Below are 102523 nucleotides of genomic sequence, written 5' to 3'. Positions count from 1 at the left end.
ATAAAAAGAACTCTAAAGTTAGAGTTCTAAAATATCAGTCATCTTTACCTACTTCATTTAGCTTAGTGTTAATAGTCGATAGCATTGTTGAATTATCATATTCTTCTAAAGATAATGCTTCTGAGTTGATTTCCTCTTTTACTTTCTTAAGTTCATCTTCTACCAGAGCTTTATCATCTGCATCTTCTACTTTATATAATATCCCTAGCAATAAGTTTTCTTGTTCATATAGGCATCTCAAATTAGTTTCTATATTATAGTATTCATCAGTAATATCATCATGTGTTAACTTCTCTTCTATCAAAGTCCCTAATTGTCTTAAAAAATCTAATGTTTCTTCAAATTTATCTGATGATATTCTAATTTTAATTAAATGACTTCTTTCATTATGCTCTATACTATTCTCAAATCCTTCTTTATCAATGCTTTCTATAAATCCTCCATTTTCTTCAATATAATTAGATATTTTCTCCTGAACTTTATCTAATTCTTCTAAATCAATAGATAAGTATGCTTCCTTTATTGCTTTTCTACTTTTTCCTATGCTACTTCTCGAAGCCATAGTTCCAAAGTCTTGCATTGATGAAAAATTCTCTTTATCACTCCCTTTTACTGGAACACTAGTAATTGCTATATTAGGGTCAGTAACAGAGTTATCAGTAAAAGCTTTCACTTCTATATTTTTTTCTTCTATTGATACCATAGGCTCCTTTGCATCAAAAGTCATATTTCCCTGCAAAATTTGGCTTTTATCACTTTTACTTAAATTTTCTTCTTGTCCCTTAAGTGGAAATCTATCATAAAGTATACTAAAGCTTACAATCATTATAATAAGTCCTGCTGCTATAGAAGATATAAGCCTCCAACTTACTTTCTTCTCTTCTTTAGCTGCCTTTTTCAATTTGCGTCTAAGTTCTAATCTATAATTATCAGGTAGTTCAGCTTGTTCCTGGTATTTTATATATTTTAGCATCTTAATCATATCTTCATATTCTTGTCTACAATTATTGCATTTTAAAATATGAAGTTCAAATTCTTTTTTTTCTATTTCATTCATTTCATTGTCAATATATGAGGATATATTATCAGTAAACTCTCTGCAATTCATCTTATCCCTCCTTTCAAATATTAGACGTTATATTCTTTATTAAGTTCCATATCTTTTATTATTATATCTTTCAAGTTTTTACGTGCTCTATTTATTCTTGATTTTACAGTTCCAATAGAGCAATCTAAAATCTTCGATATTTCTTCGTAACTGAACCCCTGAATATCTCTAAGAATTATTACTATCCTATGATTTTCCTCTAATTTATTTATTGAATTATTAACCATTTCCTTTGTAAGCTTCTTTTCTAATAATTCTTCTGGGCTGTCAGCTTCGTCAGGAATATCTCTTTCAATTTCTCCTTCCTCTGTTTGAATTGGATTATCTATTGAATAAACATTGGAATTCCTTTTTCTTAAAAAATCTAGGCAGGTATTTGTAACTATTCTATACAACCATGTAGAAAATGCCGACTCAAAGTTAAAGGTCTTTATAGATCTAAAAACCTTAATAAATGCTTCTTGAGAAACATCCATTGCATCTTCTGGGTTCTTTAACATTCTAAGTGCTATGTTATAAGCTGTTTTTTCATACTTTTCTATTAGTTCATCAAAAGCCTTTAAGTTTCCATTTGCGCATTTTTTTATGAGTTTTTGCTCCTTATCAAACATTCATTCACCTCTTCCCCCAAATGCTTTTATATGTTATTTATACCTTATATTTATCAGCATACAAATCTAAAATCTATTCTATCATTTTTGGGGTGATTATGCACAAAAAACCTTTAATTTCAGTAATGAAATTAAAGGTTTTTTTAATGTTCTGTCTATCAACATATTTTTTAGAAATAATTAAAATTATGGACACATTTTCTTATCAAGAAAAAATATTGTATTATAATATTTCTTTGTTACCTTATAGCAATTTGGTAATCTACTTATATTATAGTATAACTCATTTTCCTGTAATAAAATTTGTATAGTAGCTAAGCAATCACAGTTATCAAATGGATCTATTTGATAATCAGATAACATCTTTATTAGTAGTTCCCTAGGAATAAAGAAATCCCTGTTGCTGATAATTCCTTTATAGGTTATTCCATAATAAATTGCATAAGCATCACTAAAAATTTCTATATACTTATCCTTTGTATATGTATTTAATTTAAAGTTTGTTTGAGCTATAAAATCCTTCAAATATATATATGGCTTATTATTAACGATATTACATTCTATTTCTTTATTATTTACTATTACACTTGCTTTATCCTTAGAACTACTTAGTTTGCCATAAAACATGTTGTCTAAGGCATCTAAAGAAATGGCTGCCTCTCCTTCTATATCTATTATTCCACCTTTTACAAACTTGCTATTATATAGTATATAGCTTAAATCTAAGTTAATTAATTGCTGTTCTCTATTTATCTTGTGAATCCCACCAAGATTATTCTCTAATGAACTAACTGTAACATACCTACTTCCTTCGTTTTCTATTATAGGTATGTTATTATTTAAAATTTGAACAGTTTCAATAGATTCAGTAGCTACTATATCTATATTAAGATAGCTACAAATTTTATCAAGATTCACATATAGATCAGCATCCTTAATTACTACATCATTAGTAATATAATTTCCATTTATCATGTAAACCCATTTGTCTGAAAAAAACACAAGTTCTTTATTCAATAGCTTTTTTAATGCGTTTAGTCTATTAGCATCAATTTTATCTATAAGACTAAGCTCTATTAATTTTTCGTCAACTAGATTTGCCAAATTTGATACCTGCTTATAGGTATCAGGATATACAATAATTATGGGATTAGCTTTTTCTATATCATTTTTTACTTGTATTGGCTCGTATTTTACCATTACTGGTGTTCCTAATGTAACCTTTTCATATAACTCCTTTACATCCTTATCGTACATTCTTACGCAGCCCTCTGACACAAATGTTCCTATAGACTTTGGATTGTTATTTCCATGGATTCCGTAGGATGGCTTAAACCCCATCCACCTACTGCCTAAAGGGTTTTGTGGACTTCCTCCTGCTATTTTCTTCTTGGAGTAATATGGATTAACTACTTTGTTAATTATCTTGTATTCTCCTATTGGTGTTTGTGTACTCGCTTTTCCCACAGCTATAGGATATTTTTTTGTTATGCTGTTGTTCTCAAAAAAATAGAGAGTTCTAGACAATATATCTATTTCTATTCTATATTGAGGTATTGCTTGTTGGGATTGAGCTACGCTTTGAAAAGAAAATACTAAAGTTAATGCGATTATTATTATGAACCTTCTCATACATATCCTCCTACAAACAATAAATTAACACCATGTAAGAAAAGTTTATGTAATATTACTAAAATTTATCACCTATAAAATAACTATCATTGTAATAAAATAAAAGTTTCTATCATAACATTAGAGCCTAAAATAGAATTTTCTATTCGTTACAAAAAGTATATGAATTTCCTTATTAATAAGTTACTTTATTTTCTATTGACTTATCATCTGTATTATGTTAAAATTTTTTTGTTCTAGCTTATAAGCCCGAGTGGCGGAATGGCAGACGCACTCGACTCAAAATCGAGCGGGAAACCATGCGAGTTCGACTCTCGCCTCGGGCACCATATTAAATATTAAATATAAAAAGCAAGACATATACTGGTATATATCTTGCTTTTTATATTTTTTTGCTCATAAAAATACTATGTACGCTCTTCATAAGTTATTGTAGCAATAAAAATATTTCCGTGCTGTGAATATTCAACATCTACTATCTCCAGAATTTGGTCCTCGTTTTCACTTACCCATCTTTGAACTTTATCAGTAAGTCCTGAACCATCATTGTATTCTAGTATCGTCATATGCTTCATGAATATCACCTCTCATACTAGCTTTAATAGATTATATTACTAAAGTCTACTTAATATGAGATAAGCGTATTAAATTGTAGCTCTAATCTTTAACTACCTATCTAACTTTTCTACCTTCAATACTATATCTCTTGCAGCCTTTAACTCTTCTCCATACCAAAATTGATTTTCTTTAAGCTCCTTTCCTTCTCGTTCCTTTTAATTTAATTTGCCTATGGTATAATTCAACTCATCTAATATAATACTCACGATATACACCCCATATTAAGTCTAGTGCTATTAGTATTATCTATGATTATTGACAAAATTGCTCTTTTCAAATAGTATTAAATTATGAGAATAGAAAGTGGTGATATATTGGATTTTAGACAACTTGAAACCTTTATAGAAGTAGTAAATAGAAAAAGTTTTTCGAAGGCTGCTCAAAAATTATACCTTACTCAGCCTACTGTTACGAGCCATATTCAAAACCTAGAAAATGAACTTGGAACATTTTTGTTAAATAGATCGGGTAAAAGTGTTTCACCTACTGAAGCTGGTGAACTTCTTTACAAATATGCACTTAATATTATAAATATGCGTAACATGGCACAGTTTGATTTAGGAGCTCATAAGGGTAAAGTTCAAGGTCATCTAGAAATAAGCTCTAGCTCTATTCCAAGACATTATGTACTTCCACCATTATTGAAACAATTTACTGATAAATATCCCGATGTCACATTTACATTATCAGACTTCGACTCAAAAAAAGTTGTTGAAGGTTTGTTAGATGGTGTAACTGACTTTGGAATAATCGGAGCTAAGTTTCCTTCTCCTCAACTTGAATACATAGAATTAATGGAAGATAAGATGTATGTTGTTACCCCAAATACTAAGGATTATCCGTGGGAAGAATACAGTGAGCTTGATATGGACTTTTTGTTAGAGAAGAAAATTATTCTTAGGGAAAAGGGGTCAGGTACAAGAGAACTTTTGGAGAACAAGTTAAAAGAACAAGGGCTTGATTTAGATACCTTTAACATACTTGCCTATATTGAGGATATCGAAACTATTAAAAAATTTATTGAGTTAGGTATTGGAATAAGCTTCATTTCTGAAAGAGCTATTAAAAGAGAAATGGATTTAGGTATATTGAAGCCCTATAATATTAAAGGTTTAGATTTAAGGCGTCAATTTTATTTTGTTTATCATAAAAAAAGACAGCTTTCACCATTAAGTCTGACCTTCAGGGATTTTGTAATTGAGTATATATCTAAAGCACAGTTATAGAACAGATAATTATATTAGCCGAGGACAAATCCTCGGCTATTTTTTATGATTCAAAAAATACCTTATATCCTTTATATGTCATATAAATATCAGCCTTGCTTGCAATCTCATAAGGAGCATGAACACTTAAAAGTGGCACTCCACAGTCTACTACTTCCATCCCATATCTAGCTAATATGTAAGCTATTGTTCCACCGCCACCTTGGTCTACTTTACCTAGCTCACCCATTTGCCAAATAATATTGTTATCATTAAATAGCTTTCTAACCTCTCCTAAATATTCAGAGTTAGCATCATTACTGCCGCCTTTTCCTCTAACACCTGTGTATTTGACTAGAGTAATTCCTTTACCTATAAAAGGAGAATTTTTCTTATCTAGTACTTCAGGATAATTTGGATCGAAGCCAGCTAGTGTATCTGCAGATAGGACTTTTGAGTTTGCTAAAGCTCTCTTGACTATTAAATCACTGTAACTAGTATTAGATAAGGCTATAAGCTCAGAAACCATATTTTCAAAGAACATAGATTCCATTCCTGTATTACCAACACTACCAATCTCTTCTTTATCTACAAATAAAGCGACTGCCGTTCTGTTAGGATTTTCTACGTTAAGTATTGCTTTAAGTGCTGTAAAGGCACAAGCTCTATCATCTTGACCATAGCCCCCAACCATGCTCCTGTCAATACCTACATCCTTAGCCTTTCCTGCAGGAACTATTTCAAATTCAGCTGAAGTAAAATCTTCTTCTACCATTCCATATTTCTCATACAAGATATTTAGAACATTAAGCTTTACTCTGTCACTGAGTTCTTTTTCATTGTAAGGGATACTTCCAAATAAAACATTAAGTCCTTCTCCTGTAATTCCCTCGTCCATCTTTTTAGCCATCTGATCCTTAGCAAGATGTGGCAACAAATCTGTTATAAAGAATACTGGATCATCTTCCTCTTCCCCAATAACTACCTTTACCTTTTCACCATTTTTCTTTATAAGGACACCATGAAGTGCTAAAGGTAAAGCAACCCACTGGTATTTCTTAATACCACCATAATAATGAGTCTTAAGCAGCGCTAATTCTGAATCTTCATATAGAGGAAATTGCTTTAAGTCAATTCTTGGTGCATCAATATGAGAGCCTACAATATTCATGCCATTTTCGAGTTTTTCTTTTCCTATTACAAATAACGCAACTGCCTTGTTCTTGTTTTCAGCATAAATCTTCATCCCTGGTTCTATTTGCTTTTGATTCTTAATTAATTCCTCAATAGATATGTAGCCTTTTTCCCTTGCTCTCTTAACGATTTCCTCAGCAGATTCTCTCTCTGTCTTACATATATCAAGAAAATACTTATACTCTTCTCCAGTTTCGAATACATCTTTTACTTCGCTTTCATTAAAATGTTCCCAAGAATTTCTCCATTTATGAGTTAGTAAATCTTGAAGCTTTTTTCCCTCAGTTTTATCTCCCATTCTTATCCCTCCACTTAAAATTTAGCGTCCCTAACTAATATAATATATTTACTCCTTTTTTATGTCAATAATATATTGATTCTGTAACAAATGTAGGTTAAGTAAGTAAAGATTTTAATATCTCTAAGTAAAAGTTTCTATCGAAAAATTATAAACTAAATAAACTTTTATTGAGCCATTGTATAAGCGACTTGCGTGAAATCAAAGATTTCGGCAGTCTGCTTAAAACTCATTGTCAGAAAGTTCTTGATTATAAATGCTGTAAAATAGAACTTTCCAATTAGTTTTTTAAAAAAAGCCTAGTTAGCTAGACTTTTTCGTAATATAAATTATTATAACTTTTTAATATTATTTCTATATGTAAATATTGCAGCTTGAACTCTATCTGATACGTCAATTTTCTTAAATATGTTTGAAACATGGTTCTTAACAGTCTTTTCACTTATGAAAAGTTTCTCTGCAATTTCTCTATTATTCATTCCTTCTGCAATAAGAGTAAGCACTTCATATTCTCGTTTTGTTAGAGATTCAATAAGAGAAGTTTCTTTATCTTTTCCCCCTTTAGCGTTAAACTCTTTCACTAGCAACTCGGATAAGCTAGGTTGTATGTAAGATTTCCCTTCAACAACATCTTTAATAGCCTTTATTAAAGTGTCAGAGTCTGCATCTTTTAATACATATCCATTAGCCCCTATCCTAATGGTTTCGTATAAGTATTCCCTAGCATCATGTATAGTAAGCATAATTATTTTAGAATTTATCCCAATATCTTTTATTCTTCTCAATGCATCTAAACCATTCAATTTGGGCATATTTATATCTAATAATATAACATCTGGTTTAAGTTTTTGTGCTTCTTTAATAGCTTCTTCACCATTAGATACTGAAGATACAACTTTAATATTAGGCTCTAGTTCAAGTATTTGTTTAAGCCCTTCTCTCATTAGTGAATGATCATCTGCTATTAACACCGAAATATTCTTATCACTCATATAATCCATCCTTTCTTTCTAAAGGTATAGTTAAGGCAATCTTAGTTCCCGCTCCAAGAGTAGATACTATATCTAGCTTTCCATTTAACAGTTCTGCTCTTTCCTTCATTCCAATAAGTCCAAATCCACTTTCTCCCGACTTAAACTTACGTCCATTCATATCAAACCCAATGCCATTATCCTTTACAACAATATATAACTTGTCATGTGTCTGATCTATTTTTATCAATACATCCTGAGCCTTTGAATGTTTGAGTATATTATTTAAAGCCTCTTGAATTATTCTAAAACATGCTATTTCTATAACTGAATCAATATCCGGTTGTTTGTTAAGTACCATAAGTTCAACATTTATTCCTGTTTCTTCTATATATCTATCTATATACCTTTGTATAGTAGGAACAAGCCCTAAATCATCTAATGACATCGGTCTCAAATCATAAATTATTTTTCTAATGTCTTTTAAGCTTGTTCTAACTATATCTTTTAGTTTTTGTAGCTCTGTTCGTGATTGATTTATATCTATAGATAATAACTTCTCACATAGCTCTGCTTTCAAAACCACATTTGCCATTGATTGTGCAGGACCATCATGTATTTCTCTAGAAACCCTCATCCTCTCTTCTTCTTGGGCCTCTATAATTTTAATTCCAAGAAGTTGTTTTTTACTCATATCCCCAATAGTCTCATAGATATCATTTAAATTGCCTTTTAAGAAATCCATAGCCACACCAACATGAGCCACTAGTTTTTCAGCCCTTTTTAGAATCTCATTAGTTCTCTTAAAATTCAGTTCTAAATCTGTTCTTCTCACTATTAAATCTTTTTCTTCTCTTTTCTTTAATAAATGCTTTATACGAATATTATTAGCTTCCTCGTATGCAAGCCTTATATCCTCCTCAGAGTACTGATTAAAATCCTTACTAACCATCATAAGCCTAATTTTAGCTCTCTTTTCCTCACGTTTAAGCTCATCTACTTCAAGTATAGTTAAAGAAACTTTATGGTTTATGCTAGTTAACTCTTGTTTAATTCTCTCACATTCTTTTCTAGCATCTTCAGCAATTTCAAAAATCTCTTGTCTTCCTGATTCTATAGTAACAATAGTTTTTTCAATAATCTCGTTCATTTTTTTCAAATCTAATTTTGATTTTGACAATGTGAACACCTCAAAAATCATTGATTAAGCTAAATAAAACACCCAGTTAGACTATATAACAGGGTCTAAACTTATCAATAAAAAATCGCCATATTCTTGTTTCATATGTATAAAAAACTCAATATCCAACTTATACTCTTCAATCTCTATGACTTCCCACTGAATAAGTACCTTAAATTTATAAATATTATCCTGCCACTCTAAGAGCTCTACCTCTAACACCTCTACATTAGATATAAAAGGATAGTCAGTAGGATTTGTTCTTGCGTATAATAAAGATTCTATATCCTCTTCAAGTAGTTTGCCACTTTCTACTTTTTCTAAATCGACGAAAGAAATATTTATATCCTCATCACCATATAATGCTCTATTCATAATGCTTGTCCTGTTAGATAGAAGCTCTTCTATAATTTCTTTATATCCATTTTGATTTTTCTCATAACTAGAACCATATAGGTACCCATGCACAAAAACAAAAAGCAAAAGAACACTAATTAATATAATGCTATTTTTCCTCATAAAAAGCCTCCTATACTTTATATACTTATTTAAAAGTATAGAAGACTTACATTAAAAAATTTAGCAACTATTGGAGGAAATATATAGTTTTCGCTGACATAAATTTACATATGTTTTAGATTTTTATTAAACTTGACATTATACTTCCAACATTTCAATCTTTTCTTTATCATCGTCAGTTAAAACTTTTTCTAAGTCAATGAGAATAATTAGCCTATCACCTACTTTTCCTACACCAGTTATATATTTTCTTTCTACTCCTGTAATAATATCAGGTGTCAAATCAATATTTGATTCATCAATCCTTACTGTTTGAGAAGCCTCATCTACTAAAAAGCCAATCTGCTTATCATTTAAATTAATGACAATTATCCTAGTATTTGCATCTTTTATGCTGCTTTCCATACCAAATTTCTTTTTTAAGCATACTATCGGAATTACCTTACCTCTGTAGTTTATTATGCCTTCAACAAAGTTGGGTGAATTAGGTACTTTTACACTCTCTTGATATTGAACTATTTCTCTAACGTTCATTATATCTATACCAAATTCCTCTTTACATAGCTTAAATATAACATATTGATTTTCAGCCATCTTAAAAATCCCCCTTTTCTTTTTTTATTACTTTCTATTTCTACAATAATTCTGTTTTTCCTTCATTTTTTTCCTATCTAATTTTTTTGTTTTTCATTGTTGTCAATAATTTCTATGCAATCAAGCTGTTTTCTGAAATTATCTCTAAAAGCAGACAGATATTCTTGCCTTAAAAACTTTTGCTCTTCCTTTTCTTGGGCTGTTAATCCTGATTCTTTTGACTTTCTTGCCAGAAAATTAATTCTATCCAACTTTTCTTTTGAAACCATCTAAGCTCCTCCTATATCTTAATAAATATATTATACTATTTATATTAAGCTTTAAGAAAAGGGCACATTAAAATGCGCCCTTTGTTCTACCTTTTTCTACTACTATTTTACCATTTTTAATCACTATATCAACATGATTTATTCCAAAATGATAAATAATATAATTTATATTTGGAGAATCAAAAATAACTATATCTGCCCTCTTTCCTTTTCTCAAACTACCAATAATCTCTTCTCTCCTAAGAGAACAGGCACTATTTATTGTTACTGCAGTAAACACTTCTTCAGGAGTCATCCGCAAAATTAATGAAGCAAAATACATTACTAGCTGTAAGTTTTCAGTTGGACTGCTACCAGGGTTATAGTCTGTAGACAGTGCAACAGGTACTCCTAATTCAATCATTTTTCTAGCATTAGCAAACTTCCCTGTAGCCAAATTAAATGATGTAGCAGGGAGTAAGTCCGCTATTATACCTTTATCTGCCATCATTCTCATACCTGCTTCACTGGCAGCAACTAAATGGTCAGCTGATATAGCCTCTATTTCTGCTGCTAGCTCTGCACCTCCAAAGGGCTCTATTTCATCAGCATGTACTCTAGGAAGCATACCATATTCTCTAGCTGCATTTAGTATTCTCCTAGTTTGGTCAACAGTAAAAACTCCTTCTTCACAAAATACATCACAAAATTCAGCTAGGTTTTCTTCTGCAACCTTAGGAAGCATTTCATTGATAATAATATCCACAAACTTTTCTGGACTGTCTTTATATTCTGCTGGTATCGCATGGGCACCCATAAATGTGGAGACTATATCAACTGGATGTCTTTCATTTAGCTCCTTTGCAACTCTTAACTGCTTTAGCTCTGTTTCAGTGTCTAATCCATAACCACTTTTAGCTTCTACTGTTGTTACCCCAAACTCTAGCATGGTGTTGAGACTTTTCTCTGCCTTAGTATATAATTCCTCGAAGGAAGCCTTTTGAGTAGCTCTCACAGTACTTAAAATTCCACCGCCTGCTTTTAATATATCCATGTATTTCATTCCATTTAGCTTCATAGATAGTTCATTTTCTCTAGAGCCACCATGAATTAAATGAGTGTGTGGGTCGACTAATCCAGGGGTTACGGTTTTTCCAGTACCATCAATTATTAAAGTCTCATCACAAGTTACAATATACTCTGGCAACTCTCCTTCACCAACATAAATAATCTCATCACCTGATATGGCTAAAATTCCATTTTCAATTAATCCTATATTCTTCATTTCCTCTTTTATCCTAGGTCTGTCTGGCCCTTCCATCGTAACTAACTGTGAAATATTTTTTATTACAATATCAGCCTTCATTAAATCACCCTATTCATATATTCTCTTTTCTAGTATCTGATCTTCCCTAAAGTTCTCTATTCTTAAATAATAGTCTGCACAGTTAATTAGTGCCATCATAGGTACTAGTCCAATTATTTCACTCCCGATTACATTGACCCCATATCTTTTTGCTTCTCTCTCTATCATATCAAATACTCTATAGAGCGGTGTACTATTATAATCTACCATATTCATAGTAACCTGCACTATATTTCTTTCTTTTATTTCAACTCCTAGAGCTTTACATGATGTAAAGCCACCACTTCTCCCTCTTACGCTTCTAGCAATCTTATTTGCTATTTCTAGGTTATTCGTATCCAAATTTACATTAAATGCAACTAAAGGCATCCTTGCTCCTACTGCAGTAGCTCCAGATTTAACATTTAGGACATCTGGTCCAAAGTCGGGCTTCCATTTTTCATCCTTCATTTTTTCATTCATACCCTCATATTGACCCTTTCGAACAGAAGCTAGATTTTCTCTATACGGAGCACTTGCAGATTTTTCATATAAAAATACAGATATACCTAATTCTTCACCTATTCTTTTCCCAAGTCTTTTAGACATTTCTATACACTCTTCCATTGTGACCTCAGAAATAGGTATTAAAGGAATAACATCCGTTGCTCCCATTCTTGGGTGTTCACCTTTATGTTTACTCATGTCTATAAGCTCAGCTGCTTTCTTACATGCATTAAAGGCTGCCTCCTCTACAGCTTCTGGCGTACCTATGAAAGTAGTTACACATCTATTGTGGTCTTTATCCATGGAATAATCCATTAGCTTAGTACCTTCTACTTTTCTAATTTCATCTATTATTTTTTCTATAAGTAGCTTATCTACTCCTTCACTAAAGTTCGGAACACATTGTACTATTTTAGCCATTATCTCTCCCCCTTTTTTATTGCATATATAATCACTTTAATTTTATGCTTGTCATTCTGATGCATAATCTCATTTGTTCAATAATTGAGATCCTTCGCTAAGACTCAGAATGATATAATAGGATTTGTCGCATTTCTTATTTTGTGCTATAAGCCTTTCCTACAAGACTACTGATTAACTCTTCATCTGGTATATATGGAAGTGTAATATGGTCTGTTCCTTGGTGTTTGTTATTATACTCTATACAGGTTTCTATAGAGTTCTCATTTCTTGCCCAAGCTCGTCTAGCTACTCCTCCCATTACATCCCAAGGTATAGCAGTTCTTATTATATTGTCTACCCTTTCACTACCATCTAGAACAAGTCCAAATCCTCCATTAATGGATTTTCCTATTCCAACTCCACCTCCGTTATGAAGTGCCACAAGACTCATTCCCCTAGCAGCATTTCCAGCAAAGCAGTGAGTAGCCATATCAGCCATAATATTGCTACCATCCTTAATATTTGAAGTCTCTCTAAATGGAGAGTCTGTTCCCCCTGTATCGTGATGGTCTCTCCCTAGCATTATAGGTCCTACTTCACCATTTCTAACCATTTCATTAAATTTAAGAGCTATGTCTCTACGCCCAAGGGCATCCTGATATAAAATTCTTGCCTGTGTACCTACAACAAGCTTATTCTTCTCTGCATCTCTAATCCATACATAATTATCTCTATCTTGACCTCTTCTATTAGGGTCAATAATCTCCATAGCAGCTTTATCCGTCTTTATGAGGTCTTCATGTTTACCACTTAGGCATACCCATCTAAAAGGTCCATATCCATAGTCAAATAAAAGCGGTCCTAATATATCTTCAACATATGATGGGAATATAAAGCCTTCACTTTCATCATATCCGTTCTTAGCTATATCCTTGGCGCCCGCATCAAATACTGCCTTCATAAAGCTATTCCCATAATCAAAGAAATATGTGCCTCTCTTTGTCAATTCCTTAATAAGCTCAAAATGATGAATAAGTGATTTATTTACTAATTCAATAAATTTAGCCTTATCTGATTTAAGTAGTTCTGTTCTCTCTTCAAAGGTTAATCCTTGTGGACAATACCCTCCATCATATGGTGCATGACATGAAGTTTGGTCTGATAATAACTCTATATGGATATTGTTATTTACTGCATACTCAAGTAAATCTACTATATTCCCATGATAAGCTATAGAAATTGGCTCTTTTTTATCCATATATTCATGTGCCCATGCAAAAACTTCCTTTAGATTACTTGATACTCTACTTATCCAACCTTGGTCTAGTCTTGTTTGAATTCTTGAATAATCTACCTCTGCAATTATACCTACTCCATTAGCTATTTCTACAGCTTTACCTTGAGCTCCACTCATTCCACCAAGTCCTGAAGAAACAAATAAATGTCCTCTTAGGTCTCCGTCGTCTTTCACTCCAAGCTTTATTCTACCTGCATTAAGAATAGTATTAAACGTTCCATGAACTATTCCTTGTGGTCCTATATACATCCAGCCACCTGCAGTCATTTGTCCATAATTAGCTACTCCCATAGCCTGCGCTTTAATCCATTGCTCTTGATTATCAAACATTCCAACCATAAGAGCATTAGTAATGATAACTCTGGGACTCTCTTTTGATGATTTAAATAAGCCAACTGGATGTCCAGAACTAATTACTAATGTTTGTTCATCTGTTAATACTTCTAGATATTTTTTAATCAGCCTATATTGCATCCAGTTTTGGCATACTTGACCTGTTTCTCCGTAAGTAACTAATTCATATGGATAGAGAGCTACATCAAAGTCAAGATTGTTATCAATCATTACCTGAAAAGCTTTACCTTCTATACAATTACCCTTATATTCATGGATTGATTTTCCTTTAATATTTCCTTCTGGTCTGAAGCGATATCCGTATATTCTTCCTCTAGTCATTAGCTCTTCTAAGAATTCTGAAGCTAGTTTTTCATGTAACTCCACCGGTATATATCTTAGAGCATTCTTTAGTGCTATTTCAGTTTCTCTTTTTGTTAGAGTAAACTCTCTCTTAGGAGCTCTTCTAATGCCTTCAACAAATTTAGGCATAGGTGGCAGCTCATTATCAAGCTTAATAGTCATTGCTTTAGAAATATCAAGATTATTAATCATAATTTAACCTCCCTTAATATAGTTTACCAACACACTCTTCAACTTTCTCTACAATAATGTTTGACTTTAATAAAGACTCACATTTGTTTATTTCCTTGTACATTATTTTGTCATCTTCAAGCTTAGCTACATCATTCCTCACTAATTCATAAGCAATACTAGTTCCCTTTCCTAAGCCCTTATTGCCTCTTAAGTCTATAGCTTGACATGCACCTAAAAGCTCCATTGATAGTACTTTTCTAGTATTATCTAATATACTTCTTGCTTTTCTAGCAGCGATTGTCCCCATAGATACATGATCCTCCTGATTTGCTGATGAAGGTATAGAGTCTACACTTGCAGGATGTGCAAGTACTTTATTTTCAGAGACTAATGATGCAGCAGAATATTGAACTATCATAAATCCTGAGTTTAACCCACCCTTTTCAACTAAAAATGCAGGCAATTCACTTAATGCTGGATTTACTAGTCTTTCTAGTCTTCTCTCAGAAACGTTTGCAAGCTCAGCTAAAGCTATACCTAGAAAATCAAAACTTAAAGCCATAGGCTGTCCATGAAAATTCCCACCTGAAATTACTTTATCTGCATCTCTAAAAATTAAAGGATTGTCTGTAGCCGAGTTAATCTCAATCTCTACTTTTTGCCTTACGTATTCTATGGCATCTTTACTAGCTCCATGGATTTGAGGTAGACATCTTAGGACATAAGCGTCTTGAACCCTTACTTCTCCTTGCTCTGTAGTCATATTGCTATTTTGTAATACTCTTAATAGGTTTCTTGCTGTATTTATTTGACCTTGATGCGGTCGTACTTGGTGAACATTTTCATCAAAAGCTGTCACAATACCATATAGTCCCTCTACAGTTAGACCTGCTATTATGTCTGCCATTTTACTTAAGTTCATGGCATCATATATAGTAAGTGCACCTATTGCTGTCATGACCTGTGTACCATTAATTAAAGCCAGGCCCTCCTTTGAAGTTAGTTCTATAGTTTGGATACCTGCTAAATCCATTGCCTCCTTTCCTGATAATCTAGTTCCATTGTAAAACGCCTCTCCTTCTCCTAGCATTACAAGGACCATATGAGAAAGAGGTGCTAGATCACCACTTGATCCCAGAGAGCCCTTTTCAGGAATTACAGGATGAACTCCTTTATTAATCATCTCTATAAGTGTATTTAAAGTTTCAAGTCTTATGCCTGAATATCCTTTTGCTAATGCATTTGCTCTTAAAAGCATAACTCCTCTGACTATTTCCTCTTCTAGGGGTTCTCCAACTCCACATGAATGACTAACTATTAAATTTCTTTGGAGAGTTTTTGCTTCATCCTTTGAAATAACCACATCACTGAATTTTCCAAATCCTGTAGTAATCCCATACACTACCTTTTCATCATTTACATATTTCTCTACTACTTCTCTTGATTTCAACACATTATTTATAGCATCTTGGGATAGTTCCACATTATAATTATTCCTACAGACATTAACTACATCCTCAATTGTAAGGTTATTTCCATCTAAAATTACTTTCCCCACAGTATCACTCCTTGTCATAATATTAATTGCATATTTATCTATTCTTTAATTATTTAAAAAATCCTGCTACATTTCCAAAAAAATTTTAAACCTTCAACAAATTTTAGCAGTGTATAGTTTTAACTTGATAAAGTATAAAAGGGACTGATGCCCAATGAATTTATTCATTCATTGTACATCAATCCCTATAATGAAAATGTTTTTATAGGAGTATATATTCTTTTTCCATTTGAAAACTGACTTTCCATAAAGGAAATCTTACTTAGTGTAAAACTAAAGTTACAATCATCTTTTAATAACTCTTTAACTGAATTAAAGCTATCTTTTAAAACAACATTTCTTCCTAATGTAATATGAGGATTAAATCTTCTTTTCTCTCTTGTGTACCCTAGCTTGACCATGCTCTCTTCTATCATGTTATTTAGATTTTGTAAAGCTTCTATCTCTCCCTTTAACCCTAAATACAACACTCTAATATCCGAATCTCCTGAAAAGAAACCTATATTCTCCAAAATCAAATTAACAGCATTAGCATGATTTAAAGTGTTTGAAAGTTGCTCTTCAATTTTATTACATTGTTCTACGGTTGTTTCTCCAAGAAACTTAAGGGTAAGATGGAAATTATCAATATGAGTCCATCTCCCCTTTATGGAAAAACCTCTGAGCTTATCTTGAATTAAAGCAAGCCTTTCTTTTAAAAGACTATCAAACTCAAAAGCAATAAAAGTCCTCATATCAACACCACCAGCTATATATAATAATATATCACCACAAAAATCAAAGATATAATAATATTAACAAATCCAATAACAGATAGTGTCTTTGATGCTTTTTTAAGTACCAACTTAGCTTTAGCTACATCATCTTCATTTTCATCCCTAGGCTTTAATATAGATCTTTTATGCACTAACCAAGCAAAAGTTCTTGTTAGTGCTCCTAAAATCAACAGTACAGTTCCTACAACAAAAAAATAGTCGCTAAAAATCATACTATTAACAAATCTTCCATGCTTTATAAAAGCAATTATAATTATAACTAAAAGTAATATACATATAGCTAAAAATATTCCTTTATTGTTAAGAACATGCTGTTGTCTTCTGTTGTTGTTATTATCAGTCATATTGACACCCCACTGCAAGACTATCTATTGTAATATCATTATTATTTATAATTTAGCACAGCTTTCTCTTTTCTGGATTTGAAATGGAAGAAATATAGTATTATTATCTATACTTTCTTTCTTTATCTCTTTGATTATTCTCCTAATAGCTACTGCTCCAATATCATAAAAAGGCTCTCTAATTGTTGTCAATCTAGGTCTGAATACAGAAGCTATCTTAATATCTCCATATCCTGCAACAGATATATCTTCAGGAACCTTAAAGTCATTATCATATAGATAGTTTAGTACTCCGATGGCTAACTCATCATGACTACAAAATATTGCTGTAATATCACTTCCTGATTCAATAATATCTCTACATATTTCATATCCATCCTCTATACCTCTACCTTTAGCGTAAAAAATATTATCTGCAAGTCCTTCATTTTCAGCTATTGCTTTTTTATAGCCCTTTACTTTAAACAATTCTAATGAATGTTCATCCTGACTAGCTGATACATAGGCAATGTTATCATGTCCTAATTTAATCAAATAATTAGTCATCTCATAGGCAGCCTCAGAATTATCTATTGTCACAGTAGGAAAGTCCTCATTATAGAAATATCTATTTAGGTAAACAAAAGGCACTTTAAAGTCTTTTATTTGCTTGTCAAATTCACTATCTAGTGAGTCAGAAATTAATATTATACCCTCTACTTGTTTTCTACTTAGAAGTTGCATAAATTTTAGTTCTGTAGCTTTGTCTCCATAAGTACTACAGAGTAGAATATCGTAATCATACATTTTCCCAACTTCTTCAATTCCTCTTACTAACTGTGCAATATATGTATCTCCTAAGTCTGTGACTATTACTCCAATTAAAAATGATTTCTTAGTTACCAATGTTCTAGCTATTTCGTTTGGTTTATATCCTAGCTCTTCAATTACTTCAAGAACCTTCTGTCTTATTTCTGAACTTACAGGTTTAGAATCATTAATGACTCTAGAAACTGTGGATATTGATACACCAGCCTTTTTAGCTACGTCCTTAATAGTTACAGTCATAGCATCACTCCTTTAATTTTCTTCTTAATTTTTATTATATCATAGAAATCAAATATATATGTAATAGCAGCTACGACTATAGCATAGCTGCTATTATACCTCCAAGATTGTTAACAAGATTAAAACTATTGTATTCAAACTCCTTTTCCTTAATTGGCACTGTTAGCTGTAGTACACCCTTTACTAATCCATTATTAACTAAGGGCACTACAATCACTGATTGCCAATTAGGATTCCCTGATACTAGATCTATTTCTCTTATATCTTCCCAATCAATAAAGTACTCCCCATTCTGCTCATTAATGGCTTTGTAAATTGTTTTTTTATTGTATTCTAAATCATCTATCCAAGCATCTGAAAATCTAAGCCTACCATAAGCACTTTCAATATTTTTTTCCTCATCTAGTGTAATAAGAATACCTTTTTCAGCCTCTAAAGCTTCAATTATTCTACCAAGAACTCTAAATATCTTGTCTTCTTTATCTGCTTTTTCCTTAGCTATATCGATTATTTCTATTATTACTAAACCAATCCTCTGATCCTTAACAGTGTTTCCCGTCACTATTCCTGCTAGCCTATCAAGCCTTTTCCTTGACTTTCCTACGTCATTACTCCAAGAAACACTTATATTCCTGCCTGTTTCCTTTGCTATATATGATGCTTGGTCTGCCTTTTCTATAAGTTCTTCTTCTGATTGCCCATGTTCAGGGTAAGATGATAATCCTAAGCTAATCGTTACAGGATAATTCTCATTAATCAGATTAGATTTTTCTACTGCTTTTCTAATCTTTTCAGCAACCATTTCTCCTTCTTTTAGTTTAGTATCAGGCAAAACAACTATAAATTCTTCTCCACCATATCTACCCACAATATCAGTTTTCCTTACATTTTCAGAGATAATTCTCCCAATCCTCCCTAGAATTTCGTCGCCTTTTCTATGACCAAAGGTATCATTTACATTCTTAAACTTATCTATATCTATCATAATAACTGTAAAGTCTTTTCCATCTCTTCTGGCCATTGAGATAAAATCCTTAAATACACTATCAAAATGTTTACGAGTATAAACTCCTGTTAGTTTATCTACTGAAGATATTATTTTAAGAATGTAATTGTCAATATTAATAGATATAAGGTGAGAAAGAGCATCAATAAGTTTATATCTCTTACTATCAAATTTATTGAAAATTCTATCTGTATCTAAATATAAATATCCAATTATAGAATCCAAATTGATTGATTTATTTCTTTTTCTTCTGTCTAGAAGATTACTCTCATCATCTAATGGCTTCAATTTAAAAATAGGCATACATATCATAGCCTTTATATTATCATTTATACTAGATAACCCATCAAATCCTTCATAGCCAAAAGACTTATTAACTAAAATGCCCTTATTTTTTTGTTTAATCTCAGATAAAATAATTTCTTTATCAGGTGTAAAATCTTCCTGCGATGTCGAGGCCACCGTAATTAACTGATCTGTTTCAAAATCAAGTATAACAATTAAACCTCTGCTTGCAAAAGTCTTATTAACTGCATAGTTTAGTATAGAAGTTAAATTGTCCATATAATTATTGCCCAATTGTAAGATTAACTCTTCAAAGCTATTAGCAATTTCCCTTTCAGTTTCAGAGCTTTCACTATATCCAATATTATAAATATCTTCACTAAATAGGTCCACTATATTTTTGATATTAAAGAAGTCCTCTAATCTAGTGTTTTCAGTATACTCAATAGGCTCATTATATATAACTTCACTTCCCTTAACAACAGAAACAACTTTTCTAAGCCTATGTAGAATCATTGATGCCCTATTCTTATTAACGAAGGTGACCTGTAAGCTTTTATCTGGTATTTTTTTTGCTAACCTGTACACTAAATCAAATGCAGTTAAATAACAATTTACTGCCCTGTAATATTTACCACTATTAAAGTAAATATCTCCAAGCTCAATATTAGTAAAGAGCTCAATTTCATAATATCCTTTGTTTTTGACTTTCTCTGAAACACTAATTAGAATATCACTATCCTTATTCAAGGTGCCTATAATCATATTTCTAAACAAGTCTAAATAGTCTGTAGTAAATATATCCTTTATTTCCTCGTCTTCTAAGAGTAAATCGTGTGCAAGTGAATGGTCTCCATATAGAATAGAAATATGAGCTAGTATCAATAGGCCCTTTCTTCTTTCTCCCGAGTAATTAATAGTTTTGTATAGGTTTCTTATTTCATATATTTCTTCCTTATCTATAGTTCCACTTGACCAATACTTTATCAATATGTTTTTTAATCTCATGTCTAGCTTGACTATGTTTTCTCCATAGCCATTATTGATTGTATAATGTAAATATTCAAGAGCTTTCTCATAGTTACCAAAAACCAAATAAAAATTAGTTAAAAAATAAAAATATTTATGTAAGTTTTGGTCTTCTACAAAGCCCTCATTAAACAATCTATTGGCTTTATCAAAATGATTATGACACTTATCGAATTTACCACTGAATAGGTATATGAGGCAAAAGCTAACTTGAGATAGAAACTGTGAATTCTCATCTTCAATATCCCTAGAGATGCTTTCCATCCTCTCAATATATTGCTCAGCCTTTTCATAATCATTGGTTCTTATATATAATTCCCCTATGTTATTCAGCAAAGTTAGTTCATTCTCAAGAGACTGAAATCTTCTAGATATCCCTATACCTTCCTCATAATATTTCATCGCAGTATTTATATCGTCTAGAAAATCTGAATACATATATCCAATATTATTTAAAGCTCTAGTTGTTTCGACAGAATCTCCAGATCTTTGAAAATAATTAGCACTGGTTATAAAGTAGTCCTTTGCCAAATCAATAAAACCAGTATGAAGCTTGGCTATTCCCATCTGATTATAAAAATGTCCAATATATAAATCAAAACCATATTCTATAGCAATTTCCAGGTATTCACTAGTAGTATTAAAAACCTTGTTATAATATCCTCTTGATATATCTACCCTATTAACTAATCTTACTGATTTTAATAGCTCTTCTATATATCCATTTCTTTCAGATATTTTTTTTGCCTCTTCTGCATATTGTCTTGTAAGCTCTAGATCAAATCTTCTATAGAATGCAGCAGCCAAACCATTGTAACAAATCACTAAATACTTCGCAGAATTAATTTTTTTAGCTATTTTTAGTCCTTCTTCATAACTTTTTATTGACTTTCTTGTCATCCCTTGATCTAAGTACAGATTACCTAGATTGGCTAATACCTCAAGTTTATCTTTGTCTTTTCTTTCCGTTTCTTCCATAAGCCTGTATGCATTTTCCCATAAATGTATACACTGAATGTTACCAGCTAAGCCTTTCATTTTTTTAGCATTAGAAATAATTTTATTGATAGCTTTTTCAGTCTGATTACACATATTATAGTGGTAAATAAGTTCATCTATATTTCCTCTATCTTGCTGAGTATAGGTATTTTCTAAAGTTGCTGCAGCTTTTTCATGAAGTCTTAGCTTTTCATCATTTGAAATATCGTTATATATAAACGTCTTTATATGCCTATTATAGAAGTCATAAGTAAATCCCCAATCTTCAACTCTCTCATCAAGAATTTTCATAGAAACCAATCTATCGATTAACATCTCAACATCATTGTTGTAATCTGTAGCTATTTTCTTAATTATATTTTTTGAAACAGAAGTATTAAATATTGAAACATACTTAGCTATCTCTAATAACTCCTTATCAAGGAGTTTCACCTGTCTTTCTATTGCATCTTCTATATTGGGTGGAATGTATAAAGTGGTATAATTCATAGTAGGAGCATCCCAATTACCTCTTTCATTAATAAAGAGCTCACCTGTAGCAACAAAGTTCTTGATAGCTTCTTCTATATGTGCAGGATTTCCTAGCGTATCGTTCATAACCTTAGTAGAGAATCTAATCGGCTTGTAACTAATTCCAAGAACACTTTTTATTAAGCTAGTAGTCTCATCCAAATTCAAACGTAAAAGTCTATGTTCATAACTCTTCTTTTGACTTATCCAGCCATTTATAGTATCACTAAGTTCCCTTTTTTTCTTTAGCAAATCCTTATCGTATGAAACAATCATTACCAAAGGGGCTTGCCCGCTACTATTAATTAAATAATTTATCAAATTAATAGTTTCCATATCGCTATTATGAAGATCATCTATTATTATATATGTAGGAGTATTCTTTACATGTTCAATAATAAATTTTGTTATTCTATCATATAGTCTAAATCTTTCTTTTGTTCCACTCAGCACAGGAGAAGGCTTAATATGTCTAGATTCTGATATTTCAGGTATTATCTTAACAAGTTCACATCCATAAGTATCAATTAGCCTAATATCGCACTCCTTTATCATACTCTTTAGTATCCTAATTATTGGACTCAATTCTCTAGTGTTTGATTCTGAAATAGCCGTATGATACACTTGCCGCTTTCTCATTTTAAGTCTATAGGCTAGTTCATTTAACAATCTCGTTTTTCCTATGCCTTCTTCACCTGTAAATGATATTAATCTTTTATTTATTATTCGGCTATCAAGCTTACTATCATCTTCTAAGATATTGTTAATCTCTTTATCTCTACCAATAATCGGATTGCTAAAATTTAGAATGTTTCTCCCCTCTGTCAAGTTAAGCTTATAATCTTTTCCAAAAATACTGTTAATTTCTCTAGCAATCTCACTTACGTCCTTAATTCTTAAATCACAATCCTTATCAGTTAATCTTTTAATAATTTTAATAACTCTGCTTTTCTGAGCTTCACTTAAGCCTAACTCTTTTGATATTATAAATTTTTCTTCAGTATTAATAGAGGCATAACCCGACAACATGGCTTTAAACACCATACCAATTGAATAAATATCAGCTCCAATCTTTGGATCATTTTGCTTTAATCTTATCTCTGGAGCTGTAAATAAATTATATTCATCGTCATATAAATTTTTTAAGTCTATTTCATAAATTGTCGCATAATCAACTAATTTAATACTAAATCTGCTATCAACAACAAAAATATTGTCTGGATTAATAAATTTATATGTATAACCTCTAAAAGCCATATATGACGCTAATTCTAAAAGCTGGTATACAACATATAGTATCTGATCAATATTCATTTTTCCAATATGATTACTAAGCTTAGTGCCTTTAATAAAGTCGAATGTATAAAAAAACTGCTTCATAGTAATAGATTTATTGTTAATAGAACTTACAATATCAAGACTATGGTTAGCAATAATGCATTTATGTCTTAAGCTTTTCATTTTGATAAAAGTATCCACAAGTTCCTTAAAAAGGGAGTAATTGTTGCTGTCATTGATAAACAACTTTAACAATAGTTCATTATTATTATTCCATAAGTCATATACCATATATAATACACTATGGTCATATGTTTTGAATATTCTATTGACTCTATATCTACTATTGATCAGTTGCATCTTATTTCCCCCATAAGCTGAAAATATTCCCGTTGGAACCTAAAATTAGGAAACACACTTATAAATATTATATCACAAATATTAAGATGTTTTAATACATAAATTTAAGTTTCTATCAAAACATTATAAGCACAGGAAACATTTATTTAAACTCATTAATGGGAAATCATCCTATGTAGGAACATCAAAGTAGGATTTTTCTATTTGTTATAAAAATACTTAAATATGTATACTTAGAAACCCATAGAAAAATCCTCTGCATAAAGCAAAATAAATGAGGACTTTACTATGGGTTAGAAAATAGAGTAAATAACTCTATATTGCTTATTCGGTTTTATCCTATACTTTTATATGCTTCCACTTACCAGCCCTAAACATAAAGAAATATAATATTCCTCTAACTATTAAGTCTATACTCATAGCTATCCAGGCACCTATCAAACCCCATTTGAAAATAATGACAAAGATATAAGTTAATAGCAACCTAATGCCCCATATTCCCGTTAGAGTTATTACTAAAACTCGCCTAGTATCTCCAGCACCTCTTAAAGCCCCAGAGAAACCCATAACTGCTGCTAAGAATGGTTGTGATATAGCTACTACTCTTAAGCAAATTCTACCCATGTCTATTATTTCTTTATCATCAGTGAATATCCTAAGAAAATAATCTGGCCATATAAAGAAAAAGACCCCAACTATAGCCATTAAAATCGCACCCATCTTAACAGCTATAAATCCACTTTTCTCTGCTAATTTTGGTTTCTCTGCACCTAAATATTGGCCTACTAAAGTAGTAGCTGCTAAGGCAAATCCAAAGCCTGCATTAAAGGATAAAGATTCAGCAGTCATAGTAATCCTATGTGCAGCAAATGTAACAGTTCCTAGAGATGAAACTATTCTACTAAATAGTAATTGACCAAACCTCATAAGAAATTGCTCTACAGCCGCAGGAATTCCAATGTTAAAAATCCTTTTTATAACTAGAGTATCAAATCTCCATTTTTCTTTAAAGTCAATCCTTACAAATCTTCTGCCTTTAACTAGAATCCACATTATAATTACAAACCCAACAAATCTTGAGAAGGTAGTAGCAATTCCTGCTCCATCAACTCCCCATCCCGCTCCTGGAATAAATAGTGAAATGTTTTTATTAAGGAAAGGAATATTAATGTCTATATTTCTACTCTGATATATCAAAAAAAAGTTTCCCACTATATTAACTATATTAGAAATTCCATTTATGTACATGGGAGTTTTAGTATCTCCTCCACCACGTAATACACCATTCATAACCATGGTTATTATCATAAAAGGAAATCCCCAGGCATTTATGCTAAAGTAAGAAGCTGATATAGGTACTACATCAGGCTCAGCTCCCATTAGCTTAACAATGGGGACAGCAAGAGATAGCCCTAATACTACGAATACTGCAGACATAATTATGGTTAATATTAAGGACTGCCTCGCCACATTATTAGCTTCATCTTGTTTTTTCGCTCCAATAGCTCTAGCAACTAGAGCTGTAGTACCAACACTTATAGAAGCAAAAAAAGACATAGATGTCATCATGGGCATATCGCTAAGTCCTACTGCTGCTATTGCTGTTGCTCCTAAACTGCCAACCATAGCCATATCTGCAAAGCCTAAGAGAGTTTGCATTAGCATTTCTCCTATAGCAGGTAGAGCTAGTTTAAGTGTGGATTGCTCCAAATTAGACTCAGGCAGTTCATCGCTTTTTGCATTCACTGTTTCTTCAGTCACTTTATTCTTTTCCCTCCTTATTTTTTTCATCAGTCATAGCATCATATAAATATTTTAGATTTTTTAATAGAACATCTTTATCATCATCGCTTAAGCCTGCTAATTTTTCTGATAAGTATTCCCTTCTTTTTTCTAATACTTGCTTTACTATTTCGTGACCCTTAGGTTGAACCACTAATCTAACAACTCTTTTATCTTGTTCATCCTTTTCTCTAGTAACTAACTCACTTTTTTCCATTCTATCTATTAAATCTGTAATAGTACTACAAGCTAAGGACATTTTTTGACTTAGCTCTCCTATAGTAAGTTGTTTATTGTTTACTAAGTGCTGAAGTGCAACAAATTGAGGGTCTGTAATACTTATGTCTTTTAAAATCTCCCTACCTTTTTTCCTAATAATCCAATCAATTCTTCTTAAATATTTCTCAATTGATACTACATTGTTCTCAACTTCTTTTTGGTTCATGGTTTCACCTCCTAATATGTTTCGCCTCACTAAATATATTATATTATAATGATAAATTAGTCAATCTTTCAAAGTATAGAAGCTTTCTTTGGTTTCCTGACAAAAGAAACCAATTTTAAAATTTAATTTTTTGTAAAAAAGATTTAGTAAATATTGCTAGAATATATTATATTTAATGATATAATACATATGATACTATCTTGAAAGGGGGGCAAAAGTGAAAACCGTACATATTAAAAACAAGAAAGCACAGACGTTTTCGTTGTTAATAATTCCCCATTCAAAACAAGTCAGTCAAGTAAATATTGCAACCTGGGTCCCAAAATTTCTTGCAGCATTAGTTGCCACTTTATTATTCATTTCAGGATATCTATGTTTTAAACTTTATACATCGTATAATATCTTGAAACAAGAATATAGTGAAAAGACTAATAAACTAAATGCACTAGAGGAAATAAACCAGCAGCAAGAACAAGAGATTGCCAAATTAAGAAATATATCTGCAGAAGTTCAGGAAAAGCTAGAAACCATAGACAACTTGCAGGGAATTGTAAAATCATTAGTAGGTCTTGAAGATTTCTCTGAAAAAGAAGAAGATCCAGAACAAAATATTAGTCGTCTTCCTTCTCGAGGTGGTCCAAGCCTTAAAACAGATTTTCTTTTAGACTCAAGTAAAAACGACATCGAAATTCAAATAAAAGAATTATCTTCTTTATTAGATAAAAGTCATCAAGATTTAAACTCTCTTATAGAGGATGTTGAAGTCAAATTAAAATATCTTGATGCAAAGCCTAACTTAATGCCTACTACTGGCAGAGTTACTTCTGGATTTGGCTATAGAAAAAATCCTTTTGGAAGAGGGCGAGAGTTTCACAATGGAATAGACATAGCAAATAGCTCTGGAACAGAGATAAAGGCAGCAGGAAGCGGAATTGTAACTTTTGCTGGATATAATGGTGGTTACGGAAGATATATTATTATAAGCCATGGATATGGATATCAGTCTGTTTATGGACATAATAGAAAATTATTAGTAAAGGTTGGAGACAAGGTTGAAAAAGGGCAAACCATCAGTGAAATGGGAAACTCAGGTAGAAGTACTGGTCCTCACCTTCACTTTGAGGTAAGATTAAACGGAAATCCAATCGATCCAATGAAGGTTATAGATAATCTAGACTAACTAATTTTTGGGGGGATAAATGTGTTTAAAAAAGGTCAAGATAGTTCAGATAAAATAGATACCTTAATCGGTAAAAATACTAAGCTAATTGGAAAAATAGAAGCTAATGGAACTATTAGAGTTGATGGTGAAATCGATGGAGATATTGTTGCAGATGGAAATATAACCATAGGAGCAGATGGAAAAATCACTGGTAATCTAGAGGGCAATAATATTTTTATATCTGGAACAGTTTATGGCAATATTAGATGTAATGAGCATCTTAGATTAGGTAATACAGCAAAACTTGTTGGAGATGTAGAAGTAAAAACTCTAATAGTAGATGAAAATGCTATTTTCGAAGGTAAATGTAAAATGGAAAGCATGAACAGTGAAAATTTGATAGATAAAACAACTAGTGAATAATACAAAGGAGCCTGGCGGCTCCTTTAGTAGTTAGTTAAATATTCGGAAGCCCCTATGTACTACTTGAAAAGTTGCTGGAAGGACTCCTCCATATTCACCATCAATATCTACTTGCACTTCGTCTTCTGACTCTATAGTAACCTTTTTAGTCTTAAAATACTTCACATTTGGATGATTTATATGTTCACCTTTTAATATATTTAAGAAAATAGATAGTGCATCCTGTATTTCTGATTTTCTAATAATAATACAATCTAATAGCCCATCTTCTACTTGAGCTTTTGGAGCAAGCATTTTAAAGCCACCAATTGAAGAGCTATTAGAAACTAAAAACAGGAATATTTCTTCCTCGGAAGAATACTCTTCACTAGTTATTCTAACATTTATTCCATTAAACATCTGTTTAGGTATTTCTCTAAGTCCTTCTAGGTAATAAGCCATTCTACCTAGAACATTTTTGCTTTCAGTAGGTACTTGGTGAGCTACATTAGTTAAAAAACCTCCAGCAGCTACATTGACAAAATACTTATTCCCCCAATTCCCTAAATCAACATCTATAGTATTCTCGTTCATTATCATTTCACAAAATTCTTTTGAATCTTTTGGAAGTCCCATATAATTTGCAAAATCATTGACAGTGCCTGCAGCTAAAATTGCAACTGGAATTTTCCTGCCTCCTAATATAATCCCTGTCGCTACTTCATTTACAGTGCCATCTCCGCCACAAGCTACTATAGCATCCCAGTCTTCTTTACAGCATTTTATTGTTTCAAACATAGCATCATCTTTTTTTTGAGTTGCCACCTTACCTACTAGATACCCATTATCCAAAAGTATTTTGCAAATATTATCTATTCTCTTTTGAATAATTTGTCTACCAGAAGAAGGATTGTATATTACTTTTATTTTCTTCATAAATTTCACCTTTCTCACTTGTTCTTATGAATAAGAATTATCTGTTACTACATATATAATAATACATTATTCATATAATTACCATTAGTTTAATTTGCAAACCTAGTATAATAAAAATAAAAGTAATTAACATTCAAAAATTTGACTAGCCCATTGTTCACTAATTTGTATTTTCCCTATCGTTATTTTCTATTGCCTTGGACCTAGTTAAAAATATAAACATAAAAGCTAATATAAAAGATAAGGACGATAATACAAACATAAAGCCAAAACCTATAATATCAACAAAAAATCCAAACATCAAAGGCCCTAGTATAGCTGCTAAAGATGAGAAAAAATAATATAGTCCAGTATAGGTACCTATCTTATCTTCTGTAGTACACTCTACAACCATAGGATAAGAGTTAATGTTAATTAGAGACCAAAAAAATCCTCCTATTCCCATAAGAATCATCATTATTATATTAAAAGGAAGTGATAAAAATGTAGTAGTAGTTCTAACTGTTGACAAAATGAGAAATACTATAACCAAACCTATAATCCCCATTAAAATAGTCTTTTTCTTACCCACCTTTGAAGCTATAAAACCACTTGGAATAGCAAATGCTAAGAACATTCCCGCAAAGCTACTTAGGATTATTGAACCTGTTTTCTCAGTAGTTCCTAGATAATAGACGCTATAATTACTAAAAGTAGCCTCAACTCCTTGGTATGCAACAAACCAAAAGAAAATTGCACATAATATATAAAGAGTGGTTTTGTCCTTGTTCTTTATGACCTCAGATAAGGCTCCAAAGATATTAACTTTATCCTCTTTACTGATAACTCCTTTATCAGGCTCCTTTATGAATTTTAGTAAAAGGAATAAGGATACTATCATAAGCACTGAAGTTGCAATAAATAGCAAATATTTATTATACTCATATACGAATGCTCCAACAAATAAAACTAGTACAGAGGCTAATCCTCCCATAAAATTAATAACCCCGTTTGCTTTACTTCTAAGTGGAGCTGGCGTAATGTCAGGCATTAAGGCTATTGTAGGTGCCCTGTATATTGACATAGATAAATTAAGAAAAAATAGAATAATGACTATACTTAAAAGGCTAGTATAAAAAGGTAGTACACTAAATAATATGGCGGATATAGGAATTCCCAATATTAAAAAAGGCATTCTTCTACCAAATCTAGTTCTCGTATTGTCACTCATGGCTCCAATAACGGGGATCAATGATACAGCTAAAATATTGTCAAATGTCATAATACCATTTATCCAAAACTGACTATCAATAAAATCCCTTAAAAATAAAGGTACATAATAATTATAAACTGACCATACTAAACTGATTACAAAAAAACCAAGACCTAAAATAAAAGTCTTTTTGTAGTTAAGTTTCATCTAATTTCCTCCAATATTATCTCTTATTTTCACTGCTATATCAGGACAATTTGTTATAATACCATTTATCTTGAGGCTAACTAATGCCTCAATATATCTTTCGTCATCAACAGTAAATGGATTTAGCATTATTCCATTTTCAAAGCATTCCTTCACAAAATCAGGTGCAAATAGATTATAGAATAGTGGATGTAAAGCATCAGCATTTAGTCTTTTTGCATATATCCAAGGTTCTACTAACCCTGCCATATATAATATTCCAGTTTTTATTCTAGGATTTATCTTTTTAACTTCTATTAGACTATAGTGATTAAATGAAGATATAATCACCCTATCCTCCATTCCATATTCTGTAATCATATTAATTGTCTTTTTCTCAATATCAGGATATATAATTGGAGCATTCTTAATCTCAATATTTAATAGGATATCAGTATCCTTTATTAGCTCTAGCACCTCACTTAACTCTGGTATCCTTTGTCCTTTAAATTCTTCTCCAAACCAGCTTCCTGCATCAAGCTTTTTTAGTTCTGATAAGTTAAAGTCCTTAATAAATCCTTCTCCATCTGTTGTCCTATCCACTTTTTCATCATGACAAACAACTAAAACATTGTCTTTTGTCATATGTACATCTATTTCAATTCCATCAGATTTCATCTCCATAGCCTTAACAAATGAAGCCATAGTATTTTCAGGAGCATATGCAGAAGCCCCTCTATGTGCAATAATTAACGGTCTTTTCATAGTTCTTTTATCCCTCCTTCCCATAATTATATTCTAGGATTATGAATTGTTTACATATAAATAAAAATTTCTTTTATCTTATTTGTATTATTTCTTCACTGTTATGTTTTTTCCTTCAAGAAAAATAATAAAAGGACTATTGTAAGTCCTTTTTGTCTATTTAAATCCTTCATATTTATCTATCATAGCCTGCATCTTACTTGCCTGCATTCCTGATTCCTCTGCAAATTGCTTAAATGCCTTTTGAATTTCCTTATCATCTGTTTGTTTTGAAAACATTTCGTAGTCTCTTACCATTTCCTGTGCATCTAAAAGCTTCTTCTTTAATATATCCATATTGTTCATTTGCATACTTTTTCACCTCCCAAAGCTCATATTAATTATATTTTAATTAGATTGATGATTACTTTAATCTTAGTGTTCAACATAGTTTAAAAAATATTCGTATTAGAAAATTATTAGTGTAAAAAAAATTTATTTAATTAGAAGGTATAATATTTTGAGTGTCGAAATAAATATAGAAATGTTATTTCTGTCATGTTAAGGAGGCGTAGTATGCATAATTTCAAAACACTAAAAGATTTTTTCATCAAGCATAAGTGGAAATATATACTAGGTGTTATGTGGCTTTTAATAGTTGATATAGCTCAACTATTAGTGCCTCAAATATTTAGGATAGTCACTGATTCACTTGAATCAGGAACATTAACTCGCCAAAACCTTGTAAAATATTCAGCTTATATAATTGCTACTGGACTTGTTATTGGTATAGGAAGATATTTTTGGAGGATTTATATCAATAATACTTCAAGACAGCTAGAGTATTATATACGAAATAAGCTATTTGGACATCTTCAGTCTCTTTCAACTAACTATTTTAATAATCATAAAACTGGAGATTTAATGGCTCATGCAACAAATGACATTAATGCAGTAAGAATGGCACTAGGTCCTGGCATTGTAATGTTAACTGATGCAATCTTCATAACAATATCAGCCATATATGCAATGATAGGCACTGCCAATCTAAAGCTAACACTAATATCTCTTATACCATTACCATTTTTAGCTTTTCTAGTTTTGAAATTTGGAAAGATGATACATGGAAAATTTAAAGATGTTCAAGAGGCTTTTTCTAGTTTAACTGATAAGGTTCAAGAAAACTTTGCAGGAGTAAGAGTAATAAAATCCTTTGTTCAAGAAGAAAAAGAGATTGATAAATTTACAGATGCTAATGAATATAATTTTAAAATGAATATAAACCTTATAAAAGTCTGGGGACTGTTCTCTCCACTTATTCAATTTATATCTGCATTGAGTTTTCTCATTTTGATATGGTATGGAGGAATGTCGGTTATTAATGGTGAGATTTCTCTAGGAGATTTTATAGCAGTCAATAGTTATCTTGGACTTCTAGTATGGCCCATAATGGCTATTGGCTGGGTAATAAATATATTTCAAAGAGGAATTGCCTCAATGGAGAGATTAAATGCTATTTTTGATGAAAAGCCAGAAATAGTAGATAGCAAGAACTCAAAGGCTCTTTCTGAAATAAAGGGAGACATTGAGTTCAACAATGTATCCTTTAAATACCCTGGTAGCAATAATTATGCCCTCAAAAATATTAACATTAGAGTTGCACAAGGAAATACCCTAGCAATCATTGGAAGGACAGGAAGCGGAAAAACTACATTAGTAAACTTGCTTGTTCGTTTATTTGATATAAATGAAGGAAGTATCTATGTTGATGGAATTAACATTAAAGATATTACACTTAAATCTTTAAGAGAAAATATAGGATATGTTCCCCAAGAAAGTTTCCTTTTCTCTACAACTATAAGAGATAATATCGGCTTTGCTTTTGAAGACGAAGTAAGGGAAGAAAAAATAATAGAAGCTGCAAAACTTTCAGAACTATATTCTAATGTTATAGAATTTCCTCAAAAATTTGATACTATACTCGGTGAAAGAGGGGTAACATTGTCTGGAGGACAAAAGCAAAGAACTTCTATTGCACGAGCAATAATCAAGAGCCCTGGTATATTAATACTAGATGATAGTTTGTCTGCAGTAGATACACAAACTGAAGAGAAGATATTAGAAAATTTAAATGAAATCATGAAATCCCGTACAACAATAATTATTTCTCATAGAATTTCTACCATTAAAAATGCAGATGAGATAATTGTACTAGATGATGGAAAAATTGTACAAAGAGGAACTCATGATGAATTAGTAAAAAATGCAGGTATCTATAAGGACATCTACGAAAAACAGCTATTAGAAGATAGAATTCAAAATCTATAATGGGGGGATTGGCAAATGACTAATTTTCATGAAGAAGAAAACCTAGGTAAAGCCTATGATTCTAAGCTGATGAAGCGACTTCTAACTTATACAAAACCTTACTGGATGTATATCTTAATATGTATAGTCCTCCTTATGGCAGTAACTGCTGGTGATTTGGCACGTCCATATATATTAAAATACGCAATTGATGATAACATAAGAGCTTACCTTAATCCAATGTATGTATTTGACAAAGACTCAGGTATGGAAGGCATATTATATAAAGATAAAATTTTTGTCAGAGAAAATAAACTAACTGATTTTGAGAAAGAAGCAGCAAAGGCTGCTGAGATTAAAACCATAGTAAAAGTCAATGGTAATCACTACCTTGTTGATGGCTATATTGATAATGAAAGCACTAAGCCTACTGTAAAAGAGCAGGATAATAGTTATATAATAAACATAGATAATGATAGATACACTGCAAATCTACTTTCGGCAGAGGATTATAAACTTTTTAGAGAAGGTGATGTACAAAGCCTAAAGATTATTGGATTGATTTTTCTTGCAGTAATTACTTTAAGCTTTGTATTTAATTACATACAAGTCTTTATATTAAACTATACTAGTCAAAAAATAATTTTTAATATAAGGCAAGAAGTTTTTTCTCATCTACAAAAAATGTCTCTATCATATTTTGATAAAAATCCAGTCGGTAGACTGGTAACTCGAGTTACAAATGATACAGAAGCATTAAATGAAATGTATTCAAGTGTACTAGTAACACTTTTTAAGGATATATTTCTATTAGCAGGCATAGTAATCACAATGTTTAATATGAATGCCAAATTAGCTCTATTTTCTTTTACAGTCTTACCTTTTATAGTCATAGCAGCAACTATATTTAGAATTAAGATTAGAAAAGTATATAGAGCAGTAAGGGTAAGACTTGCTAGAATAAACTCATCACTAAATGAAAATATTACGGGAATGAAGACCGTTCATATATTTAGTAAAGAGAATAAGAAGTTTAAGGAGTTTGAAGGAATAAATAAAGACTATTTGGATGCAACTAAAAGAGAAATCCAACTATACGCTGTATTTAGACCTCTTGTAGAAATAATACGCTCTCTAGGCATAACACTTATTGTATGGATTGGAGGAAATAATGTTATTAATGGAGTCATAGAGTTTGGAGTACTATATGCATTTATAAATTATCTCCAAATGTTTTTTGAGCCAATATTAGATTTAACAGAAAAATATAACATTCTTCAATCTGCAATGGCTTCATCTGAAAGGATTTTCATGATTTTAGATACTGAAGAAGATGTTAAAAATCTTGAGAAACCAGTTCATAATGAGCATATAAAGGGTAAAATTGAATTTAAAAATGTATGGTTCGCATATGAAAAAGATAACTGGGTACTTAAAGATGTAAGCTTCACAATAAATCCTGGAGAAACTGTAGCATTTGTAGGTGCAACAGGTGCAGGAAAAACATCTATAATTAACTTAATTAACAGGTTTTATGACATACAAAAGGGACAGATACTAATTGATGGAATTGATATTAAAGATATGGATAAGTATCAGTTAAGAAGGCGAATAGGAATAGTTCTTCAAGATGTATTTTTATTTACAGGAACAATTAAAGATAATATTAGACTAAATAATGAAGATATATCTGATGAGGAAATTATTGAAGTATCTAAATATGTTAATGCTGATACTTTTATTGAAAAGCTTCCTAAGAAGTATGAGGAGCCTGTGATGGAAAGAGGCTCTACTCTTTCAGCAGGGCAAAGACAGCTTCTTGCTTTTGCAAGAGCATTGGCGTTTAAGCCCGATATATTAGTATTAGATGAGGCAACATCAAATATTGATACAGAAACAGAACTTCTCATACAGGATGCGCTAGGTAAAATAGTTAAAGGAAGAACATCTATAGCTATAGCTCATAGATTATCAACTATACAGCGTTCTGATAAGATAATCGTTCTCCATAAGGGACGAATTAAAGAAATAGGCTCTCACCAGGAATTATTGAATAAAGGTGGCATGTACTATGAGCTTTATAAATTACAATATAAAGAAGATTTTCAGATAGAAGAAAAAAGCAATTAATTCATTTACTTTTTATAATATATTTAGTAGAATAAGTTTTGTAGCTTAATTATATATTAGGAGTGGTTATAAATGTACGATTATCATGTCCATAGTAGGTTTTCTGGAGATTGTAGATACTCTATGGAAGATATGGTAAAAGGCGCTTTAGAAAAAAACATCAAAACTCTTTGCTTCACAGATCATATTGACTATGATTATGGAGATGATAAAATTGATTTTATTTTTGATGAGTATGATTACTTTAGTAAACTAAATAAAGCTAAGTTTAATTATAGAGATCAAATAGAAATTTTGAGTGGAATTGAACTTGGTATGCAGCCCCACTTAGTTGATAGTATTCAGAATAAAATTAACTTAGATAACTTCGACTTCATTATTCTATCAATTCATACAGTGATGGGTAAGGAAATCCATGAAGGCGAGTTGTTTACTAATAGAAACTTAATAGATGCTTACTTACTTTACTATAGTGAAATGTATAAGGTATTAGATAATTTTAGTGATTTTGATGTTGTTGGACATATTAACCTAATAGATAGATATGTTAAGTATATGGACAACAAGACTATAAAACTTGAAGAATATAAGGACCATATCGAAAAGGTTCTAAAAAAGATTATCGATAAAGATAAAGGAATAGAGATAAATACCTCTGGTATAAGATATGGCATAAACTCCTATCTTCCCACTGCAGAAATACTAAAGCTCTATAAAAAACTTGGTGGCGAAACTATCACTATAGGCTCAGATGCACATACTCCTGAACATATTGGATTTGATTATCAGGAAGCAGTCAAGCTTTTGAGAGAGCTTAATTTTAAGTATCTAGCCATATATAAGAACAGAAAAAAACAATTTATTAAAATAGAGTAAGGGTGTTACATCCTTACTCTATTTATTATAACCCTCTCATCGTATCCGCAGTTGTCACAGCTAAATAAATGAATACATTGATAATGTGGTACTCCATCTATAAGTTGTGTTATATCGTTAGATAAGTAAGGACTATAATCATCTAAAAAATTTACAATTGGTCCATTATCCCCCATTTTAGAAGAACATTTTGGACAAATTTTATTCGTTTCCTGAATCCCATTGCAAAAAGGACATACTAAATCCACTATTCTATTACCTTCTTCCTCTTCTTTTTTGTATCGCATTAGTATAATAGATTTTGTAATTATTATGTCCTTTGTAAGATTTTTTATAGATTTTCTAAAAAATAAAGCATTAGAGTCACTGCTAACAAATCTGCTGCCCCTCCTGGACTAATGTTTTTTTTGATAAATTCTTCATCTAATTTTAGAATTTTTTCTCTTCCCTTTTCTGTAAATATGCCTCCTAAGACTAAAGCCTCTTTTGCTGCCATTTTAGTATATTCTAACTGTTCTATTCCATGTCTTCCTAATATATTCACATCCTCTACAACAGTCATAAGGTGAAGTAACACTTGAACTAGGTTGTCATTAATGCTTTCCTTACCTTCCATAAGCTCCTTGAGTAAAGGTAAGGAATAATCTCTCACAGTAGGAAATCCAGATTCTACTTCACCTCTTATACCTTTGATTCCGTGATTTTTAAATAACTTCTCACCATAGGTTAAAGCCTCTTTATTTTTTAAATTTCCTAGCTCTCTAGATACTATGCCTTCTGCTATTTCGGTAACTTTATGACAAATATCTTCTACCTTCATATTTTTTTGTGTTTCCCTGTACTGAAGTCCTGTTGCAGCTGCAATAACTCCTAAAGAAAATATTAATCCTTTATGGGTATTTACACCATTGGTAGCTTTGAACATTTTATTTTCGCCTTCTATTCCTATAGGTCGAATAAGCTTTAACAATTCTCTTTTATCCTTACCTTCAAATTTTAAACCCTCTAATGCGCATTTATAAAAAGTGTGTACTTGAGATGCACTGCTTTTCATGAATGTATAAAAGTCCATATCCTTATGAGCACCTGAATTATTTCTATCTACAAGACCAGGCTTTGGTGTGGCAGAGACTTCTAATAGCATGGAGTTTATGGCTATTTCACTAATATCTTCACAAAACTTAGTATCAAAAGGCAATCTATTCTCCTCCAAAAAATCCTCAAATTAAAAAAGTCAATATTGCATTTGGTACTTCTTGTAATTCAAAGTTGATTTACTGGTAAATCATTTGTTAATGTAATACTAAACTAATAATGTATTATTACAAAATATAAGTCCTTTTCAATTATCTTAATTGTAAAATTAAACTTTGGCTAGTCTTAAATATACCTTTACTAATTACATGCAACCACGAATCATCTTATTTACTTTATCCACTACCTCCTGAAGACTATGTCTACCTGCTCTCATACATACTCTAGCATTCTCACCACATAATACACATTTCCTAGGTTCCATTCCTAGATTTTCTCTGCCTATAGATTCTCCATCCCCAAAGTATACATCTATATCAAATATTCTTCCCAATGGATGTGTTAATTCTAAAGTAATTGCTATTTTTTTAGATTCTAAAGACTCCATATCTGCTACTATAAGTATACTACTTCCATCATCTCCAGATAGAGTTTTGGAATAAACAATATTGTTAGAGAATTTCTCTATCAATATTTGCTTAAGAATTTGAAAAGCCTTTTTAGCCTCTATAGTATTTTTATCATTACCAGGATAGTTAATCTTTCCGCATATAACAGGCATATTGTATTCAGTTATTAAAGATAGTATTTCATAATATCTTTGCTCTCTATCTCTTAAAATTCTATCAATCAATGAGGAGAATCACTCCTTTTAACTTTCTCTATAATTGGCTTAGCCTCATTAGACATTAAGAAATCAAAGGTTGTTTCAGGAACAAATTCTCTAATTTTTTGAAATTCTTCATGCTTGATAAGTTTTCTAACCTCTGAAGCGCTAATTGGTTTATTGTCTATATTTAGTCTGTTAACTTCTACTACCTCAATACCATACTTAGGCAATATATTTGTTAGTGATTTATTATATTGGCTTGTAATATTGCAATATGGCTCTGTCCCTACATATCGTCTTTCTATATTAAAAACAGGACTAATATATCTGCCAAATATCTCTGCGTCTAGTTTAGTGTAAGCACTCAATCTAATATCCTCTTGCCTTAAAAAATATGATGGAAAAGTACTAGATGAAATAATATAGCTACCACCAGATAATACATGGACATTTTTTAAATCACTTGTACCTATTTTAACTAATTTTTTTCTTATTTCAAAGGGAAAAAGTGAACGCTCTTCTTCAACAATAAATATAATCACTTCTTCATTCTCTTTAGATGCTTTCTCTATTAAATATCTATGACCTAATGTAAAAGGATTACAATTCATTACTATAGCAGCTTTTTTCTTATTATCTAAGCCACTTTCTTTAAACATTTTTTCTATATATCTATCAACATTACACATTCCAGCTTCCAATAGTGCAACTTCTTCTACACTTTGCACCTCATTATAATTTAGTCCCTTAAATAAAGAAATATTCTTTGGTTGCGTAAAAATAAAAGTTTCAAAAATACCCTTATCAAAGAGTTCATTAGTTATTTGAGTAATAAGTTTGGAAGCAATACCTAACTCCCGATATTCTTCTTTTACTGCGAAGCACTTTAGTACTCTTCCAGCATATGAACATGTGCCTATTATTTCATCTCTGTATTTTGCTACAATAGTACGCTCTACATCTTTATCTAAAAGCAGATTAAAGGTTGAAAGAAAACCTTCAACCTTTAGCCTGTCACTATTATTTAAATCAATGGTTTCAATTCTTATATCCTGCATAACATCAATCCCTTATTTTTCTAACAACATCTATAACCGTACCATCTCTATATTCTACAACAGCCACTATTTTATCATCTAACTGTATTTTTTCTGGAACACCTGTCATATTTTCAGCTAATTTCTTTAGTTCCTCAATAGACATAATTGGTAAATTAGTTTTTCCTAGCTTTTCTATTAAATCCTGTCTTAAAGGATTAATAGCAATTCCTCTTTCTGTAACTAGGACATCTATAGTCTCTCCAGGAGTAGTTACCGTAGTAACTTTATCTACTACTATAGGAAGTCTTCCTTTAATAAGCTGAGTAACTACTATAGCCAACTTTGCACCAGCAGCTGTATCGCTATGACCTCCTGAACCTCCCATAATCATTCCATTAGAACCAGTAGTAACATTTACATTAAAATCTAAGTCTATTTCAGTTGCCCCTAAAATCATCACATCTAGATTATTTACAACTGCACCCTTATTATGTGGATTTCCATACATGGATGCAGACATTCCTTGATGTCCTTTATTATTTCTATAGGATTCTACTGCCTGTAAATCAAAGCACTGTACATCAAATATTGCATTAAATAATCCTTCTTCAAACATCTCTACAATATATCCTGTAATTCCTCCTGCTGCAAAGCTTCCTTTAATGTTATTTTTCTGCATTAGTTCCTTTACATAAGCAGCTACTGCTAAAGATGTTCCACCTGCTCCTGTTTGGAATGAAAATCCGTCTTTAAGTAGCCCTGATGCTTCGATTACCTTTGAAGTCATTTTGGCTATTTTAAGTCCTACAGGATCTTTAGTAATTCTAGTAGTGCCTGATACAATTCCTTTTGCATCTCCTATGCTTTCAACTTGAACAATATAATCTATATACTCTTGACTAATTTCAATAGGACATGCCGGATATGGCACTAGGTTATCTGTTATAACCACAGTTTTTTCAGCATAAAGAGCATCTGGCACTGCGTAACCTAGAGCTCCACAGGCTGACTTTCCATCTACTCCATTTATATTACCGTAAGTATCACATGTTGGAGCAGCTATAAAAGCTATATCTATTGCAAGGTCTCCTGACTCAATAGCCCTTGCTCTTCCTCCATGGGTATGCATTATAGCAGGCTTCTGTAGTTCTCCTCTTGAAATTGCTTCTGCTACTGGTCCTGAAATATAGTTTGCATATATTCCAGTAACTACTCCAGTCTTTATATAATGGACAAGTGGTTCATGTATTGGAAAAATAGAACTAGCAGCTATTTTTATATCCTTTATACCCATCATTGCTATTTCCTTAAGAACCATATTAAGCACATAGTCGCCATTTCTCAAATGATGATGAAAGGAAACAACCATACCATCTTTTATATTACATTTATCCAAAGCCTCTTTAATAGAACCCAATACTTTGGCTTGACTTGGCATGGCACTATGTATCTTTACAGATTTTTTCCTTACCTCGCCCAAGGATTCAAATGCACCTTTAAAAGGCTTAACTTCTCCATATCCTTGTATATGTTCAGGGATTTCTCTTCCAAGAGTATTCTTCATAGTATCTCCCCCTTTATAGCAATCCTGCTAGTTTTGCTTTTTTCAGTACATTCTGTGCCCTTGTAATAATAGGTGCATCAACCATCTTACCATTTAGTGAAAAAACGCCCTTCCCTTGACTTTGAGCTTCTTCCATTGCTTTAATTACATCCTTGGCATAGCTTATTTCCTCTTCTGAAGGAGCAAAGATTTCATGGATTGTATCTATTTGCCTTGGATTAATGGCAGCTTTTCCAGTCATACCAAGAGATTTTGCAGTCTGAATATCTCTTACAAAGCCTTCAAAGTCATTCATGTCTGCAAAAGGAGTATCTATTGCATCTATTTTACACGCCTTACATGTGGCAGCAATTTTGCATCTAGCATAAAAGATTTCTTTTCCTTCCGCAGTTCTTTTTATCTCTAAATCTGCAGTCAAATCCTCTGCCCCTAATAAAACACCAACTACTCTATCAGATGATTTAATGATATTATATACATTTTCAAGTCCATATGCTGTTTCTATTAAGGGAAATAACTTTATACTCTTTGGCTGAAAACCTTCTCTTCGCTCAATTTCTGTAAGTAATTCACAAGCAGTTCTAACATCTTCTTCTGTTGCCTTAGTCACCATAATTGCATCAGGCTTTACCAAAGCTATTTCTTCAATATCTGTAACACCAAAGGCAGATGAAAGGGGATTAATCCTTACAACTATTTCTGTGCCACAAAAGTCTAGAGCTTCTATGGCGTTTTTAACAAGTATTCTTGCTGCATCTTTCTCTGTAATACTCACTGCATCTTCAAGGTCTAATATTACACTATCTGCTCCAAGAATTCCTGCATTTTGCAACATATTAGGATTGTTACCAGGAATAAAAAGCATGGTTCTTCTAGGTCTATCCACAAAATCACCCCTTATATTGCCCTTTTAATTGCTGTTTCCACTCTTGCTTTTATAGTATAATCCAACGCTCCTCTATCTCTAGCAACAAGGTGGACATCTTTCACATTCAATTTATTCAGGGTCTCTAATATAACTTCCTCTATTTGCCTTCCAAACTGCTTCATAACTATGCTTTCCAGATCTATAATAATTCCGCCTCCATCATTAGGACTAACCATTATATATATATCATTAGACTCCATAGTCCCTGCCTTTGCAGGAGTTTTTATATTCATAGGTATCACCTACCTCTTATAGTACAATGCTATTTTAATTAAGCCCTATTCTTTCTATTAGCTAATGCAAGTACCCTATTCATTTCGTTATGTACAATCATAAATCCTTCATCAACACCCATTCCAGGTTTTGCCAAGCATTGATCAGCCCCACAAGCAATAGCTACATTAACGCATACTTGAGCAGATCTATCAGTTTCATTACATGTTCCACCACAGTAAGCACCTATCCCATTTTCTTTACAGTATAGAATTGCCTCAGCAGTATTATTTATACCTCCAAGGTCCGGTGTTTTTATTTGGACCATATCTGCTGCACCTTCGTCAACAAATAGTTTAATATCCTCAAAGGTATTACACCATTCATCTGCAACTAACTCAACATTTATTCCCTTTTCTTTTAATGCTAGTCTTAGTTCTTTAAGAGCTTTCACTTGCCCTTCCCTATTCTCAACATCCATTGGTCCTTCTATTCTAAGCTTAAAAGGTGATGCTATCTTCTCTAGTTCTCCAAGATAGTTTGCCATTTTTTCTGTGTCATTATCAAATGCTATACCTATAGTACCATATACATCTATATGAATCACAAATGTGTCCTCTTCTCTAGCTCTTAAAGTTTCTATTCTATTCTTTAGCCAAGCAACATATTCTTTAAGCTTTTCTCCATTTCTTCCTAGTTTTTTTTCAACATTGTTGAATAATGCATGAGGTAGGACATCAGCACCCTTAATAATCATTTTGTCAACATTATTATATCTATCGTCACCTGACTGAGTAAATATAGGAATTCTTTTTAATTCGACATTAGTGTTGTATTCCTCTTTAATTACTTCTGCCATAGTGACCTTCTTAACTTTAGCAGCAGCATCTAGTATAGCCTGTGTAACACCATATCTTATTGCTGTATGAAGTCTTTTTCCCTCTACAGTCATATGATCAACTTCCTCGGCAAGCTCCCTAAAGCCTATTACCTCTCTCCCAATTAGCTTTGGAGCAATGTGGTTTTCTATAATCGGAATAAACTCATCAGCAAGGAATAATGGATCTCTTCCACCAGCTCCTGAGTATTGAACTGCTGCACAATCTCCATAGGCTACCTGTCCATCCTCTAAAATAATCATTACTGATATAGACTCACCAGCCTGTCTAATTTTTGTAAAGCCTTCTGTTACAGGCTCGCCCACATATGTAAACCCATCAGACTCTGCACCTCTTTTTATTGCTCTTTGGTCATCAAAATAAAACCCTGTTCTTCCTGCAGAACATACAATGTCAATAATTTTCACGTCAATGCGCCTCCAATATATTTTTATTTTTCTGGTCTTCCTACAAGTGTACCTTTACCTACTGCATATATATCATCAATAACCATTTGAAAGCTAACTTCTCTTCCTTCAAACTTAGCTCTTTCTTCTAGTAACTTCTTATTGATATCCTTTATTTCCTTATTCATAGGAACATTACCAAACTCTAAGTATCTAATTGCACCATTATTATCTCTTGCTGGAAGCATTTTGCCAGCATTATATATGCTTGGCGCAAATGGAATATCTAGAACTCCCGCTTCAAAGGCTCTTACAGTACCTACAGCTAAATCTCCCTTTCCTAGCTCAAGAACTTTATCTAGTATACATTTTGTTTCAGCTTTTATTAATTCAATTTCCCATTCAAGTTCCTTTGACATTTGAAGTCTCTGACCTCTTAGAAGATTTAAAGTTTGCTTTGTTGCTTTAATACCTTGTGCATTAGCTTCCATAGTTGGAATACCTACAGCTTCATGAGGAGTCTTGACAATAACCTTTGTTGCACCAGCTAAAGCTGCAGTAGCTGCTCCCCAAGAAATAACACCAAAAGCCTTTGCTTCGTCAGCTGGGAAACCACCCATCCATTGGTGAAATACTGTAGTCAATTCCACATCATATCCATAGGTTCTAAAATACTCTTCTGATAACTCTATAAGTCCTCTTATTGCCGCTACATCCTGTACTAGGTTTCCACATTGCCCATATCCCAAAGTTAGGTTTTTTACCCCTTGTTCTGCAGCAAGTAGTCCCTCAATAATAGCCACTGCATTTGACATACTAGGGGGAACTAAGGTTCCTGTTAGAGGCCCAAAAGGCTCTCTGTTGATTTCAATTCCCATTTCTTCATATAATCCTGCAAGCCTATCACAATATTGCCAATCAAGTATTGATTTTTCAACACTTACACTCTTAGCATAAGGAATGTTATAAGATATCCCGCCACCTTCATTAGATGTCCATCCACCGGCATGTATTATCTCTGCTAATAGTCTTGAATCTGGTGTACCATGCCTAGCCTGCACAGGAGTATCTACTGCTTCTAATACTCTTCTACAATTCGCTACTCCATGATTTACTGCTGGAAATCCATTTAGCATAGAACGCTTTGTTTTAATACTTTCATCTATACCGACCTGACACTCGTTGTATCTATTTTGCCTTGTATAACTATCAATTGTACTTGGCAATAAGTCCGCTCCACCTTCATTTTGAAGGTATTGTAAAAGTTTAATATGCTCATCTACTAATGCAACACCTGCTCTTGGCTGTGCAAGAGTTACTCCTTCATTCTTTGCCCTTCTAAGCTTAGCAGAAAAGTTTTTGTGTTCAGGAATACTCTTTAAATAGTCAACAGCCTCTTGTAAATTCACATCACTTCCCGTAGGCCACTGATTTAATACCTCTTCTCTAACTTTATGAAACTCAGCTTCACTCCATTTTTTATTCTTAAGCTCCATTTTTGCCCTCCTATTATAGGTTAGTAAGATTTTTCTTTAATATTCTGATTGCTTTATCTGGATACTTAACTGCCATTAAACCCATAGAAGAAAAAATATAGTTTTTATCAACTAATATTTTAGGGTCTATTGGTTTTAAGTAATTAGGATTTTCTTCATTAAATAAACTAGCCCTTAAAATTTTCTCTGGATTTTCACTAAAAACAAGTATTCCACCTGTACCTATTAAGTACTTAACATTTGTTAAGTCTTTTCCTCTTTGTGTATAGATTCTACCCATTGGAGTATAAACTTCTTCTATTATTCCCACATGCCTTTCCATGGCTACTTCTGCTGCGGCCATACTTATAGCCTCATCAAATTCTTGCTCTTCATAGTTATGAGGTACTTCGCTAACATTTTGAGCTAGATAATGGCATCTCTCTGCAACATCATATTTTAAGTTAGGGGCAAATTTCTTGATTTTTCTTGCCGGAACTGATTGGGATAGAGATTCTGCACTTACTCTCATACCTAGATCTCCCTCTACAGTTCTTTTCTCATAAGGTTCCTGTAAGCCTGTTAACATGATTCCTGCTTTAGTCGGTTCACCTTCAGCTATGGAGTGTATATCTGTTGTAGCTCCTCCAATATCTACTACAACTAGATCGCCTATACCTTCCTCCTCACTTGTTCCATCAGCTAGGACTTTAGCTGCATTTAACACTGCTGCAGGAGTTGGCATTAAAATACCATTTATAAGTTTTTCCGCATTCCCCATTCCTTTTGCTTCAACAATTTTCTCCATGAATATTTCTCTTATGGCTTCTCTAGCTGGTTCAACATTTATTACATTAATCTTTGGCATAACATTTTCTACTATTCGATAGTATACGTTTTGACTTTCAAATATTTTTTCAATCTCATCACTTGCATTTTTGTTGCCTGCCACTACTACAGGAACATCCTTTATATTCATAGCAAGCATCTTTGCATTGTGTATTATACAGTCCTTTTCTCCCCCATCCGTTCCTCCTGCAAGTAGAATAATATCTGGTTTTTTTTGAATTATTTCCCTAATTTCCCTTAAAGTAAGCTGATGACTATAAACCCCCAAAATCCTAGAACCTGCACCTAAAGCAGCTCTTTTAGCAGCCTCAGCTGTAAGATCTGGTACTAAACCTATTGCCACCATCTTTAACCCACCAGCTGCACTACTACATGCAAGCATTTCTTTGAATTCAATATCTCTATCCTTACATTTTTCCTTTAAAATCTTTAAAGCATTCTCAAATCCGATCATGATATCGCTTTCCACTGTTGTTAAAGCCTTACTATTACATATAATTTCTTCATTATCCATATCAACAGCAGTAAGTTTTGTATAAGTGCTGCCAAAATCAATTAATAGAAGTCCATTCATTTTATCACCTTTATATTCAAATATTAACTAAATAATATGTAAATCTTCTTTTAAATCTCTTATTCCTACTTCTGGTGAAGTTCCAGGTGCATATACTCGATTAAATCCCATATCTTTAAATCTCTTTTCTACTGATTCCCAATCCTGCTTACCAACAACAAGATTTCCACCAGCATATAGTAAGATATCTTTTAAGCCTGCTTCTTCACATTTTTCTCTAAGTCCTCTACAGTCTATTTCTCCATGACCATAAAGTGATGATACTAAAATAGCGCTTGCACCTGTTTCAACAGCTGCGTTTATAAAATCCTCTTGTGAACTTAGCACACCTATATTTGTGACCTCAAAACCAGCCTGTGTAAATGCATAATCAAGAATTTTATTACCAACTGCGTGGCAATCAGCCCCTATAACACCAAGTACAATATTTTTTTTCATAGTGACTTCTCTCCCTTATAAGTATCTTTGATAATCTAATGCACCCTCATAGTAGCACGCTTTTAATAACTAGGCTAATTCCGCATTTTGCTAATTTGTCATAATTTTTGCGATATTTAGCCTTTATCTCAAATTACCTCCTCCTTAATCTACAAAAGTGAATCATTCTCCGAATTAGTGTATTTTTCTCAATTGTTACATTTTAGAAATAAATTTGTGAGATTTCGATAATTTGGATTCGCAAGTTTTCAGTTTAAAGTTTCACAAATTAATAGAACATGTTCTAAAACATCATGTTTTTCATTATTTTTATTTCCTGGAAAAAAAATTTTGCAAGTTTCAAATCACAACTATTCATTTATTGCAATTAATCTTTCATGTGTAAAAATGAAACATATAAATATTAATTTTTTGTCGAAAATAAATTCTCAACTAACCTTTTCCAAATAAAAAAACTCCAACACTAGGAATTGCAATTCCTTGGCTGAAGTTCCATAAGATACTATTTCTAATACTATCAACAGAATGTAAGAAGAATCTCAGTACAGTTAATATGTTAATTTTTTGACATATTTGAATGTATAATGATATAACACTAAATAAGATTTCAGCAAAAATAGATATTGCACTAAAGCTCCCAATTTGATAACACCATAAAAATACTATATAAAAACCAAAGAATATAATATTCTTTGATATAATTTAAAAATTATATATCCTGTATTCTTTATAAAAACCTAACTTCTTCAAGATTCATATGTTTTTATTCTATTCGTAATATTACAAATTCCAAAGAATATACATTATTAGAGATCCATATTTATTTCTTGAGGTGATATATTGAAAAAGTCTAGCTTTATATATGGTGCTATAATACTTGCCATAGTTAATTTTGTGGTAAGGTTTATTGGTTTTGCTTATAAGATTATATTATCTAGACAAATAGGTCCTGAGGGAATTGGACTATTTCAAATTGCATCGCCAGTTTTAATGTTTTTCATTACTTTCACTACATCAGGAATGCCTGTGGCAGTATCTAAATTAGTGGCAGCACAAAAAGCTCTAAGGAATGACCTAGGATGTAAAAAAGTCTTAAGAAGTGCACTACTTCTTGCAATTTCACTATCAGCTTTTTTTATTACAATAATAGCTATATTTGGACAGTTCATATGTACTTATATATTAAAAAACAATGATATTTATTATTTAATAATAATGCTATCTCCAGCAATATTAATAATCTCAATATCATCAATTATTAGGGGCTATTTTTATGGCTTAAAGAAGGTAAGTCCTCCAGGTATTGCTCAAATTCTAGAACAGATTTCAAGAATAGTGTTTGTTTTAGCTGTTGTACGCTATTTTCAACCAATAGACCCTAGACTTGGAGCAATAATTGCTGTTGTAGGAATAAGTGTAGGAGAGATTTTTGGACTTTTATGGTTAATATTTCACTATAGACAGTATTCTAAATCTCAAGTTTGCTTGCCTACGAAGAGTCAAAGCTATTTATCATTTATATCAAGTATAATATATATTGCAGGTCCTATTACACTTTCAAGACTTATAGGAATGGTAATGCAACTAGCAAATGCAGTATTGATACCTCAGAAATTAATGGTAGCTGGATATACCTCAAGCGAAGCAGTAGCCATATTTGGGAAAGTCATGGGAATGTCAATGCCAATATTATTTTTACCCTTTACAGTTACATCTGCATTAGTAGTCAATATCATCCCAAATCTATCTGAAGGAGTTGAACAAAAAAGACTTGGCAGTATGAAGAATGATATTGCACTATGTCTGAGAATAGCTCTATTGATATCTATTCCTCTGACTGTAATATTTGTTTTATTTTCGAAACCTATTGCTATAGTGCTATATAATGATACAGATGTTGGAAGATACATGAGTATCCTTGGTTTTAGCACAATATTTTTATCTCTTCAAAGTACATTGACTGGAATATTGAATGGTTTAGGAAAACAGGTTTCTGCAACTATTAATGGATTAATTGGTACTAGTTTTCAATTAGGGGCTACACTACTTCTCGTAGGTAATCCTTCATATGGCATAAATGGTTTCTTTATAGGATTCATAGCTTCTAGCTTTATTATATCAACCTTAAACTTCTTCACACTAAATAAAGTTATAAATATAGATATAAATCTTAAGGATTATGTATTTAAGCCAGTACTTGCTTCTATTATATCTACAATATCTGTACTTCTTTCCTACACTTATCTTTTGGACTTAGGTATAAAGAGTTATATAACTCTAATCATAAGTCTTGGAATAGGTTTGACATCGTATCTGATGCTTTTAATTCTTATAAAAGCTCTGCCACCATCTCTTATGAAAAGACTTTATAGTTTTAAGTAATATGAAAAGAGATGGTCCTTTTCTTTTTAATACTGTGAAAAGAACCATCTCTTTTTTATTCCGCCTTATTCCTTGTGCTATTTAATCTATAGATTTCAAAGATTCTACCATTTCAACATTTCTAAGCTTATAGTACATTACAAAATTGACGAAAACAGAAAACACTAGGGTTAAAAGTATAGAAAATACATAACTCAAAGGCTCAACTTCAAGTCCAAACATTATGTTGTCCATTTCCACTGTCACCATAATGTATCTGTGTAAAAATACTCCTATGATGAGCCCTACTAAGGTCCCAATGAGAGTTAATATAGTATTCTCCCTATAAACATACGCTGATACTTCATTATCATAGAAGCCTAATACCTTTATAGTGGCAATCTCCCTTATTCTTTCACTTATATTGACATTAGTTAAATTATATAGTACTACAAAGGCTAGAGCCCCTGCTGATACAATCATAACTAAGACTACATACCCTAAACTCTGTATAGTATCTTCAAAGTTTTCTCTAATGCCAGTATTAAAGCTTACACTAGATATTCCTTCTTTGCTAATTAGCTCCTTTGACAGTAAGTTTTCGTCAGAATTTGAGGTGTTCACTAAATTTCCTATAGCCTCGTTAAATTTAGCTTCACGACCAAAAACTTCTCTATAATATTCTGGAGACAGATATGCATAGTTAAATGTATAGTTTTCTGTAATATCTGTAATCTTAACTTTAGCTTCATCATCACCACTTATTAGAGTAATTTCATCTCCTACTCTCACATTTAAGCTTTTACCTACTTGTTCTGTGATGATTACACCTTTTTCAGGTATATTGATCTTTTCTCCATTTTTACTGTTCTGTAGCCGTATAAAATCATCTATCTTGCTCAAATTCCTAGGAACTATTATAGAAACATCCTTCTTAATTCCATCTGAGACAAGGGTTCCACTTTCATTTAATATTAGCTCATAGTCTTTGATATTTTTATTTTCACGAAGATATCTTTCACCTTCAGGCTCTACTCCTACAGTTATATCATAGGTAAATAATACTCCAAATTGTCTATCTACAACTGTTCTAATAGAATCTCTTATACCAAAAGCTGCTAGCATCAATGCAGTACACCCTGCTATTCCAAACACAGTCATGAAAAATCTTCTTTTATATCTAAATATGTTTCTAATAGTGACTTTATAAGTGAAGTTAAATCTATTCCAGATAAATGGAATCCTCTCAAGAAGTATTCTCTTTCCCATCTTTGGTGCTCTTGGTCTCATTAATGATGCAGGATTTTCTCTTAATTCATTGTTACATGCAAAGAAAGCTGTTATAGTTGTAAGTCCTATAGCACCTAAAGATACTGATAAAGCTAAAAATGTATTAAATCTAAGCTCTACAGGAGGTAATAAATACATAATCCCATAAGCATTAAATATAACTGTTGGGAATATTGTATATCCTATAGCTATACCTATAATACATCCTAATATGGTAGCTGTCATGGCATATAATATATATTTAAAAGCTATATCTCCATTGTTATAACCTAGTGCCTTTAATGTACCAATATTCACTCTTTGTTCATCTACCATTCTCGTCATAGTAGTCAAGCAGACTAGGGCTGCCACTAGGGCAAAGAATACTGGGAAAACTTTAGATATTGCATCTATTCTATCTGCTGCTCCACCATAGTCTACATATGAATAATGGCCTTTTCTATTTAGAACGTACCATTTTGGTTTTTTTAGCTTTCTTAGTTCCTTCTCACCATCCTGGATTTTCTCCCATGCTTCCCTTAGCTCCTTATCAGCTTTTTCCTTAGAAGCAATATACTCTTCTTCGCCCTCAGCTAAGTCTTTTTTAGCTTTCTCAAGGTCTTCCCTTGCTCTCTGAATTTCAAGTCGGCCTTCTCTTTCCTTATTTATTAGATTTGATTTCTCTGCTTCTAGTTTTTCTCTTGAAGCTTCTAATAGTAGCTTGTTTTTGTTGAGCTCTTCCTCAGCCCTAACTAACTCCTTTTTCTTAGTTTCTAATTCTCTTTTTCCACTTTCCACTGATTCTATAGTTTTATCTAGAATACTCTTAGTAGACTGTAATTCTATAGTTAGTTTTTCTCGTTCTTCATCTGGTAATGAGGGGTTTTCTAATGCAGAGCTTATCTGGAGTATACTTGCTTCTAATAAAGCTATGCCTTCTTCTCCCTGCTTAATTTCATCTTCAGCTTTTTTAAAGCCCTCATTAGCTAGAGCTTTATTTTCATTAAATGTCCTTAGTCCCTTTTTATATTCTTCTTCACCATTAATTAGCTCTTGTTCTGCCTCTACAAGCTTTTGCTTTCCTTCATTAATAGAAGAATTGAATATTCTTTCATTTTCCTCAAGCTTTCTCTCGCCATCTGCTATTTCTTTTTTAGCATCCTCTATTTCTTTTGCTGCCTTATTTAATTCCTCATCTGCTTTAGCTTTCTCTTGAAAATACTCCTTTTTTCCTTTATCTAACTCCTCCTGCGCTTCTCTTAGAATATTATCATATCTAGTTTTTTCTCTATCTTTAGATATATCCTTTATTTTTTCCTCAACTACATTAACAACATCAAAGTATTCATCATTATATGAATTTATTTCTTTAGCCCCATCTATAGTTACAAATATATCTGTATAAACATCTAGTTTAAAGTTCTCTTGAGGAATCATGATAAAGTCTCTTACTTTCCCATTCCCAATATCACTGCTTCCTTTTTCAAAAGATAGATAGTATGGACTTTGGATAGCACCTACTACTGTAAATTCTGTATTTAATAGGCTATCAGATAAAGGTTCTTCCTTCCCTGAATATAGCTTTATCTTAGATCCAATAGGTACATTCATAGAGAGCTCTTTTCCCACCTCTACTAAGCATTCATCTGATTTCTCAGGTAATCTTCCCTTTAGCAATCTCACCCCGTTTATCTGATCTTCTGATGAAAAACCGTGTATTCTAATTACTACCTCATTTTCATTGTATAGGGCTAAAGCATCTATAATGTAGGTTCCAAAGCTCTCTTTTACACCAGAAATACTACTTATTTCCTTTAAATCATCTTCTGTTAGCCCTAATGTAGAAACTATTCGTAAATCCATTAGATTATAGTCATCATAATACTTATCAGCAGTAAACTCCATAACCTCTGGAGAAATCTTTACTCCTGCAAAGAAAGCTACTCCTAAAGCTATAATAGCTACAATAGAGATAAACCTGCCTAGGGATTTGCTTATATCTTTTAAAGCATCCTTTCTTAATGCATTCTTATTCACTACCATTCAATCCTTTCTACTGGTATAGGATTGCTGTTGATAGTTTGGCTTTCGATTTGACCATTTTTTACTCTAATAATCTTATCTCCCATAGGCGTAATAGCTAGGTTGTGAGTTATGACAACTATTGTCATTCCCATTTCACGACAGGTATCTTGAAGCAGCTTAAGAATTGCCTTACCTGTGTTATAGTCCAGTGCACCAGTAGGCTCATCACATAAAAGCAGCTTAGGGTTTTTAGCTAATGCTCTAGCTATTGCTACTCTCTGTTGTTCTCCTCCTGATAACTGTGCAGGAAAATTGCTTTTTCTTTCACTTAATCCTACTGCATCCAATATTTCTCTTGGATCTAATGGGGACTTGCATATTTGAGTTGCTAACTCTATATTCTCTATAGCAGTTAAATTTTGAACTAAATTATAAAACTGGAACACAAAGCCAATGTCATGCCTTCTATATGTAATAAGCTCCTTCTTTGAAAATGCACTCACTTCTTTATTATCAACTATTACCTTTCCAGAGCTAACAGTATCCATTCCTCCCAATATATTTAGTATCGTGCTCTTCCCTGCACCACTAGCACCTGCTATAATTACAAATTCTCCCTTGTCAATAGAGAAATTCACTCCTCTTAAAGCTTCAGTTTTCACTTCTCCCATTTGATAAACTTTTTTTACATCTCTAAACTCGATATATTCACTCATTCACATTACTCCTTAACTTATATATAGATATTTATTTCATTCATCTATTTAGATAATACCACATTTTTAAAAAAGTATTTACTGTTTAATTTAATATTCATATTAACTTTAATATGAGTCTATTAATAATAACTATATAAAAAGTCATTTTGCTGTAAATAAATTTATGTATTAAAAGATACCAATCGGCTATTCTAATATTAAACCTGCTAAAAAATTATATGACAAATATAAGATTAAATAATATGAATAATGACATTTTTGTCGATTGTTATGGATTTAACATTGATATATTATAAATAGTTAATTTTTTAGCGATTATTGTTAATAGGAGGTATTGTATATGAGATTAAAGGACAAGGTAGCTATTGTTACAGGTTCGACTTCTGGAATGGGACGTGCAACAGCAGAATTATTTGCTAAAGAAGGTGCTAAAGTAGTAGTAACCGGAAGGAATGAAGAAAGAGCCAAAGAAGTAGTAAATAGGATCAAAGCTGAGGGAAATGAAGCAATTTATATTATTGCTGATACTTCTAACATGGACGAAGTAAAAAAAATCTTTGACAAAACAATTGAAGCCTATGGTACTGTTGATATTCTATTTAATAATGCAGGTATGTTAAGTACTACTCCTATTGCTGACTTAACATTAGATGAATGGAATAAAACCTTTAGTGTAAATGTTACTGCACCGCTTTATTTAAGCCAATTATGTGCACCTATAATGAAAGCAAAAGGAAAAGGAGTCATCATAAATACAAGCTCAGTAGCTGGTGCTCACGCACATCATGGAACTGCTGCATATGTAACTACAAAACATGCTTTAAATGGCCTAACTAAATCAATGGCTTACGAGTTTGGTCCTGAGATTCGTGTAAATGCAATATTACCAGGAGCTATTATGACTGCTATGGTTGATAGTGTAGGAGGAGAAGCGGCAGTTAAGCACTTAATCGAAGATTCACCTCTAAAGAAAGCTGGTCAACCTGAGGAAATTGCTACTGTAGCTCTATTCTTATCTACTGATGAGTCCTCTTTTATAACTGGACAATTATTAAGAGTAGATGGTGGTATTGATCTTTAATAAAAAATCTAAAAACTCCCATTAGATGGTGCGTCTTAGGAATTTTTAATCCCGTAAAAAAATCGGCATAGTTTGGTTTATAACCGGCTATGCCGATTTTTCTTGCTCTTTGGTGGATGTAGGAACCAGCGTTTCGAATTCCCCAATACAGTTATAAACGATTTTGATACGCTGTACTCGTTTGACATCAATGCGCTCTGCCTTGTATGCATAATTTTTTTCAACAAACTCCCGGATAATCTCCGCTGTGAGTTCCTTTATATCAGTATACTTTCGTACCACTATAGCCATCATCCACAAAGAACTCGGTGTTTGTGAAACTGTTGTCATCAGCATACTTCTGTAAAATGGTTTTCTGATTTTTAATGCTGTTAGAGTCACCCTGCAACTCGTCACCTCTTGAGAGACGGCAGTACAGAGCGGTTATTTTATTTTTACTCTTCACAGCAGTATAAGGCTGCCTCTTATTCCTGTTTACCTCCTTTCCGACAGTCTTAAAGCGGTACTCTCTATTGCCGTACTACTATGAAGAAGTCAAGTTATTAAGTTTAAGGTGCCATATCAATTTTAAAGTTTGTGATGTCATTAAGTATCATTCGTTTCAGCTTGTCATATGCAGTCTCTCTAGCAGTGCTACTGATTGCTGATTCTACTCGGTGGAGTCGGTGAAATGGTATATAGAGCTGTACGTTTCCCAGAATACATCCTGGAAATGCATGATGACGTTCAAGTTTACAAGCCGCTGTTTTCTGCAATGATTCCACTGGAGTGAGGAACAGATTATTCCTTGACAGGGCAAGAACTGTTAGTATCCTTGTGTAACTTATACAGCAGACTAAATAACCCAGACAGCACTGAGTCTATCTCAGATGCCGTCTGGGATTGGTGCAGAAATAACATTCATCCTATGGAATAATAATCTAACTAATGTTTTTACCGATGTGATTATTGTAGCATACCATCATTTTTTACGATCTATTATATTCTACAGGAAATGTAGCTGGCAAAGTGAGCTCTCCAAACCGATTAGTGACTCCCAAATCAAATAAACCATGAAACACTGCTTATGATTAGCAAACAAAAAATAATCTAGGTAAATATAAAAAACATCTTAGCAAAGGTAATCCTTGCCTAGATGTCACTTAAAAAACTTTGTGAAGTTTTTAGGATTTATGTAGGTTTGCAACGGTCTATATGGAATACGTTTTAATTTTCCGAAATTAGTATCTTCATTAAGATCTTTTCCTTCACTCTCTTTTCTGCCATAAGAACTATAATCTATCTTTTGCTTATCTTTTATTTTTCGTTTACCCTGGTTGCTGAGTATGGTTGGTGTTTCAAATTGACCAAACCATCCTCCATTGCAATCGTACATTCTTCTATCTCTGGCAAGAATACATTTATAAACTGGGAAAACATTGAAATCAATTATTGTTGGGGAATAATAACCGGGTTTAGCTCTATTCTCTATTAATGCATATGCAATAACAAGAAGCAAATCCTTATCTGCCTGCACATTCTTAAAGGTAACTTTTTGAGTCAACCTTGCTGATGGCTCGCGTGGAGTAGGTGGCTTTTTCATTTTAATTTTAGGATTATCAACAAATAACAGCTTTAATTCCAGACGTAAGCCAGAAGTGTGAATGTAGTCCGGATAGCCTTCTCTATCACCAAGTATTCCCTCATTTTTTCTTAGACCAACAGTATCGAAAGTGTTATTATCTGAAATTTTTGAAAGCTGTGGAATACACGCATCCATGAGTGAACCGATAATTGTACCGATTTGTGATGGTTCAAAAGCAATCAGTATTTCTTCTGGAATAGAGAGAATATTAAACTGAACACCAATAAGTGGAGCAAGAGATAACTTAATGTTTTGTATTTGTTCATCTGTAATTGTATTTTTTATATGTAATGAAACATATTTTTCATACTCATCTCTTGACATGAAAGGCATTATTTATCATCTCCCCTATAATATTTTTGAGGAAGTATATCTGAAATAGAAACCCCTAAAGCATCTATCCAAGAAAGGAACTCAATAACATCCAACCTTCGTTCCCTATTTTCAACTTTTGAAATGAATGATTGATTAACATTCAATCTAAAGGCCATTTCCTCCTGAGTAATGTTTTTCTTCAATCGAACATTGCGTAAAGCAGAAATAATAAAAATATAATCATCAGTGTAGATAGATTTCATATACTACCTCCTCTCTGTGTAGATTATATATCCCAAATCACAATATTCCAAAATGGAATATCATATACTAATTTCGACCTGGGTCTTTACTGTTAATTTCAACAATGATATAATAAACGTTGAAAGGAGATTACATTATGACTACTAGAAAAACTGTACATATAATTACTTTTGAAGACATCTATAAACGTCTTGAAGAACTAATGCTTGCTAATTCCGGAGAAAATGAATTCGAGGAGATATTTAAGTTGGTCGTTATTAAATTATGGAAAGAACTAAATGCTCCTGAAAGCACAATTAATACCGTTAATGAAGCAAATCGCTGTTTGCAAGAAATAGATCAACTTTGGAAAGGTATTTTGTTGGAAACAAAACTTTGCATCACAGAAGAACAGTTTGCTGTTTGCTGGAAAATAGTATCGACATTTGACTTCACCAAAGAAGGATATGAAGGGATTGACGCCATCTTTGAATTCCTGATTTCTAAGGAAAAGAAGGGGTCCAAGGGTCAATATTTTACACCAAGATATATTGTTGATTTTTGCGTTAAAATACTAAATCCCAAAGCGGGAGAATCCGTTCTGGATCCAGCCACTGGTTCTGGTGCGTTTTTGTATCACTCATATCTAAATGGATTATCAAATGGAGTTAAATTGTGGGGATTTGATTTTGATAATACTGCGGTTCGGATTGCAAGATTATTGATGTATGTTGGAAACGTTCAAAACTTTCATATTCACAAAGTGAACAGTTTGATAAAGAACGGTGTTCGATCAAATTTGTTTGAAACTGGTATTTCAGAAATATCTACAACTATTGAAGATATTTTGAGAATTGAGAAATTTAAAGGGTTATTTGATATTATCATAACCAATCCACCATTCGCTGGTGAAATTATTGAGCCTGATATTCTGGAAAGTTATTATATTTCTTCTGGTAAATTAAAGATAGAAAGAGACGTGTTGTTTGTTGAACGGTGTATTGAGCTTTTAAAGCCGGGAGGCCGTATGGCAATTATTCTACCGGATAACATATTTGGTGCAAAAGAAAACGAGAGCTTGCGTAAATGGATACTTGAACGGTGTAGGATTATTGGAGTTATCGGTATACCGAGAAATGCTTTCATGCCACATACATCTGTAAAAACTAGCATCTTATTTATACAGAAGCGAGATACGAAAAGGACTGGTGATGAAAACATTTTTTTTGGTATTAGCGAAAAGCCTGGAAAAGACAGCCGTGGAAAAGTAATTTATAAATGTCATAATACATCATCTTGGAGAGATGTTGACCATGATTTGGATGAGATTTTTGTAAGCTTTAAATCGTTTTTGAAAAAAGAAGGGGTGAGGTGGTAATCAGATGGCTCTCTGTATAATAAAATCTGTGATGGAATTAGGTTTGCAATTTGTTCTAACACCAGAACGATATAATCCGAAAAGACGGATGGATATATCTGATGATGATGGAGTATTACTTTCAGATATCATTTCGCTATCTGATAACACAATCACTATGAAAAATGCATCAGGAGTGGAATGCTATCAAATTAATACTTCAGATGCTATGGGAGGGTACTTAAAGATTCCTCAACAAAAAGTTATACTCAACAGCAATAAAAAGATACTACAGCAGGGGGATGTTATTATTTCAAGATTACGTCCTTACTTAAGGCAGGTTGCATATGTTGATATTGAAAAGAAAGATGGATTACTTGTGGCATCAACTGAATTTTATGTAATGAGGAGCCGCAACAATAAATCAATTGCCTTTCTTGTCCCGTTTCTTTTGTCAGATGTAGTGCAAAATGTTTTCGTAAATTCAGTAGAAGGAAGTCAACATCCAAGGTTTAAGGAAGACGATCTTTTAAATCTTGTAGTTCCTCGAAGCATATTTGATGCTAGAGATAGTATTTCGAAAAAAATAGTGAATGCAATTCAAAATTATCGAATATATGAGAATGGCATAATTGAGGAAACTTCTCAGGTTAATGCTATATTTTCACAGCAGAAGAAATGAGCATTATAACCAATACAATAACTTGAATTACACTCCACTGTTGGTGAGCACCTGACAAGTAAAAGCTATTCGTAGCTTAATTTTGCGTGTAGCTATTGCTGTGTACTTTGGTGTTTATTTAATATGCAATTTGAGTATGTAGAGTTTGGTAAACTAATAGACTGTCTATGAGATTTAGAGGTTAGCAGAAAAAATAATGATCATGGCAGTTTTATATCTTGTATTTGCTACCAATATTATACTAACATCACTTAGTATTTTTTCTGAAACTTTCTATAAATCACTTTCTAATAAAATGTTTGATAAAATGATTCATAAATTAGTTTATCAAATGATAATAGATGAGGTATCTATTACAAATTTAGAAAAGCACTAAAAAATATAAAATCCTTAAGCAGTTGCTTAAGGATTTTATATTCCCATGATGCCGGCGGTCTAGCTAATTCACACCCGCACTTCTGCAGGTGGGTGTCCTGCCACTAACCTCTGATGTCCTGTTAGAACAGGCATATCATCAACTAATGAACTCAGACTCCCGTATATAATATGTCGGTTGAATTATCATAGACTATCGTACATCTCAGGAAACAATTCATTCTTTATATAATTATTATACTATATATCTTTAAAATTTCAAATTAAATTATATTTGAAATTCTTTCTATATTTAGAATAACCTATATTTAAGTAAATTATTATATATTTTTTTAATTTACTTATACTTTATATTAAAACCTCAAAGAAAATACAAGTCATTATTAAGTTAAATCAGACTGCCAATTAAGCTGATTTTAATATAATATCATTAAGCTCATCTTCATCCATAGTTTCATTAATTAACAGTCTTTCTGAAATATTTTCCAACTTATTGATATTTTCTCTAATTAGACTTAAAGTTTTAGTGTATAGCTCTTCAATTAATTTCTTAGCTCTATCAACTACATATGCATTGCTACCAATACTATCTCCTAACAGTACCTCGAAGTTTAGAAGTCCTGTATTGTCATCCATTCCGTATCTCGCTATCATAGAAATTATCATGTCAGTGGCCTTTTGTAAATCATTAAGTGCACCTGTAGTTATTTTATCCTTGCCGAAAATTATTTCTTCAGCTGCCCTTCCCCCTAAAGCCACCATTATATGATTTAATATGTCTTCTTTTGATTGATATAACTTATCAGGAGGAATGTTCATGCTAAAACCTCCAGCACCTTTTGTACTTGGTATGATACTAATTTTAGTTACTCTGTTTAATGGTGAAGTTAATTTAGTAACTAAAGCATGACCTGCTTCATGATAAGCAGTAACTTTTTTCTCTTCTATAGATATATAGCTTCTATCCTTCTTTTCTTCTCCTGCAATTACAGTATAAAAAGCTTTATCTATGTGACTCATATTTATGCTATTATCATTGTATCTAGCTGCTAACATAGCAGATTCATTCATTAGACTTTCTAGTTTTGCGCCACTAAAATAAACTGTCTGATAAGCAACTTTTCTTAAATCAACTTGCTTGCTTATTGGTTTATTTTTAGCATGAAGCTCTAATATTTTATATCTGGCATTTATGTCAGGTAATCCTACTTCAAGCTGTCTATCAAATCTTCCCGGCCTTAATAAGGCATCATCTAAAGTATCTATTCTATTTGTCGCTGCCACAACTATAATTCCTTGATTTTCTTTAAATCCTGACATTTCTGTTAATAATGCATTAAGTGTTCTGTCACTTTCATCAGAAGAACCATTTGATGCCCCACCTCTTCTCTTTTTACCTAGAGCATCAATTTCATCTATAAATATTACGCATTTTCCTGTTGCTCTTGCCTTTTTAAATAGGCTTCTTATCCTACTTGCTCCAAGACCAGCATACACCTGTATAAAATCTGAACCTGTTACTGAAAAGAAAGGAACATTTGCTTCCCCAGCTAAAGCTTTTGCAAGCAAAGTCTTACCTGTTCCTGGAGGACCATAAAGCAACACTCCTCTAGGCATTCTAGCTCCATATCTCTCGTATTTTTCTGGTTCTCTAATAAAATCTACCATTTCCTTTAGGCTTTCTTTAGCCTCATCATTTCCTGCTACATCTTCAAAGGTTATGCTGGAAGTATTTTCTCCATTATCATCTATTTCAGACATTTGAGTCATCTCTTTTTGTGCCATTTTATTAGAGTTCTTGCTAACAAAGTAAAATAATCCACCAAAAGCTACTAGCACTACTATCATAGTTATTATATCACCAATAGTACTACCGCCATTTGTCTCTTTAACATCGACACCAGAATTAAGAAGTTTTTCTTTAAATCCTTCAGTTCTAGGATTATCTGTCTTAAACAGCTCACCATTCTTAAATGCTCCTACTATTTCTGCCTCAGCTGTAAGATTTACAGACTCTATATTCCCATTTTCCAGATGCTTACTGAATTCTATATAAGATATATCTGTAACTTCCGGTCTGCTGCTTAAGAAAACAAATGCAGATACTATTACTATGACCATGACAGCTATTAATACAATAAGGATTCTTTTGTTCTTCAACAGCTTCATGTTCGTCCCCTTTCTAGTTTACATAATATATTATGATTATAGCATAACACTTGATAGATGTCTATTTAAAAGCAATCAAGTTAACATAATTCACTCATTCCCTGACTGGCTATGTCGTTTTTAGCAGTTTCGCAACACAAATTCATTTGCTTGACTGCCCTCTATGAATTTGGTGCTCACTGCGTTTGACCTACCTACGATTCTTTCTGAAAAGCATCCGAAACAATCGGGTTAGGTCATAAAACAAAGAAGGGTTTCCCCTTCTTTGTATGTCTGAAAATATTTAGTTGAACTATTGGCCAGTCTTTAACATTTTAAGTAACCTGTCTAGATTTTCATTTTGCTCTTGATTTAATAATGGCCTTAAAGCTTCCAATTGATTCAGTTTAGCCAGAAACTCTTCTTGACCCATATCTTCTGTAAGTTTCTTATTTAGCCTTATTATTTCAAAAAAAATCTCATCCCCTGATTTGTTTGAGTACTGCTCTACAAGTTTTTTAACTGTTTCAAGTTGTTCCTCTGTAGGTTCTATCTTCTCTTTTATTTGCTCAATTACTTCTTCAATATTTTTATTATCATTAACCATTTACATTCCTCCTCATTTAATTTATATATAAGTCTATGTGTAAAAGTGCATGTCATATTACTAGAAGAAAAAATTAAAATTTATTGTAACAGAAATAATCCTATTACATATTATAGATATAAATACTATTTGTAAATTTAACTAGGGAGGCATGAAATTGAACGAAATTGTAGCAATCCCTTCAAACCAAAACCTAACTGAAAAATCAAATCTACATATCAATAAGTTGATTCTTCTATTGCCTTTGATACTCTTAATAAGCAACTCTTCACGAGGATTTACAAAAAAAAGAGCCTATGTATCTGGCCTAGGCAGTGACCTTTTAGCCTCCATTGACTTTAAAAGTATAAGTGAGAAAATGGGCATAGTAAAAAAAATAGGACCCTACATGCCTGAGTATATTACAGAGCCCCTAAACACAATAATATTCTGTATTGAAAAAGCAGCCACAATCATTGAACTCATGGAAATAATAGCTACTAATAAATCTTATACTCCTATATTAACCTATGATAATTTATCTAACAAAGATAGAATAAATGGCATACTCTCAACTATAAAAAACGAAATAAATGACGAAAATTTTAATGCTCTAAAACCAGCTATTGATGTAGCTTTAAATTTTGATAAATACAAGTCCTTAGGTAATATGATATCAGGCCTAGGTAATATAACTAATAAAGCAGAAAAGATATCAAGCCCACCAACTAAAGTGGAAATACCTGTTCAAAATAACACAAGTAAATCTCTTCAAATAGAAGATATGGTCAATATTTTAAAGCCTTTATTGGGAAATGATGAAAATAAAATTAATCAGCTAGATAGTATGGTAAATGTAATTAAGCCTATGTTGCAAAATAGCGGAAATAAATCAAATCAACTTGATAGTATAGTTGATGCTTTAAAGCCTGTATTAGGAAATAATCAAGGGGCTACAAATGAGAAAATAGGAGATATGTTTAAAATGCTTGAAATGCTAAATGCTTTGAACTCAAAGGATTCTAAAAAGGAACAGCAAAACTGATTTTAAAGGGAACGAAGGCCACCGTTCCCTTTAAGATAATTTTTATGGATAATCTGTGTGGTCATTACCCAAATAGTTTAATTCGCTTACCACGTTAATCATGTGATTATTTTTATCATGTTTTATATCTACAGAGGTTAGTCTTGCATCATCCTGCCTAAAAATTAGATATTGCTTTAACAGGTCATTGGCTGACTCATTGTCTACATCATTATAGACTAGAAAAAATTCTTTCTCGGGTATTTCTAAGGTAAGTGTATAGATACCATCTTTGTCCCTAGTTCTTATTTCTCTAATTCTGTTTAACATAGAATCACCTCAACTTTTATTATGCCCTAAAAACAACTCTTTTTTCATAAAATATTTGAATTTTATAAAAGGATGTTTAAGTTTTAAAATAATGGTAAAAAATATAATAAGATTTATTAATTGAACTTTGCTTATTTATCTCCACTGCCCCCGTAAGCAAAGTTCTTTTTCTTTTTCCATGTAACAAAAAATCTATATGATTAATATATTGTATTAACCAATAAATTGGTTACAAATTATGTAAGGGGGTTTTCTAATGGGAAATAATGTTGGACTTGGAGGGTTATTCGACGGCGATACCCTATTATTTTTCTTCATACTTCTAGTATTAATCTTCTGTATGTGCTGGGGAAGAGGTTGCTATTAAGTTGATTGCAAAATACAAATCGCGGTGAAAACAAGATTTCACCGCGATTTGTATTTTAATTCTAAAGCTTTGCAATGAGAGTCTCCATATCACTAGGCATCTTGGCGATTATTTCTCTTTCTTCTCCAGTCCTAGGATGAATAAATTTAAATTTATATGCATGTAATGCTTGCCTATTTATTAGGTCGCTTGGTTCATTATATAAATGATCACCTATTATTGGATGCCCAATGTGTTTCATATGTACTCTAATCTGATGAGTTCTTCCTGTTTCAATTTCTATTTCTAGTAAGGTTGCTTTATTGAACCTTTCAACTACTTTATATTTTGTAATTGCAACCTGTCCATTTTCCATTACAGCTCTTATCATAGGTTCATCATCTTCTTTACCTATAGGTAAATCGATGATGTCTTCATCCTTATCCACTACTCCATCAACTATAGTTAAATATTTCTTTTCTATCGTTCCTTCCTCCATTTGCTTTGACATCTGCTGGTGTGTAAAAGCGTTTTTAGCTATGACTAATATTCCTGAAGTTCCCATATCTAACCTATTTACAAACCTAACCTTTTTGCTTATATTTTTTTTATTAAAATAATAAGCTACACCATTTGCTATGGTATCATCTTGATGACTCTTAGTAGGATGCACTACTATATTGGGCTGTTTATTTAGAATTATCAAATCAAAATCTTCGTGAATTATATCTAATGGAATATCTACTGGAATACTTGTCTCTACCTCCTCCTCCATAAGGATGGCAATTTTATCACCTTTGTTAACAGTTACATTAGCTTTTGTTGTTTTCCCATTCAAATATAACTGTTGATTTTTCTGAAGTCTTCTATATAGTCTTCCTGATATGCCATAACCTTGCTTTAGTACTTCTTCTATTGTTAGTCCCGATTCTTTTACATTGAATATTATTACACTTTCACTTTCTTTCATTACATTCCTCCGTTTTATATTTAATATAATTAGTGTATAATATACATATACTTTTAATCTCAGCTATTTCACATACAAAATTTGGAGGGAACGCTTTGGATAATAAACTACAAAGAACAAAAATAATAAATATTATACATAATGATAATACTCGTTCTAAAGAAACTTCTGAGATTTTAGAAAATAAATTAAGAGAGTATGGTTATGCTATCTCCTACGAATTTGATCATAATGCAGAACTAAGTATATGCATAGGTGGGGATGGTGCATTTTTAAGAGCTGTCCACAAGCATGACTTTCCATATATTCCCTTTGTCGGAGTTAATACAGGACACTTAGGCTTCTTTCATGAAGTAAATCCTGACAATATTAATAAATTTGTAGAGAATTATTCCAAGGGAAATTATAATATAGAAGATATCTATCTAGTTGAAACCATTGTATGTACAAGAGCTAGCTGTATAGAGCTTATTGGTGTCAATGAAATAGTTATCAAGGGTATAGAATCAAAGGTTATACATCTAAATGTTTCAATTGATGATAACCATCTAGAATGCTTTAGTGGAGATGGATTAATAATCTCTACCCCTAGCGGGAGTACTGCCTATAATCTTTCTGCTGGAGGAAGCATAGTTTATCCAACCCTAAAGACATTGCAGTTAACTCCTCTTTGTCCAATAAACTCTAAAGCCTATAGATCTTTACAAAATAGCGCTATTATACCTGACGGAATGTCTATAAAAATTAATCCTGAATACAGGGATGAAAACAGCATTTTAATAATCATAGACGGAAAGCAGTTTAAGTATGATAACGTAGTGGAGATTACATTTAAGCTTTCTGATATGACATTAAGAAAGCTTACTTTTCATAGTCAAAATTTCTGGTCTAAGGTTAGAGATAAATTTATATAGTATCCTAGACCAACCACTATAAACCCCTTTGGAAAAGCCTGTATATTAGCTTAAAGTTATATATTAAAATCCAACACTAGCTTTGTACTATTTCTCATTTCTGTAGCAATGATATAATGGTTGAATATTCCAGAGCAAATCCTGTCTAATTCTCTAAGGGTTATGCCTTCATCTATTTCATAAATTGTTACATCTGCTTGTTTCCAACCATAGGAAAACAGTGTTTTAGCTGAGTCTTTGTCAATTAGTTCTAGAGGTATGGAGCCAAAAATGTTTCCTCCCTCTACATTATTTGACATCCAAAACTTATTATGTAACTCTAGGGCACCTGCTCTTTTTAAATCGTCTGTCCTTCTATCACTAAACTTTTCTAAATAATCCCCTTCATAGTAATTTCTTATTTCTATGGGTTTATATAAGAAAGGTAATGTGCTTATCAGTGAAAAGCCGGGATATTCTACCCTTCTCCCACTCCCAGTATTATTACCAAATCTTGTAGTATTAGTGCATTGTTCCTTTATTATTTTAGTTGCATTAATCAGTTCATCAGCTAATTTATCAACTTTATCATAATTATTGCAGTAAATATATGATTCTATTTCACTTACAAGTCTTTTTACGGCCTTTATTGTATTTCTCATACTATCACCTTTCCTACTCATTAATTCAATATGCTTTTTAATTCACATAGTTCAGTCAGATTTTGTAAATGTGTGTTCAGTAGCTCTATTATAGTTTTCCTCACTAAGGTTATAAACCTTTGTTACTGTAAGATTAATTCCTATAAAAGTCCAAACAAAAATTGATATTTGCTCTTGAAAGCTAACTGCATCAAGAAGTCCATTTACTAATAGTACTATATAGAAGCCCATGGATATGAGACTAATATCTTTATTGTCAAAAACATCTAACTTAATCTTATTCCATAAGTATTTTATAAATGAAATAAAAAGAGATAGACCTACTATGCCTGTATCCACAAGCCTTTGCAAATAAATATTATGCACATGAGACACATAAGCTTTTAACTCATTTGAATATATTGGTATCTGTTCCCATACAGTACCCTGACCTATTCCCAATATTAGATTGTTTTTTATAATATATAAAGATGTTTTCCAAATCTTTATTCTATAATCTATACTTGAATCAGCTGCTATGTTTTGAGGAAGTAATCTACCTGTATCACTAAAGAAGTCGAATGAAATAAATAATATTGGAAATATTACTGCGTATTTCATGTATTTTCTATTAATTAAGAATAAAGTTATGAATGATATGCAAAGAGATATCCATCCATTGCGAGAATACGTCAATAATAAACACATTGTCGATAATGTACTACACAAAAGAGCAAAAGCTCTGCATAGGCTCTTTTTATTTGACTCATGGTGTACTACTGCTGTTAATATGGTAAGATCCAAGAATACTGCTAGTATATTAGGATTGAAAAAAGTCGAATAGGCTCTAAAATCAATTCTATATACTTCACTATCTACCCAGCTTTCAGGCATGTTGTTATCAAAATAAAAGTACTGGATTATCCCTATAATTGATACTATTATCCCTAAAATCATTACCACTATAATAACTAAGTTAATGTGCCTTTCCTCTAGGTAACAACTAACTATTGAACAGAATAAAATTTTCATTATATATAAAATTGAAAAAAGAATACTTATATACCACAAATCAGAAAATAAAGATGAAAAAACTGCTGAAGCAATCATCATCAAAAGTATCTTGTTCTGCATCAGATGATTCCAAACAATTTTCTCTTGTTTAGAAGCTATTATCAATGCAATTAACAATCCTATAAGCAAATACGATACAACTGGTAAAAATGCTCCTAGTATCAATATGGCAAAAATTATATAGACGATAATTTGGTTCAGCTTCATCTTCTAATTACTCTCCTATGTACATTATTTTAATATTTATTTCAGATTAAATCAATAGCAAAGGCTTCCTCAATACTTTGAGAAAGCCTTGATTACTAAGCTACTGTATAAACGAATTATACTAAATACATGTTTGGGCACTCTGATTAAATGAGCTTTTCCATTTTATCTACAAGTTCTCCAAAAAACTTAAGCGCTTTTTCAATTGGCTCAGGTGTAGTCATGTCAACTCCTGCCTTCTTTAGCACGTTTATTGGATAGTCAGAGCTTCCACTCTTCAAAAATCCAATGTATTTTTCTAGAGCTTCTTCACCTTCATTTAATATTTTCTGAGAAAATGCAGTTGCTGCCGAAAAACCAGTAGCATATTGGAAAACATAAAAATTATAATAGAAATGAGGAATTCTTGCCCATTCTATTGCTATATGGTCATCTACTATAATATCTGGCCCATAATATTTTACATTTAGTGCTTTGTAAGTCTCACATAACCAATCTGCAGTTAAGGATTCACCTTTCTCTACATGCTCATGTATAGCAAGCTCGAATTCAGCAAACATTGTTTGACGATAAACAGTACCTCTAAATTGCTCAAGATAATGATTAAGAAGATATAGTTCCTCTTCTTTAGATTTTACATTTTTAAGCATATAATCCATAAGTAAAGCTTCATTAGTTGTAGATGCAACTTCAGCTAAAAAGATACTATAGCCTCCATATACATAAGGTTGATTTTTCCTCGAATAGTAACTATGAAGTGAATGACCTAGCTCATGAGCTAATGTAAACACATTATCCAATGTATCCTGATAATTTAGAAGTATAAATGGGTTAGAATCATATGTTCCCCATGAATATGCCCCACTTCTCTTTCCTCTATTTTCATATACGTCTACCCACCTAGACTTAAGACCTTCATTAACTATATTAATATATTCGTCTCCTAGTTTAGTTAGACCTTTTAGTACTAATTGCTCTCCTTCTTCATAAGGTATCTTCATATCTATGTCTTTTACTATAGGAGTGTATAAATCATACATATGAAGCTCATCTAAACCTAGTGCTCTCTTTCTTAAAGCTACATATTTATGTAATGAACTAAGATTATCTCCTACAGTTTTAATTAGATTATAATAAACTTCTGTTGGGATATTATGTTGATTAAGTGATGCTTCTAGAGCACTACTATATTTTCTAAGCTTTGAGTATAATATATTTTTCTTTACATTTCCACTTAAGGTTGATGCAAAAGTATTTTTATAATTGTAATATGTATCGTAAAGACCTCTGAAAGCATCATGCCTTACTCTTCTATCCTTACTCTCCATCAAAGGTATATAGCTTCCGTGAGTAATTTCAACTTCATTCCCATTCTCATCTTTTATTGTTGGAAATTTTATATCAGCATTGTTAAGCATACCGAAAGTATTCTCTGAAGCTGAAGCAATATCACCGGTTTGAGCTATTATTGCTTCTTCTCTTGGCGAAAGAGTATGTTCTTTATTTCTTAAAATATTATGCAAATAATGAGTATAAATTTGTAATTCTTTTCTTTCATCCAAATACGTATTTATTTTTTCTTCATCTATCATAAGAAGCTCTGGCACTATAAATGATGCACTTTCTCCAGCTTCTACCATTAATCCTGAAGCTCTGTCAGTTAAAGCCTGATATGTGCTATTTCTAGTATCCTCATCCTGCTTCATCTTTGCATATGTATATATGTTATCAACTACTCTAAATAATTCATCTTGCAGGATTAGAATTTCAAGTAATATTTCACTACTATCACCAATTCTTCCTTGATACTCCTTTACTTTTTTCGAAAGCTCCTTAGCCTTTTTAAAGTCCTCTTCCCAGGCTTCATCGCTTACGTACAATGATTCCAGATTCCATAAATATTTTTGGTCAATGTCCTTTCTTTCCTTTGGCTTTCTTGAATTATTTCCCATTACTATCCCTCCCATTTTATACATATACATTCTACACTTTTTCTGGATTTTTTTCCACATTAGTTTATATATTTAAAGTTAATGTTATAGATTAAGATTAGAAAATCTGATTAAATGGCATTTTTATAGTTAATGTTTCACTTTAAGTCAATACTATTTACTTTCCTTAAAAACATAATTAAGCACCCTGCCGTAGTTCTTTGAGCAAGGGGAAGTGAACATCTTGTTGTTTTATAAAACCTTAGATTGTCATCTTTGATTTTTTTAAATTGCTTGTAAATCCTCAGTGCTACTTTAGTATTGAATCTTACAAAGTCTTCAATCTCATCAAATACTATAGGCTTATCTAAAGTTCCAAAATCTTTAACTTTATCATAAGCTGTCTTTACGAAGTTTTCATACTGCCTATGATTATCTAATAATCTTATATTTACATGCTGAGGAATAGTCAGATCTTGTATTATATGCACTGCTGCTCCTAGATAGAACATAGATTTTTCAATGTCATTTTCTTTAAAGCTATCTATAACAATTTTATAGTATTTTTGTGTCAACTTTAAAGCATTTCCGTGCCCGTACAACCCCTTTTTCTTTGTTGGATTGTAGAAATGATTTATGCTCTTAAAGTCCTGGTCAGCCCATACAGCCCCTTTATTTATAATTTCTATATGTCTTTTAAACTCATTGAACTCCATAATATAAGCATTTGCTTTAAGTATGTTAAGGGCATGAACATTAATAAACTGATGAACCTTTGCTTCAGTTTTTATAACTTTCTTTTTAAACGGGTTTACTGCCTTTAGTACACTCCTAAAAGCTTCACCATAATATAGCTCAAAATTTTTCATATTATCTTCCTCTTAATATTAGTTATCTATATATTTTATAATGTCCAAAAATCCAAAAAAGAAGATTAAATTTTCATTTAATCTTCAAAAAATGTTTTATTTTTTTATTATCTTTTATAAAAGTATAGTCACAAATTTTATTGCATAAAAATCAGCAAACAATAAATCATCTGTTCTAGTCTCTCTTAAAACTATATGGTCTATACCTACATCTATGAGGGTGCCTTCTCTATCTATAAACATATTTGTACCAAGTATGAACTCAACCTTTACTGGGTAACCTATATATTGTTTTAAATGTGCTTGTAAATACCCATCATTAGTTAAAACTGGAGGACCAGGTTCACGTTCAAGGTCTGCTGGTGTTCTTGGTGTAGTAGGAGATGTAGCAGGTGGCTGTGTAAATGGACTACTAGTTGGTGGCATACCTGGTTGAGCAGCCCATGGTGGTACTCCTACTGGATTAAAAGCTGTTCCAGGTGGTGGAACAAATGGACATGGTGACATTTTAGGCACATTAGGCTGAGTAATAGGTGACACCACAGGTGGCATGTTTGGCTGTCTAATCGGAGATACCACTGGTGGCGTCTTCGGTTGCCTAATTGGTGACACTACTGGCGGCATATTTGGTTGAGTAATTGGTGATACTGCTGGTGGCATAGCTGGTACATTATATCTATTATTGTCATCATTTTGTTGTCTTCTCATAAAATCCCTCCTATATTTTAAGTGTTGCTATATAGTGCTGTTGGATCATAGAAACAGTGATCGCCTATTCTTGAATTAAAAGCACCTGAACCGTTATATGGAAATTCTGGAGGACAAGTAGGTACAAAAGGATTCATATACCATAAAGACCTACCTATATTCCATAATTTATTCCCTGCTAAAGCCCAGTCAGCTATCTGATAGTGTATATCTTCTGGTGGAGTGGCCCAAATAGTCTGGGGATTGGTCCTACCTCTAATTATGCTTCTCATGCAATCAAATTGACCCTGTTGATTTATTACTTTTCTTAAGTCACCTTGACACACTCTTCTATACTCACCATCTGCTACATGAACGCGATTCATTATTACAGTGGCTACAGCCTTCATTCCTGTTTCGCCTTCCCCACCAGCTTCACATTTTATAATTCTGGCAAATAGCTCCCTATTTGAATAAGCCATTACAGCATACCTCCCTTGTCTTTTGCTACTATTAATATATTTTAGAAGATATGCCTTTGCTACAAATTTAATAAAATTGATAATGAAAGGACAAGCTAAAAATAGAAAACATATAGAAAAGTTCTCAGTACAAAATTAAAGACAAAAAAGTTAAAGAGACATATCGAAAAGAATCGAAATGTCCCTAATATTACTTACTTAATATTTGTATTGCTCTCTTCATCAAATCCCTAGCTATTGGAGCTGCTTCCACTCCTCCAGTTTTTCCACTGCTTTCAATTACGACTGCTACTGCAACTTTAGGATCATCTGCTGGAGCAAAACCAATAAACCAAGCATGTTCCTTACCGCTTTCATTTTCTGCAGTTCCCGTCTTTCCTGCTACTTGCATATTACTTATTCTAGCATTTTTACCTGTACCTTTTTCCACTACATCAACCATCATTGATTTTAACTGCTCTGCAATTTCAGGAGTAGTGACTTTTGATATAACCTCTGTTCTATACTTTTTTAGAACTCTATTATTACTATCAATTATCTCTTTAACTAAAATTGGTCTCACCATTTCACCTTGATTCCCTATGGCAGAAGCTGCCATTGCCATATTTAAAGGGGTTACAAGTAACCTCCCCTGTCCTATGGCAGATGCCCCTAGTTCTGGTTTAGAAATAATTTTTTCTGGAAAAACAGATTTAGCAGTTCGTAGATCAAATGGAATATTGTTATTAAACATATATCTCTCTGCTACTTTTCTAAGTTTGTCATCACCTATTTCAAGACCTATCTGGCTAAAGGCTGTATTACAAGATTTTGAAAAAGCATCATTTAAATCCACTTCTCCATGTGCTATTCCCCCGTAATCCCTAAGCACATATCCATCTAATTTTATTGAGCCCTTGCAGTTATAAGTTCCATCTGTTTCTCTATTTTCTATGGCTGCTGTGGCTGTAATCAATTTAAATATAGAGCCTGGGGTATACAAACCCATAGTAGCTCTATTGAGCAGTGGACTGTCCTCATTTGACACTATATCTTCCCAATTTTCTTTTAAATTTGATGGGTTAAAGGATGGGCTACTTACCATTGCATATATCTCCCCTGTTTTTGGACTCATCAATACTATGGCACCCTTCCTGTTACCAAGTAGCTCATATGCATACTTTTGAATATCATGTTCTACGGATAAGACGACATTGTTACCTAATGATTCTCCATCAGTTAATATATTCTTCAGCTCTCCTATGGGATTTAAATCATTTAAATCTAGCAGTTCTTTATTATATATGGACTCTATTCCAGATTTACCGTATTCTCTAGAGCTGTACCCAATTATATGACTATATATTGGACCATATTTATATTCTCTTATCTGTCCCTTATCTGTATCTATGCTATGCACTAATACAGCTCCTTTTCTATCAGTAATCTCTCCCCTTAGTATATTTTCTTCATCCATCCATTGTCGCTTGTTGTAGCTATTAGTTACAATCTTATCTGCTGTAAATATTTGAAAATAGCTAATGTATAAAACTAAGGCTATGAACAACCCACATAAAGAAATGAGTATTCTAATTATCCTCTTGGACTCTATGTTCATCTTCTTCCTCCTGTTCTAAATCAATTTCTTCAGAAGTCACCTGCAAAATCCCAAGAGCAACAAAGCTTGATACTAGAGAACTCCCACCATAGCTTACAAAAGGTAAAGTAATACCAGTTAAGGGAATCATTTTAGTAACTCCTCCTAGTATAATGAAAGCTTGATATCCAAACATTAGGGTTATACCTAAAGCAATAATCCTATAGAATAGATGTTGTTGCTGTAAAGCAATTTTTACACCTCTATATACAATAATCATAAAAAGGAAAATCACTGCTATACCAGTAAATATCCCCATCTCTTCACATATTGCAGAAAAAATAAAGTCGTTATGAACCTCTGGAATAAATTCTGGATGTCCAAGTCCAATTCCTGTACCGAAAAACCCTCCTGATGCAATTGCGAAGAGTGATTGTGTGATTTGATATCCTTTGCCTCCAATATCTGTCCACGGGTTTAACCATGTCTCTACTCTGACTCTAACATGGTTAAACATAAAGTATCCGAAAACACCTAAGACCATTGCACCTACAATGTTATAGAATATTAGCCTTCTATCCTCCTCATAAACGTATAAAATTGACATAAATAACATGAAAAATAACAAGGCAGTTCCCAGATCCTTCTGAATAAATAAAAAGCCTATATGTGCATAAACGACAGCTAAAAAAATTAGACTGTTATTGTATTTTTCTTTGTTTACATAATATGAAGCCAAAGAGAAAATAAATAGTATCTTAATCATCTCTGCAGGTTGGAAGCTGAAACCATAAATTTTTATCCAGTTTATAGCTCCTTTATTTTTAGTTCCAAGGATTAAGGTAGCTAAGAATAAAACTAAAGACATACCTAAATACAGGTAAAGTAATTTATCCCAACGCTTTATACTTTTAAAGACAAAATAGGATATGAAGAATAAAATGATTCCTATTCCAAACCAAATAACCTGTTTAAATCCAAGTGCAGGGTTTATTCTATAAATCATAATAATCCCTATGCTAATAAGCATAGTAACTATTAAAAAAATATACGTATCTCCACTGGAAATCTTATACAATACGATGCTAGATGAGAAAATAACAACTGTTAAGGCTAGTGCTGAATATAATATGATTTTATCAACATCAGTATTAAAAGTCATTAAAAGCAATAGAGCCAAAATATTTATAATCATTAAAAGACTCTGAGGTGACCTAAACCCAAGTAGTTTCTTTGTCATTGCAAACACTCCTTATTCTCCTTCTATGAAAAGGAACTCTACCTGTCCAAACTTAATTCTGTCACCATCTTTAAGTTTCACAACATCTAATACCCTTGTATCATTTATTAAGGTTCCATTAGCACTTTCTAAATCTTCTAAAAAGTATTCATCTTCATCAAGAATAATTCTAGCATGATTTTTTGAAATATATGGATCCCTTAAGATAATATCATTTTGAGTTCCTCTTCCAATTGAGACGTCATCTCCTAGTATATATACTTCTTTTATTTTAAAAGGTAATGTATCTTTTCTATTCAATAGCTTTAGATATGAGCTTCCATCACTTATAGCACCACCCATACTTTTAATGTCAAGATAAATCATTCTAATTATTATTATCATAAATAGATAGATTAAAAATATAAAAATATATCTAAACACTAATGAAAGTATAGTAAACACAGAATCACCACCATAAATGATATTATATCTATGATAATAGCCTATCACAAACTATAGATATTTAAAATACTAAATTATATATGCTATTCAACTCCCTTGTTTCGCTATTACACAGCTTTATACTAGTTATTATTACCCCAAAAAGAATTATGTGTCATTTAATTGCTGAGTTTAAAAATTATTTATCATATAATGAAGTATGTTGCAATAACTCTACGTCTTATATCTATATCAATACTAATACTATATTAGGTAATAATATTTTCTGCATAAGAGTATTTTATAAAGGAAAGGAGAAATCAAATGAGTAGGCAGCTTTATCGTTCGCAAGAAAATAAAGTTATTGGAGGAGTTTGTGGAGGACTAGCAGATTACCTTGATGTTGATCCTGTAATTATAAGATTAGTCTGTGTTTTATTGTTCTTTACCAAGGCAATTGGAATTATTGCATATATTGTTTGTATGATTATTATTCCAGAAGCTCCTTATAGCTACTATAATAGAAAAGAAACTACTTTTGATGGAGGTTATACCTCTGAATATACTTATGATAATAATCCTACAAACAGAGATGAAAAGAACAATATGATCCTAGGAATTGGATTAATAGCATTAGGGACTTTTATTTTTGCAAAGAAGTTCTTATACTGGTTAGATTTTGTTAACTTTGGTGGAATCATACTTGTTTTAGCTGGCTTATATATAATAGTCAATGGGAGGAATTTCAATGAAAAGAAATAATTTTATTTTTGGAGGAATTCTGGTTTTTATCGGCATATTTTTGCTGCTTTATAATCTAGACCTAATCAGGTGGTCAATACTTGAAGTGGCCTTTGATTTGTGGCCCCTAATCTTAATCGCAGCAGGTGCTTCTATAGTATTTAACGATAAGAGAACTATAAAAACTCTAGTATGGATTGGCTTTTTTGTAATAGTCATCGCTTATGGTTTTTATTTGCAATATAAAGACTATCAAACAAATATAAGTAAAAACTCTAACATAAACATAGATCTCAATGCTGATTTCAATGCAAGTTCTAATTCTAATAGCAATAAGAGATCTTCTAGAAATATAACATACCAGCTTGATGATAAAACAAAAAAAGCTTCTCTTGATCTAGAACTAGGTGAAGTTGATTTGGAAATTGACTCTGCATCTGATATGAACTTACTTGATGGATATATAGAAAGTCAACATGTTAATAATAGTATTGACTATTCTAATAGTGGTGAGAAAGCTAGAATTGTTATAAGAGAAAAAAATAATAAAATTAATCTAAGAGGAAACAAAGGATATAAAAGTAATTTTACTCTTTCTGACAAGGTGCTTTGGGATATAGAAGGTGACATTGGTGTAGTTAATGGAAATATAGATTTTAGAGACCTTAGAGTAAATAAATTAGACTTAGATTTTGGTGCTGGTGATATAAACCTATTATTAGGAAACAATGTTGAAAATCTAAAAGTAGATATTGATGCTGGAGCTACAAACATCAATATCTCTGTTCCAAAAGACTTAGGAGTAAGAGTCAAACTGGATGGAGCCTTAAAACACAGTAACCTTAATGATTTAAACTGGAAAAAAGAAAATGGCTGGTACATCTCCCCTAATTACGAAAACTCTGTATCAAAAGCTAGTATTGAAGTTGATATGGGAGTAGGAAATTTTGAATTAAAGGTTGAGTAAACAGATTTCTAAAATCTCTTATTTCTTGTAAGTTGCTCATATGATGACCTAGTACTTGTATGTTTCAAGCGCTAGGTCATTCTTATGTAATTTTATATATAATAACGCTTAAAAAATAGCAGCCTTATTTACTATAGTTCTAAACAATGGTAAAATAAAGAAACACAGTAAATATTATTTCTAGTCAAAGGAGGTTTTTATGATCAAGTCATTGGTTCAAAAACTACATAATAAATTAGTAAGAGCCTTAATGAATGAAAAATTTTTGACTGAACTTTCACTAGATGCAAAAATAGTTAGTGATAATATATTAAAGGATTCTTTCATAGATAATCTGGAGAAAATGATTAAAGAAAAAGACTTTAGTTGTCAGGCTGTTTTAAGCCTTTGTGAAAACCTTCTCATACAAATATTCGGTACTAAGCCTCCCCACAACCTATTATATTATGTCTATCAATTTAGTCTAAATAAGTCATTTCCTAATGCTATCGATATAGATGTAGACCCTAAATATAACCCTGTCATAATTTTCTATCTTAAGGCTCTTAGGGTAGTATTTGAGTTTGAAAAAAACATGAGTACAAGTACCTGTCAAAGCAAATATCCTCTAATCTTTCTCAGTTCTGAGGAAGAAAAAAAGTCTGCAAGCTTAGCTGAATATAGACAGTTTAAAAATGTATTTAATAATCTCTATGTTTATGAAATGATGAAGCTCCATCAGGAAATCACTAACCACAATACTCTTGACCATATTTGTGGAGTTCATTATTTAGCACTATTCATAGGTAGACAGATTAAAGAGATAAGTCTTCCAATTGACCTTTGCAAATTATCTGGCGCAGCAGCAGGACATGATATAGGTAAATTTGGCTGTAGCAGAAGTGAATATCAAAGAGTTCCTTATCTACACTATTACTACACTGATGTATGGTTTAAGAAACACAATTTACCCTACATAGGACATATAGCTACCTATCATTCTACATGGGATTTAGAGCTAGAAAATCTACCAATTGAATCTCTCGTTTTGATATATTCAGACTTTAGAGTTAAGAATAAAGAATTACCTGATGGTAGTAGAATCATGCATATCTATTCACTTGAGGAATCCTTTGATATTATATTGAACAAGCTAGATAATGTGGATTTGAAAAAAGAAAAAAGATACAAAAGAGTATATTCGAAGCTTAAGGATTTTGAAAACTTTATAATTGATGCCGGAGTAAATGTTGACTTAGATGGAGTTAAGTTGACTAGCAAAAGTAAGAAGCACGTTTCACTTATGCAGGGAAAAGAAATAATAGATAATATTAAATACAAAGCTATTGAGCATAACATTCATGTGATGAATATATTTAGAAACGAAACTTCATTAAATACTATTCTGGAAATGGCTGCAAGCGAAACTGACTGGAAAAAACTTCGAGGTTATATTAATATTTTCGAAGAATACTCTACTTTTTTAACTCAAAGGCAAAAACTAATTACTCTTAACTTTCTTTATGACTTTTTAACTCACAAGGAAGAGGATGTTAGAAAGCAATGTGCACAATTAATAGGTAAATTCATAGCACTATTCGATGAAGTGTATAGAAAAGAAGTACCTGATGATGTAAATATAGAGTCACCAGAAATAACTAGTAGCATGCTTCTAGCTAAGTATGTTAGCTTATTCCTATGTCCTGACCATAAAATAATTGAAACACACAGAAAATGGATAGGATTATGCTTAGAAGATATGATAGGATCACTCTTTAAACACTGTAGCGAAGATCAAGGAAGGAACTTTACCGATGTAATGCTGAACTATTATGATACTGCTTACAGTCTTGAAGATGATGCTATTCTTTATCTAATTCAAACTATAAAATATATACCTTTTAGCAAATATAAAGAGTTAGAGTGTCATAAGGTACTTGGATTTGTTGAAAGAATGAGTAATAGCTATAACTTAGATATTGAACTATCTGCCCTTGAAGGCATATATTATCTTTCTTCTCAAATCAACAATGGTTTTGATAAAATAATCATTAATCTAACTGATAATGCTAATTACCCAGATATTGTTCCGATAAATTTTCTAAAATATAAAATATCTAAAGTACTAAGTTTTGAGGATAAAACTAAAGCCTTATTTAGGAGCTATTTCCTTGATGATCATGCAAGAGTTTCAGATACTTTTCTAAAGAATTTAAAAACTGCTACAAGCTGGGTAATCAAGAAAATATCTATTGATTTTCTTCTTGAACTTGGGCTGGAATTTCCAAGAGAAAATGGACTTCATACAGCCATGCATTACTGTAACTTAATTAAAGTAAGTGCTACTGAGAGTGTGAGGACACGTGCTGGTCAAGCATTACTTAAGCTTTTCCCTCATCTTAGTTTAGTTGAGAGAAATGACGTAAGTGTTGAACTTTTGCGTGCTCTTGAAATGCAGGATTTTCAGTTTACCAAGTACATCCCTCCCTATTTGGGAAAGATGCTTTTATATTTGCACCCTGTAGAATTAGATGAAGTAATCGAGGATTTTATCGAAAAAGTTAAACAATCTAGCCCTCAAGTCACTTTTCTACTGCTCAGAACCATAGGAAGTGCCATAGAAAATTATCCACAATACAGGGAAAGATTTGATGAGGATATAGAAAAAAATCAGCAAAGACTCAAAAAAATGCTGGGAATATTGTTAAATGGACTTGCTAACTATGACTATCAAATTAGTCATGAAGCCTTTAGAGTAATAGGTAAGGAAATACTTGGTTCACCTGTACTTCCATTAAAAGAAAAAGGAAAGATTTTCGAGCTTATTTTGAAGAAGCTACTTACTCTATTAGTAGAAATTGATAAAGATAAGCTTGCTTTTTTAAACAATTCAGCAGCATTAAATCACGTATATAGATTTATATCAGATTATGTGTTCTATTATGGGAGCTTTGAAATTAAGCATAATCCCAATGTGGCATTTTTCCCAGGGACTTTTGATCCCTTTTCTTTGAGTCACAAAGAGATAGCATTGGCAATAAGAAATCTAGGATTTGATGTATATTTAGCTGTTGATGAGTTTTCATGGTCTAAAATGACTCAGCCAAATCTATTAAGACGTGAAATTATAAATATATCCATAGCCGATGAATTAGGAATCTACCTGTTTCCAGAGGATATTCAGATTAATATAGCAAATAATAGAGATTTGAAGGCATTGAAAGAGTGTTTTTCAAACTCTAGTATTCATATAGTAGTTGGAAGTGATGTAATACTAAATGCTTCTAGCTACAAAAATGAACAAGCTGAGGATTCAATACATACCTTCCCTCATATTATCTTCGATAGAAGAAGTATAGTTTCTGCAGAACATGATGATAAAAAGCTAGAGGAAGCAATTCAGAACATTAGAGGAAAAATAATTAGGCTATCACTTCCTCCTCAATATGAAGACATAAGTTCAACTCAAATTAGAACATATATAGATGAAGACAGGGATATCTCTCAACTTATAGACCCTCTGGCACAGAAATATATCTATGAATATGGTGTATATAGGAGAGAACCTCAATATAAGACATTACTCCAAACTACTTCTCTTGACATTAAAATAGTTGAGCATATTGACACTGATCTGTTATCAAAACTATGCCAAGTATTTTTTAATGATGATAAAATTGCCTTCAGTAAGTTATCTAGCTTAAAGTCAAAGATTAGTCCTCGTATAATATTAGTAAAAGATAGTAACAACGGAAATATCCTAGGATTTTCTATGTTTCATTGGATCAAATCAGGAATGTTCTTTAGAGAATTCGGAAATCATGAAGTATCTGATTATCTAAGACAAGATGCTATAGGTAGGGTTTTGTTAATAGATGGAATATATATTGATAATTCATCAAAATACAAAAATTTAAACCAAATCTTGCTTACAGAAACCCTTGCATTGTGCCTTTCAGAAGACTATACTTATGCTGTTTTTAAAAGCTGTATAGGCTCGTATTTGGCAAAGGATTTATATGAAACACTTGAACTTCAAGGATTTCAGCTAGTACCTTTTTGTGAAAAAGATAAGCCTATATATAAGGTAAACATGACTAACCCTTGCACCTTATATCTTAATATCGAAACTGTAATTAAAGACCCTTTTAAGAGCAATGAAAGTGTTTTAAACTCAATAAGAAAAGCAAGAAAAAAGCTTCAATTAGCATTGACTAAGCTTTATCCAGGCAACTTATTACTATCATTTGATATGGAAATTTTGCATAAAAAGTTAATTCACAAGATTTGTAAAACTAACGATGTCCCAGTAAAAGTAATAGAACCTAAAACCCTCGGAACCTTAATGTGTGTCCCCTTTGGTTCTATATTAAAAGGCTCAATAGTCCCTAATACTGTTACTAAATCAATGCATACTGAAAAGCAATTTGAACCAGATTTACAAAGCTCAACCATTGTACCTTCTAGATATCATATGAGCTTAGAAAATCAGATTAAATTACTGCGTTCCTTCAATAGAGCTGTGATATTGATTGATGATTTGCTTCACAAGGGGTATAGGATGAAAGCCATTGGTCCTCTTCTTAAACAAGAAGGCATAACTGTAGATAAGACAATAGTAGGTATTCTTTCTGGTAGAGGAAAAGAATTTGCTGATGCTAGCGAAACTCAAGTAGACTCTGCATATTTTATTCCTAACCTAAGAGTATGGTTTGATGAAAGTCAGCTATATCCTTTTATGGGAGGAGATTCTGTACGAACAGGAGATCAGCCCAAAAGATACATGATTCCTTCTATCAACTTAATAATGCCCTATATGTTTCCTAATTTCATTAAAAATGCTTCTGAAGAATCTATTATTAAGTTATCAGAAACTTGTATACTAAATTCCATTGATATATTGCAAACTATTGAGAGAGAATATTTATTAAAAGAGGAAAAAAATTTGACTCTTAAACATTTAGGTGAAGTATTCATAACTCCTAGATGTCCTGAGCTAGGTAGGTTTATAGAATATGACTTAAATATTAAGCCTTCTGAATATTTGAAAAATGACATTTTGCGGTTAAATAGAATTAAGGATATAGTGAGATGATAAGAATATACTTCAGTGCAAGTTGCTTAACGGATTTTTGTCTTACATTCTCTAAGAATTATGATTTAAATCTAAAGTTCGATTATTATATATGTCCTTAAAGTATCTTAATAGATTAAGGAGGGGTTTGATGTTTTTCTATAAGATAAAGGATAAAGTTGCTTTTTCTTTTAATAGATATGATGAATTTAATGAGATTTCTGAAAGTGAAGCAATAGAAGCATTAAATGAAAAGGATTTAATATATTTTCTCACAGCTTTAGACCCTAAATCTTCGAGGAGAAGCTTCGCTATTTCCGATCACTCGCTGTTATTTTTAACAAAAGAAGATTTAAGCTTATTAGCTAGCCCGGAAGACAAGAATTATGAGATAAGAGACTGGATACTTTCTAAAATTAATTTTAGGAAGATTATGGCTATAAATACAAGCTATCATAACTGGAAAAGTGTATTAGAGCATGATCCTCCTGTTAAGTGGAAAATAAACCTAGCTGGATTAGGAGATGTTGGGGGAACTCTTCTAACTGGACTTCGTCTATTGGGCGGAAGTTGTATATCTGAAATTGGGATATATTCAAGATCAATAGAATCTGTTACTAGATGGGAGCTAGAGGCAAACCAGATATTAGATCCCTTCTGTGGTGAAGATTACCCTATTATAAGAGGTATATCAGAAGAAGAGTTGTTTAACTGTCATATGTTTGTATTTTGTGCTTCAAAGAATGTACCTAAGGTAGGAGAAAATGTTGGAGATGTGAGACTTTATCAACTAGATAGCAATTCAAAAATCATTAAACAATATGCTCTTATGGCAAGGGAAAATAACTTCAACGGAATATTCGCTGTTGTATCTGATCCTGTAGACCTGCTATGTAAGGTTGCACTTATAGAAAGTAATAAAAGCCCTCAAGGAATTATGGACTATAAAGGGCTAGCACCTGAACAAATAAGAGGATATGGACTTGGTGTAATGACTGCTAGGGCAGCATATTATGCTTCTAAAAATCCTAAGACAGTATCTTTTATTAATGAAGGTAGAGCCTTTGGTCCACATGGACAGGGACTAGTCATAGCTAATAGCATAGAGAACTATGATGATGAACTATCTGATTACCTGACTGAAAAGACACTAAAGGCAAATCTAGAGGTTAGAAAAGCAGGATATAAGCCCTTTATTGCACCTGCTCTATCTTCTGGCACCCTATCTATAATAAATACTATAAAGGGCAATTGGCATTATAGTGCTACTTTTATAGGTGGAGTATATATGGGAGCTAAGAATAGATTAACCCCCTCGGGTACAGAGCTTGAACGATTAAATCTTCCCCAATCTTTATATAAAAAATTAGAAGCAACCTTTGAAAGGCTGGCGAAAACTATATGAACGACCTCTATTTAGTAGTTCCTGAGAAGCCTTCAGATATTCTTGCTAAGATGATTGATGCAGTCACTGAAGGCTGGAATTCAATTATTATTAAAGATGAACGTAATATTCCTGACCTAAGAAATAAGAAAATTATTTTTGCAGTGGAACTTAACAATGCAGGTATAAGCTTAGGTTTAGACAAAATACTTACAGAAATATTTAATAGAGGAAGGCATGGATTATCTGGCTCTATAGGAGGAGTTTTAGTGCATAGTAATACTGAGTTGTTTACTAAAACTGTTGCACAAAATGTTATTTTCTTGACTAACCAGCTTGGGCTAAGTTTTCCTGGGAGGCCTTTAGTAGAAGCAACGGGCTCCTTAAGAAACTTCTTGACTATGCAGAAGATATCTAATAAGCCTTTAATAGATGTGTGCATTGAAAGCTGTAAGGACCTAGGTAATAGATTAAGAAAGTATAGACCTCTACTTCTTGAGAATCCAAATATCCTAGTTCTTCATGCTAGCAATAGGGCTACTTCAAATTCATTAATGCTTTGGGATATGGTTAAAGGGAACTTAAAAAACTATGCAATAAGAGAGATAAATATAGAAAATGGTACAGTTAAGGATTGTATCGGTTGTCCTTATAAGATATGCAAACATTATGGACAGCAAACTAGCTGTTTTTATGGAGGGATTATGGTTGAAGAAGTCTATCCAGCTATACTTGAATCAGATATAGTTATTTGGATTTGCCCTAACTATAATGATGCAATCTCTGCAAATCTTTCTGCTGTAATCAACAGATTAACAGCACTATTTAGAAAAACTAAGTTTTATAATAAATATTTTTATAGTATCATTGTTTCAGGAAATTCAGGCGGCGATTCAGTTGCTAAGCAATTAATCAGTGCACTAAATATAAATAAAACCTTTAGACTACCACCTTACTTCTCTCTTATGGCTACTGCTAATGACAAAGGGGCTATTCTAGAACTGCTAAATATCGAAAAATATGCTAGAGAATTTGCTATGAATATAAAGAATAATATTGGTAAATAGTTATAAAATAAAAATTTTTATGAAAGCATAAAACTCAAAAAAACTTCTCTTGAAACTCATCAATGGAAAGCTCTTGATTATAAGGATTGCAAGATAGATTTTTTATGGATCATAACAATGACGGCTATTCATAGCCGTTATTGTTATAATCCATTCTCATCAAGCTCTTCTCTTAAACACATAAGTGCTTCCATAAATGCAGGAAAACCTGCTGTTGGTGCTACTAACATAAGTGCATGCTCGATTTCGTCCCTTGTACATCCACTTTTCAGAGCTTTTCTAATATGGGTTCTTACAGAATAGTGATGTTTACATGCAGCTGAGATTGCTACTTTGATTAGCCAACGAGTCTTCTCATCAAGAGGCCCTCCATCATTATGTACCTTTTGTCCATAATTCTCATATGCTTCGTATATATCTCCATACTTATCTAAGAAATACTTAAGATTCTTTTCTATTCTATCCATGGCTATTCCCCCAACACATATTATATTTTGCAAATATATTACCCTATTAGCAAAAAATTAATCAAGCCATGGAAAGTTAATTTTCAATTAAAGCATTTCATCTAGTTCCTTGCTAAACTTTCTTAATTCAGATACACTACCATGTTCTTGAAGTACAAGAAATCTCTCTTGAATCCCCTCAATTTCCTTAATCTTACCAGTGAAATATAGATTTTGAATTTTTTTCAGTATATCAACAATTAGTGATGATTTTAACTGAAAGATTTCTTGAGCATCTGTAATTTCATCCTTAATTTCTGACATTTCTTGATCAAGTAAAAATGCTGCCTCAGCCGCATTTTTCAATCTTTCCTTTACATCCTCTGGTATTTTTCTAGAGAATTTGTAATTCAATGAATGCTCTATAGTCGCCCAAAAGTTCATAGCCAATGTTCTAATTTGAATCTCAGCTAGTATCTCCTTTTCACCAAATACAGTATGCACCATATATTTGATAATAATATGATAACTCCTATATCCACTTTCTTTAATATTAGTTATGTAGTCTCTTTCTTCTACAATTTTCAAATCCTTACCATCTCTACTTCTTATTAACTGAACTACTTTTTCAATATCGTCTACTAGTTGACACATTATACGTATTCCTGCAATATCCTCTATTTCTTCTTCTACTCTTTCTAGTGGTACATTTCTTCTTCTTGCTTTGTCTATAATACTTGAAATGGCTTTTACTCTACCCGTGACAAATTCAATAGGAGAGTATTCATCTAATCTTCTATACTCATTTCTTATTCCTTTAAACTTGACCTTAAGCTCTTCTACAGCTTGTTCATATGGTATCAAAAGTCTTTCCCAATAAAACATCATAATATATCCCCTGCCTTCTGCCTTATTATTTGCAATATATAAAGCATATTCTAACCAGCAAATACTAAATATTTATTACATAGACCTAAAAATATTATACTACTTTTGAGATAAATAAATCAACTAGACTCATAATAGTATAATAATTGATTGAAATAGAAAAAACCAGAAAATCTCTGGTTTTTTCTATCTAAACTTTACTTTATCTCCATCAAATGAATCTATAATTACTAGTGATTTTAGATTAACACCCTGTTCTCTTAGGAGCTTTCCTCCATCTTGGAAGCCCTTTTCTATTACTATACCAATTCCCTCTAGAGTAGCCCCACCTTTATTAATAATATCCATAAGACCTAATGCAGCCTGTGCATTTGCTAAAAAATCATCAATAATAAGAATATGATCATCTGGTTTAATATATTTTTTTGATACCTTAATCTTATAGGTTCTCCCCTTGGTATATGAGTAAACATCACTTTCATAAGTTTCCTTATCAAGATTCTTTGTTGCAATCTTCTTAGCAAACACTACTGGAACATTGAAATACTGGGCAGTAATACTTGCTATAGCTATGCCTGATGTTTCAAGTGTTAGTATTTTTGTTATCTTTCTATCATCAAAAAGTCTTTTAAATTCTTTTCCTACCTCATTTAGAAACTTAATGTCTAATTGATGATTTAGAAAACTGTCAACCTTTAAAATATTCCCTTCTTCTACACTACCTTCTTCTAATATCTTTTTCTTTAGCTGTTCCATCTCTTTTCCTCCCTTACTATAAGTTCATATAAAATTAAGCTTTATTGATATGCTTAGTACCTTAAGGTTATTATTAAAATAATAACATAAATGGCATTTATATAAAAGTGTTTTAAAAATATTATTTGCACCAAAAAAAGACTTCAGCATAATATAACATATATAATTTTATATTAGGAGGTTTGGTGCATGACAGAAAACAAAGGTCTATTTGGCGGATTATTAGGTGGTGAATCTGAGGATAGTCTAATATTCATTATACTAATAATATTAGTAATATTCTTTTTATTCGGAGGCGGATTCGGAAAGTATTAATCTTTATTAAGCAAATGATAGGACTATATAAGTCCTTTCTTTAATTTAATTTTTAAAAAAACTTTTATAATCTAAAAACATACAATATATTAGTCATGAACAGTAAGTGTAATTAGATTTATAAGCGTTATATTATAATGCTAATTATTTTGGAGGTGGTTCATACTTGAAAAAGTTTAATGTAGCTATTGTAGGTGCTACTGGTATGGTGGGTAGAGCATTTCTAAAAATACTTGAAGAAAGAAAATTTCCAATAAATAATTTATACCTTTATGCTTCTGCTAAATCTAGAAACAAAAAATTAAAATATGAAAATAAAGAATATATTGTAGAAGAATTAAAGAATAGTTCATTTAATAGGGATATAGATATTGCACTTTTCTCTGCTGGTGGTGAAATAAGCAAAAAATATGCTCCTATTGCAAAAGAAAAAGGAGTTATTGTAATAGATAACAGTAGTGCATGGAGAATGGATAAGGACGTTCCTCTTATAATACCTGAGGTAAACCCGCAAGATATAACATGGCATAATGGAATTATTTCAAATCCTAATTGTTCCACAATTCAAGTAGTGGTTCCTTTGAAACCACTTCACGACACATATAAGATAAAGAGAGTAGTATGTTCAACTTATCAAGCAGTATCTGGTTCAGGTGTTGGAGGTATTAATGATTTAGAAAATGGAATGAAGGGATTAGAACATACTAAGTATCCTCACCCTATTGCATACAATTGCTTACCTCACATAGATATCTTCATGGAAAATGGCTATACTAAGGAAGAAAGGAAGATGATTGAAGAAACTAAAAAAATATTGAATGATTATACTTTAAAAATAACTACCACAACTGTTAGAGTCCCAGTAAAAAATTGCCATAGTGCTTCTGTAAATATTGAATTTGAAAGAAGCTTTGAAATAGATGATATATTTAAAATCCTAAATGAGAGCAAAGGAATTATAGTCCAGGATGATGTTAAAAATAACATTTATCCAATGCCCTTAACCGCAGATGGAACAGATCAAGTATATGTTGGTAGAATTAGGAGAGATTTTAGTGTTGAAAATGGATTGAATCTTTGGGTAGTTGCTGACAACATCAGAAAAGGTGCTGCTACAAATGCAGTTCAGATAGCTGAATTAATTACAAAAAAACTATAAATATTTGGGCTGGCTATGCCAGCCTTATATATTCTAACACACATATGGAACTATAGATTTAACAGTATATACCTATTTTTATATAATCTGATTGTAGTTAAAGCCTAGGATTTTCATTATCTTTTATTGAGTAGCATGTGAATAGTAGCTCCATTTAAAACTTTTCCAGCTACTTTATATACATCTTCTGCTTTTATATTATTTAAGGCCTCTAAATCCTCTGAAAAGCCATCTATCCTTCTATTCATTAGCATCTGGTGGAGTACATAGTTGCACAAACCTTCTGAGTCCTCAAGAATTGATGCTATTCCAGTTTTCATAGCTTTTTTCATTAGACTTATGTTTCTCTCATCTATGACTATATGCTTGTTTACAATGTTTTTAATACAATTATCTATCGTTTCTTTAGCCTCCAAAATATCATCCTCAGATGCAGAACAATAAATATATAAGGTTTTTATATAATCAGTTACATCTATTTCTGAATAAACATCATAAGATATTCCTTTATCTTCTCTTAAAGCCCTAAAAAGAATGGAGTTTGCGCTTTTACCAAGCTTATGGTTAAGAATCTCTAGTGCAAGTTCTTCATCTCTAGTTAGGTCATAAAAGGTGTATAGGTACACAATGGTATTCTGCTCTATCTCTTTTTTATATGAGATAACCTCTATACTTCGGTTCTTTTCAGTTAATATCTTTTTCTTTTTTAGTACTTTCCTTTTCCATAAACTAAAATACTTCTTAACCATTTCAATAACTTCCTCATGAGCTAATGAAGACACTATGCTTATTACAGTATTATTGGGAATATAGTACTGTTCATAAAAAGATACTATTTTTTCTCTAGTAACATTTTTAATGATACTTTCTTTACCTAATATATCATATCTTAGTGGGCTTTTCTCGAAACCTACACTATTTACCCTACTATAACTATAATGCTCTACATCATCATAACCACTTCTAAACTCTGCTAGGATAACTCCTCTTTCTTTTTCTATTTCTTTGGAAGGAAAAGTAGAGTTTATTACCATATCTGATAATATCTCCAAGGATTTTTCTAACTCCTGAAGAAGTGCAGTTATTGAAAAAACAGTAGATGTATATGTTGTATAAGCATTATATGAACCTGCCCTATCTTCTAAATCTTGATCTATATCAATATTAGTTCTTGTTTTGGTTCCTTTAAAAAGCATATGCTCAATAAAATGACAAAGTCCCTTTTCATTCTCCTCTTCATTAACAGCACCTACATCAATTCCTAAGTGAATAGAACAAAGCTCTGTATCTTTTTTTATAGAGACTACCCTTAAGCCATTATCTAGGATTTGATCCTTCCAATCAAAAAATTGTTTATTCATTTTTTTAAACTCCTAATCTAATAAAAGAAAATTTTTTTGCTGTTCTAAGTTTATATATTTAAACTCATTACCTAAGATATTATAAATGATTTTAATACAATTTCATAGTCAAAATAGACTTAAATTACTAAAAAACTGTATGCTAATACTCATACGATTTAATCCAATTCTTTTCTTCCTTTCAAATAGAAAATTCAGCTAAAATAACCTACTAATATAAACTTCTTGTCTTAAAGTAATCATATATCCAATTACATTGTCAATCTATTTATATATTAACGCTTACTCCTATTAATAGTGGTTTAATATGGCCTAATATGTAATTTGTTCTAATCTTGAATAAAGGTTGACATAACTTTTTTGGACCTATATAATAACTTTATGCCCAAAACACTATGCTTGCTGAATCCTATATATTTAGGTACGGAGGAACCATTAAAGGGGTTAATCTATGAGTCTCATAGTAGGGAGCCTTCTATCCCGAACCCGTCAGCTAACTTCGGAAGCAAAATAGGAAGGAGTGTTTTCAATGAAAATACGTAAAAGAGGAATTGTAGTATTAATTTTAGTAATAGTATTAATCTTACTGAACATAACAAGTGTCTTTGCTACTGAAAATTATACAGTTTTAAAGTTTAGGAGCAGGGGGCCAGAAGTATCTAAATTACAACAGACTTTAAATAATAAAGGCTTCTGGGCTGGAAATGTTGATGGTATCTTCGGTCCCAGAACTGAAAAAGCAGTTATTGAGTTTCAAAAAGCTAACAAGATACTCATTGATGGAATTGCAGGTAGACAAACTCAATCATTATTGTATAGAACTTCAGCTTCACGTGGGACAAACTCTGGTAGCAGTAACACAGACTTATATTGGCTTTCTCGTATTATCCATGCAGAAGCTGGTGGGGAGCCATATAGAGGGAAAGTAGCTGTAGGAAATGTTGTCCTAAACAGAGTGGCTTCAAGTGATTTCCCTAACACGATAAAGGGCGTAATATTCGAATACTATAAAGGTATTCCTCAATTTAGCCCAGTAGAAGATGGAACTATCTACAATAGCCCATCGGAAGAAAGTATACAAGTAGCAAAAGATGCTCTAAATGGTGTTAAGCCAGTAGGAGCTTCAACTTACTTTTTCAATCCAGATAAAGCAGCAGGTAAATGGATTATAAATAACAAGACATATGTAACACGTATCGGTGGACACGTGTTTTACAAATAGTAAGATTAATAAATAAGTGACAAGAGTACACTCTCCTGTCACTTATTTACATAATTTCAAGTACTACCTGACAATGTTCACTGTCCATAATATCATAATGGACCTGTGCATCTATCAGTTTGTCCTTTAATCTTTCAGTCACTATAAAATAGTCAATTCTTCAGCCTACAGTTCTATCTCTTGCTTCTCTCGTATAGTACCACCATGAATATATCTGCTTTGTCTGTATAAAAATATCTACTTTTTCCTAGCAATCATTTCTATTTCAACCTGTGCTCCTAATGGCAACGACGCAACTCCTATTGTAGTTCTTGCAGGATATGGGCTTGAAAATTGTCTTTCATATACCTGGTTCATTGCAGAAAAGTTATCCATATTTGTAAGAAATACATTTACCTTAACCACATCATCAGGGGTAAGCCCTGCAGCTTCAAGTACGCTAAACAGATTTTTAAAGCACTGCTCAGTTTGCTCCGTAATACTACCTTCTACGAGCTTGCCTGTATTTGAGTCTATAGGAGTTTGTCCTGAAAAATAAACTGTATCTCCTGATTCTACTGCATGTGAGTATGGACCAACGGCTACTGCATCCTTAGCATTAAATGCTTTCCGTGACATAAAAATCTTCCTCCCTTTTAACTTATAGTATCTGCCTCTTAGCATGTATTTTATAATAATTTCTTTCAGCAAAAATTACATTTATGAACAATTTTATTCTCTTCTATATAGAGAACTATAACATAAAAGCCCTGATTAGGCTTTCAGTCTAGTCAAGGCTTTCTCTGTAAAACTATATTCTAGCTACACCATCTTCAATAGCTGCTTTCTTAACTGCTTCTGCAACTGCCACAGCTACTTCCTTATTAAATGGGCTTGGTATTATCATATCTACGCTTAGCTCATCTTCTTTAACTACATTTGCAATTCCATATGCTGCTTGAATTTTCATATTCTCAGTTATTCTACTAGCCCTTACATCTAAAGCACCTCTGAATATACCTGGGAATGCTAGAACATTATTTATTTGATTAGCAAAATCAGATCTTCCTGTTCCTACTATAAAGGCTCCTGCTTCCTTAGCATCATCTGGCATAATCTCTGGTATCGGATTTGCCATAGCAAAAATCATTGGTTTGTCGCCCATTGTTCTAACCATGTCTTTAGTTAAGCAGTTAGCTGAAGACACCCCAATAAAAACATTCTTACCAACTATAACATCCTTTAATTCACCATTTTGTGAACTTCTGTTTGTTATTTCAGCCATTTCCTTTTTAATTGGATTTAAGTCCTGCCTATCTTTAGATATGGCTCCTTTTGTATCACATAGGATTACATCCTTTACACCAGCACTTAGTAGAAGTTTTGCTATTGCAACACCTGCTGCCCCAGCTCCATTTATTACAACTTCTAAGTCTTTAAATTTTTTTTCTGCTAATTTTAATCCATTTATAAGTCCTGCTAATACTACTATAGCAGTTCCATGCTGATCATCATGGAAAACTGGTATATCTAGCTCTTCATCTAATCTTCTTTCTATTTCAAAGCATTTTGGTGCAGCTATGTCTTCTAAATTTATACCTCCAAACACAGGCTCTAATAGTTTTACTGTTCTAATTATTTCTTCTATGTCTGTAGTATTTAAACATATAGGAAATGCATCTACATCTGCATAATTTTTAAATAATATTGACTTCCCTTCCATTACTGGAATAGCACCATATGGTCCTATATCTCCTAATCCCAACACTGCTGTACCATCACTTACTACAGCAACTGAATTCCCTTTAAATGTATATTCATATACCTTGTCTTTACACTTCGCTATTTCTTTACATGGCTGAGCTACCCCTGGTGTATATGCCATAGATAAATCATCTTTATTTTCAACTTTAACCTTACTTTTAATACTAACTTTACCTTTGTTTTCTCTATGCATTTGTAATGACAATTCATTATAATCTTTCATGAACCTTATCCTCTCCTATTTGTTATTTTCATATAGATTGTTTCCGTAAGTATCTATACATACTATTAAAGGCATATTTTCCACTCTTAATTTTCTGATGGCCTCTGTACCTAAATCATCATAGGCTACTACTTCTGATTCCTTAACAGAGCTTGCTATTAAAGCACCTGCACCACCTACTGCTGCAAAGTATACTGCTCCATACTTTTTCATGCCTTCAATAACTTCATCACTTCTTAATCCCTTTCCAATCATGCCCGATAATCCTAGTTCTAGTAGGGGAACAGTCATACTATCCATTCTATAGCTAGTTGTAGGACCAGCAGCACCTATAACCTTTCCAGGCTTTGCAGGAGTCGGGCCAACATAAAAAATCACTGCATCTTTTATATCAAATGGAAGTTCTTCCTTGTTTTTTATTGTTTCCATTAAGCGTTTATGAGCAGCGTCCCTTCCTGTATAAATTGTACCTGTTAGAGAGACTACATCACCAGCTCTAAGTTCTCCTAACACATCCTTAGTTAGTGGAGTGTTTATCGATTTTATAGTCATTTTTTTCACCTCTAGTCTAAATATAATTATAAAACTATGGTACTATGTCTAGAAGAATGGCAGTTAATATTTACTGCTACTGGAAGCCCAGCAATATGTGTAGGATAGGACTCAATATGCACGTCTAATGCAGTAGTAACTCCTCCTAAACCCTGCGGACCTATTCCTAATGTATTTATTTTCTCTAGTAGTCTTTCTTCTAGTCTTGCAAGATGTTCTAACTTGTTCCTAGATCCAATCGGCCTAATTAATGAATATTTTGCTAAATTAGCAGCCTTATCCATAGTACCTCCTATGCCTACCCCTACTATAATAGGTGGACAAGGATTTGGTCCTGCATCTTTAACTGCCTTTATTACAAAATCAAATACTCCTTCTTCTCCATCTGAAGGCTTGAGCATTTTAACTTGACTCATGTTCTCACTGCCAAAGCCCTTGAACATAAGCTCTATTTTAACTTTATCTCCTGGCACTATATTGTAGTAAATAACTGCTGGCGAATTATTTTTAGTATTATTTCTAAGAAGTGGATCATCTACAACTGATTTTCTTAAGTAACCATCTCTATAACCATCAATTACACCTTTATTTATGGCATCAGTTACATTTCCATTTACAAAATGAACTTCTTGTCCAACCTCTACAAAGGCTACCACCATTCCTGTATCCTGACATAAAGGTATAGCCTCTTCCTTGGCTACTTCTGCATTCTTAATTAACATATCCAATATCATATTTCCAACGGTGGAGCTTTCTTTTTCTTTAGCCTCTTTAAAAGCATTCATTATGTCTTCTTCTATGAAAATATTAGAAGATATACATTTCTCTGCTACTAGCTTTTGTATGATATTTACATCTATTTCTCGCAATATTGTCACCTCATTTTGATTTTATATGCTACGATTCACTCATATTCATGTTCCTATATTCTATGAGTAAGTTCAAAATCCTTCTTTATCGACAAAAAAGATTGTTTTCTAGGATAGACTATCTGTTATTAATCCAATAATCAACCTAGTTTCTTTACAATTTGAACAAAACGTAATTTATTAAATATTCTTTATATTTCAACGATTAGTAGATGTTGCCATGAAATGAACATCAGTAAGATTTTTTTAAGACATAGTTCGACATCTAGTTGATTATTTTATTAAAAAGGGCTATAATTGGTTTGCATGTGATATTTGTTGTTTTTTTAAACTACATGAGTAAAAAGTTAAAGCCTTATAATTTTAAGTTCAGGTAGAGTATTCTCGGTCTGGACGTTTAGTCATGTTGTTTTAAACTAATATCTATTATCTAAGTTTCAATACAATAATCATCCATAAGGGGGATAAATAATATGAGTATAACAGACAGTTTCACCAATTTTAGAGAAGAAAGCGATTCTATAGGTACGAAACAAGTTCCTATAGATGCATATTACGGTGTCCAAACCTTAAGAGCAGCTGAGAACTTTAATATAACTGGTACTAGAATGCATGAAGAATTCATAAATAGTCTTGCTCTTGTAAAAAAAGCATCTGCAATAACAAATAGAGAAGTTGGATTGCTAACTAAAAAGATTGAAAGTGCAATTGTTCAAGCATGCGATGAAATACTTGTAGGAAATCTTCATGATGAGTTTATTGTTGACCCTATTCAAGGTGGAGCAGGTACTTCTGCTAATATGAATATAAATGAGGTTGTTGCTAACAGAGCTAACGAAATGTTAGGTGGAGAAAAAGGAGCATATGATTTTGTTCATCCAAATGACCATGTGAATATGGGACAATCTACAAACGATGTTATTCCTACTGCAGGTAAAATTACTATTTTAAAGCTACTTCCTAAGGTTATTAGAGAGTTAGAAAAGTTACATGCTGCACTTTTAGAAAAATCATTAGAATTTAATGACGTAATTAAAATGGGAAGAACCCAAATGCAAGATGCTGTACCTATTAGATTAGGTCAAGAATTTAAAGCTTATAGTTCTGTAATAAAAAGAGATATAGCTAGAATTACTAAGGTTCAAGAAGAACTTAAAGTTGTAAATATGGGTGGAACTGCAATAGGTACAGGTGTAAATGCTGATGATGAGTATTTTGACAGAGTAGTACCTAACCTTAGTTTAGTCACTGGCTTTGATTTTCACCAAGCAGAAGACTTAGTAGATTCAACACAAAACTTAGATTGCTTTGTATCTGTTTCCTCTGCTATTAAAACATGTGCTGTTAGCTTATCTAAAATTTCAAATGACCTTAGGCTTATGTCATCTGGACCAAGAACTGGCTTTGGTGAAATTAATCTTCCACCAAAACAAAATGGTTCTTCCATAATGCCAGGCAAGGTTAATCCTGTTATTCCAGAGGTTATGAGTCAAGTAGCATTTAAGATTATAGGTAATGACGTTGCAATAACTATGGCTGCAGAAGCAGGACAATTAGAGTTAAATGCTTTTGAACCATTAATTTTCTTCAATCTGTTCCAATCTATAGAAATGCTAGCTAACGGAATAAACACACTCACTGAAAATTGTATTAAGGGAATTACTGCAAACAAGGAAAGATGTAGAGACTTAGTTGAAAATAGTATTGGAATTGTCACTGCTATTTGTCCACATATAGGATATAAAAAAGCTGCAGAAATTGCAAAATTAGCAATGAGTACTGGTAAACCTATAAGAAATATTATATTAGAAAATAATATTTTAAATGAATCAGAGCTAGATGCTGTATTAGACCCAATACATATGACAGAGCCAGGAATATCAGCAAAATTCTTAATGGAAAATAAAAAAATCGACCTATAATATTTTATATGGAATATAAAAAGCACAGAGTACAAGATTATTATCGTCTATACTCTGTGCTTTTAAATATATTATGAATTCTTCATTATCACACTTTCTACTACACTAGAAACATTTTCGCATACATCGCAACATTTTTCTAAATAGTTGTAGATTTTATCCCATGCTGTAATTTCTAAAACATCCTTGCATGTTACATACAGATTTCTTATTGCTTCCATAAACAGTTTGTCTGCTTCTTCCTCAAAATTATTGATTTCCACAACTAGATTATGTAATGTCTGAGACTTTCTGAAATTATGGAACTCACTCAACATTTGTTTAAGAGCATCACAACACTTTACAACGATTTCTGTCATCCTCAATGCATCTTCGCGCACATATGAAACATTATACATATACATACACATTAAAACATCTTCAATAGTATCTGTTACTTCATCTATAGAATCTGCCATAGCCATAATATCCTCACGCTCTATTGGAGTGATGAACTCTTTTGCAAGCCTTTTTATCATCACATGCCTAGCTTCATCTCCACTATGTTCTATAGTATGCATTTCTTTCATTCTTTGCTGTAGCTCATCTGCTTTAAAGTTGTTTACGATTTCGTTTAATAAATTTGCAGCTTGACAAGAATACTCTGCTAATTCCACAAAAGTATCAAAATAATTAACATCCTTTTTACGAGCCATATTCTACCTCTTTTCATTAATATTTTATATTAAAATATTCTCATAAATAGCATAGCCATGAAAAAGCCTATTAGTCCGCATCCTGGGAAGGTTAATATCCATGCTAACACCATTTCACCTACTATACCCCAGTTTACAGATGATACACGCTTTGCAGCACCTACTCCCATAATAGCTGTTGTCTTTGTATGAGTTGTGCTAACAGGTAGCCCGAAAATTGATGCTGTGAACAAAGAAATAACTGCTGCTAAATCAGCAGAAAAGCCTTGGTATGTGCTAAGCTTAACCATATCCATACCCACTGCCTTAATAATACGATAACCACCTATGGAAGTACCTAAAGCCATTACTGCAGAGCAAAGAATAATCAACCAGATTGGAATAACAAACTCTATCACCGATGCTTGCCCTTGAGCTAAAAATGCACTTAGCATAAATACTCCCATGAATTTCTGTCCATCCTGTGCTCCATGCATAAATGCCATGCCTGCACTAGCCATAATCTGAGCATTTTTGAAGAATGAAAAAGTTTTTCTTCTATCAAAGCTCTTAAAAATTAACTCAATTGCTTTTACAACTAAAGCACCTAGTACGAAACCCATCAAAGTTGAAAGCACTATTCCATAAAGGACCTTAATCCATTCATCAGGATTAATTCCGCTTATTCCTCCTTGAAGTGCAATAGCTGCACCAGATATGCCAGCAATCAATGCATGACTCTCACTAGTTGGAATTCCAAACCACCAAGCTGCTGTAGCCCATAGCACAATGGCAAAAAGTGCAGCACAAAGTGCTACTAGTGCATCATAAGGGTCTCCTCCAAAGTCAACCATCTTATAAATAGTCTGTGCTACTGTCGCATTAAACATTGTCATAAATAAAACACCAAGAAAGTTAAAGACAGCTGCCAATATAATAGCTCCACGTGGAGTCATGGAACGTGTAGATACACAGGTAGCAATAGCATTTGGAGCATCTGTCCAACCATTAACTAATATAACTCCTAAGGTTAATAAGGTTGTAATTATAAGGGTTGGATTAGAAATAAGTTGATTTAGATAATCTACAAGTGTAACAGTCATTTTACACCTCTTTTCTTGTGATTTTTCTCATTTTCTTTGATAATAAATCTATAATGACCACATTTATCATAGCATTTATTTATCGAATATTCAATTACAGTTTTTATAACTAAGTATGATAACCTCACAATGAACGGTGGATTATCTTTTAAATTGAATAGTTTACTACTGCCAAAAACAAGGATTCAATCTCCATCCATTCCATCATCTGAAATGTCTTCAAAGAGTATTTTATCTATACATCATTAGTTAAATTTTCATATTTAATTTCAGATACTTTCATTCTCCACATCATTGTCCTCATTTAACACCCCCAATTTGTGACGTCCATGAATCGGACCCTATAGCTAGACCTCTTGGCAGTGCTTGGCTCCTGGTGAAGGGTTGTGGTTCAGAATCAACATAAGCAGTGTTAGGCAACTGCCTAACTATTTCCTTAGATATTGTGGTTTTTCCTATCCCGTTGGGTCCACATAAAAACAATAGATTTTTCATACAATTTCCTTCCTCAGAATATTATGTTGGTAATCCTAGCATAATAAAGCTCCTTTCTTAACAGAAACCCACGGTAGCCGTTCCCTAGCAGTATGTTAAATAGGAATAATAATATCATCTAAGATCCCATATTTGCGACGTCCCTGAGCTGGATCTCAGAAACATTCCCCAAAGTGGAGCTTTGCTCTCGATAAAGGAATGTGGTACACATCGCCCTAGGGCTCAGTCCGACTGCATCCTTGCGAAAATATATTGTTAGGCAATCGTACTGAGGCAACAGACTTTTTCTTACCTATAGAATATTCCAATACATATATATGCTACCGCAAAAATAATCCCTACGAACATCATAATTAGACCATGTTTTTTTCTTTCTGCTTAACTTTATCAATAATAGCTTTATCTCTTAACTCTTCAGATGCTGTGTCAATATCAGTAATTAACTTTTTATTTTTTAATTTTCTAAACTTCTTAATATCAATTTTATAGCAATCTCCATTCTTAGACTCATACAGTAAAATTTCTCCCTCAGAGTCTAAAATGGTATACTGAATCCCTTCATTTACCCAACCAAAAAAATCTTTTTTATCAAAACTTATATCGTTTTTCTTGAAAATTGACTCAATAGTATTTATGATTTGTTCCAAAGAACATGAATAAATTAAAAACCTAGCATTTGTATGCAAATCTGCTTTGATAAACACTATACAAAATAATATTATTGATATAGTTGTTATAAAAATTATCCAATAAAAAGTGGATACATACTCCCATTTAAAATAGCCGTGCAATATATCTTCAAAAAGAAGCAAAAATAATTGACAACAGATAATGTATCCAGCAGCTTCTATTGTCCTAGAAATCAAGTCTCTATTACTAGATAACTTTTTACTCTCCCTTATTAGCATGTATCCCATTCCTATCATAACTAATGAAAGGAAATACCTTACAATCATAATCTATTCTCCCCTTTCGATATGTCTCCTAACGTTCTCGTATTTGCGACATCCTTAAGCTGGACTCCGAAGATAGACCTCCTGAGGGATCTTTGCTCCCAGCGAAGGGATGTGGTGCACATTGCCCTAGTTTTCCTCTTTCTATTCTTATTGAGATATATTTCACACTCATTTCTTAACCTTTTTAGAAGCATTGAGATTATTCCAAATCAAATGTCACCTATATATATTCATTGTATCAAAATTTTCCCATAGAAGACAATCCTTGTTTCTTTAATTAGATGAACTATATTACCTTGTACTTAAAGAATATAAGTATAAAAAAATAAGCCACAAAAAACTGTGACTTGTTTTTTATCCTTTACTTTTATTAGTCTAAAGAAATCTTCTCTTTCTTTTTCTTCAAATACTTCTTCAATGTACTTAATAATTTTAGTGTACCTTGGAATCTACATTTTTTCTAATGCATTAGCTCTTTTCTGGGTTTTATTAATTTCTATAGCTAATTATTTCACTTAATTCATATATTATCTTTCTTATTTCTGTAAAAGTCGATACTGCTCTATTAAAAGCAAAATTAGTACTGAAAAAACACATTCTGTAAAAATGAAATATCTTCATATTTTATATAAGGTATTTATCTACCCGTAACAAACTTAAACTGTAGATTAACGTTTCACTATAACGAAATTATCTCTTAACAATAACCAGTTTTGTGGGAAGCTAAGTCCTAATTTCCAATAACTAATTCCTCTAAGCCCCAATTCTGTTATCAAATCAAATTTAGCTTGAATGGACCTAGCATCTTCAAACCATACCTCATGCTCTCTTCCGTTAGCATCAGTATAATTAAAAAATGGTGCTTGTGCAGTATAATCATATTTAATAGGCACGTTATTTACTCTCGCTATATCAATAGCCTGTTGTGGACTTATAGCCCTAGCAAATTGTCCTCCCGGAACAAAAGGTAATGTCCAGTCATATCCATAAAGATTTTGTCCAAGCATTATTTTACTAGCTGGCATTTCAGATAAAGCATATTCTACAACACTTCTAACAGGTCCAATAGGTGATACTGCCATTGGAGGACCGCCACTGTATCCCCACTCATATGTCATTAGTACTACAAAATCTACAATCTCACCATGAGCTCTATAATCATGTGCCTCATACCAAGCGCCTACTTGCTGTGCACTAGTTTTCGGTGCCAGTGCTGTTGATATTAAAAATCCTTCACGTGAAAGTCTTTCTTTTGCTTTTCTTAAAAACCTGTTATAATCTTCTCTATTTTCAGGAGGCAAAAACTCCATATCAAAATGAATGTCTCTAAACCCTACTTCATTTGCAGTATTAACTATATTATTTAGTAGATTATTTTGTACATCTTCATTGGTTAAAATTATCCTTCCTAGTTCATCACTAAAGCGTCCTCCTTCTAGATTTGTTACTACCATCATCAAGGTAGCTCCATTTGCTTGTGCAATTTGAGGAAAATTATTTAATGGCGGAGCTTGCAAGGTTCCATCTCTTTGAATTTGGTAGCTAAAAGGAGCTAAAAAAGTTAAAAAAGGAGCTGCTTCTCTAGCAGACTGTTCTAGATTAGGGCTCACTGTTCCACCAATTGGTTCTACATAGGCATTAGTCTCTGCTCTTCTTCTTATCCGTGGCGGAATATATAGCCTTAATCCAATTTGAAGAGGTTGATCTACTGAAATATTATTTACCCTTGCAAGGGTTTGATATGATATCCCAAATCTTCTTGCAATGCTGAAAAGACTATCTCCAGGTTGAACCCAGTAAAAGCTACCAACAATAGGAATCACCAAAGCCTGCCCTACTACTAGTTGATCTGGATTGCTTATTTCATTAGATATGATAATCTCTTGAGGTGTTGTGTTATATGCTTGAGCTATACCAAATATGGTTTGTCCTGCTTGTACTACATGTATTTGCATGTTCCATACTCCCTTCATACTGAAGTGTTTGTAATATTATATGTTTTCATTGATTTAATGTTGATTATCATAGTAAAGGTAATTCTGTTTATTACTTAATAAGTGTTTGCTTATGTACAACAGCAAAAGCCTAAAATAGAATCTTAATCTATTCTAGGCTTCAAAAAAACTGAAAATCACACCAAAATACACTGTTTATTTAGCTATCTCTAAAGTTTATTATATGAAACTCCCTTTGCCTTTGGTGCCCTTGGTTTCTTTGAAGTAAATGCAAGTGCTATTATAGTTACTATATAGGGCAATCATTTTATAATAGGTCTGATGAATCCTAAATCATTAAAAAATGATATGTTACATTTACATCACCTGTGCAATTCCTTCTTAACTTAATATAGTCAACCAATGTTCTTTTTTCTTTTAAACTTTACTTACAAATCATTAGCATTTAGGTGTCATGGTATATTACAATCACATATCATATAGTGAGATTAAGTAAAGGAGGTAGTATATTAATGTATCCTTATTATAATTATCCTTATCATCCTGATTATTATAATGGGTATGAGCATACACCAGAATACTCACAAACAGATATGCAATACTCATTTTATTCTCCAAGTGTAAATCAGCTTCAGCCAATATTAAGTAATAGACCCGAGGTAATCAGAATTACAGTATTTAAAGAGCTTACCGGTTTCCCAAACTATGGTAATCCAAGTGGTAATGCAGATATACTCTACACTGGAAATACAGGTCGTTGGACTTTTTCGATACAACCATTTTTGCTTGTACCTGGTAATTTTAGAGCTCAGCTAGTAATACGTGCTGTATTAGATGACCATTCTGCAGTACCTGAACGTAATTACTCTGCTACAATATCAATAAATGGTTCTGTTGTTCATAGAGGACGTCTACAGCTACCACATGGACGCCCTGCTGGACAGATGTTTACAAATTGGAGAGAATTGACCTTTAACATTCCTAGATTAGCAAGAAATAACACTGTACAGATCGTAAACACTTCAAATACAGGCGAAAGTGACTGGATAGGGTTTGATTGGATGGAAATAAGGTTGATTCCTAGATAATTATTGAATAAAAAGTCTTGATTAGGCACTATGTCTAATCAAGACTTTTAAAATAGTCTAGTAACTCGGATTTTTGAACTCTATTTACACCACTATTATTTCAATAACTCTCGATTTACAAAAATCTCCTTGACACCATCCCATAGTTGCCCTAGTCCTTCGTTTTACACCATCAACAGTCTTGACTTTTATTCCTCTGTGTAATGCGTCAACTATTTCTTCTTCAAGTATCTGTTCGCATCTGCATACTATCCTTCCTTTAGAACCTAATGGAAGTTCAGCTAAGTGTTTAATTTCCTTAAATGGCTTCATCCTTTGAAATAACTATCGCCTCACCTAATGGAGCAGGAAACAGCCTTTGAAAATCCTCATTTCTTAAATCTCATGTATTAATAACCTCATTCTCCACTTCTCCCTTAACATATGATAGCTAATTAGTTTGAATTATGACTTTAACCTTATTCTATATGAAAATACTTGCAAAATGAATATTTATTTACATATAATTTCTCATATTGTACGATACTTGTAGATATTTTGAATATTGTATTTTTTAAGTTATAATTTACTTATAATATTAATCGGAGGTGATATTTATGAAAATCGAGTATATTTATCATAGTGGTTTTTCTGTTGAAACTGATGATTACTTTCTAGTTTTTGATTATTATAAAGGCAATATTAATTTAAGCAATAAAAAAAACATTATCTTTTCAAGTCACGGACATGATGACCACTTTAATCCAGAAATCTTTCAATGGTCTAAAAGACAACCAGATATCTCATACATCTTAAGTAGTGATATTAAAGCCAAGTCTTCTCTCAATACTTATATAATGAACCCATACGAATTGCTAAATATACATGGTATAACTATTAAGTCCTTTGGCTCGACGGACCTAGGGTTATCTTTTTTAGTCAAAGTTGATAGTAAGACTATTTTCTTTGCAGGTGATTTGAACTGGTGGCATTGGGATGATGATAGCGAAGATGAAAAGCTACTTATGGAAAAATCCTTTAAGGATGAAATAAGTAAAATTAAAGGTGAAAGTATTGATATAGCATTTTTTCCAGTTGATCCTCGTCTTAAAGACAGCTTTTATATTGGAGGAGAATATTTCATTAAGGAATTAAACCCGAAGGTTTTTATTCCGATGCATTTTGGAGACAACTTCGAAACTACTACATATTTTAAGCAAAAAGTAAGTTACTCTTCATCTCAAGTTATAGAAATATATAAAAGAAACCAAATAATCGAGTTTACAGAAAAAACTAATTGATATAAGTCACTACTTAGAAACTATATATTTAAAAAAAGAAAAGCTTCTATTTAATATTGAACATTTTAGAAGCTTTTCTTGTTAGTCATATTGTTTTACTCATAGTAAGGACATTCACCCTTTAAACACTCTCTATTTCTTAATCTAAAACTGCAAATAGGAGAATACTTTTCATAATCATAGAGCTTTATCTTAAAATGTTCATCTGTAAATTTTGCTGCTTCTTTTATAGAGGCAAATACATTCCTTTTACAGCATCTAGGACCGCCTATCTTTGCCAATGATATTAAAGTAGTACCTGTCATTAGATTAGCTAGACCCCAGCTTTCTTTTGTTAATGGAGTTGCCTCTAAAATAATACTCATATATATACCAGTACCTACTGCTGCTCCACAATTACCGTAAAATCCACAAAATCCCCCTTTAATATCTTTAGCTCTTATCTTAGCTATTGCAAGTTTTCTTGTTTTCATATCTTTTTTATCTATTATATTATAATAAGATGTTAAAAGAACAGCTGGTACAAGAAAATGATGCTCTGGTCCATGCATATTTATCGATGGATTTTTCATTAACTCAGTTGCCATTTCAATAGGATTTGTCTTATTTGTTTCTCTACAATAGTTCTCTATCAAATCAATAG

Annotated in this window: 90 protein-coding genes, 1 tRNA gene, 1 other RNA gene, 2 pseudogenes and 1 riboswitch (1 of these 95 running past the window's edge); of the genes and pseudogenes, 25 read left to right on the top strand and 69 right to left on the bottom strand. The window is 32.2% G+C overall.

The genetic code is table 11. The annotated features are described in order from the left end of the window. Window positions 1–34 precede the first annotated feature (34 nt). The 3 genes from DW1_RS07720 to DW1_RS07710 form a co-directional block, all read right to left on the bottom strand. Window positions 35–1108: a DUF4349 domain-containing protein gene (locus DW1_RS07720; RefSeq protein ID WP_074350030.1), complete on the bottom strand. Its 1074-nt coding sequence runs from the start codon at window positions 1106–1108 to the stop codon at window positions 35–37. A 20-nt stretch (window positions 1109–1128) separates the two neighbouring features. Next, window positions 1129–1719 carry an RNA polymerase sigma factor gene (locus DW1_RS07715; RefSeq protein WP_074350029.1) on the bottom strand — a complete coding sequence of 197 codons (591 nt, stop codon included), beginning with the start codon at window positions 1717–1719 and terminating at the stop codon, window positions 1129–1131. 186 nt (window positions 1720–1905) lie between these two features. Beyond that, window positions 1906–3351, bottom strand: a complete 1446-nt coding sequence (locus tag DW1_RS07710) for a L,D-transpeptidase (RefSeq protein ID WP_074350028.1) — start codon at window positions 3349–3351, stop codon at window positions 1906–1908. A 247-nt stretch (window positions 3352–3598) separates the two neighbouring features. Here DW1_RS07710 and DW1_RS07705 point away from each other — a divergent pair. Next, window positions 3599–3680: transfer RNA gene (locus DW1_RS07705), tRNA-Leu, on the top strand. Between the two features lie 78 nt (window positions 3681–3758). Here DW1_RS07705 and DW1_RS15535 read toward each other — a convergent pair. Beyond that, complete coding sequence (locus tag DW1_RS15535; protein WP_159433571.1) at window positions 3759–3926, bottom strand: hypothetical protein; 168 nt, start codon at window positions 3924–3926, stop codon at window positions 3759–3761. Between the two features lie 333 nt (window positions 3927–4259). Between DW1_RS15535 and DW1_RS07700 the strand changes: the two genes are divergently transcribed. Then, a complete protein-coding gene (locus tag DW1_RS07700) occupies window positions 4260–5195 on the top strand; it encodes a selenium metabolism-associated LysR family transcriptional regulator (RefSeq protein ID WP_242942453.1) in 936 nt (311 codons plus the stop codon). A 43-nt stretch (window positions 5196–5238) separates the two neighbouring features. Here the strand turns inward: DW1_RS07700 and DW1_RS07695 are convergent, their stop codons facing one another. From DW1_RS07695 to DW1_RS07620, 16 genes are all read right to left on the bottom strand, one after another. Then, the gene (locus DW1_RS07695; RefSeq protein ID WP_074350026.1) at window positions 5239–6666 is read right to left on the bottom strand and encodes an aminopeptidase; all 1428 of its coding nucleotides are present in this window, start codon (window positions 6664–6666) and stop codon (window positions 5239–5241) included. A gap of 332 nt (window positions 6667–6998) precedes the next feature. Further along, window positions 6999–7658: a response regulator gene (locus DW1_RS07690; RefSeq protein ID WP_074350025.1), complete on the bottom strand. Its 660-nt coding sequence runs from the start codon at window positions 7656–7658 to the stop codon at window positions 6999–7001. Next, window positions 7651–8817: a sensor histidine kinase gene (locus DW1_RS07685; protein ID WP_242942452.1), complete on the bottom strand. Its 1167-nt coding sequence runs from the start codon at window positions 8815–8817 to the stop codon at window positions 7651–7653. Before DW1_RS07685 ends, DW1_RS07690 begins: the two co-directional genes overlap by 8 nt. Window positions 8818–8868: 51 nt before the next feature. Next, window positions 8869–9336: a hypothetical protein gene (locus DW1_RS07680; protein ID WP_074350023.1), complete on the bottom strand. Its 468-nt coding sequence runs from the start codon at window positions 9334–9336 to the stop codon at window positions 8869–8871. Between the two features lie 138 nt (window positions 9337–9474). Further along, complete coding sequence (locus tag DW1_RS07675) at window positions 9475–9930, bottom strand: chemotaxis protein CheW (RefSeq protein WP_074350022.1); 456 nt, start codon at window positions 9928–9930, stop codon at window positions 9475–9477. 77 nt (window positions 9931–10007) lie between these two features. Continuing rightward, window positions 10008–10199, bottom strand: coding sequence for a DUF896 domain-containing protein (locus tag DW1_RS07670; protein WP_074350021.1), 192 nt, complete (start codon window positions 10197–10199; stop codon window positions 10008–10010). A 67-nt stretch (window positions 10200–10266) separates the two neighbouring features. Beyond that, window positions 10267–11544 carry an imidazolonepropionase gene (gene hutI / locus DW1_RS07665; protein WP_074350020.1) on the bottom strand — a complete coding sequence of 426 codons (1278 nt, stop codon included), beginning with the start codon at window positions 11542–11544 and terminating at the stop codon, window positions 10267–10269. Between the two features lie 9 nt (window positions 11545–11553). Then, window positions 11554–12450 (bottom strand): glutamate formimidoyltransferase, encoded by an 897-nt coding sequence (gene ftcD, locus DW1_RS07660; protein WP_074350019.1) that lies wholly within the window; start codon window positions 12448–12450, stop codon window positions 11554–11556. 136 nt (window positions 12451–12586) lie between these two features. Beyond that, window positions 12587–14617, bottom strand: coding sequence for a urocanate hydratase (locus DW1_RS07655; RefSeq protein ID WP_074350018.1), 2031 nt, complete (start codon window positions 14615–14617; stop codon window positions 12587–12589). A 13-nt stretch (window positions 14618–14630) separates the two neighbouring features. After that, window positions 14631–16157, bottom strand: coding sequence for a histidine ammonia-lyase (hutH, locus tag DW1_RS07650; RefSeq protein WP_074350017.1), 1527 nt, complete (start codon window positions 16155–16157; stop codon window positions 14631–14633). 185 nt (window positions 16158–16342) lie between these two features. Beyond that, window positions 16343–16891 (bottom strand): RNA 2',3'-cyclic phosphodiesterase, encoded by a 549-nt coding sequence (gene thpR / locus DW1_RS07645; protein ID WP_074350016.1) that lies wholly within the window; start codon window positions 16889–16891, stop codon window positions 16343–16345. Between the two features lie 14 nt (window positions 16892–16905). After that, window positions 16906–17277, bottom strand: coding sequence for a hypothetical protein (locus DW1_RS07640; RefSeq protein WP_074350015.1), 372 nt, complete (start codon window positions 17275–17277; stop codon window positions 16906–16908). A 45-nt stretch (window positions 17278–17322) separates the two neighbouring features. Then, window positions 17323–18324 carry a LacI family DNA-binding transcriptional regulator gene (locus tag DW1_RS07635; RefSeq protein WP_074350014.1) on the bottom strand — a complete coding sequence of 334 codons (1002 nt, stop codon included), beginning with the start codon at window positions 18322–18324 and terminating at the stop codon, window positions 17323–17325. 76 nt (window positions 18325–18400) lie between these two features. After that, a complete protein-coding gene (locus DW1_RS07630; RefSeq protein ID WP_074350013.1) occupies window positions 18401–23791 on the bottom strand; it encodes a diguanylate cyclase in 5391 nt (1796 codons plus the stop codon). Window positions 23792–24130: 339 nt separating this feature from the next. Then, window positions 24131–25552: an MATE family efflux transporter gene (locus DW1_RS07625; RefSeq protein WP_159433570.1), complete on the bottom strand. Its 1422-nt coding sequence runs from the start codon at window positions 25550–25552 to the stop codon at window positions 24131–24133. A 1-nt stretch (window position 25553) separates the two neighbouring features. Beyond that, window positions 25554–26018 carry a MarR family winged helix-turn-helix transcriptional regulator gene (locus tag DW1_RS07620; RefSeq protein WP_074350012.1) on the bottom strand — a complete coding sequence of 155 codons (465 nt, stop codon included), beginning with the start codon at window positions 26016–26018 and terminating at the stop codon, window positions 25554–25556. A 217-nt stretch (window positions 26019–26235) separates the two neighbouring features. Here DW1_RS07620 and DW1_RS07615 point away from each other — a divergent pair, with 217 nt between their 5' ends. Both DW1_RS07615 and DW1_RS07610 read left to right on the top strand, forming a co-directional pair. After that, window positions 26236–27198: a M23 family metallopeptidase gene (locus DW1_RS07615; RefSeq protein WP_083605581.1), complete on the top strand. Its 963-nt coding sequence runs from the start codon at window positions 26236–26238 to the stop codon at window positions 27196–27198. 21 nt (window positions 27199–27219) lie between these two features. Next, the gene (locus tag DW1_RS07610; protein ID WP_074350011.1) at window positions 27220–27603 is read left to right on the top strand and encodes a bactofilin family protein; all 384 of its coding nucleotides are present in this window, start codon (window positions 27220–27222) and stop codon (window positions 27601–27603) included. 30 nt (window positions 27604–27633) lie between these two features. Here the strand turns inward: DW1_RS07610 and DW1_RS07605 are convergent, their stop codons facing one another. The 4 genes from DW1_RS07605 to DW1_RS07590 form a co-directional block, all read right to left on the bottom strand. Continuing rightward, window positions 27634–28518 carry a diacylglycerol/lipid kinase family protein gene (locus DW1_RS07605; RefSeq protein ID WP_074350010.1) on the bottom strand — a complete coding sequence of 295 codons (885 nt, stop codon included), beginning with the start codon at window positions 28516–28518 and terminating at the stop codon, window positions 27634–27636. 160 nt (window positions 28519–28678) lie between these two features. Continuing rightward, on the bottom strand, window positions 28679–29917 hold the full coding sequence (locus tag DW1_RS07600; RefSeq protein ID WP_074350009.1) for an MFS transporter: 1239 nt from the start codon (window positions 29915–29917) through the stop codon (window positions 28679–28681). After that, the gene (locus DW1_RS07595; protein ID WP_074350008.1) at window positions 29918–30661 is read right to left on the bottom strand and encodes a glycerophosphodiester phosphodiesterase; all 744 of its coding nucleotides are present in this window, start codon (window positions 30659–30661) and stop codon (window positions 29918–29920) included. 156 nt (window positions 30662–30817) lie between these two features. Continuing rightward, complete coding sequence (locus DW1_RS07590; RefSeq protein WP_074350007.1) at window positions 30818–31012, bottom strand: hypothetical protein; 195 nt, start codon at window positions 31010–31012, stop codon at window positions 30818–30820. Window positions 31013–31216: 204 nt separating this feature from the next. On the opposite strand from DW1_RS07590, the gene DW1_RS07585 reads away from it, so the two are divergent. From DW1_RS07585 to DW1_RS07575, 3 genes are all read left to right on the top strand, one after another. Further along, window positions 31217–32968 carry an ABC transporter ATP-binding protein gene (locus DW1_RS07585; protein WP_074350006.1) on the top strand — a complete coding sequence of 584 codons (1752 nt, stop codon included), beginning with the start codon at window positions 31217–31219 and terminating at the stop codon, window positions 32966–32968. 15 nt (window positions 32969–32983) lie between these two features. Continuing rightward, window positions 32984–35077: an ABC transporter ATP-binding protein gene (locus DW1_RS07580; RefSeq protein ID WP_074350005.1), complete on the top strand. Its 2094-nt coding sequence runs from the start codon at window positions 32984–32986 to the stop codon at window positions 35075–35077. Window positions 35078–35149: 72 nt separating this feature from the next. Next, the gene (locus DW1_RS07575; protein WP_074350004.1) at window positions 35150–35953 is read left to right on the top strand and encodes a histidinol-phosphatase HisJ family protein; all 804 of its coding nucleotides are present in this window, start codon (window positions 35150–35152) and stop codon (window positions 35951–35953) included. 5 nt (window positions 35954–35958) lie between these two features. Here the strand turns inward: DW1_RS07575 and DW1_RS07570 are convergent, their stop codons facing one another. The 11 genes from DW1_RS07570 to glmS all read right to left on the bottom strand — a co-directional run bounded on the left by DW1_RS07570 (window position 35959) and on the right by glmS (window position 46183). Next, window positions 35959–36240, bottom strand: a complete 282-nt coding sequence (locus tag DW1_RS07570; RefSeq protein WP_074350003.1) for a hypothetical protein — start codon at window positions 36238–36240, stop codon at window positions 35959–35961. A gap of 44 nt (window positions 36241–36284) precedes the next feature. Further along, a complete protein-coding gene (gene citG / locus DW1_RS07565) occupies window positions 36285–37151 on the bottom strand; it encodes a triphosphoribosyl-dephospho-CoA synthase CitG (RefSeq protein WP_242942451.1) in 867 nt (288 codons plus the stop codon). A gap of 201 nt (window positions 37152–37352) precedes the next feature. Then, a complete protein-coding gene (citX, locus tag DW1_RS07560) occupies window positions 37353–37841 on the bottom strand; it encodes a citrate lyase holo-[acyl-carrier protein] synthase (RefSeq protein ID WP_074350001.1) in 489 nt (162 codons plus the stop codon). Beyond that, entirely contained in the window at window positions 37838–38875 is a 1038-nt protein-coding gene (gene citC / locus DW1_RS07555; protein WP_074350000.1) for a [citrate (pro-3S)-lyase] ligase, read from the bottom strand. The genes citX and citC overlap by 4 nt, the downstream gene beginning before the upstream one ends. A 4-nt stretch (window positions 38876–38879) precedes the next feature. Then, the gene (citF, locus tag DW1_RS07550) at window positions 38880–40421 is read right to left on the bottom strand and encodes a citrate lyase subunit alpha (protein ID WP_074349999.1); all 1542 of its coding nucleotides are present in this window, start codon (window positions 40419–40421) and stop codon (window positions 38880–38882) included. Window positions 40422–40434: 13 nt separating this feature from the next. Then, on the bottom strand, window positions 40435–41307 hold the full coding sequence (locus tag DW1_RS07545) for an HpcH/HpaI aldolase/citrate lyase family protein (RefSeq protein ID WP_074349998.1): 873 nt from the start codon (window positions 41305–41307) through the stop codon (window positions 40435–40437). 11 nt (window positions 41308–41318) lie between these two features. After that, a complete protein-coding gene (gene citD, locus DW1_RS07540) occupies window positions 41319–41582 on the bottom strand; it encodes a citrate lyase acyl carrier protein (RefSeq protein ID WP_074349997.1) in 264 nt (87 codons plus the stop codon). A gap of 38 nt (window positions 41583–41620) precedes the next feature. Then, the gene (locus DW1_RS07535) at window positions 41621–42868 is read right to left on the bottom strand and encodes a methylaspartate ammonia-lyase (protein ID WP_074349996.1); all 1248 of its coding nucleotides are present in this window, start codon (window positions 42866–42868) and stop codon (window positions 41621–41623) included. A 23-nt stretch (window positions 42869–42891) separates the two neighbouring features. Next, the gene (locus DW1_RS07530; protein ID WP_074349995.1) at window positions 42892–44343 is read right to left on the bottom strand and encodes a methylaspartate mutase subunit E; all 1452 of its coding nucleotides are present in this window, start codon (window positions 44341–44343) and stop codon (window positions 42892–42894) included. Between the two features lie 13 nt (window positions 44344–44356). Next, the gene (gene glmL, locus DW1_RS07525) at window positions 44357–45745 is read right to left on the bottom strand and encodes a methylaspartate mutase accessory protein GlmL (protein ID WP_074349994.1); all 1389 of its coding nucleotides are present in this window, start codon (window positions 45743–45745) and stop codon (window positions 44357–44359) included. A gap of 27 nt (window positions 45746–45772) precedes the next feature. Continuing rightward, window positions 45773–46183: a methylaspartate mutase subunit S gene (gene glmS / locus DW1_RS07520; RefSeq protein ID WP_074349993.1), complete on the bottom strand. Its 411-nt coding sequence runs from the start codon at window positions 46181–46183 to the stop codon at window positions 45773–45775. 840 nt (window positions 46184–47023) lie between these two features. On the opposite strand from glmS, the gene DW1_RS07515 reads away from it, so the two are divergent. After that, window positions 47024–48565, top strand: a complete 1542-nt coding sequence (locus tag DW1_RS07515; RefSeq protein ID WP_074349992.1) for a putative polysaccharide biosynthesis protein — start codon at window positions 47024–47026, stop codon at window positions 48563–48565. An 81-nt stretch (window positions 48566–48646) separates the two neighbouring features. Here DW1_RS07515 and DW1_RS07510 read toward each other — a convergent pair whose 3' ends face one another. Beyond that, window positions 48647–51856 carry an ABC transporter permease gene (locus DW1_RS07510; RefSeq protein WP_074349991.1) on the bottom strand — a complete coding sequence of 1070 codons (3210 nt, stop codon included), beginning with the start codon at window positions 51854–51856 and terminating at the stop codon, window positions 48647–48649. Then, window positions 51850–52554 carry an ABC transporter ATP-binding protein gene (locus DW1_RS07505; RefSeq protein WP_074349990.1) on the bottom strand — a complete coding sequence of 235 codons (705 nt, stop codon included), beginning with the start codon at window positions 52552–52554 and terminating at the stop codon, window positions 51850–51852. The genes DW1_RS07510 and DW1_RS07505 overlap by 7 nt, the downstream gene beginning before the upstream one ends. A gap of 343 nt (window positions 52555–52897) precedes the next feature. Between DW1_RS07505 and DW1_RS07500 the strand changes: the two genes are divergently transcribed. Then, window positions 52898–53638, top strand: a complete 741-nt coding sequence (locus DW1_RS07500; protein WP_074349989.1) for an SDR family NAD(P)-dependent oxidoreductase — start codon at window positions 52898–52900, stop codon at window positions 53636–53638. A gap of 87 nt (window positions 53639–53725) precedes the next feature. Here DW1_RS07500 and DW1_RS07495 read toward each other — a convergent pair whose 3' ends face one another. The 4 genes and pseudogenes from DW1_RS07495 to DW1_RS07475 form a co-directional block, all read right to left on the bottom strand. Continuing rightward, window positions 53726–53929, bottom strand: a complete 204-nt coding sequence (locus DW1_RS07495; protein ID WP_242942450.1) for a DUF4368 domain-containing protein — start codon at window positions 53927–53929, stop codon at window positions 53726–53728. Then, window positions 53913–54083 (bottom strand): annotated as a pseudogene (locus tag DW1_RS07490) (recombinase family protein); the annotation flags it as partial. The pseudogene DW1_RS07490 and the gene DW1_RS07495, both read right to left, overlap by 17 nt. 693 nt (window positions 54084–54776) lie before the next feature. Next, window positions 54777–55586, bottom strand: coding sequence for a hypothetical protein (locus DW1_RS07480; RefSeq protein WP_074350037.1), 810 nt, complete (start codon window positions 55584–55586; stop codon window positions 54777–54779). A gap of 8 nt (window positions 55587–55594) precedes the next feature. Next, window positions 55595–55840 (bottom strand): helix-turn-helix domain-containing protein, encoded by a 246-nt coding sequence (locus DW1_RS07475; protein WP_074349986.1) that lies wholly within the window; start codon window positions 55838–55840, stop codon window positions 55595–55597. Between the two features lie 137 nt (window positions 55841–55977). Between DW1_RS07475 and DW1_RS07470 the strand changes: the two genes are divergently transcribed. From DW1_RS07470 to DW1_RS15530, 3 genes are all read left to right on the top strand, one after another. Next, window positions 55978–57198 (top strand): HsdM family class I SAM-dependent methyltransferase, encoded by a 1221-nt coding sequence (locus tag DW1_RS07470; RefSeq protein WP_074349985.1) that lies wholly within the window; start codon window positions 55978–55980, stop codon window positions 57196–57198. 4 nt (window positions 57199–57202) lie between these two features. Further along, entirely contained in the window at window positions 57203–57859 is a 657-nt protein-coding gene (locus DW1_RS07465; protein WP_074349984.1) for a restriction endonuclease subunit S domain-containing protein, read from the top strand. 202 nt (window positions 57860–58061) lie between these two features. Next, complete coding sequence (locus tag DW1_RS15530) at window positions 58062–58235, top strand: hypothetical protein (protein ID WP_159433568.1); 174 nt, start codon at window positions 58062–58064, stop codon at window positions 58233–58235. 36 nt (window positions 58236–58271) lie between these two features. Here the strand turns inward: DW1_RS15530 and ssrS are convergent. The 3 genes from ssrS to DW1_RS07445 all read right to left on the bottom strand — a co-directional run bounded on the left by ssrS (window position 58272) and on the right by DW1_RS07445 (window position 60989). Next, a non-coding RNA gene (ssrS, locus tag DW1_RS07455) (6S RNA) lies at window positions 58272–58449 on the bottom strand. A gap of 190 nt (window positions 58450–58639) precedes the next feature. Next, window positions 58640–60403, bottom strand: a complete 1764-nt coding sequence (locus DW1_RS07450; protein ID WP_074349982.1) for an ATP-dependent metallopeptidase FtsH/Yme1/Tma family protein — start codon at window positions 60401–60403, stop codon at window positions 58640–58642. 292 nt (window positions 60404–60695) lie between these two features. Next, on the bottom strand, window positions 60696–60989 hold the full coding sequence (locus DW1_RS07445; RefSeq protein WP_074349981.1) for a hypothetical protein: 294 nt from the start codon (window positions 60987–60989) through the stop codon (window positions 60696–60698). Window positions 60990–61146: 157 nt separating this feature from the next. Between DW1_RS07445 and DW1_RS07440 the strand changes: the two genes are divergently transcribed. Next, entirely contained in the window at window positions 61147–62013 is an 867-nt protein-coding gene (locus tag DW1_RS07440; RefSeq protein ID WP_074349980.1) for a hypothetical protein, read from the top strand. Window positions 62014–62055: 42 nt separating this feature from the next. Here DW1_RS07440 and DW1_RS07435 read toward each other — a convergent pair whose 3' ends face one another. Continuing rightward, on the bottom strand, window positions 62056–62322 hold the full coding sequence (locus DW1_RS07435) for a hypothetical protein (protein ID WP_074349979.1): 267 nt from the start codon (window positions 62320–62322) through the stop codon (window positions 62056–62058). 428 nt (window positions 62323–62750) lie between these two features. Continuing rightward, the gene (locus tag DW1_RS07430; protein ID WP_074349978.1) at window positions 62751–63638 is read right to left on the bottom strand and encodes an RluA family pseudouridine synthase; all 888 of its coding nucleotides are present in this window, start codon (window positions 63636–63638) and stop codon (window positions 62751–62753) included. Between the two features lie 95 nt (window positions 63639–63733). On the opposite strand from DW1_RS07430, the gene DW1_RS07425 reads away from it, so the two are divergent. Beyond that, a complete protein-coding gene (locus tag DW1_RS07425; protein WP_074349977.1) occupies window positions 63734–64552 on the top strand; it encodes an NAD(+)/NADH kinase in 819 nt (272 codons plus the stop codon). Window positions 64553–64608: 56 nt separating this feature from the next. Here the strand turns inward: DW1_RS07425 and DW1_RS07420 are convergent, their stop codons facing one another. The 9 genes from DW1_RS07420 to DW1_RS07380 all read right to left on the bottom strand — a co-directional run bounded on the left by DW1_RS07420 (window position 64609) and on the right by DW1_RS07380 (window position 73682). Next, on the bottom strand, window positions 64609–65214 hold the full coding sequence (locus DW1_RS07420) for a hypothetical protein (protein ID WP_143474378.1): 606 nt from the start codon (window positions 65212–65214) through the stop codon (window positions 64609–64611). A gap of 30 nt (window positions 65215–65244) precedes the next feature. Continuing rightward, entirely contained in the window at window positions 65245–66453 is a 1209-nt protein-coding gene (locus tag DW1_RS07415; RefSeq protein WP_074349975.1) for an O-antigen ligase family protein, read from the bottom strand. Between the two features lie 146 nt (window positions 66454–66599). After that, window positions 66600–68405 carry an oligoendopeptidase F gene (gene pepF, locus DW1_RS07410; RefSeq protein WP_074349974.1) on the bottom strand — a complete coding sequence of 602 codons (1806 nt, stop codon included), beginning with the start codon at window positions 68403–68405 and terminating at the stop codon, window positions 66600–66602. Between the two features lie 137 nt (window positions 68406–68542). Next, the gene (locus DW1_RS07405) at window positions 68543–69253 is read right to left on the bottom strand and encodes a zinc dependent phospholipase C family protein (RefSeq protein ID WP_074349973.1); all 711 of its coding nucleotides are present in this window, start codon (window positions 69251–69253) and stop codon (window positions 68543–68545) included. A 114-nt stretch (window positions 69254–69367) separates the two neighbouring features. After that, window positions 69368–69961 carry a hypothetical protein gene (locus tag DW1_RS07400; RefSeq protein WP_074349972.1) on the bottom strand — a complete coding sequence of 198 codons (594 nt, stop codon included), beginning with the start codon at window positions 69959–69961 and terminating at the stop codon, window positions 69368–69370. Between the two features lie 17 nt (window positions 69962–69978). Continuing rightward, on the bottom strand, window positions 69979–70422 hold the full coding sequence (locus tag DW1_RS07395) for a cell wall hydrolase (protein ID WP_074349971.1): 444 nt from the start codon (window positions 70420–70422) through the stop codon (window positions 69979–69981). Window positions 70423–70612: 190 nt separating this feature from the next. Further along, complete coding sequence (locus tag DW1_RS07390) at window positions 70613–72019, bottom strand: peptidoglycan D,D-transpeptidase FtsI family protein (protein ID WP_074349970.1); 1407 nt, start codon at window positions 72017–72019, stop codon at window positions 70613–70615. Further along, a complete protein-coding gene (locus DW1_RS07385; RefSeq protein ID WP_074350036.1) occupies window positions 71991–73238 on the bottom strand; it encodes an FtsW/RodA/SpoVE family cell cycle protein in 1248 nt (415 codons plus the stop codon). Before DW1_RS07385 ends, DW1_RS07390 begins: the two co-directional genes overlap by 29 nt. A 12-nt stretch (window positions 73239–73250) precedes the next feature. Next, a complete protein-coding gene (locus DW1_RS07380) occupies window positions 73251–73682 on the bottom strand; it encodes an FHA domain-containing protein (protein WP_074349969.1) in 432 nt (143 codons plus the stop codon). A gap of 303 nt (window positions 73683–73985) precedes the next feature. Here DW1_RS07380 and DW1_RS07375 point away from each other — a divergent pair, with 303 nt between their 5' ends. From DW1_RS07375 to DW1_RS07355, 5 genes are all read left to right on the top strand, one after another. Continuing rightward, window positions 73986–74423: a PspC domain-containing protein gene (locus DW1_RS07375; protein WP_074349968.1), complete on the top strand. Its 438-nt coding sequence runs from the start codon at window positions 73986–73988 to the stop codon at window positions 74421–74423. Beyond that, entirely contained in the window at window positions 74410–75369 is a 960-nt protein-coding gene (locus DW1_RS07370; protein ID WP_074349967.1) for a LiaI-LiaF-like domain-containing protein, read from the top strand. Before DW1_RS07375 ends, DW1_RS07370 begins: the two co-directional genes overlap by 14 nt. 199 nt (window positions 75370–75568) lie before the next feature. Then, window positions 75569–80443 carry a cytidyltransferase gene (locus tag DW1_RS07365; RefSeq protein ID WP_074349966.1) on the top strand — a complete coding sequence of 1625 codons (4875 nt, stop codon included), beginning with the start codon at window positions 75569–75571 and terminating at the stop codon, window positions 80441–80443. 130 nt (window positions 80444–80573) lie between these two features. Then, a complete protein-coding gene (locus DW1_RS07360) occupies window positions 80574–81827 on the top strand; it encodes a Rossmann-fold NAD(P)-binding domain-containing protein (RefSeq protein WP_074349965.1) in 1254 nt (417 codons plus the stop codon). Further along, on the top strand, window positions 81824–82873 hold the full coding sequence (locus DW1_RS07355; protein ID WP_074349964.1) for a flavodoxin family protein: 1050 nt from the start codon (window positions 81824–81826) through the stop codon (window positions 82871–82873). The genes DW1_RS07360 and DW1_RS07355 overlap by 4 nt, the downstream gene beginning before the upstream one ends. Before the next feature lie 143 nt (window positions 82874–83016). Here DW1_RS07355 and DW1_RS07350 read toward each other — a convergent pair whose 3' ends face one another. From DW1_RS07350 to DW1_RS07340, 3 genes are all read right to left on the bottom strand, one after another. Beyond that, window positions 83017–83340, bottom strand: coding sequence for a carboxymuconolactone decarboxylase family protein (locus tag DW1_RS07350; protein ID WP_074349963.1), 324 nt, complete (start codon window positions 83338–83340; stop codon window positions 83017–83019). A gap of 87 nt (window positions 83341–83427) precedes the next feature. Next, entirely contained in the window at window positions 83428–84210 is a 783-nt protein-coding gene (locus DW1_RS07345) for a GTP diphosphokinase (RefSeq protein ID WP_074349962.1), read from the bottom strand. A 183-nt stretch (window positions 84211–84393) separates the two neighbouring features. Next, a complete protein-coding gene (locus DW1_RS07340) occupies window positions 84394–84963 on the bottom strand; it encodes a xanthine phosphoribosyltransferase (RefSeq protein WP_074349961.1) in 570 nt (189 codons plus the stop codon). Window positions 84964–85152: 189 nt separating this feature from the next. On the opposite strand from DW1_RS07340, the gene DW1_RS15915 reads away from it, so the two are divergent. Continuing rightward, window positions 85153–85278: a hypothetical protein gene (locus tag DW1_RS15915; protein ID WP_278335730.1), complete on the top strand. Its 126-nt coding sequence runs from the start codon at window positions 85153–85155 to the stop codon at window positions 85276–85278. A 166-nt stretch (window positions 85279–85444) separates the two neighbouring features. Next, window positions 85445–86437, top strand: a complete 993-nt coding sequence (locus tag DW1_RS07335; RefSeq protein ID WP_074349960.1) for an aspartate-semialdehyde dehydrogenase — start codon at window positions 85445–85447, stop codon at window positions 86435–86437. Between the two features lie 116 nt (window positions 86438–86553). On the opposite strand, the gene DW1_RS07330 is transcribed toward DW1_RS07335, so the two are convergent. Beyond that, entirely contained in the window at window positions 86554–87798 is a 1245-nt protein-coding gene (locus DW1_RS07330; protein WP_074349959.1) for a M16 family metallopeptidase, read from the bottom strand. 390 nt (window positions 87799–88188) lie between these two features. Next, window positions 88189–88321, top strand: a riboswitch (cyclic di-AMP (ydaO/yuaA leader). 6 nt (window positions 88322–88327) lie between these two features. Between DW1_RS07330 and DW1_RS07325 the strand changes: the two genes are divergently transcribed. Beyond that, window positions 88328–89020 carry a cell wall hydrolase gene (locus DW1_RS07325; RefSeq protein WP_200800487.1) on the top strand — a complete coding sequence of 231 codons (693 nt, stop codon included), beginning with the start codon at window positions 88328–88330 and terminating at the stop codon, window positions 89018–89020. Between the two features lie 237 nt (window positions 89021–89257). Here the strand turns inward: DW1_RS07325 and DW1_RS07320 are convergent, their stop codons facing one another. The 4 genes from DW1_RS07320 to DW1_RS07305 all read right to left on the bottom strand — a co-directional run bounded on the left by DW1_RS07320 (window position 89258) and on the right by DW1_RS07305 (window position 92407). Further along, window positions 89258–89638 carry a RidA family protein gene (locus DW1_RS07320; RefSeq protein ID WP_074349958.1) on the bottom strand — a complete coding sequence of 127 codons (381 nt, stop codon included), beginning with the start codon at window positions 89636–89638 and terminating at the stop codon, window positions 89258–89260. Window positions 89639–89810: 172 nt separating this feature from the next. Then, window positions 89811–90986 carry an NAD(P)-dependent malic enzyme gene (locus DW1_RS07315; RefSeq protein WP_074349957.1) on the bottom strand — a complete coding sequence of 392 codons (1176 nt, stop codon included), beginning with the start codon at window positions 90984–90986 and terminating at the stop codon, window positions 89811–89813. A 15-nt stretch (window positions 90987–91001) separates the two neighbouring features. Beyond that, entirely contained in the window at window positions 91002–91538 is a 537-nt protein-coding gene (locus DW1_RS07310) for a Fe-S-containing hydro-lyase (protein ID WP_074349956.1), read from the bottom strand. A gap of 26 nt (window positions 91539–91564) precedes the next feature. Continuing rightward, window positions 91565–92407, bottom strand: coding sequence for a fumarate hydratase (locus DW1_RS07305; protein ID WP_074349955.1), 843 nt, complete (start codon window positions 92405–92407; stop codon window positions 91565–91567). A gap of 473 nt (window positions 92408–92880) precedes the next feature. Between DW1_RS07305 and DW1_RS07300 the strand changes: the two genes are divergently transcribed. Continuing rightward, on the top strand, window positions 92881–94329 hold the full coding sequence (locus DW1_RS07300; RefSeq protein ID WP_074349954.1) for an aspartate ammonia-lyase: 1449 nt from the start codon (window positions 92881–92883) through the stop codon (window positions 94327–94329). A 71-nt stretch (window positions 94330–94400) separates the two neighbouring features. Here the strand turns inward: DW1_RS07300 and DW1_RS07295 are convergent, their stop codons facing one another. From DW1_RS07295 to DW1_RS07270, 4 genes are all read right to left on the bottom strand, one after another. Continuing rightward, window positions 94401–95024, bottom strand: a complete 624-nt coding sequence (locus DW1_RS07295; protein ID WP_074349953.1) for a DUF47 domain-containing protein — start codon at window positions 95022–95024, stop codon at window positions 94401–94403. Window positions 95025–95053: 29 nt separating this feature from the next. Beyond that, window positions 95054–96106 carry an inorganic phosphate transporter gene (locus DW1_RS07290; protein ID WP_074349952.1) on the bottom strand — a complete coding sequence of 351 codons (1053 nt, stop codon included), beginning with the start codon at window positions 96104–96106 and terminating at the stop codon, window positions 95054–95056. Window positions 96107–96954: 848 nt separating this feature from the next. Further along, window positions 96955–97557 (bottom strand): hypothetical protein, encoded by a 603-nt coding sequence (locus DW1_RS07280; RefSeq protein ID WP_074349950.1) that lies wholly within the window; start codon window positions 97555–97557, stop codon window positions 96955–96957. 668 nt (window positions 97558–98225) lie between these two features. Beyond that, window positions 98226–99512 (bottom strand): glycoside hydrolase family 18 protein, encoded by a 1287-nt coding sequence (locus DW1_RS07270; RefSeq protein ID WP_074349949.1) that lies wholly within the window; start codon window positions 99510–99512, stop codon window positions 98226–98228. Window positions 99513–100024: 512 nt separating this feature from the next. Here DW1_RS07270 and DW1_RS07265 point away from each other — a divergent pair. Continuing rightward, window positions 100025–100600 carry a hypothetical protein gene (locus tag DW1_RS07265; RefSeq protein ID WP_074349948.1) on the top strand — a complete coding sequence of 192 codons (576 nt, stop codon included), beginning with the start codon at window positions 100025–100027 and terminating at the stop codon, window positions 100598–100600. 93 nt (window positions 100601–100693) lie between these two features. Here the strand turns inward: DW1_RS07265 and DW1_RS07260 are convergent. Further along, window positions 100694–100852, bottom strand: a pseudogene (locus tag DW1_RS07260) ((2Fe-2S)-binding protein); the annotation flags it as partial. A 344-nt stretch (window positions 100853–101196) separates the two neighbouring features. Between DW1_RS07260 and DW1_RS07255 the strand changes: the two are divergent. Then, window positions 101197–101880 carry an MBL fold metallo-hydrolase gene (locus DW1_RS07255; protein WP_074349946.1) on the top strand — a complete coding sequence of 228 codons (684 nt, stop codon included), beginning with the start codon at window positions 101197–101199 and terminating at the stop codon, window positions 101878–101880. Window positions 101881–101975: 95 nt separating this feature from the next. Here the strand turns inward: DW1_RS07255 and DW1_RS07250 are convergent, their stop codons facing one another. Beyond that, window positions 101976–102523, bottom strand: partial view of a DUF5714 domain-containing protein gene (locus DW1_RS07250; RefSeq protein WP_074349945.1) — the 3' portion only. Its footprint extends 175 nt past the window's final position; 548 of the gene's 723 nt are visible here — the last part of the coding sequence; the start codon falls outside the window, past its right edge; its stop codon occupies window positions 101976–101978.

This window comes from Proteiniborus sp. DW1 (assembly GCF_900095305.1).
Classification (GTDB): Bacteria; Bacillota; Clostridia; order Tissierellales; family Proteiniboraceae; genus Proteiniborus.
Note: the sequence above shows the minus strand (reverse complement) of the source record. Positions and strands in the feature narration are given on the sequence as shown.

Excerpts from the sequence above, each read along its gene's own strand:
- DW1_RS07720 (WP_074350030.1), bottom strand. The coding sequence starts at position 1,108 with ATGAATTGCAGAGAGTTTACTGATAATATATCCTCATATATTGACAAT.
- DW1_RS07715 (WP_074350029.1), bottom strand. The coding sequence starts at position 1,719 with ATGTTTGATAAGGAGCAAAAACTCATAAAAAAATGCGCAAATGGAAAC.
- DW1_RS07710 (WP_074350028.1), bottom strand. The coding sequence starts at position 3,351 with ATGAGAAGGTTCATAATAATAATCGCATTAACTTTAGTATTTTCTTTT.
- DW1_RS15535 (WP_159433571.1), bottom strand. The coding sequence starts at position 3,926 with ATGAAGCATATGACGATACTAGAATACAATGATGGTTCAGGACTTACT.
- DW1_RS07700 (WP_242942453.1), top strand. The coding sequence starts at position 4,260 with ATGAGAATAGAAAGTGGTGATATATTGGATTTTAGACAACTTGAAACC.
- DW1_RS07695 (WP_074350026.1), bottom strand. The coding sequence starts at position 6,666 with ATGGGAGATAAAACTGAGGGAAAAAAGCTTCAAGATTTACTAACTCAT.
- DW1_RS07690 (WP_074350025.1), bottom strand. The coding sequence starts at position 7,658 with ATGAGTGATAAGAATATTTCGGTGTTAATAGCAGATGATCATTCACTA.
- DW1_RS07680 (WP_074350023.1), bottom strand. The coding sequence starts at position 9,336 with ATGAGGAAAAATAGCATTATATTAATTAGTGTTCTTTTGCTTTTTGTT.
- DW1_RS07675 (WP_074350022.1), bottom strand. The coding sequence starts at position 9,930 with ATGGCTGAAAATCAATATGTTATATTTAAGCTATGTAAAGAGGAATTT.
- DW1_RS07670 (WP_074350021.1), bottom strand. The coding sequence starts at position 10,199 with ATGGTTTCAAAAGAAAAGTTGGATAGAATTAATTTTCTGGCAAGAAAG.
- hutI (WP_074350020.1), bottom strand. The coding sequence starts at position 11,544 with ATGAAGGCTGATATTGTAATAAAAAATATTTCACAGTTAGTTACGATG.
- ftcD (WP_074350019.1), bottom strand. The coding sequence starts at position 12,450 with ATGGCTAAAATAGTACAATGTGTTCCGAACTTTAGTGAAGGAGTAGAT.
- DW1_RS07655 (WP_074350018.1), bottom strand. The coding sequence starts at position 14,617 with ATGATTAATAATCTTGATATTTCTAAAGCAATGACTATTAAGCTTGAT.
- thpR (WP_074350016.1), bottom strand. The coding sequence starts at position 16,891 with ATGAGGACTTTTATTGCTTTTGAGTTTGATAGTCTTTTAAAAGAAAGG.
- DW1_RS07640 (WP_074350015.1), bottom strand. The coding sequence starts at position 17,277 with ATGACTGATAATAACAACAACAGAAGACAACAGCATGTTCTTAACAAT.
- DW1_RS07635 (WP_074350014.1), bottom strand. The coding sequence starts at position 18,324 with ATGACTGTAACTATTAAGGACGTAGCTAAAAAGGCTGGTGTATCAATA.
- DW1_RS07630 (WP_074350013.1), bottom strand. The coding sequence starts at position 23,791 with ATGCAACTGATCAATAGTAGATATAGAGTCAATAGAATATTCAAAACA.
- DW1_RS07620 (WP_074350012.1), bottom strand. The coding sequence starts at position 26,018 with ATGAACCAAAAAGAAGTTGAGAACAATGTAGTATCAATTGAGAAATAT.
- DW1_RS07605 (WP_074350010.1), bottom strand. The coding sequence starts at position 28,518 with ATGAAGAAAATAAAAGTAATATACAATCCTTCTTCTGGTAGACAAATT.
- DW1_RS07600 (WP_074350009.1), bottom strand. The coding sequence starts at position 29,917 with ATGAAACTTAACTACAAAAAGACTTTTATTTTAGGTCTTGGTTTTTTT.
- DW1_RS07595 (WP_074350008.1), bottom strand. The coding sequence starts at position 30,661 with ATGAAAAGACCGTTAATTATTGCACATAGAGGGGCTTCTGCATATGCT.
- DW1_RS07590 (WP_074350007.1), bottom strand. The coding sequence starts at position 31,012 with ATGCAAATGAACAATATGGATATATTAAAGAAGAAGCTTTTAGATGCA.
- DW1_RS07585 (WP_074350006.1), top strand. The coding sequence starts at position 31,217 with ATGCATAATTTCAAAACACTAAAAGATTTTTTCATCAAGCATAAGTGG.
- DW1_RS07580 (WP_074350005.1), top strand. The coding sequence starts at position 32,984 with ATGACTAATTTTCATGAAGAAGAAAACCTAGGTAAAGCCTATGATTCT.
- DW1_RS07575 (WP_074350004.1), top strand. The coding sequence starts at position 35,150 with ATGTACGATTATCATGTCCATAGTAGGTTTTCTGGAGATTGTAGATAC.
- DW1_RS07570 (WP_074350003.1), bottom strand. The coding sequence starts at position 36,240 with ATGCGATACAAAAAAGAAGAGGAAGAAGGTAATAGAATAGTGGATTTA.
- citC (WP_074350000.1), bottom strand. The coding sequence starts at position 38,875 with ATGCAGGATATAAGAATTGAAACCATTGATTTAAATAATAGTGACAGG.
- citF (WP_074349999.1), bottom strand. The coding sequence starts at position 40,421 with ATGAAGAATACTCTTGGAAGAGAAATCCCTGAACATATACAAGGATAT.
- citD (WP_074349997.1), bottom strand. The coding sequence starts at position 41,582 with ATGAATATAAAAACTCCTGCAAAGGCAGGGACTATGGAGTCTAATGAT.
- DW1_RS07530 (WP_074349995.1), bottom strand. The coding sequence starts at position 44,343 with ATGGAGCTTAAGAATAAAAAATGGAGTGAAGCTGAGTTTCATAAAGTT.
- glmL (WP_074349994.1), bottom strand. The coding sequence starts at position 45,745 with ATGAATGGACTTCTATTAATTGATTTTGGCAGCACTTATACAAAACTT.
- glmS (WP_074349993.1), bottom strand. The coding sequence starts at position 46,183 with ATGAAAAAAAATATTGTACTTGGTGTTATAGGGGCTGATTGCCACGCA.
- DW1_RS07510 (WP_074349991.1), bottom strand. The coding sequence starts at position 51,856 with ATGGTAGTGAATAAGAATGCATTAAGAAAGGATGCTTTAAAAGATATA.
- DW1_RS07505 (WP_074349990.1), bottom strand. The coding sequence starts at position 52,554 with ATGAGTGAATATATCGAGTTTAGAGATGTAAAAAAAGTTTATCAAATG.
- DW1_RS07500 (WP_074349989.1), top strand. The coding sequence starts at position 52,898 with ATGAGATTAAAGGACAAGGTAGCTATTGTTACAGGTTCGACTTCTGGA.
- DW1_RS07495 (WP_242942450.1), bottom strand. The coding sequence starts at position 53,929 with ATGGCTATAGTGGTACGAAAGTATACTGATATAAAGGAACTCACAGCG.
- DW1_RS07480 (WP_074350037.1), bottom strand. The coding sequence starts at position 55,586 with ATGTCAAGAGATGAGTATGAAAAATATGTTTCATTACATATAAAAAAT.
- DW1_RS07475 (WP_074349986.1), bottom strand. The coding sequence starts at position 55,840 with ATGAAATCTATCTACACTGATGATTATATTTTTATTATTTCTGCTTTA.
- DW1_RS07470 (WP_074349985.1), top strand. The coding sequence starts at position 55,978 with ATGACTACTAGAAAAACTGTACATATAATTACTTTTGAAGACATCTAT.
- DW1_RS07465 (WP_074349984.1), top strand. The coding sequence starts at position 57,203 with ATGGCTCTCTGTATAATAAAATCTGTGATGGAATTAGGTTTGCAATTT.
- DW1_RS15530 (WP_159433568.1), top strand. The coding sequence starts at position 58,062 with ATGGCAGTTTTATATCTTGTATTTGCTACCAATATTATACTAACATCA.
- DW1_RS07450 (WP_074349982.1), bottom strand. The coding sequence starts at position 60,403 with ATGAAGCTGTTGAAGAACAAAAGAATCCTTATTGTATTAATAGCTGTC.
- DW1_RS07445 (WP_074349981.1), bottom strand. The coding sequence starts at position 60,989 with ATGGTTAATGATAATAAAAATATTGAAGAAGTAATTGAGCAAATAAAA.
- DW1_RS07435 (WP_074349979.1), bottom strand. The coding sequence starts at position 62,322 with ATGTTAAACAGAATTAGAGAAATAAGAACTAGGGACAAAGATGGTATC.
- DW1_RS07430 (WP_074349978.1), bottom strand. The coding sequence starts at position 63,638 with ATGAAAGAAAGTGAAAGTGTAATAATATTCAATGTAAAAGAATCGGGA.
- DW1_RS07420 (WP_143474378.1), bottom strand. The coding sequence starts at position 65,214 with ATGAGTAGGAAAGGTGATAGTATGAGAAATACAATAAAGGCCGTAAAA.
- DW1_RS07415 (WP_074349975.1), bottom strand. The coding sequence starts at position 66,453 with ATGAAGCTGAACCAAATTATCGTCTATATAATTTTTGCCATATTGATA.
- pepF (WP_074349974.1), bottom strand. The coding sequence starts at position 68,405 with ATGGGAAATAATTCAAGAAAGCCAAAGGAAAGAAAGGACATTGACCAA.
- DW1_RS07405 (WP_074349973.1), bottom strand. The coding sequence starts at position 69,253 with ATGAAAAATTTTGAGCTATATTATGGTGAAGCTTTTAGGAGTGTACTA.
- DW1_RS07400 (WP_074349972.1), bottom strand. The coding sequence starts at position 69,961 with ATGAGAAGACAACAAAATGATGACAATAATAGATATAATGTACCAGCT.
- DW1_RS07395 (WP_074349971.1), bottom strand. The coding sequence starts at position 70,422 with ATGGCTTATTCAAATAGGGAGCTATTTGCCAGAATTATAAAATGTGAA.
- DW1_RS07390 (WP_074349970.1), bottom strand. The coding sequence starts at position 72,019 with ATGAACATAGAGTCCAAGAGGATAATTAGAATACTCATTTCTTTATGT.
- DW1_RS07385 (WP_074350036.1), bottom strand. The coding sequence starts at position 73,238 with ATGACAAAGAAACTACTTGGGTTTAGGTCACCTCAGAGTCTTTTAATG.
- DW1_RS07375 (WP_074349968.1), top strand. The coding sequence starts at position 73,986 with ATGAGTAGGCAGCTTTATCGTTCGCAAGAAAATAAAGTTATTGGAGGA.
- DW1_RS07370 (WP_074349967.1), top strand. The coding sequence starts at position 74,410 with ATGAAAAGAAATAATTTTATTTTTGGAGGAATTCTGGTTTTTATCGGC.
- DW1_RS07365 (WP_074349966.1), top strand. The coding sequence starts at position 75,569 with ATGATCAAGTCATTGGTTCAAAAACTACATAATAAATTAGTAAGAGCC.
- DW1_RS07360 (WP_074349965.1), top strand. The coding sequence starts at position 80,574 with ATGTTTTTCTATAAGATAAAGGATAAAGTTGCTTTTTCTTTTAATAGA.
- DW1_RS07355 (WP_074349964.1), top strand. The coding sequence starts at position 81,824 with ATGAACGACCTCTATTTAGTAGTTCCTGAGAAGCCTTCAGATATTCTT.
- DW1_RS07350 (WP_074349963.1), bottom strand. The coding sequence starts at position 83,340 with ATGGATAGAATAGAAAAGAATCTTAAGTATTTCTTAGATAAGTATGGA.
- DW1_RS07340 (WP_074349961.1), bottom strand. The coding sequence starts at position 84,963 with ATGGAACAGCTAAAGAAAAAGATATTAGAAGAAGGTAGTGTAGAAGAA.
- DW1_RS15915 (WP_278335730.1), top strand. The coding sequence starts at position 85,153 with ATGACAGAAAACAAAGGTCTATTTGGCGGATTATTAGGTGGTGAATCT.
- DW1_RS07330 (WP_074349959.1), bottom strand. The coding sequence starts at position 87,798 with ATGAATAAACAATTTTTTGATTGGAAGGATCAAATCCTAGATAATGGC.
- DW1_RS07325 (WP_200800487.1), top strand. The coding sequence starts at position 88,328 with ATGAAAATACGTAAAAGAGGAATTGTAGTATTAATTTTAGTAATAGTA.
- DW1_RS07320 (WP_074349958.1), bottom strand. The coding sequence starts at position 89,638 with ATGTCACGGAAAGCATTTAATGCTAAGGATGCAGTAGCCGTTGGTCCA.
- DW1_RS07315 (WP_074349957.1), bottom strand. The coding sequence starts at position 90,986 with ATGAAAGATTATAATGAATTGTCATTACAAATGCATAGAGAAAACAAA.
- DW1_RS07310 (WP_074349956.1), bottom strand. The coding sequence starts at position 91,538 with ATGACTATAAAATCGATAAACACTCCACTAACTAAGGATGTGTTAGGA.
- DW1_RS07300 (WP_074349954.1), top strand. The coding sequence starts at position 92,881 with ATGAGTATAACAGACAGTTTCACCAATTTTAGAGAAGAAAGCGATTCT.
- DW1_RS07295 (WP_074349953.1), bottom strand. The coding sequence starts at position 95,024 with ATGGCTCGTAAAAAGGATGTTAATTATTTTGATACTTTTGTGGAATTA.
- DW1_RS07290 (WP_074349952.1), bottom strand. The coding sequence starts at position 96,106 with ATGACTGTTACACTTGTAGATTATCTAAATCAACTTATTTCTAATCCA.
- DW1_RS07280 (WP_074349950.1), bottom strand. The coding sequence starts at position 97,557 with ATGATTGTAAGGTATTTCCTTTCATTAGTTATGATAGGAATGGGATAC.
- DW1_RS07270 (WP_074349949.1), bottom strand. The coding sequence starts at position 99,512 with ATGCAAATACATGTAGTACAAGCAGGACAAACCATATTTGGTATAGCT.
- DW1_RS07265 (WP_074349948.1), top strand. The coding sequence starts at position 100,025 with ATGTATCCTTATTATAATTATCCTTATCATCCTGATTATTATAATGGG.
- DW1_RS07255 (WP_074349946.1), top strand. The coding sequence starts at position 101,197 with ATGAAAATCGAGTATATTTATCATAGTGGTTTTTCTGTTGAAACTGAT.